Source organism: Bifidobacterium santillanense (genome assembly GCF_018555385.1).
Lineage (GTDB): Bacteria > Actinomycetota > Actinomycetes > Actinomycetales > Bifidobacteriaceae > Bifidobacterium > Bifidobacterium santillanense.
The window spans coordinates 1-115,343 of record NZ_JAFEJS010000003.1; the positions used below are offsets into that span (position 1 = coordinate 1).

Genomic DNA, 115,343 nt, shown 5'->3' on the forward strand with positions numbered 1-115,343 from the left:
ACAAAACCCCGACCCAAATTCAACCCGCAAGGGAACCCACCACACACAGCAGAAGGCTTGGGCCGGACTGGCAATCATTGACTATAAAGAAGTAGTACAAACACACTCTTGAGTTCTCAAACCACCACACACATCAACAAGCTGAATCAGAACCAAAAATCTGGAATCCAACCGCCATGCTGAGTGGCAACAGATGAATAATCTACACACTCCGGCGTTATCACGCAACCGGCACGACGAAAGAAGGGCGCAAACCGTTGAAAACACAACGATCCATCGGCGTGTCGAAATAGGCTCCGACACGTCACGTCCTGCCATCAAGGATACCGCCGTCGACGTCACCGACGAAGGAACGACATGGCGGACATATGAACAAACGGGGACGAAGCGGCCATACGCCGTCACGGACCGGCATGCGATCCATCATCGAATGCGCATCGGCCTGCCTGTACCTCATGCCCGGACCGGCCGTCGACACCAACCACGCCCCTCACGGACCGGCAGTATGGAGCGAAACACAGGCGCTCTTCCCCGACCCCCCGTTCCGGAACATCATGGACGGCCATCGTCACGCCGATGCCACGGAAGGCGCGTATACCTATAGCTATGACGAAGAAAATCGCAGTACTGACCGGCGCGGGCATCTCGACCTCCGCCGGCATCCCCGACTTCCGCGGACCCGACGGCGTGTGGACCAAGCACCCCGATCAGATGAGCGTGTACGACATCGACGCGTTCATGACCGACAAGGAGGCGCGCGAATACTCGTGGCGCTGGCAGAAGGAATCCCCCGTCTGGAACGCGCAGCCCGGCGTCGCGCACAAGGCGCTGGTCAAGCTCGAGAAGGCCGGCATGCTCACGCTGCTCGCCACCCAGAACTTCGACGCCCTGCATGAGAAGGCCGGCAACAGCCCGGACCTCATCGTGAACCTGCACGGCACGATCGGCACGTCGCACTGCATGAAGTGCCACGCGAAGTACAACACCGCCGACATCATGGCGAAGCTGGACGAGGAGCCGGACCCGCGTTGCCATCGCCTGCTCAAGTACCAGGGGAACATGCCCTGCAACGGCATGATCAAGACCGACGTCGTCTACTTCGGCGAGGCGCTGCCCGACGGCGCGATGGAGAAGTCGTACGAACGCGCCACCAAGGCCGACGAACTGTGGGTCATCGGCTCGACGCTGGAGGTGTTCCCGGCCGCAAGCATCGTGCCGGTCGCCGCACAGGCGGGCGTGCCGATCACCATCATGAACATGGGCCGCACGCAGTACGACCGCCTCGCCACGCGCCTCATCCACGACGACATCGCCGTCGCGCTCCCCAAACTCGTCGACGAAACCATCGCCGAAAACAGCTGACGGTCCGCTTCCGTTCCGATGCTTTGATGAGCGGCGGACGGAGGGGATTCCGTATCCCGTTCCCCGACACGCTCAAGGCCGCTCGGCCAAGCCTACGGTCGGGGAACGGGATACGGAATCCCCTCCTCACTTCCAGCGAATGTAACGGCCTTGCCACGCGACTACAACGGAAGTGGACTACGCAACAGAGCGAAGGACCGCCATGTCCTGTTCCCGACCGTAGGCTTGGCCGAGCGGCCTGGAGCGTGTCGGGAACAGGACATGGCGGTCCTTCGCGGCCACCGGATTACTTCGCCTCTCCGCGGTCACCGCACTATCCGGCAATGACGCATCAATCAATATTCAGTAGATGCGCTTGGGCTGGAAACCTTCGGCCTTGAGGGCGGCGAGGATGCGGTCGATGTGGTCGGGGCCGTTGGTCTCGACCGTCACGCCGAGCGACACCGCATTCGTGTAGTGGCCGGACGCCTTGAACTGGTCGTGGTCGAGCGCGATGACGTTGGCGCGTTCGCGCGCGAGCAGCGTGGCAACCTTGACGAGCTGGCCCGGGGTATCGGGCAGTTCGACCTCGAAGTTCATGATGCGCCCGCGGGCGATCATGCCCTTCTGGATGACCGCGCCCATCGTCACGGTGTCGATGTTGCCGCCGGACATGATCGGCACGACCACGTGCGGGCCGGGAGCGGATGCGAACTTGCGCGAGCGCAGATTCAGGTGCTCGAGCGCGGCGAGCGAGACCGCGCCGGCGGCCTCGACGACGAGCTTGTGCTTCTCGAGCATGAGCAGGATCATCTCGTTGATGTCGCGCTCGGTGACGGTGACGAGGTCGTCGAGGAACTCGTTGAGCAACGCGAAGGTGAGATCGCCCGGATGCTTGACGGCGACGCCCTCGGCGGAGGTGAGCACCTGGTCGGCGGGCACGACGCGGCCGGCCGACAGCGAGTTCTTCCATGCCGGCGAGCCCTCCGGGATCGCACCGATCACGCGCACCTCGGGCTTGAAGGTCTTGATGGCGAGCGCGACGCCCGCGCCGAGGCCGCCGCCGCCGAGCGGGACGACGACGTCGGTGACGTTGGGGACGTCCTCGAGGATCTCGAGGGCGATGGTGCCCTGGCCGCAGATGACCTCGTAGTCGTCGAACGGCGGCACGTAGATCATGCCCTCCTGTTCGCTCAGTTCGGCGGCATGGGCGGCGGATTCGTCGAAGACGTCACCGTAGAGGACCACGTCGGCGCCGTACGCCTTGGTGGCGTCGACCTTGAGCGGCGGGGTGATGGTCGGCATGCAGATCGTGGCCTTGGCGCCGCGTTCGCGGGCCGCGTAGGCGACGCCCTGCGCGTGGTTGCCGGCGGAGGCGGTGACGATGCCGCGGGCGAGCTCCTCCTCGGACAGGGAGGCGATCTTGTTGTACGCGCCGCGGATCTTGAACGAGCCGGTGACCTGGAGGTTCTCGGGCTTGAGGAGGATCTCGTGGCCGGTCATCTCGGACAGGGTCGGCGAGGGGATGATCTCCGTGTGGCGGGCGGTCCCCTTCAACCGCTCGGCGGCCTTCTTCAGTTCGGCCGCATGGTCACGCTGCAATGCTTTGAGGACGTCTTTTTGTTCCATAAGAGGTCATTTTAGGTGGCGGGACGCCGATGACGCCCCGCCTGTCTCGCATCACAGCCTGACGACGACGGCCTCCCACGGGTCGAGCTCGCGGTTGGCGAGGGAGACGACAGCGTGGGACGCGCCGTAGGTGGCGATCGCGATCTGCGGTTCGGTGACGCCGGCGGCGACGAGCGCGGAGGCGTCGGACGGCAGGTCGACGGTGCGGCCGGACAGGTTCGCGACGACGAGCAGTCTGCCGCCCGTGACTCCGGGGGCGGCGGCGAGGGTGCGCGTGAAGGCGTAGACGTGCGGGTCGGCGGCGTCGATCAGCTCCCAGTCGCCGGCGGAGACCACCGGGTCGCTGTGGCGCAGGGCGATGAGCTGCTTGTAGAACGAGTACACGGAGTCCGGGTCGTCGAACTCACCGGCGGCGTTGATCTCGGCGTGGTTCGGGTTGACGGCGATCCACGGCTCGACGGGCGCGTCGGGCGCGGTGAAGCCGGCGTAGGCGGAGCCGTCCCACTGCATCGGGGTGCGGGAGTTATCGCGGCCGCGCGCGGCGATGCCGGCCATCATCGACTCGGGGCTCTGCACCTTGGCCTCCTCGACGCGCTGGCGGTAGGCGTTGAGGGACTCGAGGTCGCGGTACTGATCGAGCGAGGTGAAGTGCGCGTTGGTCATGCCAAGCTCCTCGCCCTGGTAGACGTAGGGGGTGCCGCGGTGCATGTGCAGCACGAGGCCCCACGCCTTGGCGGACAGGACGCGATCGGTCTCGTTGGAGTCGTCGCCCCAGCGGGAGACGACGCGCGGCTGGTCGTGGTTGCCGGTGAACAGGCTGGCCCATCCGACGTTCGCGACGGCGGTCTGATAGCCGGCCATGATGGACTTCAGGCGCGGCAGATCGAGCGGCAGCGGCTTCCACTTGACACCCTCGCAGTCGAAGTCGACGTGCTCGAACAGGAAGAGCATGTCGAGCTCACCGTTGGCCGGATCAGTGATGTGCTCGTTGCGCGCTGCGGTGATGCCGGGGGCCTCGCCGACGGTGAGGAAGCCGTCGCGGCCGTCGAAGACCTCGCGGCGCATCTCGGCGAGGAACTCGTCCTGACGCGGGCCGTCGGCGCAGAACGGGTTCGGGTTGGAGTAGCCCTCCTCGCCCACCGGCAGGTCCTCGATCTCGGAGCCGGCCTCGCCGGGCAGGCGTCCGGCCGCGTCGGTGCGCTTGGAGATCAGGGTGATGACGTCCATGCGGAAGCCGTCGACGCCGCGGTCGAGCCACCAGTTCATCATGTCGTACACGGCGCGGCGCACGGCCGGGTTCTCCCAGTTGAGGTCGGGCTGCTTCTTCGAGAACTGGTGCAGGTAGTACTCGCCGCGCTCCGGGCTGTACTCCCACGCGGAGCCGCCGAAGTAGGAGCCCCACTGGTTCGGCTCGGCGCCGGGGGTGCCGGGCTCGCGGCCCGGGCGGGCGGGACGCCACCAGTACCAGTCGGCGTGCGGGTCGTTCTTGTCCTTCGACGCCTCGAACCACGCGTGCTCGTCGGAGGTGTGGTTGACGACGAGGTCCATCACGATCTTCAGGCCGCGCTTGTGCGCCTCGGCGAGCAGCTCGTCCATGTCGTCGAGCGTGCCGAACAGCGGGTCGATGTCCTGATAGTCGGAGATGTCGTAGCCGTTGTCGTCCTGCGGGGACTTGTAGACCGGGGAGAGCCACAGCACGTCGACGCCGAGGTCGGCGAGGTAGTCGAGGCGGGACGTGATGCCCTTGAGGTCGCCGAAGCCGTCGCCGTTGGTGTCCTGGAACGAGCGCGGGTAGATCTGGTAGACGACGGCGTTCGACCACCACGGGTTCGGGGTGGCGCCGTTCGTGCGGACGGCGTCGGGCAGGGTCTCACGGTTGAAAGAGGTCATCGTTGGCTCCTTTGCGGTTGTGTGGTTGGTGCGCGTTGGCGCGTTTCGGGTATGCGGTTGATCGCGGCCGCACGGGTGTCACGGCTTGGCGTGCGGTCCTATCGGACAGGATAGGGGTCGGCGGTTTTCATTCCCATCGGGACCGGTTACGGGCGCGGCGGAAAGTAATACCACGGGCGAACGGTGCCCGAGCGGAGCCGCGGCTGTTCCAGCGGGAGAGAATTGCCATCTCGTGGCGGTTTTCTCTCGCTGCGGGCTCCCTTAGCGAGAGATGCGTGCCGCCATATGGCGAAAACCTCTCGCCGGAGGAGGCCAGCGAGAGGTTTTCGTGATGAAGTGGCGGGAATGGCTCGCCAGGATGGAGGTGAGCGAGAGATATCAGCCACATGGTGGCGGGGATCTCTCGCTGAGGAGGAGAGGAACGGTAGGGTCTTACTTCACCGCGTCCTGCAATTACGGACTCGCCCTACGGGCGAGACTCATCGTTGCCTCGCGGGTGCACGGCCTGTCGGCCGCCCGAGCCGGCGAACAGTCCACCGGACTGTTCGCATCACCGGCTCGTCCCGCTCGGCGCAGTGCAGTTTCACTTCACAGCGCCCCTCATCACGCCGCCGATCACCCACTTCTGGGCGAAGATGTAGACGACGATGATCGGGGCCATGGCCATCAGGTAGCTGGAGAAGGCCATCGGGTAGTTGGTGGCGAACTGCGAGCTGAAGACGTACTGGGCCAGCGGGATCGTCTGGTTGGACTGGTCGGTCAGGACGATGAGCGGCAGGAGGAAGTCGTTCCAGGCCCACAGCGCGGTGGTGATCGCGATCGTGGCGTTGATCGGGCTCATCAGCGGGAAGATGATCTTCCAGAAGATGCGCCACGTGCCGGCGCCGTCGATGCGGGCGGCCTCCTCGAGCGAGACGGGGATCGAACGGATGAAGCCGGTCGCGATGAACAGGTTCGTGCCCAGGCCCAGCACCACGTACAGCAGGATCAGGCCGGCCTGGTTGTCGAGGTGCCAGGAGCCCATCTGCTTGGCGATCGGCAGCATGACGACCGGGAACGGCACGAACATGGCCGCGATGAAGAAGTAGTACAGGAAGCGGAAGAAGCGCTTGTCCATGTTGCGGGCCACCGCGTACGCGACGAACGTGTTGGTCAGCAGCGTGATGACCACGGCGGCCACCGTGATGATCGCGGAGTTGAGCGCGGCCTTCGGGTAGTTGACCTTGGCGGACGCGTCGGCGAAGTTGTGCCACTCCCACGAGGTCGGCAGGGCGAACGTGCCGGCCTCGGCCGGGGTCTTCAGGGCGGTGACGATCGTGAAGTACAGCGGGATCAGGATCGTCAGGGACAGGACCGCGACGGCGGCGGTGAGCCACCAGTTGATGTTGTGGTCCTTGCGGAACTTCTCGGGCTTGGAGCCGGACTTGGACGTTGCAGACATTGCGGCACTCATGGCACTCACACCTTTTCCTTGCTGCCGAAGAACTTGAGCTGGATGAACGCGATGATCGCGAGGACGATGAAGAAGAGCACGGCGTTGGCGGTCTGGTACGCGTACTCGCCGCCGGTCAGGCCGCCCTTCCAGATGAGGTAGGTCACGGTCTCGGTGGCGGAGTTCGGACCGCCGTCGGTCAGGGCGACCACCTGGTCGAACGTGCCGAGCGCGTTCTTCATGGACAGGACGAGGTTGATGGTGAAGAACGGGCCGATCAGCGGGAAGGTGATCTTCCAGAACTTCTGCCACGGGTTGACGCCGTCGAGCGCGGCCGCCTCGTAGATCTCGTCGTCGATGGTCTGCAGGCCGGCGAGGTAGAGCAGCACGGAGTAGGCGACGCCCTGCCACACGGCGAGGAAGACGATCGGCACCCACGAGTACTGCTCGCTGGTGATCAGCGACTCGGAGAGCCATCCGATGCCGAGCGCCTTGCCGAGCTCGGGCAGCGGGTTCATGAAGATGTACTTGAACACGTAGCCGATGACCAGCACGGACAGGGTGTAGGGCACGAAGAAGATCGCGCGGAAGCCGTTCTTGAACGCGATCTTGCCGTTCAAGGCGACCGCGATGAACATCGCGATCACGTTGATGAGGATGGTGATCGCCACGGCGATGAGGAACGTGAACAGGTAGGCGTGGCCCACGCGGTTGTCCTGGAACAGGGCGATGTAGTTCTTGATGCCGATGAAGTCGTAGTCGCCGTAGCCCTGCGAGTTGGTGAACGAGTACATCACGCCCTGCAGGAACGGCACGTACAGGAAGATCGCGAAGATGATCGCGGCGGGCACGGCCATCCAGTAGAAGGCGTGGTCGACCTTGCGGTCGGAGAACGCGGAGCGCTTCTTGGCCGGCTTCGACGCGGCGGATTTCGTTGCGGTTGTCATGATCCTTCTCCTCCCTTTCAGTTCGTGAAGGTCCTGGCCTGGACCTTGTCCCATTCGGTCTGCATCTGGTTCAGGAAGCGGTTCGTATTGCCGCTGGTCACCATCGTCTGCAGGTAGCCGCCGATGTTGATCGAGGACGGGATGTAGTGGTCGCAGAAGTCGGCCACCTTGTTCTTCTCGAAGAACGGGCGGACCGTCTCGAGGGCCTTGTTGCCGAAGTGCGTCTTCTTGAGCGGGGTGATCGCGGAGTTCGCGTCGGCGTAGTCGTTGAGGGTCTTCTCGCTCATCAGGAACTCGATGAACTTCATCGCCTCGGCCTTGTGCTTGGTGTTGGCGCCCATCGTGATCATGACGTCGTCGCCGGCGGTGAGGATCTGCTCGTCGGCGTTCTCGGTGGCGGGCATCTGCGCGAATCCGAGGTCGGCCTTCGCGTTGATCATGAGGATCTGCGGGATGGCGTAGGTGCCGAGCGGGATGATCGCGGCGGAGCCCTTGGCGAAGTTCTGCGTGCCCTGCTGGTAGGTGATGCCCTTGTCGCCGTCGGCGTACTTGAACAGCTCGACCTCCTTGGTCACCGTCTCCTTCCAGATCTTCTGGAAGGTCGTGGTGCCCTTCTTGAGGTTCGTGTACTCGCTTTCGGGCACGAGCGTGCCGGCGAGGGAGGCGAGCGGCGCCTGCGTGGTCCACGCGTCGGCGACGGTGGCCTCGACCGGGTTGATGCCCTGATCGCGGAACTTCTGGAGCATCGCGGTGAACTCGCTCCACGTGCTCGGCGGGTTCTCCGGATCGACGCCGGCCTTGCGCCAGATCGCCTTGTTGTAGATGTAGCCGGAGGCGTTGCCGGCGAACGGCAGGCCGTACAGGCGCTTCTTGGACTGGTCGGTGGTCTGCACGAGGTTCTTCGCGATCTGGACCATGCCGGGGTTGAGCTTGTCGACGATCGGCTCGTCGGTGAAGTCGTAGAAGACGCCGGATGCGGCGAAGTTGCCGAAGCTGATGTCGCCGTTGAAGGTGATGACGTCGGGGACGCGGTTCTTCACGAACCTGGTGCGCAGATCGGTCTGCGCGTTGGCGGAGTTGTTGATGTTGATCTTGATGGTCGGGTTTTCCTTTTCGAACTCCGCCGCGGCCTGCTTGAACCAGTCGGCCGCCTCGGACTTGAACTGGAAGAAATCAAGCGTGACGGTGCCGGCGGTGTTCGCGCCGCAGCCGGCCAGTCCGACGCCGACCGCGAGCGCGCAGACGCCCGCGACGACGCGCGTGGCGATCGCGCGCAGCGGGCGCGACAGTCGCGACGGACGGACCGACGAGGCCGTCCTCGCATCCGAATTGGGGGAATCGCACTTCATTCGTAGACTCCTTAAGCTGTTCTCCTGGTGCCCGCCGCCTCAGTGCCGCGGAGCATGCCCCCAACGATACGGTTCGATATTTTTCATTCCAAGCGCGAGCGTGCCCCCTCGCGTTGGAAACTAAACACGCGCGAATTATGTATTCTTGGAATGGAATTCGGGGTTCGATCGGGTTCGGAGAGGATGTTGTCATGGTCGACGAATCGGGGAAAACGTTGGAATCGCAGGGATCGATGGAGTTTCCGCAGTGGTTCGAGGGATCGGAGTACATGCATCGCGTGGCGTGTGCGATCGCGAAGTACGGACCGATCGCCCGCACGACGCTGGCGCAGCTGCTGGGACTGTCGCAGGGGGCGCTGTCGCGCATCACGAGCGATCTGATCTACGCGGGCGTGATCGAGGAGCTGCCGGGCGATTCGGTCTCGCGCGGCCCGCTGCCGCAGGGGTTCACACCCAAGGAGAGCTCGGATCGGCGCGGCCGCCCGCAGACCGCGCTGGCGCTGTGCTCGAACGCGCGCACGTTCATCGGCATCAAGGCGCACGGCACGTCGGCGATCGCCGCGGTGGTCAACGCGCACGGCGAGGTCGTCTCCGGGCGGCACGAGTCGGCGTTCCCGGACCGTTCCCCCGAGTCGGTGACGCAGGTGCTCGCCGGTCTCGTGCGCGAGTGCGTCGACGATGTGACGGCGGCCGGGCTGCCCTCCCCCACCGCGGTCGGCATGGCGATCGGCGGGCATGTGGCGGACGACCGGGTCGTCACGTTCGCGCCGTTCCTGCGCTGGGATCACGACGTGCCGCTCGCCTCGATGGTGGAGCGGGCGACGGGCCTGCCGTGCGGCGTGTACAACGACATCGACTCGCTGCTGGTGGACGCCAGCTGGTTCGGGCCGGGCGTCGGGCTGGAAGCGTTCGCGGTGCTCACGATCGGCGTGGGCATCGGCTATTCGCTGGCGATGCACGGCCGTCCCGTCTCCTGCCCGGACAAGAGCTACGGGCTGCTCGGGCACGTGCTCGTCGACCCGGAGGGTCCGCGCTGCACGGCCGGGCACATCGGCTGCGCGCAGTGCCTGACCGACGATTCACTCGCCGACCAGTACTCGCAGATGATGGGCCGGGCGTGCACGTTCGACGATTTCGCGCGCGACGCCCGCGCGGGGGTCCCGCAGGCGTCACGGCTGCTCGACAGGACGTGCTTCCGTCTGGGATCGCTCATCGCGACGATCGCGAACATCGCGATGCCGTCGAAGGTGATGATCGCCGGCGAATCGGCGTTCCTCGCGAGGATGGCGATCGACCCGATCCGCGACGGCATCAACCGCTACCGGCACAGCCAGGCGTCGCCGGTCGAGTTCACGGTCGTCGACCACGACTGGCAGCTGTGGGCCAAGGCCGCAGCTTCGCGCGTGATCGTGCGCTACCTGGACTAGCGTTCGCGAATCGCGGTGAACAGGACCGCTTGGGCCGGATGGAGGCTCGGCGGGCGCAGACCGTAGGTCTCGAGCGCTCGGCCGGTGGCGAGGACGCCGTCCGCGGTCCACCAGCCGAGCGGCGACTGGCCGTTGCCGAGGCCCGGGGTTTCCAGATCGAGGTCGAGGTACAGCGGCTGGATGCGGTAGACGCCGTCCGGGTCGAGACCGGGCACGCGGATCGGCGCGGCCGGGTAGGTCTGGCCGGTGGTCAGCTGCGTGAAGCGGTAGAACGCGGCGGAGCGGTCGGGCTTGACCATGCCGTCGACGCGCACGGCCGGATCGGCCGCGTCGGCGTGGACGCACGTGTCGACCGCGAACCAGGCGCGGTGGCGCTTGAACTCGGCGAACCAGGCGCCGAGCTTGTCCAGCGCCTCCTGCGGCTCCTTGAGCAGGTTCCATTCGACGCCCATATGGCCGAAGAAGGCCATCGCCATCCGCAGCTCCTGGCTGGTGGCGCGGTGCGTGGAGTGCGCGGGGGACGCACCCACGTGCTCGCCCATCATGGCCGGCGGCACGAGCAGCGACGTGTAGCGCTGGATGTCGGCGCGCTCGACCGGATCGACGCAGTCGGACACCCAGATGCGGCTCGCGAACTCGAGGATGCCGAGGTCCACACGGCCGCCGCCGGACGAGCAGCTCTCGATCTCGAGGCCCGGATGCGCCGCGCGCAGGTCGCGGAAGATGCGGTAGACGGCGAGGGTCTGCTCGTGCACGGCCGGACGGCCGGTGCGCGGGGAGACGGCCTCGGTGACGAGCTTGTTGTGATCCCACTTGATGTAGTCGATGCCGAGCTCGCCGACGAGCGCGTCCATCGCACCGTACAGGTACGCGTAGGCGTCCAGGTTGGTCAGGTCGAGGACCTGCTGGCTGCGGCCCTGCATCGGCAGACGGCCCGCCGTCGGCTTGAGGACCCAGTCGGGGTGGGCGCGGTACAGATCGGAGTCGGGGTTGACCATCTCGGGCTCGAACCACAGGCCGAACTCCATGCCCTTGGCGTGCACGTAGTCGGCGAGCGCCTTGAGGCTCCTGTCGCCGTCGGGCCAGACCTCCTTGGCGATGTGCCAGTCGCCGAGGCCGGAGGTGTCGTCGCGGCGGGAGCCGAACCAGCCGTCGTCGACGACGAAGCGTTCGACACCGGATTCGACGGCCTTGTCGGCGAGCGCCTTCAGGGTGTCGAAGTCGTGCTGGAAGTAGACGGCCTCCCATGTGTTGAGGATGATCGGGCGCGGCTTGGCGACGAGTTCGGGGTGGAGGTCGCGCAGGCGGGTATGGAAGCGCGCGGCGATCTCGTTGAGGCCATCGCCGTAGGAGCCGTAGACCCACGGGGTGGTGTAGGAGTCGGTGGCGGTGCCGGCGGACAGCGTGATCTCGCCGCCCATGAGCACCTCGCCGCCGCCGATCAGGCCGGTGGTGTACGGCTGGCGTTCGGCGGACAGCACGCTGTTGCCGCTCCAGCCGACGTGCACGGAGTAGGCCTCGCCGTGCTCGAAGCCGAAGCCGGGCGTGCCGGCGGTCAGGAGCAGGGAGGCGTCGAAGTCGGGGCGTCCGGCCATCGCGACCTTCTCGAAGCGGCCGACGGTGAGCGGCTGGCGCTGCGGGCTGCGCTCGCGCAGGTGGTGGCCGGTGGTGGTGAGGATCTCGCTTGCGAGCGCGGGCAGCGGGAAGCCGAGCTCGACCTTGCCGATCTCGAGCGGCGCGACGCCGGCGGCGAGGTCGCGCACGACGGCGCGCTGGCGGATCAGGCCGCCGTGCAGCAGTTCGGCGGTCCATTCGAGGCCCACGCCCTGCTCGGTGTCCTCGGCGACGACGGTGACGACCGGCGTCTCGACGCTCGCGCCCGGCACGGCCACGCGGGCTTCGGCGGGCGTGGATTCGGGGGCGTCGGCGGCCTGCGCGACGTCGATCGCGTCACGCTCGGCGAGGGCGATGCGGATGTCGGTGACGGCGAAGCGGCAGAACAGCTCGACGCCGCCGCGACGCACCGTGAGGCGTTCGTCGCCAATCCACGCCTCGCTCTGCGTGGGCAGAATGGACGGCCAGGCGGTCTCGTCGAGCGCGCCGGAGACACGCTGCGGCTTCAGGGCGTCGTAGGCGTCGAGGAGGGTCTCGGGGGCCGCGAGCGGACGTCCCCAGTGGACGAGGCGGGGCAGGGCGTCGCCGGCGAGGACGAGGGCGAACGCGACGCGTGCGTCGGCCTGCTCGGCGTAGACGACGGTCAGTGCGGTGCCGTCGGCGGCGGTGCCGTGGAATCGTTCGATGCGCGACATTGCATATCTCCTTGGGTGCTCGAGGACCGGATCGGATGATCCGTGAGGGTTCACAACGGTTTTGCTGACTCCGATGGTATGACGGACGGTTTTCCTTTCCATCCCCCAGAGTGTTCCCCCACCGAGGAAACTAATTCGCATGATGCAGGTCAGATGCCGGAGTCGGCATCGACCTGCATGACATAGATGTTGCGGCGCAACGCCTTGGCCTGGGCTCGGGAGATGTCGCCGGCCTCGAACATGTCCTGCACGATGCCGAGCTCGATGCCGTAGCTCTCCTTCTTGACCTCCTCGGCCTTGCCGGCGGCCGCGGCCGTGCCCTCCATGTTCGGGCGGGCCTTGAGCGACGCCTCCGCGCGGCGGTAATCGAGGATCAGGGCCGAGCAGAACTCGGTGTTGAACCGGTCGTAGCTCATCTCCTCCTCGAGCATCGAGATCACGTGCTCGATGGCCGCGACCTGCAGCGTGCGCATGTGCGCGAAGATCTGGTCCTCGCTCACCAGCGGCGTGGTGCGGCGGATGCGGTTGATGCTGCGCTTGACCACGTTCATCGTGCGGTGGCGCCAGCCGCGCATACGGCCGCTGATCTGCCAGCCGAGGCGGCCGGAGTCCGGGCCGGCGGTCGTGTGGCGCAGCGTGTTCATGATCTGGTCGAGCATGCGCTCGCACGCCTCGACGTTGAGCTCCTGCACGGCCTTGTCCGGGTCGGGGTGCGCCTTCGCATCGACCAGACGGTCACGCACGAACTCCTTTTCCCAGTTGAGCGCGCGGATCTGCAGCTGACCGTATCCGGCCGGGTCGAGCGCGCCGATGCGGTGCTTGAGGCGGCTGATGCGCTTCGTGTACGAATCGATGACCATGAGCACCGCGCGGCGGTTCTCCGGGGTGATGCGGCCGGTCAGCTCCTCGACCGTGCGCCGCAGCACCTCGATGGTGATCTCGGCGAGCTCGTCGCCGTTGTCCTTCGCGTGATACGGCGCGAGCAGCGGCAGCAGGAAGTTCGCGAGCAGCAGCGTGCACACGATCACGCCGGAGGCGATGAAGATCAGCTCGTCGCGCATCGGGAACGGCGTGCCCGCGGACACGTAGTACGGGATGGTGAACATCAGGGACAGGGTGATGGTGCCCTTCGCGCCGCCGAACGTCATCACCGCGGCCGAACGCCAGCGCTCGCGCGTCATCGGACGACGCTTGCCGGTGTTGACGTCGCGTGCGATGCGCAGCATGGCCGCCACCCAGAGGAAGCGCATCACGATCACCACGCCGGTGACCAGCGCGATCACACCGAGCAGCATGTTGTTGCTCACCCACGGGTCGGCCCAGCTGGCGTGCATCGCATCGGGCAGCAGCATGCCCAGCAGGATGAACACGGCGCCGTTCAACGTGAACGACAGCACGCCCCACACGCTGGAGGCGACGATGTTGGTGCGCGCCACGTTCGGGCCGATGCCGGTGCGGTCGAAGCGCACGAGCAGACCCGCGGCGACGACCGACAGGATGCCGGAGACGTGCACCTCCTCGGCGCCCAGATACAGCAGGAACGGCAGGAACAGCTCCATCAGGATGCGCGTGGTGGTCGTCTCCCAGCCGAGCGAACGCACGGTCTCGAACAGCCAGTTCGCGGCCAGTCCCACCGCCACGCCGAACAGCGCGCCGCCGATGAACGAGACGACAAACTCTGCCGCGGCCTCACCCACCGCGAACTCGCCGGTCACCGCCGCCGCGATCGCGAACTGGAAGCCGACGATGCCGGACGCGTCGTTGAACAGCGATTCGCCCTTGAGCACGCCGCGTTGACGCAGACTGAGCGACGCCTCCTTGCCGAGCGAGGAGACCGCGACCGCGTCGGTGGGCCCGAGCGCCGCGCCGAGCGCGAGCGCCGCCGCCAGAGGGATGATCGGCCATATCGCGTTGAGAACGAATCCGACCGCCGCCATCGTCGCGATGGCCAGTCCGATGGCGAGCGACAGGCTCAGCTTGAGCGTCTTGAGCAGCGCGGATTTGTCGATCTCATGCGCCTCCAAGTACAGCAGCGGCGCGATGAACAGCACCATGAACAGCTCAGGGTTGAGCTCGACGTCGGGGAAGAACGGCAGGTACGAGGCGGCGGCGCCGAGCGCGATCTGCACCAGCGGCGTCGAGACCTTGGGGATGAATCGGCTGAGGAACGATGACAGCACGACGGCCGCGATAATGCACAGTATCAGCTCGACGACATCCATGGTGGTCTTCTCGGTCTCTTTCTTCCTGGGGTCCCTCTCACGCCCCGCTGCTGTCGTGAGGCGTTGTCCAGATTATAGAAATCGGGTTAGGAAATCGTTAAGCACATGGCGATACGGACGGCCGACGACGCCGATGACGGACGGATTCGCCGCCGTTGTCGGGTTGGTTCCGGGCGTCTTCGCGCGAGGCGGTCCGCCCCGTACACTTGGCCCCATGATGTTCGACAGGATGACGCTCGGCAGGGCGATGGACGAGGCGCTCGCACTGGCCGCGCGCGCGGCCGAGGCCGGCGACGTGCCGGTGGGCGCGCTGGTGATCGACGACGCGACCGGCGAGGTCATCGGCCACGGCTTCAACACCCGCGAGGTCGACGGCGACCCGCTCGCCCACGCGGAGGTCGTCGCGATGCGCGGGGCCGCGGCGACGCGCGGCGGCGACTGGAACCTCGCCGACTGCACGCTCGTCGTCACGCTCGAGCCGTGCCCGATGTGCGCGGGCGCGTGCCTGCAGACGCGCATCGGACGCATCGTGTTCGGCGCGTGGGACGCCAAGCTCGGCGCCTGCGGGTCGATCTGGGACATCCCGCGCGACCCGCACGTCGGCCACACGCCGGAAGTGATCGGCGGCGTGCGCGAGGCCGACTGCGCCCGCGTCCTGGGCGAGTTCTTCGCCGGGCGACGCTGAGACGCCCGACGCCGGACGGGTCACGCCGGGTCACGCCGCCCGGCGCATCGCCTTCAGCGCGACGAACAGGGAGCGCACGAGCAGCACGGACAGGTAGACGGTGAACATGATCGCGCCGGTGCGCGGCGAGACCGCGGCGGCGATCCACGTGCCGAGCGGCGCGGTGACGGCGGCGACGATGCCGATGATCGCCGCGGCCTTGACGTGCACCATGTGCCGGCGCACGTTCGCGACGGACGTGGTGATCGAGTTGGGGAACATGGCCAGCAGCGATGTGCCGCGCGCGATGAGGTCGCTCGCTCCGAAGATGATCGACAGGGCGGGCACGCAGATCGCGCCGCCGCCGATGCCGAGCAGGCCGGCCAGCACGCCCGCGACCACGCCGAACGCGATGAGCCCGACCACCATGATCGGATGCATGACGATGTGCGAGTCGCGCGACGGGTTCGACATGGCCTGATTGATGATCACGAACACGAGGAACGCCACGAACGCCCATCGCAGGGCGATTTCGGGCAGCTTGGAGAGCAGCCACGAGCCGATCTGCCCGCCGACGAACATGCCGGCGAACACGAGCGCCGCGGCCACCCAGTCGACGTCGCCCTCGAGAGCGTACGAGACGACGCCGGAGACGGCGGTGGGCACGATCGCCATCATCGAGGTGGCGGCCGCGTGACGCTGGGTCAGTCCCAGCCACACCAGCGCCGGCACGATCACGGTGCCGCCGCCGATGCCGAACATGCCGGACAGGATGCCGACGAACACGCCCACGACGGCCATGATGGTCAGGCCGCGCGGGGATTCGTCCAGATGGTTCTCGTCGATCGATGCGGCGGGCGCCTCGGCGGGGACGCCGGCGGCCGTCACGGCATCGTCTGCTGTGGTTGTTGTGGTTTCCGTTGCGTTCACGCCGCCCAGTCTAGGACCGTGCGGCATGCGCGGGCGGGCCGGCTTCCATCTATCGTCCGGATCGCCGACTACGCCGACTGCGCCGATCGGGGCGAACGCACCGGAGCCGCCGACGGATCGCACGATCGCCGTCCGGGCCGCGACGGATCACAGGATGCCTGACGTGATGTCGTGGTCGAGCAGCCACTGGCGCAGGTCGGTGAGCTCCTCGAGGCTCACGTTGTGGTCGAGCGCGCGGTAGCTCTTCGTCGTGAGCCATGTGTGCTCGCCCAGCCACGCCTGCGCGGCGAACAGCTCGTACTTGGGCACGACGTCGTCGTTCTTGCCGTACGTGTAGAAGACCGGCACGTTGTAGTTGTCGAGGATGCCGTCGGCCGGCGCGGTGCCGGGCACGACGCCCGGCGCGAGGTATCCGGACAGCGACACGGCCGCGCGGTACCGTTTCGGATTGACGCGCAGCAGATGCACGGCGAGCAGGCCGCCCTGCGAGAAACCGAGCGGCACGACCTGACGTTCGTCGGGCAGGTTGTTCGTCACCCACCGGTCGATCGAGAGCGCGAGCTCGTAGGCCGCGCGGTCGAGGTCCTCGCCGGTCGGCACCCGTTCGCCGAACCACGCGTACGCGCCGGGCGAGAAGGCGTCGCCGCCGGCGAGCCTGACCGGTCCGCGCAGCGACGCGTAGTCGTTGTACGGCGCGATCTGACGCATGAGATCGGCCATCTCCATCTCGTTCGACCCCCAGCCGTGCAGGCAGAGGAACATCGGATGCGTGGGGTGCGTCGCTCCCCCGCCGCGTGAGTACTGCGCCTCGGTCAGGTCAATGGTCATGTCTCGCCTCTTCGCTCGCCGCGTATGCCGCGTGTGTCGCCGATCGTCCGGCATCCGCCCTCGGCGGCGGATGTTGTCCTCGCTCCATTGTGCCTCATCCGCATCGGTTCATCGCGACGCCATTCGCACAAGTCGGTGTGACTCGGCACACGTTCGTCACGAGTTGCCGCCGGACGTCGCGGGGATCTCGCTCAGCGCGCCGCCCCACTCCTGTTCGAGGAGCGTCATCTTGTCCGACTGGCCGAAGGCGAGCCACTGGTTGCCGGAGAGCAGCCGCCAGTCGCCCTGAGCGGCCGGATCGTCGGCGTTCTGCGTGAGCAGTTCCGCGATCTTCGTCTGCACCGGCTTGTCATAGAGTCGCGCGGTGGTGTTCGAGTCGAACGTGACGTACGCGACGCGCGTCTCGGCGCACACGGACGCGTTCTCGACGCCGGGGTACATGCTCACGTCGAGGTCGTTCCAGCCGGCCTTGCATTCGCCGGTGACGCGTTCGATGCCGAAGCGCATCGACTCCGCGCTGTCGACCGGCGCCTCGTCGTCGGCGTGCGGCTGGACGAGTCCGTCGGGGAAGAGCACGCCGCACACGACGCCGAACGCGAGCAGGAGTCCGGCGAGCAGGAACGCGACGATGCCGCCCGACGCGACGCGATGACGCCGGCTGTTGCGCGGCAGGTTCGCCTTCGCGACGATGACGGAGACGAACGTGACGGCGATGGCGATCGCGCACGCGAGGGCGATGTAGCGGCCCGGCACCCTGCCGTCCGGGTCGACGAAGGCGGGCGCGGCCTCGTGCGCGGCGGAGGCGGCGCCGAGCGCGACGGCGACGAGGCCGGCGAGCAGGGCGACGATCGCGGCGGTCCGGCTGCGCTTGGCGGGTTCGGAGCCGAATCCGGCGCGGTAGACGGTGGTACGGCCGGTACCGTTCCCGTTGTTGGGCCTGGCCGTGCGGCGGCGCCGTCGAGGACCGTCGTCGCCGTCGTATTCGTCGTATGCACCGCCCTGTCCGTCACCATTCGCGAAGAAGTCGTATTCGTCGTTCGCCATGATCTTCCCCCTCGTCAGCTTCGGGCCCCGTTGCTGGGCACCAGTCTACCGCCGGGATGCGCGCCTCGGGGTCGATCTCAGGGATGAATCAGGGACCACGTCATCTTTTGGATGACAAAAGAAAACCCCGGTGGGATGAACCACCGGGGCCAGAGAAAGGAGAGAAGAAGAAAGGTTCAGTTTTGACGGGGGCTAACGCTCCGGGTCGGCTTGTGCTGACAACTCATAGATAACCACCTTTTTCTGAGCCACACGCGGTATTTCGCTGTGAGTTTCCTGAGAATTGTCGATTTTTGGTGAATTGTCCACAGCCTGAATGCCTCGGGACAGCCATAACGACGCAGTTATCCACATGAATACGACACATCGTCGCATTCGATTGACGAAAAAGCGGTTTCCCGTAGCAGATCATTGCATGCGAACAGTGTGTGTGTATCGCGACGGCGTCCCATGGCCGATGGCAGGGATGATGTAATGGTTACCAACGACTCGCCTTCAGAGAGGAGCGCGATATGAACGAATCTCATGCCAATCGAGGGATGAGGCTGCTTGCGCTGATTGCGAGCGTCGGACTCCTGTGCGCTCCTGCCGCATGCGGAACCGGCACATCCGCATCAGATTCACCGGGGCAGGCGCAGGGTTCAGGCGGATCGGTTTCCCGGGTCACCCTGTACGCTTCCGTCGACCAGCTGGCCGAGGACAGCGATCTGATCATCGCCGGTCAGGTGACCGACACGACCACCGCGAGGGACATCGACGACTCCGCGGATCTCACCCTTGCGACCGTCACCGTCCTTGAGACGCTCAAGGGCGAGACGCCCGACGCGAACGAAGCGATCGTCCATCAGACGGGATCACGGGAACAGCACACCCCGAACACCTTATACACCCCGAACACCCTGTTGTCGCGCGGGGATGTCGTGCTGCTGTTCCTCGTGCATTCCGGCCTCGGCGGGAATCTGGCCGAGCAATACTACATCACGGGCGCCGGTGCGGGAATGTACCGTATGACCGACGCCGAGTCCCCTCTCTCGATCGACGACATGGACAACGTCTCGTTCCATCGCGTCAATACGGATTCCGGAGACGACCTTCCCGACGTCCTGTCCGTCGAGGAATTACGAAACGGCATCGGCTAACATATCCATCGACAGTCGCGGGGATGCGTCAATGAATGCCGATGAGTCTCAGCGACAATAGGCAATACGGGCGGAGTCCTACGAACGATTCCGTAGGACTCCGCCATCCGCCGCCAACGGTGTCCTTCGACACGTCATGACCCGGGTCCGCAACTGCACCGATCACCTCCGATTCGGAAGCCGCCTCCGGCAGCCGACGACCGCCCCATAGCGCCAATCGCCGCCGGGCACTAGACTTGTGGGCAGTATTGTGACGATTCCGCCCGTGAGGAGCTTTCATGCTGTTGTCCGACCGCGACATCCTGGCCGCGCAGGCCGAAGGCCATATCTCGCTCGACCCGTGGACCCCTCAGATGGTTCAGCCCGCGTCGATCGACGTCAGGCTCGACCGCTACTTCCGCCTGTTCAACAACCACGCATACACCTATGTGGACCCGGCCGAGAACCAAGGCGCGCTGACCGAGCAGTTCGAGGTCGGTCCGGACGAGCCGTGGATCCTGCATCCGGGCGAGTTCGCGCTCGGCTCGACGTGGGAGTACGTCAAGCTCGACCCGACGATCGCCGCCCGACTCGAGGGCAAGAGCTCCCTCGGCCGTCTCGGCATCCTCACGCACTCCACCGCCGGATTCATCGACCCGGGCTTCGAGGGCCACATCACGCTGGAGCTGTCGAACGTGTCGACGCTGCCGGTCAAGCTCTGGCCGGGCATGAAGATCGGCCAGATGTGCTTCTTCCAGCTGAGCTCGCCGGCCGAACACCCGTACGGCTCGCAGGGCACGGGCTCGCACTATCAGGGACAGCGCGGCCCGACGCCGAGCCGTTCCTACGAGAACTTCTATCGCGCGCACATCGACGACTGACCGATCGCGCGCACGCGAACGAGCGGCCGGAGACGGCCGCTCTTGGTATTTGGAGACACAGAGACAAGGGGAAACGATGACCGATCCAAGCGGCGAGTTCCATTTCGACTTCCAGAACAAACCCAAGCGCCCCGAACAGGCCGCACAGCCGCAGGGCATGGGGGTGCCCCAGCCGCCGGCGCCGGCCGCGTACGGGCAGACCGCGTCGGTCACGCCGCCCCAGCCGCAGCAGCCGACCCAGCCGATGTACGGCCAGCCGCAGCAGTTCGCTCAGACTTCGGCATACGGGGCACAACAGCCGACGCAACCGGCTCAGCCCGCCTACGGCCAGCCCAACTCGACTCCGGCATACGGCGCACAAACCACGGGCAACATCCCCCCTGCCCTCTCTCCGGCCGTCGAGGAACCGACCGAACTGGAGACGACGCAGGCGTTCGACCCGTTCGCCGACGAGGATCTCCCTCCCCTGCCGTCGCAGACGGCCCAGCCTGTGCAGACGCCGGCTCAAACTGCACAGGCCACTGCCCAGCAGGCATTCCAGAATCAGCCCACGCAGGCATTCACGGCATCGCCAACCCCTGCCGTACAGCCCACACAGGCGATTCCGACGCCTCCCGCGCCGACCGCCGCCCAATCGCAGCCGACCCAGGCGTTCACCACCCCGGTCTTCCCGCAGGGCGCGCAGGGCTACGCGCCGACGCAGGCGTTCCAGCAAGCACAATCCACGCCTCTGCCGGCCTCGCCCGACGCGCAGGCGACCCAGGCGTTCGTCCAACCGTACGGTCAGCCTGCGTCACCGACCGTTCAGGCGACCCAGGCGTTCAGCCCCCAGCAGCCGGCTTCGTCCTACGGCCAGTCGGCGCAGCCGTCCGCCGCGCCGACCCAAGCGTTCCAGCCGGTCGCGCAGCCCACGCCGGCGTTCCCCACCGGCGCCACGCAGGTGCTCGGCCAGACCACCCAGCCGGCCCAGTTCCCGCCGGCGCAGCCGATGGCGGCCGCGAACCCGAGCGAGGCTCGCACGCAGGTCTTCGATCCGAACATGCTCAATCAGGCCGCGGCCCAGTCGACCGGCCAGTTCCCGCCGGCGCAGCCGTTCGCCCAGTCCCCGGCCGCCCAGCCGCCGGTGATGCCGCCGTCTATCACCCCGGACGACGAGGACGACGGCGATGACGACGGGTCGGACGACGACAAGCCCTCCCGCCGCAAGGACCGCAAGAGGAAGGGCGGCATGTCCGGTGGCAAGATCGCCGGCATCGTCGTGGCCGTCATCGCCGCGATCGCACTGATCGCCGGCGGCGTGTGGCTCTTCACCGCGAGCAACGGCAAGCTCACGTACGCGGCGTGCACGGCGGCCAAGATCGAGTACACCGACGCGCAGAAGGACCTGCAGGAGGAGATCACGAAGGGACAACAGACCGTCTCGTCGACGACCGCCGACCAGCTGTCCGATGCGACCACGCTGGACACGCTCAATCAGGCGATCGCCGACGCCGGCAAGGTCACCACGGACGCGAGTTGCTCTGCGGACATGGAGAAGGCCGATCTCAAGTCGAACACGCAGCAATTCAAGACGGCCGAGAATCAGGCCGACCAGCTTGAGGAGAAGATCGACGACGCGATCGACGCGGTGAATGCGAGCAAGAAGTCGAAGTCCTCCGATTCGCTGAAGTCGTCGCTGACCTCGTCGATCTCGTCCGCGCAGTCGCTGCTGAGCAGCGCCTCCGGCAAGGTCGCCGACGAGAGTACGCTCACCGCATTGCAGAGCGCGATCAGCAACGCGAACAGCGTGTCCGCGAAGTCGAATCCATCACAGTCCGAGGTGAACAGCGCGAACTCCGCACTGCAGCAGGCGATGTCGAACGTGAACGCGTCGATCGCCGCCAAGACGAAGGCCGACCAGCAGGCGGCCGCCCAGGCCGAGGCGCAGCAGCGGGCGCAGGAGGAGCAGCAGAAAGCCCAACAGCAGCAACAGCAGGAGGACATGCAGGACCAGCAGGCCGAGGAGCCCGATCAGGAGAGCTCCTCCGGCACCGGCTCGGGAGCCACCACCGACGGTTCGTCCGGCACCGGCTCCTTGAACTGATGCCCCGATACCGTCGGATATGACGAGTCCCCCGTTTCCGTCACGGAATCGGGGGACTTTCCTGTTGTCGACAAACCACACGGAACGTACGGCAGGACCGGACAGGCGTACGTTTCGTGTGGTCAGGGTTCGATTGGCCACACGGAACGTACGGGAACGGCCCCGTCTGGACTTACTTGGCCATCGCCCTGAGGACGCACTTGCGCAGCTCGGAGGCGACGAGCACGAACGCGGCCAGACCGATGCACTCGACCCACGCCATCGGCGAGAGCGGCGTCGTGCCGAACGCGGAGTTGAGGAACGGCACGTAGATCACGACGAGCTGCAGCACGATGGACAGGCCGATCGCGCCCCACAGCCACTTGTTCGAGAACAGGCCGACGAACGCGGACTGCGCGTGCGAGCGCGAGGCGATCGCGTTGAACAGCTGGGCGAACACGAGGATCGTGAAGCCCATCGTGCGCGCCTCGACCATCTGCGCCTCGTGGCCGAGCGCGTCGACCGAACGGTCGGTGAACAGGCCGCCGGCCAGGTGCATGTCCATGCCGATCAGCGTGACGGCGGCCATGATGATGCCGATGTAGATGATGTCGCCCCACATCGAGGCGTCGATCACACGGTCGGTCACCTTGCGCGGACGACGGTTCATCACGTCCTCGGTCTGCGGGTCGACGCCCATCGCCAGGGCCGGCGCGGCGTCGGTCAGCAGGTTGATCCACAGCAGCTGGGTGGCGAGCAACGGCACGGTCACGCCCTGCGTGCCGGGCTGGGTGATGCCGAGGAACCCGGCGAGCACGACGCCGAAGAACACGGTGAACACCTCGCCCACGTTGCTGGAGAGCAGGTAGCGCAGGAACTTGCGGATGTTGTCGAAGATCACGCGGCCCTCGCGCACGGCGGCCACGATCGTCGAGAAGTTGTCGTCGGCGAGGATCATCTTCGCGCTCTGCTTGGTGACCTCGGTGCCGGTGATGCCCATCGCGACGCCGATGTCGGCGGTCTTGACGGCCGGGGCGTCGTTGACGCCGTCGCCGGTCATCGCGACGATGTTGCCCTGACGCTGCAGCGATTCGACGATCCGCAGCTTGTGCTCCGGCGCCACGCGCGCGTACACGGACACCTCGGCGGTGGCCTTGTCGAACGCCTTGCCGCCGTCGTCGCAGGCGGCGAGCTCGTCGAGCTGGTCGCCGGTGAGGGCCTTGCCGCCCTTCTCGATGATGCCGAGGTCGGAGGCGATGCGGGCCGCGGTCAGCGGGTGGTCGCCGGTGATCATGACGGCGCGGATGCCGGCGCGGTGCGCCTCGGCCACGGAGTCGCGGACCTCGGTGCGCGGCGGGTCGATGATGCCGACCATGCCGTTCCAGATGAGGTCGGTCTCGATCGCGCCGGACTGGTCGGCGATGTCGGTCACCTGGCCGGCGGCGTTGGCGCGCACGCCGGGCACCTCGGACAGGTTGGCCGTGCCGAGCGGACGGTACGCCTGGCCGAGCGTGCGATACGCCTCGGAGGAGAGGCGCTCGACGGTCGCGAGGATCGTCTGGCGGTCGCCCTCGGTGAGCGGTCGGACCTGGCCGCCGACGGCGATGCGCGAGCAGAAGCCGAGCAGCACGTCCGGCGCGCCCTTGGCGAAGACGGTGAGCTTGCCGCCTTCGGTCGCGTCCTTCGCGATGATCGACATGCGCTTGCGCTCGGACGTGAACGGCACCTCGGCGACGCGCGTGAACTGCTCGTAGCCCTTCATCGCGCCGGTCTTGCGCGCGGCGACGATGAGCGAGACCTCGGTCGGGTCGCCCACGATCTCCCACTTGCCGCCTTCCTGACGCAGGTCGCCGTCGTTCGCGAGCGTGCCGACGGCGAGCGTGGCGAGCGCCTCAGCCTTCAGGGCCGGCGCATCGGCGAGCGCGGAGCCGTCGGCGGCGACCATCTTGCCCTCCGGCGCGTAGCCGGTGCCGGTGATCTGCACCTCGCCGGACGGGGTGACGACGCGTTCGACGGTCATCTCGTTGCGCGTGAGCGTACCGGTCTTGTCGGAGCAGATGACGGACGCGGAGCCCAGGGTCTCCACGGAGTGGAGCTTCTTGACGATCGCGTTGTGCATGGCCATGCGCTGCACGCCGAGCGCGAGCACGACGGTGAGGATCGCCGCGAGGCCCTCGGGCACGGCGGCCACGGCGAGCGAGACGGCGAGCAGCAGGGAGTCGATGACGTCCTGCGTGGAGTGGAAGCCCTCGAGGATCGCGAGCGCGGCGAGCACGACGGCCGCGATGATGCACACGGCGATGCCGAGAATCTTGGAGACGTAGTCCATCTCCTTCTGCAGCGGGGTCTGCTCGTCGTCGGTGGCGGACAGGAGGTCGGCGATCTTGCCGACCTGCGTGTTCATGCCGGTGCCGGTGACGATCGCACGGCCGGTGCCCTGCGTGACGGACGTGCCGTTGAAGATCATGTTGGCGCGGTCTCCCAGGGCCTTGGCCTCGGGCAGCGTGTCCGGTTTCTTGCCGACCGGCACGGATTCGCCGGTCAGGCTCGCCTCGGCGATGCGCAGGCTGGCGGCGGAGACGAGTCGGCCGTCGGCGGAGACGGAATCGCCCTCCGCGAGCACGATGATGTCGCCGGGGACGACCTCGGCGGTGTTGATGCGCACGACCTTGCCGTCGCGCAGGACGGACGTCTGCGGCGCGGTCATCTGGGCGAGCGCCTCGACGGCGGCCTCGGCCTTCGCCTCCTGGATGTAGCCGAGCACGGCGTTGACGATCAGGATGAGGACGATGACGAGCGCATCGAACGGGAGCGGCTCGCCTCCCTCGGCGCCCGCGTGGCCGCGCTCGATGAACCACGCGATCACGGAGATGACGGTGGCGGCGAGCAGCAGGTAGACGAGCGGGTCCTGGAACTGGGCCAGGAACTTCTTCCACTTGGGCACGGGCGGCGCGCTGGCCAGCTCGTTGGGTCCGAACTTCTCGAGTCGGCGCTTGGCCTCGGCCGAGCTCAGGCCCCGGGCCGGGTCGACGTCCAGCGCCTCGGCGACCGCGGCCGCGTCGGTCAGGCTCGGGTCGATGTCGTTGAGCAGCGCCTGCTGGGCGCGGGTTTCCTCTGATATGGCGCTCTCGTTCGTTGCGAGCGCTGCGGATTGATCCTTCTGATCAACCATGGTGTTCTCCTTGGTATAGCCGCGGAGTAGTCAGCCCGCCCTGCCTGCCGGTTGTCTCTCCGGTGCGCGACGGACTGCGCGGTTATGGGCATCGACGCGACTGCCGCCGATGCATACGATTGCCATTATTCCATACGCGCCGCTCGCCCTCGTCGCACAGCGAAACGCGTTTCGCCCAATGGACCGGTGCGCACGGCCGCATGCAGAGAATCGTTCTCGATAACGAACGTGTGAGGGTCGACGGTGCGTCAATCGCACAGGCGCATCGCCGGAACGGCGTCGTTGCAACGGTTTCGGCGATGTGCGGTTTGTGCGTGATTGTGCGGTTGGCTCACACGTTCGTCATCGGGCGTCGTTTTGTGCGATCGACTCGCGCATGACGCGGGCCACGGCGCGCTCGCGCGACGCCTTGGTCGCGCGCATGCCGGCCGTGACGACGATCAGCGCGACCGTGCAGGCGATCCAGAGCGTCCGGCCGCCGAACCGGCTGATCACGGCGCCGCCGATCAGCGGGGCGAGCGCGATCGACAGCGACCACAGCACGTTGTACACGCCCTGATACGTGCCGCGTGCGGCCGCCGGCGCCATCGAGGCGACGATGGTCGTGGCGATCGGGAACGTGCCGAGTTCGCCGAGCGTCCACAGCACGACGGCGAGTGCGAATCCGGCCCACGAGCCGGCCACGGTCTGCACCGCATACCCGATGACGGTCACGGCGAGGCCGGCGACGATGACGCGCGAGTTGCCCATGCGCGAGAACAGCCTCATCGCGGGGATCTGCAGGGCGCACAGCATGAAGCCGTTGATGGTCAGGAGGATCGAGTAGTCGCCCAGTCCCATGCCGAGGTCGGTCATCGCGATCGGCAGGCCGGAGGTCGACTGGAAGTAGACGAGGTAGTAGCCGAACATGAGCACGGAGAAGGCGAGGAACGGCCAGTCGGTCAGGACGCGGCGCCAGTTGTCGCGCAGGGAGCCGGGGGCGGGCGCGGCCGAGGTCGAGTCGGAGGCCCGGTCGACGGTCGGACCGTCGGTTTGGTCTGACGTCGACGCCGAAGTCGACGCGACCGGAGACGACGCCGACGCGACGCCGCCGGCCGTCGGGCCGGGCACCGCGATCCCCAGATGCCGCACCTCGCGGAAGAAGGCGACGAGCAGCGCGGTCACGGCGATCATCACGGCGGCCTCGACGTAGAACATCAGCGAGTACGACACCTTGACCAGCTGGTTGGCGACGATCGGGCCGATCGCGTAGCCGAAGTTGATCGCCCACGACTGCAGGACGTACGCGCGCTGCTGGCGTTCGACGGGCACGACGTCGGCGATGTACGCGGCGATCGCGGGGCTCGGCAGCGAGGCGAACGCGCCGTAGACGAACAGGGCCGCGCCGAGCGCCACCGGGTCGACGAGCAGGGAGACGACCAGCAGCGCCGCGGCGGCGCCGATCTCGCCGATGACGATCATCGACTGCCGGCCGAACCGGTCGGAGAGCGTCCCGCCGAACAGGCATCCGATGATCGAGCCGAAGCCGTACATCGCGACGACCGCGCCGACGACGCCCTCGTCGATGTGCAGCGCGGAGACCAGGTAGATCGACAGGAACGACGTGACGAACCGGCCCATCCACAGGATCAGGATGGCCAGCCATAGGCCCCAGTACAGCAGGGGCAGTCCGAAGAGCATGCGTCGTTTCACCCTCAACACCCTACTCGGGTTCGGGTCGCGGCGATACGGCCGTGGGCCCGCGTACGTTTCGCCGGGTCTTTTCCGGCTCCGTCCGGCGGAACGTACGCTCAGCGGCCGTCAGCGTACGTTCGACCGGACGTGGGACGGAAAGGTCCGGTGGAACGTACGCCTGGAGGTCGGCGGGTGCGGTCGGGACACGGCGGGACACGGCGGGAGGGACGGAACGCCCCGACCGCACGTCCCCTCCCGTTCGGTTGGGCCTTGTGAGACAATGACCCTTATGGTTACGAAGAAAGGACCGACCAAGGGGTCGGGTGGCAAGCATCGCAACGCGCTTCGCGGCAAGGGACCGACGCCCAAGGCCGAGGATCGCGTCTACCACAAGGCATACGCGGCCAAGAAGGCGGCCGACCGCCGCAAGATGGCCGATCCGCGACTGGCAGCGCGCCGTCGCGTCGACAAGTTCGCCTCGGCGGACACCACGGATCTGGTGTTCGGCCGCAACTCCGTGCTCGAGGCGCTGCGCGTGGGCGTGCCGAGCTCCACGCTGTACATCATGTCGCGCATCGAGCACGACGACCGCACGCGCGAGATCGTCAAGCTGGCGGGCACGCACGGCCTGCACATGCTCGAGGCGGATCGTCTGGAGATGGATCGCATCGCGCGTTCCGGCAACCATCAGGGCGTGATCCTGAAGGTCGATCCGTACCAGTACTCGTCGCTCGCCGAGCTCGCGGACCGCGCCGACAAGAAGTCGCGTGCGATGGAGGCCGCGAACTCCGAGGCGGCCAAGCTGAACGCGCGTCCGCTGTTCATCGCGCTCGACGGCGTGACCGACCCGCAGAACCTCGGCGCGGTCATCCGTTCCGCCGCCGCGTTCGGCGCGAACGGCGTGATCCTGCCGGAGCGTCGCTCGGCGTCCGTGAACGCCGCCGCGTGGAAGGTGTCGGCCGGCGCGGCCGCGCACCTGCCGGTATGCCGCGTGGTCAACCTGACCAAGGCGATCGAGAGCCTCAAGGAGCGCGGCTACTACGTCGTGGCGCTCGACGGCGGCGGCGACAAGATCGTGGGCGAAACCGGTTTCGAGACCGACCCGCTGGTCGTCGTGCTCGGCTCCGAGGGCAAGGGCGTGAGCCGTCTCGTGCGCGAGGCGTGCGACGCGGTCGCCGGCATCCCGATCTCCAGCCAGGTCGAATCGCTCAACGCGTCCGTCGCGGCGGGCATCAGCCTGTACGCCGTAGCCAACGCGCGCCGCAAGGCGGCCGAGGCGGCACAGGCCTAAGCGGGCAGGCGACGTCGCGACGATACACCGACGGACGGGGTCGGCACCGATGCGGGAAGATCGGGCCGGCTCCGTCGCGTCGTCGTCATCGCTCCGATGCGCGGTGGCCGTGGCCCCGACACGGGCAACACGGACGAAACGGCGCGATCAGGCGCATCGTCAGACGCCAATCAGATGTCAATCAGGCGTAATCAGGTATCACTAGTCAAGGAACGAGGCAAAGATGCAAGCATCCATGAACCTGTCGGGTCTTTCGCAGCTGGATCCGCGCGCGGCGAAGGCCACCAGCGTCCAGGCGGAGGACGAATCCGCCGCGACCGCCGAACCGCAGGCGCTCAAGATCACCGCGGCGAGCTCCAATCCGAAGATGTTCACGCTGCCGTGGGAAAAGCCGCTGGCCACGTGGCCCGCCGAACTGCTCGCCAACCTGCCGCGAGGCATCTCCCGCCACGTCGTGCGCTTCGTGCACGTGGGCGACGAGGTGTACGCGATGAAGGAGATCACGCGCCAGATGGCCGAGCGTGAGTACGAGATCCTGCGCCGCCTGCAGAAGCTTGATCTGCCGGCCGTCCGCCCGATCGCCGTGGTCACCGGACGCCACGACCGCGAGGGCAACCCGCTCGAGGCGATCCTCGTGACGAAGCACCTCAAGTTCTCGCTGCCGTACCGCGCGCTGTTCGCCCGCAACCTGCAGCACGACACCGCCGAGCGTCTGATCGACGCGCTGGCCGTGCTGCTGGTCCGACTGCATCTGGCCGGCTTCTACTGGGGCGACGTCTCCCTGTCGAACGTCCTGTTCCTGCGCGACGCCGACGCGTTCTCCGCGTTCCTCGTCGACGCCGAGACCGGCGACCTGCAGGTCAACCTGACCAACGGCCAGCGCGAATACGACATCGATCTGGCGCGCACGAACATCATCGGCGAACTCATGGATCTGAGCTCCGGCAAGCTGCTGCCGGACGACGTCGACGAGATCGAGGTGGGCAACCGCCTGGCCGACCGCTACCACTCGCTGTGGAGCGCGCTGACCGACACCGACAAGTTCGGCCCGGACGAGATGTGGAAGATCGAAAAGCGCGTCAACAAGCTCAACGAGCTGGGCTTCGACGTGGACGAGCTCGAGATGAAGACCGAGGAGGGCGGCAAGCGCATCCTCGTGCGTCCGCGCGTGGTCGACGCCGGCTACGCGAACCGCAAGCTGCTGCGTCTGACCGGTCTCGACGTGCAGGAGAACCAGGCCCGTCGACTGCTCAACGATCTCGACGCCTACCGCGCCTCGACCTGGCGCGACGGCGAGGATCTCGAGATCGTGGCGACCGACTGGATGCGCGAGGTGTTCGAGCCGACCGTGCGTTCGATCCCGCGCGAATACCGCTCGCAGATCGAGCCGGCGCAGTTCTTCCACGAGGTGCTCACCCACCGCTGGTTCCTCGCGGAGAAGGCCGGCCACGACGTGCCGATGAGCGAGGCCGTGACCAGCTACATCGAGAACGTGCTGCCACAGCAGATGCTCAACAAGAAGGACATCGACACGCTGCTCGAGGAGGCCGATTCCGGCGTCATCGACGACGAGTCCACCTACTACGACAACGACGATGACGACGGCTACAACCCGGACTTCGACCCGGACGCCGCCGTCTGGTCCCACTGATCCGAGCCACACGATAACCCCGGGGTTCGCACGCTTCCCCTCACCACCCCGGGAGTCCGCCACGTCCCGGTCCAGGGTCATCACGCCCCGGTCCAGGGTTGTCACATCCCGGTCCGGGATCACCACGCGTCGGTCCGGGATCACCACGCCCCGGTCCGGGTCTGTCACGCGTCGGTCCAGGGTTGTCACGTCCCGGTCCGGGTTCAGCATGCATCGGTCCGGGGTTGTCACGCATAACTCCAAGGTTGCCACACTAAGTCCGGGATTGTCACTCGTTGCCCCGGGATCATCACCCCGAACTCCGGGGTTTGTTACGCAAAAACGATACAAACCCCGGAGTCATACGTGACAACCCCGGACCGACGCATGATGCCCCCGGAGTCATCCGTGATTACTCCGGACTTCGTGAGTACTCCGGACTTATACACTGCCAGAGCCGGCATCTTGGATCCAGCGATAAGCCTATCGTCGTCGCACTCCACGCAAGGCGACAGTGACGACCCGGCAGTGCTCCCATGGATCGCACAATGGCATCCTGGCTAACGACTGACGGCAAATGGCAAGCACCCGGCCGACGCATCCGTATCACGACATCGTCGCAGGGTTTTCCACCGGGTTATGCACCGGCGTCCCGGTTTTCTCCGCACGACAACACCTGCCTTCACGAAACGGGTACGGTCGCTGCATGAACGAATCGCAGCAACACGGCATCGAACTCGACAACCGTCTCACGCATTGCGAGCGTGACCGCACATGTCTGATACCAACGGATCGGCGCAACTACATGATGCTCCAGCGCCGGGTATCGCGTGGCCAACTCGTCAAACCGTATCCCGGAATGTTCGCGCGGACGGCATACTGGACCGGCACCGACACTGATGAACAGCATCGGATCATCGCACGCACGCTGCAACGGCTCCATCCCGAATGGACGTTCGCCGGCATTACCGCGGCATGCGTCTGGCGGCTTGATCACGGACGCTATCTGGATCGCAACGCCGCCATATTCGTCGCCGCAATCAACCATGACGTCGGCATGAATCAGACGAAACAGCTGCGGCGACAGTATCTGCCGCGCTGGGAATTCGGCAGGACCGTCGTGAGGGACGGGGTGCGGGTCACCGGCATCGTGCGCACGTTGTTCGATTGCGGAAGGCAATATGCGTTCCGTGATGCGATGCCGTTCTTCGACTCCGCCATCCGCGCCGGATACGTCACCCGCGAGGAGCTCGTCGCCGCGTACGACGTACCGCGTCTGGGACGGAACCAGCACAAACCGCGACTGCTGGCGCGGTATGCAAACGGGCTCAGCGAGAACGGCGGCGAATCGTTCTGCTACGCCACCATGATGGAGGAGGGCGCGGCGACGCCGCAGCAACAGGTGGAGTTCACACATCCCGATGATCCGCGTCGTACGTTGCGTGTCGATTTCTGCTGGACGCTCGACGACGGTTCCATCGTCGTCGCGGAATTCGACGGCGCGCGCAAATACGTTGACCCGAAGATGGTCGGCAGCCGGACGGTGGGCGATGTGGTGGCTGCCGAGCGCGATCGACAGGAGCTGCTGCAGCGATGCCGTGTTGCCCGGACCGTCCGCATGACGTTCGACGACGTCTGGCGTCGCACGCCGATGATGAGCAAGCTGTCCGCCGCCGGCATCCCAATGGGATATTCACGGAATCTGACGTCATGAAAATGAACTGCAAGGCCGGTCCGGAATCATCACGCCAAACCCCGGGATGGTCACGCGCGGGTCCGGGATGGTCACATGCGAGTCCGGGATCGTCACGCGCAAGTCCGGGATCGTCACATGCGGGTCCGGGGATGTCACGTCACACCCCGGATTTTGCACGCCTGACTCCGGGGTTTGTTACGGAAAAACGATACAAACCTCGGAGTCCAGCGTGACATCCCCGGACCCTCACGTGATGATCCCGGAGTCGGACGTGACACCTCGTAGTCAGGTGCGACAACCTCGGAGTCAGGTGCGATGAAACCCGGAGCTCCGTGTGACGAACCCGGAGTCCCGTGACGTACCCGGAGTCCCGTGACGAACCCGGAGTCCCATGTGACGCACCCGGAGTCCCGTGACTTACCCGGAGTCTTATGGGACGCACCCGGACTGTTCATGGGATGGAGGCGTCGGGGACTGGCGGGGTCTCGAGGAGCGTCGTCTTCGGCGCAGACGGCATCGATTGGAACGAGTTCCACGCCCACACCCCATGGGAATCGGGTGACTAGGAAGCGGAGCCTAAAGCACCACAAAAGTTCCATAGCCCATGATTCACACCCACACAAACACCCGAAGAGCCCCAAAAAAGAAGCCCCGCAACGTAGCGGGGCTTCTTCAACGAGACGGAATAGAGAGGAAGAGAGACGTCTCGTTTAATGGTTGACCGAGCCAACAGCTTGCTCAGCCAAGTCTTCAAAGGCCAATCGCCCGGAAGAGGCGGGGACCGGGCGCCGCGCCATGCGAATCATGGCAACGACACCGGTCGACGACCGCGCCGGTCACGCCGGCAGGTCGCGGAAGACCATGCCGGCGGATACGACCGGAGCGATTGGCGTCATTCAGTTATGCGATATTCAATTATCGATATTCAGTTATTCGCGTTCGACTGTCAGTCACTGTCAGTCGATCCCGATCTCAGTTGATGCGCAGCTCGGTCGACGGAGCGAACAGGTGCATCTTGGCCGGGTCGATCTTGATCTTGACGGTCTCGCCGACCTTCGGCAGCGCACGCGGGTTCACGCGAACCGTGGTGAGCTTGTTCTGGTCGGACATGACCTGGGCCTCCTCCGCGGCGGAGCCATCGGTGATGATGTTGCCGTAGATGTAGCCGTCGGAGCCGAGATCCTCGACGTTGACGACCTTCAGCGAGAAGGCGTTCGGATCGTCGGCCGGGGCCAGGGAGGCGTCCTCAGGACGGAAGCCGACGACGATCTTGCCGCCGTCCTCCGGGGTGAGCTTGTTGACGGCGTCGGCCGGCAGGTCGACGGTGTCCTCACCGATCTGGGCCTTGCCGTTCACGACCGGGTGCACGTTGATGTTCATCGACGGGGAGCCGATGAAGCCGGCGACGAAGACGTTGGCCGGGCGATCGTACAGCTCGGTCGGGGCGCCGACCTGCTGCAGGATGCCGAGCTTGATGACGGCGATGCGATCGCCCATCGTCAGGGCCTCGGTCTGGTCGTGGGTGACGTACAGGGTGGTGACGCCCAGCTGACGCTGCAGAGCGGCGATCTGGGTACGGGTCTGGACACGGAGCTTCGCGTCGAGGTTGGACAGCGGCTCATCCATGAGGAAGACCTTCGGCTTACGCACGATGGCGCGGCCCATGGCGACACGCTGACGCTGACCACCGGACAGGGCCTTCGGCTTGCGGTCGAGGTACTCGGTCAGGTCGAGGATCTTGGCGGCCTCCTCGACGCGCTTGCGGATCTCCTCCTTCGGAGTGCCGGCGATCTTCAGAGCGAAGCCCATGTTGTCGGCGACGGTCATGTGCGGGTACAGCGCGTAGTTCTGGAACACCATAGCGATGTCGCGGTCCTTCGGCTGCATGGTGGTGACGTCCTTATCACCGATCAGGATGCGGCCCTTGTTGACCTCCTCGAGGCCGGCCAGCATGCGCAGCGTGGTGGACTTACCACAGCCGGACGGGCCGACGAGCACGAGGAACTCGCCGTCCTTGATGTCAAGATTGAGATCATCCACCGAGGGCTTGTCGTTGCCCGGGTAGATACGAGTGACGTGGTCGAAAACGACTTCTGCCATTGTTCATCCTTTCAGAGGCAGGTACGTGCCTCACGATCCGTTGTAAAGGGATTACTACTTTGCTTTACTGCTGTGCTTTGATCCGTTCGTTGCCGTTGACCGCATCGCTGCAATCGCTGGTAAACCGCAAACCTCGGCGTTTACTTATGCGGACCCTCCGGACTCCTCCGTCGAGCCTGCGCTTCACTATACACGCTCTCGCCGCCAAATCAAGGAAAGCGCTTTCGCAAGTGTTTCGCATGAGCCCCGGCGTGTCGTGGAGTCTGTCTAACCGACCAGACGCCCCGACGATCAGACGATCGATGGCTGCGTGCGCACGACGAACGACACCTCGCCGTCGTCGGGCGAATGCAACGTGGTGCTAAACGCGATCGTCGCGCCGAACTCGTCGCGCACGGTCGAATCCATCTCCAGCACGGCGGTACCGTCGGAGACGCCGAAGTACCAGGCCATGCGTCCGTCCAACGCGCGCACGCGCACGGTCGCGTCGTTCTCGACGAGCTTGACGGCGTACTCGCGCTCGAGGAACTCATAGAGCGAATCGTCGCTGAAGTCCCATGCGAGTACCTTCGGGAACCTCGAGGCGACCAGGAACGAGACGACATGCTGCTTCGCCGCACCGCCCACGTAGCGCAGGCGCTCGAGCCGGATCAGATCCTCGCCCTCGTCCACTCCCAGATGCGCCGCGGCCTTCGCGTTACGCACGATGGAGTCGTCGAGCACCTTGGTGCTCACGGCGTTGCCGAGATCGGCCTGCTGGCGGAAGAACCCGCGGATGTAGCTGCCGATGGTGCGTCGCCCGGCGGCACCGGCGGCGACGCCCGACCCCACAGTCATCGCGGGACCGGACGCTCCGGCACCGAACCCGACGGCCGTGCGGAAGGTGCCGCGACCCTGCTCTCGCGCCAGCAGCCCCTCCTGGATCAGATCGCCGACGGCATGGCGCAGCGTGATGCGGCTGACCCCGTACCGTTCGCACAGCTCCGGCTCGGCCGGCAGCTTCTCGCCCGGCTGCATGGCCTGCGCACGTTGCCGCAGGTTGTCCCTGACCGCAACGTATTTGGGAACGCCCTCTGCCATGTGTCATCAGCTCCTTGTCTGTTCTCGATACGACTTTACCGTGCCCCGGCTCGACGACCCCGTCGCGGATGCGTGCGCCGCCCGGAACCGGATGGGAATACGACGAAAGCCGGGATGACGCTTTCGGCGCCAATCCCGGCGATTCCGCCGTTCATGTTCGATGTTCGGTTATCTTCGGACGATGCCGTCTCCGGCCATCACCTGCGCAGTCACTCGGAGGCGACCTCGGCGGCGGCCTTCCGCTTGTCACGCGCGGTCAGCGCGAACGACGCGGCGTAGAAGACGACGACTGCGGCGACGATGCCGACGATCAGCGCGACCTGACCGCCGTGGCCACCGAGCTGACCGAGCAGGATGCCGGCCACGCCGAAGTCGGCGTCGGAGTAGGTGGCGTTCGCCATGCCCATGTCGCCGAGCACCGGCAGCAGGAACAGCGGCAGGAAGGTGATCACCAGACCGTTGACGAACGATCCGATGACCGCGCCGCGGATACCGCCCTGTCCGTTGCCGATGACGCCGGTCGCGCCGCCGGTCATGAAGTGGGCCACGATACCGGGAATGATGATGGTCGTGCCGGCCAACGCCATGATGCCCATGCCGACGATGCCGCCGACGAAGCTGGAGATGAAGCCGATGAGCACGGCGTTCGGAGCGAAGGTGAAAATCATCGGCACGTCGAGGGCCGGCTTGGAATTCTTCACGAGCTTCTCGGAGATGCCCTTGAAGGCGGGGACGATCTCGCCGAGCACCACGCGCACGCCAGCGAGGATGATGAACACGCCCGCGGAGAAGGTGGCGGCCTGCAGGACGGAGAAGACGACGAAGTTCTGGCCGTCGGACAGCTTATCCTCGATGTACGAGCCACCGGCGAACAAGGCGACGACGATGTAGATCAACGCCATCGACAGAGCGATGATGACGGTGGTGTCACGCAGGAAGCCCAGACCGGACGGGAACTTGATGTCCTCGGTGGACTTGGACGGGTGCTTCCTGGAGCGGGTCAGACGGGCGACGAGACCGCCGAGGGCGATGCCCGCGCCGCCGGTGTGGCCGAGCGCCACATCACCGGTGCCCGCAGCGGCCTTCATGAACGGCTGCACGAGGGACGGGGAGATCGTCACGATCAGGCCCTGCGCGATGGCGCCCCACAGGATCACGCCCCATGCCGGCAGGCCGGCGACCTCGAGGATCACGGCGACCATCGTGGCCATATAGAAGGCGACGTGGCCGGACAGGTAGATGTACTTGAAGCGGGAGGTCATCGACAGCAGGATGTTGACGATCATGCCGAAGAAGAAGATCAGGGCCGCCTCGGAACCGTACTTCACCAGCACGGTGCCGACGATCGCCTCGTTGTTCGGCACGACGCCCTGCACGTGGAACGCGTGCTGGAACATGTCGCCGAACGGGTCGAGCGCCCCGGAGACGACGGACGCGCCGGCGGAGAGTACCAGGAAGCCCACCATCGTGCGGATGGTGCCCTTCATGATGTCCGTGCCCTTCTTGTGCTGCACGGCCAGGCCGATCAGCGAGATCAGCGCGACGATGATCGACGGCTGGCGGAAGATGTCCAACAGGACAGACAATGCGCCATTCATGGGTTCTCCTTCTTCTTGTGCTTTCCCTATTTCCTTGCTGCCGCTTGCCTACCGCGCGGTCACTTGCCCGGCACCGCGACGCCGTGGCGCTCAAGGGCGGCGGCGACCTGCTTGGTGATGTTGTCCATGTCGATGAGGCTGTCGAGTACGACGACGTCCTTCATCAGACCGGTCGCGGCCTCGGCGATGTCGCGGCCGACGAACAGCACGTCGGCGGAGGTGGGGGTGACGGACGCGATGTCCATGTGGTCGGTTTCGACGCCGTCGACGCCGAGGTTCCTCAGCGCCTTCTCGATGTTGAGCTGGGTCATGAAGCTGGAGCCGAGGCCGGTGCTGCAGGCGGTGATGATCTTCATGGTGAATGCCTTTCTGGTTATGGATTCTCGTGAATCCGGGGTTTGGGGGTTTGGTTTGTCGGTATGCGGATGGAGAGGATGGATGGATTGGATACGGGTGCGCCGGTCGCCGCCCGTCAGGCGAGGGCCTTGGCCAGTTCGTCGGCGTCGGAGGCCGTGTTGACCGCGGCGAGCCTGTCGGTATCGGTCAGAAGACCGGCCAGCGCCTGCATCAGGTCGATGTGGGCGTTGGAGTCCTCGGCCGCGAGGCAGAACATCGTGGAGATCGGGTGAGCCGCGTCATCGGCCAGATCGAATGGCTCGTCGACATGCAGGACGGACAGGGACGTCCTGTTCACTCCGGTCTCGGGGCGTGCGTGAGCGAGCGCGACCCCTCCGCCGAGGTCGATGTAGGTGCCGCCCGGCGACGAGATCGATGTTTTGATCGCGTCGATGTAGCCGCCGGTGATGGCGTCAGCGTCGAGCAGCGGACGGGTCACCTCGTCGACCGCCTCACGCCAGTCGGATACGCGATCGGCGTACAGGACGCCGCCCTGCTGGAAATATGACGAAAGCACAATGCCTCCTTGCGAGTTCGCTCCCACCGGTTGCGCGCACCACCACGCGTTGCGGTGATGCGGCGGCGGCCGAGCAATCGGTCTTCATGGTTATGTCCGCTGCCTCGGCCTGCGGCGGCCTTGGCGGAATCCGGTCCGCGGTTCATCCCGCCTCGTCGAATTCGTAATATCATCATATCGTCATAACGACATGATGTCATAACGGCGTGTCGGAGCACGGACGACACCGGACCGAGGCACCAAGGACCGGTCGATCATCCGCTACTCGCGACGCTGCTCGACCTGCTCGAGCTCGGCCTCCTGCATGGCGTTGCGGACCACGTCCGGCACCGCATCATGCACCGCGCCGACCGCATCGGACCACTGACCGGCCCATTGGATGCGCATCTGGCGCCAGTCCTCGCGCATGTCGCGGAACAGATCGGACAGCGACACGTGCTCCCCGTCGCCGGCACGCGCACCTTCGCCGGCCCCAGTCCCGGTCCCGGCCGCCGCGGCATCTTCGGCCCCGGCACTTCCAGCCCCGTTCCCGGCAGTCTCGCCTACGACCGGTACAGCCGCCGACGCGGGCGCATCCGGCACCAGACCGTCCATCCCCTTGGCGACGGCGAGCTTCAGGATGCCGAGCAGTTCGTGCAGCGCGGCGGGGATCGTGATCTCGTCGTCGCGCTCGATTTCGTCGCGCAGCGACTCGATGCGCCGGCGCAGCGCGTCCGCGTCCTCCGGGTCGATCTTCAGACCCGCGATCAGGGACTGGCGCATCGTCTCGTAGTCGAGGTTCGCGAAGAAGTTGAGCTGCTGGAGCTTCATGAACCGCCTGAGCTCGGGGAACCGTTCGTCGATGTACGTCTCGCGGTCGTCGGCCGCCTTCATCCAGTCGCGGATCAGCCGCGGGTCGAGTCCGGCGGTGATCGACCCCTCGCGCAGACGATAGTGGTACAGCGCCTCGGGGATGCGCACGACGCGCGTGGCCGCGCCGATCACCTCGCAGATGCGCGCGAGGTCCTCGATCTTGCGCCCCACGGGGAACGAGAACCCGGAACCCTGATACGTGGACGCGGGAGCCAGGAACGCCCAGAAGTAGCCGTCGATCTCGGCCCTGACCTGCATCTTGACGGCCTCGACGGGCTCCAGCACCTGCACCTGGTCGAAGTCGTTGTGGCGGTAGTCGGACAGCAGCGGCTTGCCGCTTTCGGAGATCGTGTCGAACTTGAACATCACGAGGTCGGCGTCGTACTTGCGCATCGCCGTAAGGCAGTCCTCGACGAGGTTCGGCGCGACGGTGTCGTCGGAGTCGGCGAAGTAGATGTAGTCGCCGGTCGCACGCGCGATGCCGGCGTTGCGCGCGTCGGACAGGCCGCCGTTGGGCTTGTGGATGACGCGCACGCGCGGGTCGCGTTCGGCCCACGCGTCGCACATCGCGGGGCACTCGTCGGGAGACCCGTCGTCGACGAGCAGGATCTCCAGGTTCCGGTACGTCTGCGCCGTGACGGACGCGACGCACGCGTCGAGGTACGACGCGACCTTGTAGACGGGGATGATGACGCTGACCAGAGGCTGCTGCGGCTCACGTTGCGACGACTCACGTTCCATGCGCACCAGCGTAACGCCGCCGCACGAAGGCGGTGTGAAGACCCGACGACCCACGGGTTCACAACGACGAGGAGCGGTTCCGCGCATCCGTCCATCGATGTCCGGCGACCCACGGACCACGGTCCGCCGGAACGGGGACGAGGCGCGTCATACAGGGACGCGGGACGGCAAACGACTGCCGGCGCGGCGCGAAACCCGCGGATACAATCGGAATGAGTGGCGCATGCGGCGCACGGCGCCTCGGGAGTACAGACGAGGGACGAGGAGGTTGGTCATGCGCGAGATCCGCATCGGGGTGGTCGAGGACGACGCCTCGGCGTGCCAGCAGGTGCTGGACTACCTCAACCGGTATCAGGCCGAGAGCGAGGGGGACTCGGCACCGGACGCCGTGCGGTTCACGGTCTCGGTGTTCGACGACGGCGCGAAGATCGTCGAACGGTACGCGCCGGTGTACGACATCCTGCTGCTCGACATCGAGATGAAGGACATGGACGGCATGGAGGCGGCGCGGCGCATCCGCGAGCGCGACGACTCGGTCGTGATCGTGTTCATCACCGCGGCGCCGCAGTACGCGATCAACGGCTATCAGGTGGGCGCGCTGTCGTATCTGTTGAAGCCGGTGCCGTGGTTCGCGTTCAAGCAGGAGATGAAGCGGTCGATCGACATGGTGCGTCGGCGTTCGGACGAGTCGCTGCTCATCGAGGCGGGCGGCGCGCAGCAGCGTCTGGAGCTCGCGGACGTCGTGTACGTGGAGTCGATCCGGCACACGATCATCGTCCACACGCTCGCCGGCAAACTGTCGGTGACGGGCACGCTCAAGGCGTTCGAGGAGCGGCTCGACGGGCACGGGTTCTTCCGGTCGAACTCGTGCTATCTGGTGAACCTGCGTCACGTGCGAGGCATGGAGGATCAGGACTGCGTGATGTCGAACGGCGAGCGTCTGCGCGTGAGCCGGCCGCGCAAGAAGGCGTTCATGGCCGCGATGGCCGATTACGTGGGTGGCGTGCGGTGAACGGCACGATCACGAACGCCCTGCCGGATATCCCGCGACTGTACACGGCGGTGTGCGAGTGGGCGGCGTGCGTCATGTATCTGACGGTCGTCTTCCGGCGCGTGCCGCTGCGGCGCACGGTCGCGGTGTGCGCGGCTGGGCTCGCGGCGATGGTCGCGATCCAGTATCTGGCCGGCGCGATGCCGCTGTGGTTCTGGCTGATCGGCATGCTGCTCGCGTTCGGCGGGATGTGGCTGATCGTGTGGCTCGGCTCCGGCTCGGGCCGGCGCGAGGGACTGTATGTGACGGCGCGCGCGTTCGTGCTGGCCGAGCTGGTCGCGTCGCTGCACTGGCAGCTGGCGACGTTCGTCCGGTCGGCGACGGGCGGGATCCCGCCGCGAGGTTCGACGGACGATGCGATCGGAGTTTCGGGGCTTGCGGGGACGTTGAGCACATCGGACGACGGCTCATGGTGGCCGACGCTCGTCGAGATCACGCTGCTGATCGTCACGTACGTGGTCTGCTTCGGCGCGGCGTGGCTGGTGGAGCGCGGGAACTTCAGCAGCGACGAGCCGACGGACGTGACCGCGCGGCTCGCGGCCGGCACGGTGCTCATCACGCTGATGACGTTCGCGATGAGCAATCTGAGCTTCGTGTCGACGAACACGCCGTTCTCCGGCCGGATCGGCCAGGAGGTGTTCTACATCCGCACGCTGGTCGACTTCTGCGGGTTCGCGATCCTGTACGCGCAGCAGGAGCAGGCGCGACGCACGGCGGCGAGCATGGAGCTCGCCTCGATCAACGCGCAGCTGGAGAGCCAGCATCAGGAGTATCTCGCGTCGAAGGAGAACCTTGAGTCGATCGGACGGCTTGCGCATGATCTCAAGCATCAGATCGCGGCCTTGCGCGCGGAGGTCGATCCGGGGCACGCGGCGGCCGGATTCGAGCAGCTGGAGCGCTCGGTCGCCGAGTACAGCGCGCAGCAGCATTCCGGCAATCCGGTGCTCGACGTGATCCTCACGACGAAGACGCGCGCCTGCGACGAACGCGGCATCACGTTCACGGCGGTCGCGGACGGCGCGCTGCTGGGGGCAGCGGGGATGTCGTCGATGGACATCGCGACGCTGTTCGGCAACGCGCTGGACAACGCGATCGAGGCGACGTCGCGCCTGGACGATCCCGAGCGACGGCTCATCCGGCTCGCGCTGTACGCGCAGGGCGGGTTCACGGTGATCCGCGTGGAGAACACGTTCGACGAGGCGACGCCGCTGCGCCGTGATGCGGCCGGCAACCTGCGCACGACGAAGCACGACGAGTCACGGCACGGGTTCGGCGTGAAGTCGATCCGGCACATCGCCGCGCAGTACGGCGGCGAAGTGTCGATCAAGGCCGAGGACGGCTGGTTCATGCTCACCGTGCTCCTGCCGCGGTAAGGGCGCGGGTCACTGCTTGGGCATGATCCAGAACTTGAGGATCGGGTAGCTGACGACGACCGCGAGCACCGTGTTGACCAGCGAGGCGATCGTGCCGGCGAGGCCCGCGTTCATGCCCCAGCCCTGGCACAGGGCGGTCACGTAGCCGGGCAGGACCAGGTTGACGACGACGATCACGACGGCGAGGATCGCGTACTTCCATGCGGCGTCGGCGAAGCCGGCGTCGGACTTGAACACCCACTTCATCTGCACGAAAAAGTTGACGACCTGCGCGACCGCCTCGGCCGTGAGGAAGGTGAGGAAGCCGCCCAGTCCGTTGCCGGACTCCGGGTAGTTGAAGATCAGGAAGTGGAACGGCGCGGTCAGGCCCAGCGCGCCGACGAAGACCGCGGTGCCGATCCACGCGCCCACGAATCGCACGATCGTGGAGATGTTCGACAGCACGTTGAACAGGATGAACTCCCAGATGGTCGGATGGGCGGCGATCCAGCGGCGGATCGGGCCGCGGGGCGCGGACGCGGCGGCGGCCGGCTCGGCGGACGGCTCGGTCAGGGTGATGGTCGGTTCGGACTGGGACATGGTCGTGGATGCTCCTTCGACGAGAGAAACGGATGAGGTGGGAACGGTCCGCGTGGGCGCGGTGGCGGGGATGATGCCGGCGTCGTCCGCCGGATTGGATTCGGCCGGAACGGCACGTTCGGGGACGGCATCGGCCGGTACGGAACCGATAGGGGCGGCACGTTCGGAGTCTCCCGGCGTTCGCAGCCATCGCTCGTCACTCATGGTCGAGCTCCTTGGCGATGCGCTTGTTGGCGGATCGGTTGCGGAAGTGGGCGGCGGCGAGCGTGCAAGCCCCGCGGAACGTGCGGCCGTTGCCGATGGCGACGATCGCGTCGACCATCGCGGAGTCGACCATGCCGGCGGTCATCTTGGCCATCGCGCGCGGCGGCATGTTGAGGATGAACAGGGTGTTGAGGTCGGGGGCGCCGGTCTTCTCGCGCACCTTCGCCTCGCGACGTTCGAGCGTGCGGGCGATGGTACGGGCGACGAATCCGCGCGACCCGGACCAGCTCGAGATCGGGTCGTTGACGCCGAACACGGTCGGCTTGCCGGGGGCAATCACCTCGCGGCCGAACAGCGCGCGCATCTCCGCGTCGGTGACGTGCGTGACGTCGCCGGTGAGGTAGTGGCCGAGCGCCGGATCAGGGGCGGCATCACCGGCAGGGGCGGGGTCGACGACCGGCATGCCGAACGGGGCCGCGACGGTGACCGTGTACGTCATGGTCAGTGGCAGGGTCTCGGCGTCGAAGCCGACGGCGAGGGTCCACTCCCCCGCCTCGACGCGCCACGAGTCGGCCGCGACGTCGAAGTGACGGAACGTGTAGCGGTCGAAGGCGATGCGCACCCGCCTCGATTCGCCCGCCCCGAGCGCGACCTTCGCGAAGCCCTTGAGCTCGCGGGCAGGGCGCAGCACGCCGGAGCGCGACGGGCCGCTCACGTACAGCTGCACGACGGTCGCGCCGGGCACGTCGGAGTCGTTCGTCACGGTGACCTCGACGCCGGAACCGTCGGCTGCGGGCGCGAAATCGGCGAGCGTGAAGCGCGAATAGGACAGGCCGTAGCCGAACGGGAATCGGACCGGCACGCCGGACGTCTCGTAGTAGCGGTAGCCGACGAACGGCCCCTCGCGGTAGATCGCGTCGCGTCCGGCGGCCGGATACCAGCCGGCGGACGGGCAGTCGTCGTAGCGCACGGGCCAGGTCTCGGCGAGATGCCCGGACGGATTGACCTTGCCGGTCAGCGCGCGCACGGTGGCGGACGCGCCGGCCTGACCGGACAGTCCGACGTAGAGGATCGCGGCGACGTCGTCGCACCACGGCAGTTCGACCGGGGAGCCGGCGACGAGTACGACGACGACCGGCTTGCCGGTGGCAGCGAGGGCCGCGACCAGGTCGTTCTGCGCCTGCGGGATGGCCATCGTGGAGCGGTCGAGTCCCTCGGATTCGCTGCGTTCGTCGAGGCCGACGACGGCGAGCGCGACGTCGACGTCGTCACGGGAGACGAGCGCGACGGCCTCGTCGATCAAAGCCGGATTCGCGGCGCCCTGACGGTCGTAACCGGCCGCGTAGCCGGTCACGGTGACCGGCGGGACGGCACCGGCGGAGCCGAAGCCCGCGGACAGCGTCGAAGCCGACGCCAGCTTGCGCATCTCGTCGAGGATGTTCTCCTCGCGCGTGGCGTTGACCTTGGACGAGCCGGAGCCCTGGAATCGCGGGGTCTTCGCCATGTCACCGATCACGGCGACGCGCGTGCCGACCCCGAGCGGCAGAATCGGCGCGGACACGCCGTGCGGGGCGCCGAAGACGGACGGACGGGCATCGCCGCCGGCGAGCGCCGCGGCGACGGATGCGAGGGTTGCCGATTCCGTCGCCTCGTTCTTCAGCAGGACCATCGAGCCTTCGGCGACGCGGCGGGCGATCTCGTGATGCTCGGCGGCGACGGCGTCGTCGAGCAGATCGTCGCGCCCGACGCCGTCGAGGCGGGTCGCGCGCGCGACCGCTGCGACCTCGCGGGCGCGGGCGTCGAGGTCGGCCTCGGCGAGCGTGCCGGCCTTGACCGCGGCGACGAGCTCGCGCACGGACGTGTATCCGGGGCTCGGCATCTCGAGCGAGCCGCCGGCCTTGACCGCGGCGACGGCGGAGTCAGAGCCTCCCCAGTCGGAGACGACCATACCGCGGAAGCCCCATTCGTCGCGCAGGATGTCGCCCAGCAGGTGCTTGTTCTCGTGCGCGTAGACGCCGTTGATCTGGTTGTACGAGGTCATGATGGTCATCGGACGGGCCTCGCGCACGGCGATCTCGAAGCCGGTCAGGTAGATCTCGCGCATCGTGCGCTCGTCGATGACGGAGTTGGACGCCTGACGCCGCAGCTCCTGGCTGTTGACCGCGAAGTGCTTGGGGCAGGCGGCCACACCGTTCGACTGGATGCCGCGGATGAGTCCGGCGGCCATGCGCCCGGCCACGACGGGGTCCTCGGAGTAGTACTCGAAGTTGCGGCCGCACAACGGATTGCGTTTGATGTTGAGGCCCGGTCCGAGCAGCACGTTGACGTCGAGGTCGTGCGCCTCGTGGCCGAGCGCCTCGCCCATCTCCTCGGCGAGGGACGGGTCCCACGAGCCCGCGACCGTGCCGGCGGTCGGGAAGCAGGTGGCGGGCTTGGAGGCGCCAAGGCCGAGATGGTCGCCGGCGCCGAGCTGGCGGCGCACGCCGTGGGGTCCGTCGCTCATCACGAAGCTCGGGATGCCGGCGCGGTCGTTGCCGCGCGAGTCCCATTCGCTTCCGCCGGAAAGCATCGCCGCCTTCTCGGCCACCGAAAGCTCTTCGAGTTCCATGTCACTCTCCTTCGCAGTGATCACTTCGATTTCGTCGTTGATTCGATTGTGGCCGAATCGGCCGAGTCATGCGCCCGGTTTCGCCCATCCTGTCGTTCGGGGCGCATATTCTGCATCGACCGGCGCCGGACAGCGGGGCGGCGCATCGATCGGCGACCCGAATCGGCGGATCAGGGCGGATCAGCGGCGGCGTACGGCGTCGACCGCCTCGACGAACGACGACACGGCGGGGGTCGGATCGAGCGGGTAGAAGAGACCGTAGGCGAGGGTCAGATCCCAATCGACCGGCATCAGGCGGATCATCGGATGGATGTCGGTGCCGAAGGATCGGGCGAGGACGAGGTCGCCGCTGGCGGCGCAGGCGTTGAACTCGTCGAACGTGTAGCGCGGCATGTCGATCAGCGTGACGCCGGGCACCGTGCGCAGCAGGGCGCGCGCACGGTCCATCGCGTCGTTGTCGCCTTCGACGGGCAGGTGGACGCGCTGCCCGGCAAGGTCGGTCAGATGCAGCGGGCGCGACGACGGCCGCGATGACAACGGGTTCGACAGGGGCACGCCCATGCGCAGGGGGTACTCGCCCAGTTCGAGGACGTTGCAGGGATGGCGTTGGCTGGAGGGCGAGAAGCCGCTGGCGGCGACGTCGACGTCCTCGCCGAGCCGGTCGAGCGCGGCCATGAAGCCGTCCGTCGCCGTGCGGTCGGCGCGATCGACGGGGACGCCGCCCGCCGGCACTCCGGGCGCGGACGTGCCGTCCGGCATACCGGCCGCGGAGGATTCGTCGGCCATCGGCACCAGTTCGAGCCGCACCGGTTCCCCTCGCGCTTCCAGCCATGCGGCGGCCCGGGGCCACAGCTGAAGCACCGGAGTGGCCGGGCGCAGCAGGGAGACGGCGAGGCGGACCGTGCCGTTGGCGTCCTGCACCAGTCGGCGCGCGTGGCGCAGCGCGCGATCGCTGAGCCGGATGATGCCCCGGGCGTCGTCGATCAGGGAGCGGCCCGCAGGTGTGGGGCTGACGCCGGCCCGGGTGCGGTCGAACAGGATCAGCCCGTGCTCGCGTTCGAAGCCGTTGATCTGCTTGGCGAGCGCGGTCGACGAGAGATGCAGGCGGCGCGCGGCCGCGTTGAAGCTGCCACATTCGGACGCCGCGATGATCGCGTCCAAACGTCGGTCGTACATGGCCGTTTCCTCCTTTCGGTCCGCGTTCGCGGGCAGCTCTCCTCGGGGAGGGGGCCAGGGCCCGTACCGGCATCAACCATGTGGTAACCACAAGAGTGCACCTTCACCCGTAAAGCTGCCACAGAACGGCCATATTCCAACGAGAGCGAGCCTACAATCCGTTTTCGGAACCATCGAGAAGAGGGAAGTGAATCGAATATGAAACGTACGGGGAAACGTACGGAACACGGATCCGACGGGTTCATGACGCGCGACATCGCGGTCATCATGGCCGCCGCGTTCTTCTACATGTCCGGCACGATGCTGGCGACCCCGCTGATCGTCGGCTATGCGCACTCGTTGGGCGCGGGCGGCGAGTTCGCCGGGATGATCGCCGGCACGATGAACATCGTCTCGCTGTTCTGCCGACCGTGGGCCGGCCGCCTGTGCGACCGGGTCTCGCTGCGCCGGTTCGCGATGCTCGCGCTCGCGCTCCTCATCGCGGCGAACGGCTGGTACGCGTGCGCGCCCGGCCCGGCGTCGGTCATGGCCGCGCGCATCGTCAACGGCGTCGGGTTCTCCTGCCTGTCCGTGTGCCTGGCGGCGTGGCTGACCGCGCTGATCCCGCTGGAGCACATCGGCAAGGGCATGGGCTACTACGGCATGGTCAACGCGCTGGCGATGGCGTTGGGCCCGGCCGCCGGCATCGCGGTGCGGCGCATGCTCGGCTATCGCGCGGCGTTCGCGCTGTCCGCGATCGGGATGGTCGTGGCGCTGGCGCTGGTCGCGCTCGTGCGGAGCGACGCGACCCGCCATGGACCGGCACGACCGGCACGCACAACCGAGACGACGACCCTGCGCGAGCGCGTCGAGCGCACGATCTCGATTCCCGTGATCCCGGTCGCGCTCGTCTTCATGCTGTTCGCGATCCCCTACTGCGCGACGCAGTCCTACATCGTCACGTACGTGGAGGCTCGCCGCCTGCCGGTGGAGGTGGGCCTGTTCTTCCCGTTGTACGCGGCCGCGCTGCTGGTGCTGCGCGTCGCGATGCGCAACGAGTTCGACCGGCGTCCGTTCCGCTGGTTCCTCTCGCTGTGCGCGGGCTCGATGCTCGTCTCGCTCGGCGCGATGACCGTGATGCGCGGCGACCTGATGATGCTCGTCGCCGCCGTGTTCATGGCCGCCTCCTACGGCCTGATGAGTTCGGTGAGCCAGTCCGACGCGGTGCGCCTCGCCGGCGAGGGCCACGGAGGCCGAGGCAACGCCACGTACTACATCGGCCTCGATCTCGGCATGGCGCTGGGACCGATCATCGGCGGCTGGCTGTACGCCAACGTCGCCATCGCCTGGTTCTACCCGGCGCTGATGCTCACGATGCCGATCGCCGTGATCGGCTACCTCATCATGTCGCGGAAGCGGTAGCGAAAGCAGCGAAAACGGCTCCCTCCCGGGCGGTACCGGGTAGGGAGCCGGAATCCGGTCATCGAGAGGCCATCGCGGGACCGCAACGGGGTCCGCCCGCCTCACCGATGACCGGTCGGATCAATCATCGGACGGCCGATTCGACCGTCACCATGGCCGCGGCGGCCCTGCGGCGCCTGACGAACCGACGCACGGCGAGGATCTCGAGGCCGGCCAGCGCCGCGCCGAGCACCACGTCGGCCGCGATCATCGCGATCAGCCAGACCGGCGTCGGGTCGTCCGGCTCGCCGTCGGCGTACAGCCAGCTGTTCACATCGGTGTAGAGGATGTTGTGGGCGGCGGTGCGCATCGCCTTGAGCGAGGTCGCGGAATGGTCGGTGATGGTGTTGAGGCCGTCGATGGTGGCGAGCATCGCGTCGGTGCCGGAGCGGATCAGCTGGTCGCCCACCTGATAGCCGAAGGTGCCGAAGTAGTCGGTCTCCACCATGCCACGGAAGCCCCATTCGCCGCGCAGCACGTCGCGGGTCAGGTGCGTGTCGGCCGCGGAGTACCCGTTGCCGAGGTAGTTGAACGAGGTCATCACCGCGGTCGCACCGCCGTCCTTGACGGCCATCTCGAACGGCTTGAAGTAGATCTCGCGCATCGTCTGCTCGTCGGCCCACGTACACAGCATCGACACGCGGTTGGCCTCCTGGTCGTTCAGCGCGAAGTGCTTGATGAACGGGTAGACGCCCTTGGCGCGGGCTCCGGCGACCTCCTGCGCGGCCATGACGCCGGACAGCACGCCGTCCTCGGAGAAGTACTCGAAGTTGCGTCCCGCGTACGGGGTGCGGTGGATGTTCATGGCGGGCGCGTACCAGCCGGTCACGTTCATCTCGCGGGCCATGTCGCCGATGGTCTCGCCGAACTCGCGCGCCAGCTCCTTGCTGAACGTGTTCGCGACGGACACACCCGAGGGCAGGCCGATCGAGCCGACGCCGGTGAAGTTGTTGTTGAGCGTCGAGGGGCCGTCGACGTCGGTCTGGCGGACCTTGCCGATCGAGTCAATGGCGGCGGTGCCGTAGCCGGCGAAGGCGATGAGCTGGTTCATGTCGTCGAAGCTCAGCTGGTCGAGCAGCTTGTCCCACTGCGGGTCGTCGTAGTCCTTGCCGTACAGCTGGTACAGGCTCACGCCGTTTTTCGCCTTGGTGACGGGCATCTCGTCCGAGTCGGAGTTCTCGTTCTCGTAGTTGGAGGCGTTGACGAAGCCGTCCTTGTACTTGTCCGGCATCGAGAAGTCGGTCGGCGCGGCCGTGGCCTCGTCGAGGTTCGCGAAGTGATTGGCGCGCGAGAGGGTCGTGAACGTCGGCTTGATGTCGTCGAACCGGTTGGTGGCGGCCTCGGCGTCGGAGGAGCGGCGGCTGTCGCCGGAGTAGGTGATGGTCTCGGGCACGTTCACCGTGCGGGAGTCGATGACGGTATGCGAGTCGGCGTTGATGGAGATCGTGTAGTCACCCTTGTCGAGTACGTACGCCTTGGCGCCGTCGGCGTCATAGGAGGCCATGTCCTCGTCCTTGACGGAGAAGGAGACGGTGGTCGATTCGCCGGGTTCGAGCGTCTTGGTCTTCGCGATGTCGATGAGGTTGGCGGAGGCCTTCTCGATGCCGCCGTTGACGTACGGCGGGTTGTAGTACACCTCGACGGTGTCCTTGCCGGCGGTCCCGCCGGTGTTGGTGACGGTCACGTCGAAGGTGATCCTGCCGCCGGAGTACGTCACGTCGCCCATCTTCTGATTGAACGTGGTGTAGCTCAGTCCGTAGCCGAACGGGTACTGCACGACGGCGTCGTAGTCGATGGCGCCCTCGTCGTCGGCGGTCTCGTAGTACTTGTAGCCCACGTAGATGCCTTCGACGTAGTCGACGAAGCTCGGCGTCATTGTGATGCTCTGTCCGTGATGGTTCGACTTGACGGCGAACCCGTCCATGTTGTCGTACTGGAACTGGCCGAAGTTGTTGCCCCACGGCGCCTTGGAGAAGTCGCGCAGGAAGGTGTCTGCGGTGCGGCCGGAGGGATTGGTCGCGCCGGTCAGCACCTCGCCGAGCGCGGTGAAGCCGGCCTGGCCCGCGGGCGGCGCCCACAGCACCGACGTGATCTGCGGATAGTCGTCGACGAAGCCCAGGTTCATCGTGTTGGCGCCGTTGTAGACGAGGACCACGTGGTCGAAGTTCCTCGTGACCAGATCGATCATGTCGCGTTCGGTGCGCGAGAGGTCGAGGTAGCCCTGTCCGTCCTCGAAGTCGTCGTAGTCGGCGGAGTTGTTGCGGTAGACGGTCGCGGCGCCGTCGGCGGCGTCATCGGGGTCGTCCGGCTCGAGGATCGCGGCCTTGCCGGCGCCGGACTGGCGGATCGTGCCGATGTCGCCCATGTCGTCGGGCAGGTCGAAGCCCTCGCCGCCGGAACGGCCGAGCACGACGACGGCCGTGTCGGAGAACGCCTTGGCGTCGGCGATGAGCTTGTCGCCGTAGGTGGCGGCGGGCGGTTCGGGCAGGGTGAGGTCCTGCGTGGTCGAATTGGAGACGGGGCGGTCCGCACGGTACTTCGTGTAGAACCGCGACAGCTCCTTGTTGGTCGTGATGCCGGCGTCGGCAAGGCCCTGCAGGATCGAGACGGTGTCGTACTGGTCGTTCATCGAGCCGGATCCGGTGCCGCCGTAGATCGGGTTGGTGGAGGCCCAGCCGAACACGTTGACCTTGTGCGAGTCGGCGGCGAGCGGCAGGGTGCCGTCGTCGTTCCTGAGCAGCGTGATGCCCTCGCGTTCGATGTCCACCGCGAGCTTGTTGGTCTTCGTGATGGTCGCCTCGGTCAGTTCGTGCTTGGCGGCGGTGGCCATCGTCACCATCGTGTTGAGCGGGCCCGTGAGCATCATCGACACGGACACCAGCGCGGCGACGCCGACCGCCACCCAAGCGGTCGAATGCGTCAGCTTGCGCGCGGCCTCATCACGCACGGTCCTGCGGTTGACCGCGACGGTCACGATCAGCGCGAGCGCCAGGAACACGGCGATGGCGATCAGCTCGCCTCGGATGGATTGGATGGTCGCGATGACGTCGGCCCACTCTATCTGCAGCATGGTTCTTCCTCCTTGACTCCGGCTGCGATGTTTCCGCTTTCGGTTCGACACGTCCTTGTCGTCGATGTCGTTGGTTCGATTGTGGCCGAAGCGCGGCCGCCGTGACCCCGTGTATGCCCATCCTGTCGTTTCGCGTGCATATTCTGCACGACTCGCCATACCCGTCATCAGCGTACGTTCCGTGTGGCCAACGACGGCCACGTCACAGGGAACGTACGCTCAGACGGCGTCAGCATACGGTTTGCGTGGCCAACCGGCCGATGACCACAGGGAACGTACGCTCAGACAGTGTCAGCATACGGTTTGCGTGGCTAGCCAGTCGATGACCCCGGAAAACGTACGGATGGATGGACTCGGCGTACGTTCCGTGTGGTCGGGTGCCGGATGACCACAAAGGACGTACGCTCCGGCCACCCCATGCATACGGCTCCCGTGGTCAACCGTCACGGAGCCACACGGAACGTACGGATACGGGACGGCGACAACGCCCCGCACGATGGCGGTTCGGGGGGCGATGGATAGGATGGGTCGTATGAGTGATTTGAACGCGTTGACCCTTGAGCTGGGCGAGGTGGTGGGCGGCTACACCCTCATCTCCCGCCTCGGTTCAGGCGCCATGGGCTCGGTGTGGCGTGTGAGCGACGATGGCGGACAGGTGTACGCGATGAAGATCCTGCGCGATTCGCTGTCCGACGAGGGGGACGCCGGCACCAAACCCCAGCAGGACCCGAACCTCAAGGAGAACGTCACCGCCCGCGAGCGCCTGCGTCGCGAGGCGATGGCCCTGAAGCGCGTGAACCATCCGGGCGTGTGCGGCATCGTCGACATGGAGCTCGACGATGCGCTCGCGTTCATCGTCACCGAGCTGATCGAGGGCAGGAACCTCAAGGACGACGTGGCCGCGAACGGCCGTTACGTGGGCGACGATCTGGAGCGGCTCGCCCGCAAACTCATCGAGGCAGTGAAGGCCGTGCACGCGGCCGGCATCGTGCATCGCGATATCAAGCCGACGAACGTGATGATCTCGGCGACCGGCCCGATCCTGGTCGATTTCGGCATCGCGATGGGCGAGGGCGAGAGCCATGTGACGCGCACGGGCCTGGTGATGGGCACGCCGGGGTTCATCGCCCCGGAGATCATCGAGGGCGCGGAGTCGAACGAGGCGACGGACTGGTGGTCGGTGGCCTCGGTCCTCGCGTTCGCGGCGATGGGCGAGCCGGTGTTCGGCACGAAGCCGATGATGGCGGTGCTCGAGCGCGAGGCGTCGGGTAACGCGAATCTCGCCGGCCTGCCCACGCACACGCTCACCGCGTTCAGGAGCGCCCTCAACCCCGATCCGTCGAAGCGCTGCACGCCGGATCAGCTGCTGCACGCGATCGCGCTGGACGCGTTGAATCCGCTGGCCGGCGACGCGACGGGCGCGGATGGAAACGGGGTGGTGCACCCTTTTGGCCGTGATGGCAGTGAAGCCGGCGACGCCGGGACCGGCGCCGTCAGCACGCGCACGCTCTGGCCGGGCGCGTCCGGCGATGACGACGCGACGGCCGTGCTGGGCGATTCCGGCTCGAACGCACTGGCGGCCACCCGCGCGCTGACGCCGGACCAGTGCACGGTCGCCCTGCCGAGCGACCGTCTGGGTCCGGGCGATGTGCCGGGACTGCTCTGCCCTCCCCCGCCGCCCGGCGCGACCAAGGTGATGCCCGTCGACGGCGTCGCCTCGGGCGAGTCCCGCCCGTCGGTTCCGACGGCCGCGACGGCATCGCCGACCCCGGCGGAACCGTACGATCCCCACGACGGCATGGCCGACAATCCCGCGGCCCGTCCCGTGCTGCGGCGCATCGCGAACAACGCGAACCAGCCGATTGCAGGTACGTCTGCGCCCTCGCCGCGCATCGCGCAGTCGGGTCAGTTCGCCCAGGTGCGTCCGGCCCGCCCCCGCGCGGCCGCCGCCCAAGGCTCGTCCGCCGAGATACCGCCGGCGTACGTGCCGGCATCGGGCGCCAAGACGAATCCGTCCGGCCAATCGGACGACGCCGAGGCGAGCCGTCCGGCCGCGACCACGGTGATGCCGACGGCGCAACCGCGGTCGATCACCCGGCAGCCGCGCACGCAGCAGAATACGGCTGTCATGTCGCCGATCCCACTGCATCCGGGCCAGCGTCCGGCGCCTCAGCCGGAGCCGCTGTTCCCGCCGCGAAACCCGCGTGACGGCCAGTCGACGCAGGTCCTTCCGCCGACGCAGACCGCACAGGCCACGCAGCCCCAGCAGGGCACGGTGCCGGAGTTCCTGCGCACACCGCCGCAGGGCGTGCCGCAGGATATGCCTCCGGTGATGCCGCTGCCGATGGACCAGCGCGGCCCGAGTCACGCGAACGCGGCCGATCTCACGCGCGACCGCTATCTCGCGCGCGGCCCGCTGCCGTTGGCCGTGATGGCCGTGATCCCGGCGATCGGCGCCGTGTTCTGGCCGGCGGCCGGGCTCATCGTCGCGGCCGTGCTGTTCTGGCTGCTGTTCACGGTCGGCTACAGCGACACCGCCCAGCTCGACCGCGAGTCGCGCCGCGGCGGCGAGCGCAAGGGGTCGGACGGCGCCCTGCGCCTGATCCAGCTGCCGTGGCATCTGGTCAAGGCGCTGGTCGCGGCGCTCGCGCGCACGGCGCAGTTCGCACTGGTCTACGTGTTGTGCCTGGTGTTCGCGGTGGTCGCGCTCAAGCTGCCGTGGTATCCGATGCCGACGCCGAACGGCTATTGGCCGTATCAGATCCCGTGGCTGGCCGACGACGGCCCGTTCACCTCGACGTCGCTGGTCGCGGCCGGCATGGCGGCGATCGCGTGGATCCTCACGTCGCTGTGGCCGTATTCGGACACGCTGCGTCTGGCGGCGGGGGCGCTGCGCGGGCGCCCGGCGAATCAGCCCAGCGTGTAATTCACGTGGAATTCAACCGTCGGCCGGCGCGCACGGAAGGCCGACGGCTAGACTTGCGACAAGATCGTCCGATATGTCTCGTATCGACATATCCCATTGCCTGATTTTCGATCGTCCGGGGAAAGGAACGCATCCATGGCGAACGCCGACAAGACAGACAAGCGCAAGACCCGCGCCGCACGCCGCGCCGCGGAGGAGGCAGCCGCCAAGGCCCGTGCCGAGCAGGCGGCGAAGGAGCGCAAGCAGCAGACCATCATCGGCGCGATCGTGGTCGTCGTGGTCATCGCGCTGGTCGCGGTCGCCGGATTCGCGATCTGGCGTTCGCACAACTCCAGCACCGCCTCGGACAGTCTGACGGTCGACGAGGCGTACTCGCAGCTGCAGGCGGTCAAGACCAAGCCGAGCACCGCCGACGAGAAGGGCGGCATCCTGCTGTCCAAGGACGGCGTGAACGAGAAGATCGACGACGTGCCGACCGTCGCGGTCTACATGGACTTCATGTGCTCCGGCTGCGGCAACTTCGAGCGCACCGCCGGCGAGACGATCACCAAGCTGGTCGAGGCCGGCCAGATCAACCTCGAACTGCATCCGATGTCGTTCGGCGACCGCTGGAGCAGCGACGAGTACTCGACGCGCGCCGCGAACATGCTGCTCTCGATCACCGAGCAGGACAAGGACGCGAGCCACATCCTCGGCTTCATCACGAACATGTACGCCAAGAGCTTCCAGCCCGAGGAGAACTCCGGCAAGAAGACCTCCGACGAGCAGATGAAGCAGCAGGCCGTCAAGGCCGGCGTCTCGCAGCAGGTCGCCGACGCGGCCGTGACCGACAAGTACACCGACTGGCTCGACGCGATCAACACGTACACCCCCAAGCGCACCGAGCTGCTCAACGTCTCCGGCCAGCTCAAGGGCTCGATGACCACGCCGACCGTCACGATCAACGGCAACTTCTGGGACATGAACCAGCTGTCCACCGCCGATCTGACCGCCGACGAGGGGCTGGTCGAGGCGCTGGGCCTCAAGGACGACCAGGTCGGAGTCGAGGGCCAGCTGCCCTCGATCGGCGCGGACGGCAAGCCGGTCTCCCTGACCACCGGCGAGTAGACCGGGCGGAACGGGTCGCTCACAGGGGCTCCCCGCGGCATGGTGTCGCGGGGAGCCCCTGTAGTATGCTGGTAGCCCGTGCATGCGCCGCCCGGCGCGGATGAACGCGTGCCCAAGCCTCTTTAGCTCAGATGGCCAGAGCGGCCGCCTTGTAAGCGGCAGGTCGTCGGTTCGATCCCGACAAGAGGCTCGTCGTGCCCCCGAAAGGTGTACACTGTATGTGCGCCGGGGGTGCCGAACAATACTTAACACGGGTAAGTCGCCTGGGAGCCTTCCCCCCGATTACGGTTTCCTGGGCAGGGCAGGAGCGTCCCCCAACCAGCTCCAGCCCAATTTCAAGGGGGCGGGAACTTCCCCTTCTCTCCCGCCCCCTTTTTTCTTTTTCTTCGCACCTGATGCGCTACGATGGGCTCCGAGTGCGCCCTGTCGCCGACGAACGGCGGTTTCGGGGGCGGGAAACGAGGTTGGTGATATGGCACGGCGATGGACCCCGCAACGATTTGTGATGTTGCGCCGTATCCGTGTGGCCGTGTGCGCGGTGGCCGTCGTGGCCTCCATGGCGGTCACGTTCGGTGTATCCACGCGCAAGGCCGTCGCGTTGAACGTGAACGGCAAGACGACGACGGTCGAGACCTACGCGATGAGCGTCGATCGGCTGCTCGAGGAGCAGGGCATCGACGTCAGGAGCCATGATCTGGTCGAATCGACGTCGGGCGAGAGGCTCACCGACCATGCGGTCGTCACCGTGCGCAGCGCCTTCCAGACGACGGTGAACGTGGACGGCGAGGAGATTCCGTTCTGGACCGTCGCGGACAGCGCCGACCAGCTCATCGGCTTCTTCAGGGCGAACGAGAAGCAGGCGTCGCAGATCACCGTCGACATCGGCAACATCTACAATCAGCTGACCGGCGGTCTCGTCATCAACAAGGAGGGACCGGTCACGGTCATCGCCGACGGCAAGACGTCCGTCGCACCCAACGGCAAGCTGCCGGCCGCCTCGATCCTCGATTCGAAGGGCATCAACGTCGGCAAGGAGGATCGCGTGACCGTCACGCAGGACGGCGACACGACGATCCTGCGCGTCCAGCGCGTCACGCACGGTCAGGAGACGCGTGTGACGACTGTGCCGTTCTCCACGCGCACGATCGTCGACGATTCGCTCCAGCCCGGCCAGACCGTCGTGCGCCAGCAGGGTGTGAACGGCGAGATCACGCAGGTGTACGACGTCACGTACGTCGACGGCGTCAAGGAGAGCGAGACGCTCAACAGCGAGACGACCACGAAGGTCGCGCTCGATCAGATCATCGCCGTCGGCCCGGCCAAGACCGAGGATGATTCGTCCGATGCGGGTGATTCGGGCAATTCGGCTTCCGGCAACTCGAACTCCGGAACCTCCGGGAATTCCGGCTCCACGTCGGCCGGCACGTCGGGCTCGGGTTCGGCCGGCTCGTCCGGCTCCGGCTCGAACGGTTCGTCGAACAAGGGCGATTCCGGTTCGAACAAGAACGATTCGGCCTCGTCCGACAAGAACGACTCCGGCAACTCCAACTCCGGATCCGATTCCAACAGCAATTCGAACTCCAACTCGAGCAAGCCGAACGACTCCGGCTCCACCGACAAGCCGAGCGCGGACGATTCGTCGAACTCGGGCAACTCGGGCAACAGCAACTCGAACCAGAACCAGAACAACAACTCCCAGAACAACTCTGGAAGCAATTCCGGGTCCAACAGCAACGGCAACAACAATTCGAACGGCAATTCCAACAACTCCGGTTCCAACTCCAACAACTCCGGCAACTCCTCCTCCGGCGGCTCGTCGTCGGGCGGCAGCTCGGCCAGCGGCCGACTGTGGCACCCGAGCATCGCGCAGGCCAAGACCTACGCCGCGGCCGCGGCCGCCCAGCGCGGCTGGACCGGCGCCGAATGGGACGCGCTCGTGTGGATCTGGGAGCACGAGTCGGGATGGCGCTGGAACGCCGACAACCCGACCTCGGACGCGTACGGCATCCCGCAGGCCCTGCCCGGGTCCAAGATGGGCACCGGCTGGAAGGACGACGGTGCGGTGCAGATCGACTGGGGCCTGAGCTACATCTCGGGCCGCTACGGCTCCCCCACCGAGGCCAAGAAGTTCTGGCTCAAGAACAACTGGTACTGATGCGGATCCCGCCCACGCGGCCGCACGACGCAACGAACGAACGACAACGGAACAACACACGGACGGTGACATGGACGACAACACAGCACAGGTGAACGCCACGGACACGACCACGCAGACGCAGGCGGACCCCGCGGAGACCGGCCATCTGCTCGGCGCGGCCGACATCAGGCGCATCGCCGCGGACGCCGGCGTGAGCCCGACCAAGAAGTTCGGCCAGAACTTCGTCATCGATCCTGGCACCGTGCGCCGCATCGTGCGCGAGGCGCACGTCGGCCCCGAATCCCACGTGCTCGAGGTCGGCCCGGGTCTGGGTTCGCTCACCCTCGCGATCCTCGAGACCGGCGCGACGATGACCGCGGTCGAGATCGACCCGCCGCTGGCCGAGCGCCTGCCCTCCACGATCGCCGAGTTCATGCCCGAGGCGTCGGACCGTCTCAAGGTCGTCAACCGCGACGCCCTGACCGTCTCCCCCGTGAACCTGCCCGATTTCGCGGACGCGGACAAGCCGTTCACACTGGTCGCGAACCTGCCGTACAACGTGGCCACGCCGATCATCCTGACGCTGCTCGAGCGCTTCGACAACCTCGACTCCTTCCTCGTGATGGTGCAGAAGGAGGTCGCGGACCGCCTGTCCGCCGCGCCCGGCAACAAGATCTACGGCACCCCGAGCGTCAAGCTCGCCTGGTACGGCGAGGCCGGCCGCGCGGGCGTCATCGGCCGCAACGTGTTCTGGCCGGCGCCGAACGTCGACTCCGCGCTGGTCTCGTTCCACCGCGGCGAGACGCGCGGCTCCGAGCAACTGCGCGAGGCCACGTTCCGACTCATCGACGCGGCGTTCGGCCAGCGCCGCAAGACGCTGCACGCCGCGCTCAAGAAGACCGTTCCGGCGGGCGCGTTCGAGGCCGCCGGCATCGACCCGACCCGCCGCGGCGAGACGCTGACGATCGACGAGTTCGTCGCGCTCGCCCAGGCCGTGCTCGACGCCGAGGTGACGGCATGACCGTCCCGGCCGCGGTGAGCGTCGACTGCCCGGCCAAGACGAACCTCACGCTCGAGGTTGGCCGGCCCCGCGCCGAATGGGGCGGCCGCCACGAACTCGACACGATCTACTGCGCGATCAGCCTGACCGACACCGTCACCGCCGCCGCCAAACCGGCCGGCGCCGGCTTCTCGCTCGATCTCGCGGGCGAGCATCTGGGCGATCTGGCCGCGTCGTCGTCGGACATGCGCCGCAACCACGCGGTGCTGGCCCTGTTCGCGATGGCCGAGGCCTGTGGACGCGAGCCGGACGTCGCCCTGTCGATCGACAAGCGCATCCCGGTCGGCGCCGGACTGGCCGGCGGCTCGGCCGACGCGGCCGCGACGATCCTCGCGCTGAACGAGCTGTGGGCGCTCGACTGGCCGATCGAACGGCTGCGCGAGGTCGCGGCGACGCTCGGCGCGGACATGCCGTTCTGCGTGGCCGGCGGCTACGCGCGCGGCACCGGCTACGGCGAGATCATCGAGCCGATCGACGAGGAGAGCGAGCTCGGGCGGGCGCTTCAGGCCGACGGCTACGCCGGCGAGGTGTTGGTCGGCGCGTACGGCGACCAACTGAGCACGCCCGAGGTGTATCGCGCGTTCGACGCGGTGGGCGCCGGCGAGGGCGAGCGCAACCACCTGCAGAAGGCGGCCGTCAGCCTGCACCCGCGCTCCGGAAGGGCCATCGACGAGGCGCTGGCGGCGGGCGCGAGGCACGCGTTCGTCTCCGGTTCCGGACCGTCCGTGGTGGCGTTCACGCCCACGCCGGACGTGCGCCGGAGGGTGATCGCGGCCTGGGAGCGTTCGGGCGCGGTGGACCGCATCATCGCCGCCGAGGCGCCCGCGAGACCGCGGGTCACGGCCGTCGGCCTGCCCGCCGGCAGCGTCACGGTTGCACGATAAGGTATGTTCAGCACAGCGAAGGAAAGGGAAGCAATGGCCGAACAGTATGACGAGCGCGAGGCACGCAAGGCGTATGTGCGCCGACGTCAGAAGACGGTGTTCACCGTCATCGGCGCCGTGCTGGTGGTGGCGATGATCACCTCCCTCCTGTTCGCGTTCGGCGTGATCAAGGTCGACAAGCAGGCGCAGGCGGCCGTCGAGCCGAACTACGGCGTGGCCGTGCCGTGCGCCGCGAAGAACGAGGACGGATCGGCGATGAAGTGGGCGGAGAACTCCACCGTGCCGGTCGAGGTGCTCAACGGCACGACGTTCAGGGGTCTGGCCGCCGCGGTCGGCGAGGCGCTCAAGGACCGCCAGTTCAACGTGGTCACGATCGACAACTTCAGCTCCAAGAAGGTGGAGCGCACCACGATCTACTTCGGCGTCAACGCCATCAACCCCGCCTACACGATCAACCAGTACTTCACCGACGCCGTCATGAAGATGGACGACCGTCAGGACCGTACGGTCGACGTGGTGGTCGGCGCCTCCTTCAACGACCTCCGCTCCGAGAAGGAGGTCAAGAAGCAGGGCGACACCATCGTCGACTTCGAGGGCTGCAAGTCCACCGAGGAGATGCAGAAGGCCGGTCTGCCCAAGACCTTCACCCACACCGTGGTCAACTGATCCCGGCCCCGGTCGGGAAAAAGACCCGGTCGAACGTATGCTGACGAGTCGCCAGCGTACGCTCGACCGGGTTTTTTCGTCGTGAATCCGGCTTCAGGCCTCCTCGGCCGCCCACCGCTTGAGCTCGGCGACGGCGACGTCGTGGTCGACCGGACCGTTGTCCAGTCGGTACTCGAGCATGTGCCGGTAGGCGCGGCCGACCATCGGTCCGGGCTCGAGGCCGAGGATCGTCATGATCTCGTTGCCGTCCAGATCCGGACGGATCGCGTCGAAGTCCTCCTTCTCCTTGAGCTCGCGCACGCGCGCCTCCATCTCGTCCATCGCGGTGGCGAAGATGCGCGCCTTGCGGCGGTTCTGCGTGGTCGCGTCGGCCCTCGTGAGCCTGTTCAGACGCTCGTAGAGATGGCCGGCGTCCTTGACGTAGCGGCGCACCGCGGAGTCGGTCCACGGCTCGTCGACATAGCCGTGGAAACGCAGGTGGAGGTTCACCAGCTCGCTGACGTCCTCGACGATGTGGTGGTCGAAGCGCAGGGCCTTGAGGCGCTTGCGCGTGAGCTTGGCGCCGACCGCGTCGTGGTGGTGGAAGCTCACCTTGCCGCCGGATTCGAACTTGCGGGTCTTCGGCTTGCCGATGTCGTGCATCAGCGCGGCCAGACGCAGCGTCAGGTCGGGGCGCGGCACCGGACCGTCGTCGTCGGTCTCCAGCGCCACCGCGCGGTCGAGCACGATCATCGTGTGCTCGAACACGTCCTTGTGGCGGTGGTGCTCGTCGATCTGCAGCTCCAGCGCGGGGATCTCCGGGAACACGACGTCCGCCAGTCCCGAGGCGACCAGCGCCTCGATGCCGGCGCGCGGACGGTCGGAGAGCAGCAGCTTGGTCAGTTCGTCGCGCACGCGTTCGGCGGAGACGATCGAGATGCGGTCGGTCATCGCGCTGATCGCCTCGGCGGTCTCCGGCTCGATCGAGAAGCCGAGCTGGGCGACGAAGCGCACCGCGCGCATCATGCGCAGCGGGTCGTCGTCGAACGACTGGCGCGGGTCGACCGGGGTGCGCAGGACGCCCTTGGCGAGGTCGTTCGCGCCGCCGAACGGGTCGACGAACTCCAGTTCGGGCACGCGCAGCGCCATCGCGTTGACGGTGAAGTCGCGGCGGGACAGGTCGCCCTCGAGCGTGTCGCCGTACGCGACCTCGGGCTTGCGCGAATCGGGATCGTACGTGTCGGAACGGTAGGTGGTGACCTCCACCTGGACCTCGGTGCCGTCGGGGCGACGGCGCATCGCGCCGAGCGTGCCGAACTTGCGACCCATGTCCCAGAAGCCATCATGGCCGAACCGGCGCAGGATCGGCTCGAACTGCTCGGGACGCGCGGACGTGCAGAAGTCGAGGTCGTGGCTGCGGCGGTGCAGCAGCAGATCGCGCACCGGTCCGCCGACCAACGCCAACTCGTATCCTTCGGCGGCGAACATGCGGCCCAGTTCAATGGCCTCCGGCCATACTTCGAAGTTCACGACATCCCTTTCGCACTGGTTCCTGTGTCTTTCTTATCGCCTACCAGCATACCGTTACCCCAATTGCACAGAGAATTGAGTAAGGTGGAAGGCATGATTACGCCCGCGGACCTTGCGCGCATGCTGAGCCATGCCGCCCCTGCCGCGGTCGACCATGCCCAAAACGGGTATGAGGAGGACGTGCTGCTGTACACGTCCGAATCCGTTCCCAAGCCCCGGAAATCCAAGAATTCCAAGGGTTCATCGGACCGTTCCGACGCCGCCGACGACGACGCGGACGACGCGGTCCGCGCTGCCGGAGTCGAGGAGACGATAGCCCTCGCCGGAACCGTCGCCCCGCAGGAGGTGGAGGCGGCCGCCCCGTCGTCGATGCCGACCCCGGCGACCGTGTTCGCACGCGTGCGCGTCGCGGCGGCGGTCGGACGGATCGAGGCGCCCGCGCCCTCGGCGCCGTCGTCGATGCCGACCCCGGCGACCGTGTTCGCACGTCGCGTCGGCAAGCCGGCGAAGGTCAAGCCGAAGGGACCGTCGCCCGCGAACATGCCGCGCAAGCGAGGCCTCGACGGCCCCACGAAGTTCGCGTCGCTCGACGCGCAGGAACTGCCGGTCGTGCGCGAGTACTCCGCCGGCGGACTGGTCTTCGACGAGCTCGGCCGCGTGGCCATCATCGCCCGTCATTCGCGCAGCGGCCACCTCGAATGGTGCCTGCCGAAGGGACACATCGAGAAGGGCGAATCGCCCCAGCAGACCGCCGTGCGCGAGGTGCACGAGGAGACCGGGATCCTGGGCGAGGTGGTCGATTCGATCGCGACGATCGACTACTGGTTCACCGGCACCACGCAGCGCGTGCACAAGCTGGTGCACCACTTCGCCCTGCGTCAGGTCGGCGGCGAGCTGACCGTCGACGGCGACCCGGACCACGAGGCGGAGGACGCCATCTGGGTGGACTTCAAGGATCTGGACGACGTGCTCAGTTATCCTAATGAGCGCAAGATCGCATGGCTGTATGCGAGGAAACTGAACAGGCAGGCAGACGAGTGAACCGACTTCCCCTCCACGCGCGATGGCGCCGGATCGTCACCGGTCTGCTGCTCACCGTCGCATTCCTGACCGGCATGATCGCCCCGACGGCCCACGCCGATGACGCGGCCGCGACCGGCGCCGCAGAAACGACGACGAGCAGTACGATCACGCTGACCTCCGCGACCGCGGTGGTCACGTCGACGTCCGGCTACCATCTGACCGCCATGATCACCAACACGGGCAAGACCGCGTGGTCGGCCGGCACGGTGTCGCTGTACGTCAATCCGATGTACACGTTCGTCTCGCGCACCGACATGCAGGAGTGGTCGCAGAACGAGAACCGCATCCCCACGCCCTCGTCGCTCGGCTCGGCGTCCGTGCCCGAGATCGCGCCCGGCGCGACGGCCACGGTGTCCATCGACGTGAAGGCCGACGACGGCGCGCTCGGACGCATCGCCAACTGGGGACCGAAGCCGCTGCTGCTCTCCTACGCGCACGACGACGACTCCGCGCAGCTGCGCACGTTCCTGACGCGCTCGTCCGACGGGCTGGGCAACGCGACCCCGGCGATGAAGATCACCGTCGCGATGCCGCTGACCAGCTCGCACTGGACCGCGAACTCCGAAGGACTCGAGGGACTGGTCACCGGCGATACGACCACGAACACGAGCGCGAACGCGAACACCGGCGACGGCGACACCTCGTCGTCGAGCGTCGCCGCGGCCGCGCTTGACCAGGACCACGCCCGATTCGACCGCACGCTCGCCCAGACGATGACCAAGCACGCGGGCCTGCAGACGATCGCCGACCCCACGTACCTCGACGCGCTGGCGATGCCGCCGCAGGTCACGGCGGTCATGCAGCCGGCCGGATTCGACATCACCACGTACGCGGCCAAGGGCGACGCCCAGGCGTACGCGAACGCGGGCGTCGGCACGGACCAGTGGAACGCGCAGTCCGCGCTCGGGCACTATCGCGACGCGATCGGCGACCAGCAGGCCTCGACGCGCACCGTCGCCTGGCAGGGCAACGCCAAGTGGACGCTCAAGGCGCTGACCGAGGCCAGGCGGCAGGGCTACGATACAGTCATCGCCACGCACGACTTCGACTCGTCCTCCTCCGGCACCGTGCACACCGGCACCGCCGTCGTGCCGACCGAGGCGGGCGACGTGACCGTCCTCGTCGAGCAGCGCGAGCTGAGCAACCTCGTCAAGGGCAAGGCCACCAGCCGCAGGGCGAAGGCCGAGGCGACCGAGGCCGGACGCCTCGCCCGCTTCGTCGCGCAGAGCGCGTTCTACCAGATGGAGCAGCCGTACACCGACCGCAATCTGCTGGTCTGCTTCGACCAGAGCGCCGCGGCGGCCACCGTCGACGCGTTCATGACCGCGATCGAGCAGTCGAGCTGGCTGCAGCTGACCGATCTGGACACGCTCGCCAAGGCGACCCCGCACGTGACCGGCGAGGATGCTGCGGCCGAGGTGCCCGACGAGGCCAAGCTCACGGACGCGAAGGCCACCGACCTCGACAACACGCTCTCGGCGCTCACCGCGAGCCACGGCGACATCATCCGCTTCCGCGACGCGATCCTCGACGCGACGTCGAACGGATCGTCGGCGTGGATCGACACGCTGCTCGCCGCGCACAACGAGCTCGCGCTGCACGCGCTGTCCTCCGACGGCGGCAGCGCCGGGGTGCAGGACGCCTCGCGCACGGTGTCCGCGGGCACGCGCCAGCTGGCCGACGACCTGCTCGGCGGCGTGCATCTGACGCCGTCCGAGGCGGTGACGATGGTCTCGGAGACCGCGTCGATGCCGGTCACGATCAGCAACACCACCGCGTATCCGGTCACGATCCGCGTCTCGTCGATCACCGATTCGCCGGAGATCGTCACCTCGCGCACGAACACGGTGACGATCGCGCCGCGTTCCGAATCGCAGGTCACGTTCACCCTGCGCGCCGCCACATCCGGTTCGACGGCCGCGCACGTCACGCTGCTGGACCGCACCGATCAGGCGTTCGGCCTCGCGCAGGACACCCCGATCACCTGCGTGCTCAAGATCAGCGACAAGACCGGATTCGTCATCATCGGCCTGGCCGTATTGCTCGGCATCCTCGGCCTGTGGCGTCAGTTCAACCGTAAGAAGGACCCCGACGAATGAGTTCCAACGTCGGCCGCAACTCCCTGATCATGGCATCGGGGACGATGGCCTCCCGCATCACCGGACAGATCCGCACGATCCTGCTCGCCGCGTGCCTGGGCACCACGGGCATCGCCGCGAACGCGTATCAAACCGGTTCGATGATTCCCCAGGTGCTGTTCACCGTCATCTCCGGCGGCATCTTCAACGCCGTGCTCGTGCCGCAGATCGTGCGCACGTTCAAGCAGCATGACGCGCAGGAGCGACTCAACAAGCTCATCACGCTGGCCATCGTCATCCTGCTGTCGATGACGCTGCTGATGATGGCCGCGACCCCGCTGCTGACGCTCCTGTACCTCAACTCGAGCTGGAACGAGGCACAGCGCGCGCTCGTCAACGCGTTCACGCTGTGGTGCATGCCGCAGATCCTCTTCTACGGCCTGTACACGGTGATCGGCCAGATCCTGGCCGCGAAGGACAACTTCGTCATGTACGCGTGGAGCTCGGTCGGCGCGAACGTCATCAGCTGCGCCGGCTTCGCGATGTTCCTCGTCATGTTCGGCCCGGCCAGCCGCCAGCCGCTGGAGTTCTGGACCGAGGACAAGATCTTCCTGACCGCCGGCACGTGGACGCTGGGCGTCGCGTTCCAGGCGCTCATCCTGTTCGTACCGCTGGTGCGCACGGGCATCCGCTACCGCCCGCAATGGGGCGTCTCCGGCATCGGCCTCAAGTCGATGGGCCCGGTGGCCGCGTGGAGCATGGGCGTGATGGGTCTGCAGGAGATCACGAACATCATCAACGCGCGCATCTCCAACGGCGCCCCGTTCGCCGGCAACGACCTGTACGGCATCGCCGGCAACGGCTCCTACCAGAACGCGTTCACGCTCTACATCCTGCCGTACTCGCTCATCGCCACGTCGGTCGCCACCGCGATCTTCCCGAAGATCTCGCGCGCCGTGGCCGACCGCAACATCGACGAGGCGCGCGCCGATCTGAGCGGCGCCCTGCGCAACGTCGGGGTCATGATGATGTACTTCACGATGGCGATCATCGTCATGCCCGTGCCGATCACCATCGCGCTGCTGCCCAGCGTGAGCGTGCCCGAGGCGCAGCTGATCGCCGGGCCGATGGTCGCGCTGGCGTTCGGCCTGCCGCTCACCAGCGCCTACCTGCTCATCCAGCGCACGTTCTACGCGTTCGAGGACGGCAAGCATCCGTTCCTGTTCCAGCTGCTCGCCAACGTCATCCAGATCGTCATCGAGGTGGGCATCGCGATGTTCGCGCCGCCGCAGTACTGGACTGCCGGCATCGGCGTCGCGATCACCCTGAGCTACGTGCTGAGCTTCCCGTCGCTGGCCCTGATGCTGCGCCGCCGGTTCGACGGCTATCTGGACGGCCGCCGCATCGCGACGACGTTCCTCAAGGCGCTGGTCGCCGCCGTGGTGGCGGGCGTCGCCGCGTGGCTGCTCACCGATCCGCTGATGGGCGCGCTCGGCGCCGACGTCGCGCGCGGCGAGCTCGGCTGGCTGCAGGCGCTCGGCTTCTGCGCGATCGTCACGGTCCTGACCGCCGTGCTCTACGCCGTCATGCTCACGCTGCTGCGCTGCGAGGAGTTCACCGCCCTGCTCGCCGGCGTCAGGCGCCGCATCAGGCGCTGACGACGCCTCCGGAATCCTCACGAAATCCGCCCTGAGGACGACTCCGATATGCCTATCCCCATGGCTAGAATGACAACAGCGTGGCCCGCCCATCCGGGCCTTCACCAACCTTCTTGTCGTACGGAGTCGAAGAAACTATGAAGCCTCAGCTGGGTGACACTCTTTTCAACCGATACACGTTGGTCGCCCTGCTGCGCGACGAGCCCGGCGTGCAGGCGTGGAAGGCGAACGACCGCGTCCTCGCGCAGGACTGCCAGCTCTTCATCCTGACCGCACCGGAGACCCTCGACGACGTCTCCGCCCTCACCTCGCAGGCGGGCCGCAAGGACGGTCTGACCCCGGTCCTGCAGTTCCGCAAGGCCGGCGAGGCCGCCGTGCTCGTCACCAAGCTCGAGACCGGCCTGTCCCTGACCGAGTACCTGCGCGGCAAGGCGCGCGGCACGCTCAGCTACGAGGCGATGCGCTCCGTCATCGGCGACGCCGCGACGATCGTCTCCGGCCTGGAGGCCCCGCGCCTGTCCACCGACACGATCCGCGTCTCCGTCACCGGCGTCGAGATCGCCGACGTGCCGCTGACGCACCTGCTGGTCGAGCCGACCGGCGCCCCCGAGACCATGCCCACCGAGCAGCTGGCCATCCGCCAGCTCGCCGCGGTGCTGTACGGCATGCTCAAGCGCCGTCCGGTCACACCCGACACCACGTTCGACCTGTCCTCGCTCGACGCGGACATGCCCACCGAATTCCACGTGATCCTCTCCCGCGGCCTGGAGCTGACCGGCCGCACCGGCAAGAAGGGCGAGCCGATGCTCACGCTCGGCGAGCTGACCGCCCTGCTGGGCGACTGGACGCCGCTGGACCAGCTGTCCGACCGCGACATCGCCCTGCCGACCGATGCCGGCGAGGGGTCGATCTCGACGGTCGCCGTGCGCGACCTGTCCAAGAGCGCGCTGGTCGAGCTGCCGGCGGGAGACGTCACCACCGAGCGTCTGCCCGATCTGGAGATTCATCGCGCGCCCAGCGAGCAGGAGGCGGCCCGTCACGCGGATGCGGTCGTCGCCGCGCAGAACGCGCAGAGCTTCGCCGACATGGAGGAGTCGTTCAAGGAGTACTCCCCGCACGACTTCTTCGCGATGGGACGCAACGTGCCGCCGGACGAGCGCGCCAGAATCGCCGCGCAGTCGTACGTCGCGCCGGCCGCGGGCGAGCAGACCGGTCAGCTGAACGCGCCCGGCCACGATACGCAGCATCGGACCGACGAGCTGGTCAACGACTTCTCCTTCCAGGTCTACCCGGCGCCCGTCGCCCTGCCGGACGACATGAACACCGGCGAGCAGACCTCGCGCATCCCGATCATCAACGAGTCGAACATGCCGACCGTGTCGCTCGATGTGCGCGATCCCGAGAACATGGCCATCGAGGGCTTCGAGGACTTCGCCAACCCGCATGAGGCGGGCGGCGCGTACGGCGGCCACGGCGACGGCCGCGTGGCGCCCAAGCCCGGCAAGAACCGGAACCGCAAGTCCGGCAAGAACGCCAAGGGCGGGAACGCTGCCGAGGCCACGAAGGCTCCCGCAGACGCGCAGGGCAAGCCGGAGAGCGCCCCGCAGACGCCCGCGGACGGCAACGAACACATCGCCCCCGGCTCGATGCCGCCGGCGATCCCCGTCAGCCCGGCGCTGCCCCCGCGCCCGGTCTCGTCCGATTTCGACATGCAGCATCCGCCGAGCTTCAAGCCCAAGTCGATGCTGGATCACGATCCGGCCGACGACGAGCACGAGGACCTGTCCGACCACCGTCTGCTCGGCAACATGACCACCGCGACCGTCGCGCTGATCGCGGCCGCGCTGGTGCTGGTCGCCCTGCTGGCCGGCGCGCTGTTCCTGTTCCTGCACAGCGGCAACCCGCAGGATCAGAAGGTCCAGCAGAACAACGAATGGCCCGACGACACGAACGTCCCCTTCGGCGACGACCAGAGCGACGGCTCCGGCAGCCAGCAGCAGTCCGGCGGCAGCAGCTCCTCCTCGTCCGCCTCCGACGAGTCCGGCGTCGTCCTCATCGACGTCACCGACGTCTACCGGCGCTGATCCACGCCGATCAGATCGGCATATCCGCATACGAGTGAAGCCTCCGATCCATGGGATGCATGGTCGGAGGCTTCACTCGTATGTACGGCGCGCACGCGTCGTCCGACGTCACCGGAACGACGCGGACATCATCACGCCGTCAGATACTCCTGGGCGTCGAGCGCGGCGCGGCAGCCCATGCCGGCGGCGCTGATGGCCTGACGGTAGACGCGGTCGACGCAGTCGCCGGCCGCGAAGACGCCCGGATGCGACGTGCGCGTGCTCGCGCCGTCGACGAGCACGTAGCCGTCCTCGTCCCTGTCGACCAGATCGCCGAGGAACCCGGTGGCGGGCGTGTGTCCGATCGCCACGAACACGGCCTTGGTCTCGAGCGTGCCGGTCTCGCCGGTCACGGTGTTGCGGATGTCGATGCTCGACACGTTGCCGACCGCCGGCGCCGCGGCCGGAACGGCCAGTCCGCCGCCGATGGCGTTGCCGCCGAGCGACAGGCCTCCGGCGGGCTTGTTCAGCGCGAGCTTCAGCCCGCCGGCCGGCGCGGCCGGAGCCTCACCGTGGATGGCGGTGACGACCGTGTCGGTGAGCAGCGTGAGCTTCTCGTTGGCGCGCGCGCGTTCGACCATGATGGCCGAGGCGCGGAACTCGTTGCGGCGATGGATCAGCGTGACGGACGAGCCGAAGCGCGTCAGATACAGCGCCTCCTCGAACGCGGAGTCGCCGCCGCCGACCACGACGATCGGCTTGTTGCGGAAGAAGAAGCCGTCGCACGTCGCGCAGTACGAGACGCCGTGACCGGAGTACTCGGCCTCGCCGGGCACGCCGAGCTTGCGGTACGACGAACCGGTCGCGATGATCACCGCGCGCGCATCCAGCTCCTCGCCGGTGTCCAGCGTCAGATGATACGTCGGCTTGCCGTCGTTCCCGTCCGCCGACACCTCGGCGACGGATTCGACGTCGGCGGACACGAACTCGGTGCCGAACTTCGCCGCCTGCGCCTTCATCGCGTCCATCAGGTCGGGTCCGAGGATGCCGTCCGGGAAGCCCGGATAGTTCTCCACCTCGGTCGTGTTGACGAGCTGTCCGCCGGGGGTCAGTGCACCGGTCACGACCAGCGGCTTGAGCCCCGCACGGGAAAGATAGATCGCCGACGTATATCCGGCCGGCCCCGAACCAACAATCACCACATTACGCAAAGTCATGCCCCCACCCTATCAAAGCCGCATCCCGCCTCACCCCAAAGCGCAATACCCAAAACCTATAGCGCGTCGCTCTTCCCCCGCCGCAGCTGAGTTCCAGCAATGATCGGTGCTTTCGACTTCCAGCGGTGACCGGGTGGGGTGATGCGACGCGAACTGCGACACGCTCCGGGCCGCTCTGGCCAAGTCTTTACGGTCTCAATTCGCGTCGCATCACCCCACCCTCAGTTACGCACGAATGTTGCGTTTAGTGAAACGCAAGAGAACGGCAAAACGAGGGTGGGGCGGCGATATACGAGTCGCGACCGTAGGCTTGGCCGAGCGGCCTGGAGCGTGTCGCGACTCGTATATCGCCGCCCCACCCGGCAGCGTACGAAACTATTCAGTTATCGAACGAAAAGAAATCAGACCCACTGACCTTCCGAAGAGGACGCCTGAGCAGCATCGTCACCTTCGGGTTTGTCCATGAGGAGGCCAAGGATGCGGTCCATGTCCTCGGGGGACGAGAACACGATCTCGATGCGCCCGTGCTTCGGGGTGCCCTTGATGGAGACCTTGGTGTCGAAGCGGCTTTCGAGATGCGTCTGGATCGGCGAGCCGGCCCACGGGTTGTTCTTGTTGGTCTTCGGCTTCTTCGGTTCCTTGTTCTCGAGGTTCGCCATTGCGACGATCTCCTCGGTGGAGCGCACCGACAGTCCTTCGGCGATGATGCGGTTCGCGAGCTTGTCCATCGCCTCGGGGTCGCGCAGACCGAGCAGCGCGCGGGCGTGACCCGCGGTGATGATGCCGGCGGCGACCTTCTTCTGCACGGAGCCCGGCAGGTTCAGCAGTCGCAGCGTGTTGGCGATCTGCGGACGCGACTTCGACACCGACTTGGACAGCTGCGCCTGCGTCAGACCGAATTCGTCGATCATCTGCTGGTAGGCGGCCGCCTCCTCGAGCGGGTTCAGGGCGACGCGGTGCAGGTTCTCCAGCAGGGCGTCGCGCAGCATCTCGTCGTCGGCGGTCGTCTTGACGATCGCCGGAATGCTCTCGAGGCCGGCCAGCTGGGAGGCGCGCCAGCGGCGCTCGCCCATGATGAGCTCGTACTCGCTGTCGAGTCGGCCGTCGAACTGGTTCTGCGGCTTGTGGTCGGCCTGCTGCCTGCGGGCCGCTTCGATCTGCGCGGCCGGACGGACCCGTACGACGATCGGCTGCAGGATGCCGACCTCCTTGATGGAGGCGGCCAGTTCGTTGAGGTCGTCCTCGTCGAACACGGTGCGCGGCTGATGCGCGTTCGGACCGATGTCGCTCAGCTTGAGCTCGGCGAGGTAGCCGCCCTCGACCGGCTTGAGCTCCGGCTCCTCCGACTGTTCGTCCGCAGACTTAGTTTCACGTGAAACATCGGACTTCGCATCGGAGGCGGCGGTGTCGCTGAAGAACATGTCGCTCGGGTGGGCGATGTCGCCCAGACCCGGCATCGCGGCGCGCTTCGCCTTGCCGGACTTCTTCTCCGACGCAGCGGAGGCGTCGTGTGCCTTCGCGCCGGCGACGGATGCCGCGATCGGCGGCACGGAGACGCGCGGCGCCTCGGGCGCGGCGACCTCGGCCTTCGGCTTCGGCTCGACGGCCTTGCGTTGCTTCACGGCCTCGTTGAGCACACGCTTGGTTTCACGTGAAACAATCGATTGTTCATCACCCGGCAGATCGGGGAACAGCGCGCCAAGCCCCTTACCGAGACGCGACTTCGATGCCATGATCAGGCCTCCTTCATCCGGGCGTCGATGGCGTCCAGCACGGACGGGGAACGACGGGCGATCTCGAGCGCCGCCTCGGCGTAGGAGATCGCGCCCATGCCGTGCGGATCGTACGCGATCACGCTCTTGCCGAAGCTCGGCGCCTCGGAGATCTTGACGGTACGCGGGATCGTCGTGTCGAGCACGATGGACGGGTAATGCTTCTTGACCTCGTTGAAGACCTCGCGGCTGAGCAGCGTACGACGGTCGAACATCGTCACCAGCATCGTCGAGACGGTCAGGCTCGGGTTGAAGTGGCTCTGCACCAGACCGATGGTGTTGATGAGCTGGCCCAGACCCTCGAGAGCGTAGTACTCGGCCTGAATCGGGATGAGCATCTCATGCACGGCGCACATCGCGTTGATCACGAGCAGACCAAGGCTCGGCGGGCAGTCGACGAAGACGTAGTCGTAGTGCACCTCGGACGCGGCGAGGTACTCCTCCACCGCCTCCTTGAGCAGGGTGTTGCGATTCGGCAGGTCGGCGACCTCGAGCTCGGCGCCGGACAGATCGATCGAGGCGGGCACGACGTCCAGCGTCTCGAAGTCGGGGCACTGGTGCTTGACCTCGGCGAGCTTGAGACGGCCTTCGATCACGTCGTAGACGGAGGGTTCGCCGGAGGTGTGGCGCACGCCCAGCGCGGTGGACGCATTGCCCTGCGGATCCATATCGATGACCAGCACCTGGGCGCCGCTCTTGGCGAGGGCCGCGGCGACGTTCACCGTGGACGTGGTCTTGCCGACGCCGCCCTTCTGATTCGCGACGGCGATCAGTCGCGTCTTGGACGGCTTGGGATACTTGATCTTCTGCAGACGCGCGTAGCGGCTGGATTCCTGGGCGATTTCCGCTCCGACCGAGGAACTTCCCTCCCCGAAGATGCGCTGCAATGTCTGTTCGGCGGACTCCATCGGATTCCGTTCCTCAGCCATGACTCCTCCTTGGCAACAAAAACTCGCTCCAGTTTCCCCATTCGCATGGACATGGAAACCGATGTCAACGAGTTATCCACAAAAATGTGGATAAGTGTGGATAACTTGCCCGACTCGCTCCGAACGGCCGGTCGGCCGCCCGGTCGAGTCCAACATTTGCAATGCTTTTCGTGAGATGGATCCCGCAATTACGATTGTGGATAACTTTTCGGCCATCTTCCGAATGTGGATAAGTAACCGGCGAATCCTACCGCTTATCCACCAGCACGACGTGCGTCGGCTCCAGACCGGGACCGACCTGCGCCTCGACCACGCGGGGGTTCGCGCCGTGCCGCTTGGCGATCTCCTTGGCCGCCTTGTCGATCTCGGCCTGCGCGGAACGCCCCTTCAGCGCCACGAGCCTCCCCTGCGGCTTGAGCAGCGGCAGCGTCCATCCGGACAGCTTGGTCATCGGCGCGACCGCACGGCAGGTGACCACGGCGAAGGGGTGCATGTCGCGACGCTTGCGCATCGCGGCGATGACCTCCTCGGAGCGGGCGCGCTCGATGCGCACGTTCTTCAGCCCCATCTCGTCGACGCACTCGGCGAGCCAGGCGACGCGACGCTCCATCGGCTCGATCAGCGTGAACTCGTGATCGGGCAGGCACGCCGCCGCGACCAGACCGGGGAATCCGCCGCCGCTGCCGACGTCGGCCACGGTCTTGAAGCGCATGCCGTCCGTCGCCTCGCGCACGTACGGCACGATCGCGGCGGAGTTGAGGATGTGACGCTCCCAGATGATGTCGACGTCGCGCGGTCCGATCAGGCCGCGCGGCTCCCCCTCCTCGGCGAGTTTCACGTGGAACACCCGGAGCGGTGCGAGGGCGTCGCCAAGCACTTCCTCCAGAATCGGCGAACCGTCAAGCTGGTCGGTCATCGTTCTCCCCATATCGACTCTTCACTCCCCCGCCGGCGCCCGGCGGGGATCACATCCCTGCATACACGACGAAACCCCTCGTCACCGAGGGGTCCGCCGCACGATCACTCCTCGTCGTCCGCATCCTCGGCGTCGGCGTTCGCGCGCAGATAGACGGTGACGTAGCGGCGGGGCTCCTCGCCGTGCGAGCGGGAGCGCAGTCCCTCCTCGCGCACGACGTCGTGGATGACCTTGCGCTCGAACGAGTTCATCGGCTTGAGATCGACCGGCTCGCCGGTCTCCCGCACCTCGTCGATCGCGTCCAGCGCGATGTCGTGCAGGCGCTGGCGCTTGCGCTTGAGGAAGCCGTCGACGTCCACGATCAGACGCGAACGCTCGCCGGTCTTCTGCTGGACGGCCAGACGCGTGAGCTGCTGCAGCGCGTCGACCACCTCGCCGTTGCGTCCGATCAGATGCTTGATGTCGGTGTCGTCATCGGCGACGATCTGCACCATCGGGCGGCCGTTGCGCACGCCCATCTCGATGTCGCCTTCGTAATCGGCGATGTCAAGCAAACCTTCAAGGTAGTCGGCGGCGATGTCGGCCTCATCGTTGAGCTGGTCCACCGTCTTGTCATCATCCTGGGCCATAGTGTTCTCCTTGTTATGAGGGTCTTGGTTCAAGTCTAAACCCGCGATCCCGCTCCCCGACGTTGTGAAGCAGGATGGCGTGGCCCGGTGTTCCACGCGATTGTTCCACGTGAAACGCCGGGCCTCACTTACTCACTTCTTCTTGCGCTTGCGCTGGGGCTGCTGGCGCTGGTACCCTTCGGACACCTTGCGCTCGGCCTCCTCCTTGGCCTTCTGCAGAGCCTCATCCTCGAGGGACATCTGACCGGCCTTGGCGCGGCGCTCGTTTTCCTTCTTGCGGTCGCGGATCTCCTTGGCGTCGCCGGCGGGCGAGCCCGGAGTCGGGAACGCGTACATCTGCCACATGGTGCGCAGCAGGTTGACGACGTTGTTCGTCAGCCAGTAGACCAGCACGGCGAACGGCATGGTCGCGCCGGAGAAGACGTACATCAGCGGGAAGATCCACAGCATCGTCTTCTGCATCGTGGCGGCCTGGCCGGTCATCGCCTCGGGGTTCATGTTCTTGTTCATGTTGAGCCACTGCATGTAGAACATGCAGGCGCACATCAACGCCACGAACACGCCGATGATGACCTTGCCGACCGTGTCGGCGGTGCCGAACACGTCGGTCACGCTCACCAGGCCGAGCACCTTGGACTGCGCGAACTCCTTGGCGGTGGCCACATCGAACGCGCCCAGCGCGGCGCGCTTGCCGCGGGCGATGTACGGGATGGCGGACAGCGTGTAGAACATGCACATGAACACGGGGCCCTGAATCAGCATCGGCAGGCACGAACCGGCGGGGTTGGCGTCGTTGTCCTGGTAGAGCTTCATCATCTCACGGCTCATGGCCTCCTTGCTGGCCTGATCCGTCTTGCCCTTGTACTTGTTCTGGATGTGCTGCATCTTCGGCTGGAGCGCCTGCATCTTGCGCATCGACTTCATCTGCTTGTAGTAGATGGGGAAGATGCACGCATGCACGACGAGCACCAGGAAGATGATCGACAGCACCCACGAGACGCCGATACGCGGCATGAACAGCGAGAGGAACTCGTGGAAGAGGTTCATGATCTGCGTCATGAGCCACTCGACCGGGGTCAGCAGCTTGTACAGCCAGCCCCAGAAGCCCGAGTCCAGAAGGAATTGGTTTTGATTAATCATCGTACGGAATCCTTAACTTCGTCATCCGGCAGCGGCGTCAACCGTGGCTCCTCATGGGCCTTCGACCATCGGAACCGATAGAACACGGAAAACCGTTGCGGCACGTCGTCGATGCCTCCCCTACTCCACGGCCGGCAACGCAGCAGACGCAGCACGGCGAGAAGTCCCCCACGACACGCACCGAACCGCTCGACGGCCTGAATGGCATAGTTCGAGCAACTCGGGTAATACCGGCAACACGGCACGGCACGGTGTGCGGAGAAATGACGCTGGTACCAGCGCACCCCGCGCACCATGAGTTCGCCGCAAGTGGTCATCGTCCCTGTTCGATCCTGCTCGCGACCTTGGCGAAGCTCGACGCGATCTGCTCATCCAGCGACTGGAACGAGGCGGTCGCGGCGGACGGCTTCGCGCGAAGCACGATATCGCACCCCTCGGGGAGACGCTCCTCGTAGCGGGAGGCCAGCACGCGGAAACGCCGCTTGACCGTGTTGCGGGTGACGGCGTGCCCGACCGATTTGGATACGGCAAGCCCCAGCCGCCGGTCCTCCGGCGCCACGTTCCCCTTCGTATACGAATCGTCGCGCACCAGATAGTGCACGACGATGTCGTTGCGGGATACCTTGTGTCGGCGTTTGAGCACGGCGACGAATTCGCTGTGGCTTTTCAGCCGTTCCACTTGCGCTTCTGCCGTTGACTCGGAAATCAGGCGGACAGGCTCTTGCGGCCCTTGGCGCGGCGGCGGTTGATCAGGGCGCGGCCGGAACGGGTGCGCATGCGCACGCGGAAGCCGTGCTTCATGTGACGACGACGGTTGTTGGGCTGGAAGGTCCTCTTCATAATTGCTCCTAGGTCTTTCGGCCACGCTTACGCGCGGCTCTCACGTGAGTCAAGCTATACCAAACTACCCTCACCCCTCCCCCAACGTCAACACGGAGGCATTTCATTCACAATTCGGACAGGGGCCATGTCGCGTTCACCGGTATGGAAACGTTGCAATGGAGCCGTTTGGACGGGAAAAGTTATCCACAAATTACACGGATGTTATTCACATTCCAATGATTGCAACACGCAAGCCTGTGGATAACTCCCGCCATATGAGTAACAATAGGGTCCGCACTTTATTCGTTTTCGAGCGGGACAGGAGGAACAGAGATGGCCGCACAGTCGAACGACCCCGTCGCACACGCCAATCGCATCTGGTCCGACACGCTGTCGCTGCTCAAGCGGGACAAATCGCTGTCCGCCCGCGACCGCGGATGGCTCGAGGGCGTGTACCCCGAGGCGATCTTCGGCACGACGATCGTGCTGTGCGTCGAGAACACCGGCACGCGCCAGGCGCTGGAGAACGAACTCAACCAGCCGCTGCTCGAGGCGCTGAACATGGTGACCGGCGAGGAGATGACGCCGGCGTTCAAGATCGTGCGCAAGCGCCGAGCCGCCGCCAAGCCCGCCACGGTCAAGATCGCGAAGACGGCCCGATCGGGCCGTTCGGCCACGGCGACCGCGCCGGCCCGTCCCCGCGCCATGTCCGAGCTCGCCCAGGAACCGTTCGGCGCGACCGGCCCGGTGCCCAGCGTGCCGTCCAACATGCCGCAGAACATCCCCGGCCCGATCGCCACGCAGGCCGCGCCGCCGGCGAGGAACGACTACCCGATCAGCCGCAACAAGGTCGCGCGCGATCCGGAGACGCACCTCAACAAGAACGCGACGTTCGACACGTTCGTGCCGGGAGATTCCAACCGTTTCGCCAGAACCGTGGCGCTCGCGGTGGCCGAGGGATCGGGCCGCGACTTCAATCCGCTGTGTATCTACGGCGGCTCCGGTCTGGGCAAGACCCACCTGCTCAACGCGATCGGCAACTACGCGCTCGTCAAGGATCCGACCCTGAAGGTCCGCTACGTCAACTCGGAGGAGTTCACCAACGAGTTCATCGAGGCGCTGCAGAACCCGAACCAATCGCAGGGCCAGATCGCGGAGTTCAACCGTCGCTACCGCGAGGTCGACGTGCTGCTCATCGACGATATCCAGTTCCTGGGCGGCAAGGAGGCCACCCTGGAGCAGTTCTTCCATACGTTCAACGCGCTGCATCAGGCGAACAAGCGCATCGTCATCGCCTCCGACGTCGCGCCGAAGAACCTCAAGGGCTTCGAGGCGCGACTGATCTCGCGCTTCGATTCGGGTCTGACCGTCGACGTCAAGCCGCCGGACCTCGAGACCCGCATCGCGATCCTGCGCATGATGGCCTCGATGAACCACAGCAACATCCCCAACGACGTGCTCGATCTGATCGCCGAGCGGTTCACCGAGAACATCCGCGAGCTCGAGGGCGCGCTGACCCGCGTCACGGCGGTCGCGTCCCTGAGCAACCAGCCGGTCACCCGCACGATGGCCGAGCAGACGCTGCAGGACTTCTTCACCACGGACGTGGAGGTCAAGCCCACCGACATCATCAGCCAGGTGGCGCGCTACTTCCATCTCACGTTCGAGGACATCGTCGGCAAGTCGCGCATGAAGAACATCGCGATCGCCAGGCAGGTCGCCATGTACCTGACGCGCGAGATGACCAGCCTGAGCCTCGTCGACATCGGCAAGGTGTTCGGCGGCAAGGACCACACCACGGTGATGCACGCCTGCGACCGCATCAGCAACGAGATGCAGGAGCGCCAGGAGGTCTACAACTACGTGATGGAGCTCACCGTGCGCCTCAAGCAGGGCAATTCCGACCTCAAGTAGGCCGGGATTCCCCGTTCCGCACTCCCCTCGCCGTCCGGGAGAATCGTTTGTGGCGATCGTTTTTCATGATTTTCGCGGGATCGCGTGCGAAAGTCCGATATTCGTTCGACAGGCGCGATCGTGCCGGCCGGCGGGCTCGTCCGTCGGTTCCGCGGAGTCGAACGGTCCGCGGGGGTCAACTTGACCTGCAACGGGATCAAGGTTCCATGATGACCATTATGCGCGCGAAGCGCGCCGCGATTTTTTTGAAAATCGCCCTTCCCGTCCGGGAGGATCGCGCACAGAAACCGATTTCACAGGTTTTGCGGACCACCCGCGAAAATCGACGAAAATCGTCGCCAGAAACGATTCTCCCGGCCGCGAACGCCCCGCAACACTCCGATGCGGCGACGAATTCGGAGAAAAGTTATCCACATGGTTATTCACAAATGTGGGTAACCTCGGTGGAGAACTGGTGGATTACCCCGGCTTTCATTGTGGATAAGCAGTGGGTAAACTGGCCTCGAATGTGGATGCCCCACTTCGAACGCGAAGCCTGTGGATAAGTCGGGTGGTTTTCCACATCACTCGGCACCAGTTATCCACAAAGTGGGGCATGTCGGAATATCAGGCGCCAGAACGGGACGCCCCACTTTTCCACACTATCCACAGCCCTTATTACGACTACTACTTACGTTCTCTTCTTCTCACCATCATCCGTTACCCCACTTTTCGCGCGAGCGAAGCGAGCGGCAAAAGTGGGGCGCCGAACCGCCGCTAGAATGAGTCCCAGCTGGAAAACCCGACCGTACGCGACGTTGCGCGTGCGCCGAAACGACGAAAGAGAGCATCAATGAAGGTAGAAATCAACTCCGCCGCGCTCGCTGACGCGGTGGCCTGGACCACTCGAGTCATCGACGCGCGCCCCTCGAACCCCATTCTGGCCGGCATCAAGCTCGAGGCGATCGACGGCACGCTGCAGCTTTCGGCCTTCAACTACGAGATCTCGGCCCGACACCACATCGAGGCCGGCGTCGACGAGTCCGGTTCGGTGCTCGTGCTGGGCAAGTTGCTCGCCGACATCACCAAGTCGTTGCCCGCCGAGAAGACCTACCTCGCCACGAATGAGTCGACAATGACGATCACCTCGGGCAAGTCGACCTTCACCCTGCAGCTGATGCCGGCCGCCGAATACCCGGATCTGCCCGGAATTCCGCCGAAGTTGGGTCAGGTCGATGCTCCGACGTTCGTGCAGGCCGTCGCCCAGGCGTGCGTCGCGGTCTCCCGCGAAGAGAACCGCCCGGTCCTCACCGGCGTGCGCATGCAGTTCGACGGCGACAAGGTGATCATGACCTCGACCGACCGTTTCCGTCTGTCGCGCGCCAGCTTCACCTGGACCCCGCAGGACCCGGACGTGAACACCACCACCCTGGTGCGCGGCTCGCTGCTGCGCGATGTGTCCCGTTCGCTCGACGAGCACCAGAACGTGGTTCTCGATTTCGACACGGAAAGCCCGTCGTTGCTTGGTTTCGAGAACGCCGGCCGCACCTCGACCTCGCAGCTGATCGACGGCGAGTTCCCGGCGGTCGACCGACTCTTCGCCGACGAGTACCCGATCCAGGCGGTCATCGACAAGACCGCGCTGATCGGCGCGATCAAGCGAGTCGCGCTGGTCGCCGAGCGCAACGCCCCGATCCGCATGGTCTTCTCCGGCCAGGAGCTGACGCTGTCCGCCGGCGCGATCGACGAGGCGCAGGCCACCGAGACGCTCGACATCGACATGGACGGCGAGGACATCACCGTCGCGTTCAACCCGAGCTACCTGATCGAGGGTCTGTCCGCGATCACCGAGCCGTTCGTGCGCATGAAGATGACGACCGCCGTCAAGCCCGTCGAGTTCAACGGCCAGCAGGAGGCCGACTCCGACGAGTCGATGGACTACCGCTACCTGCTCGTCCCGATGCGCTTCAACAGCTGACGCATCGGACTTTCCCGCCGACTTTCGCATTCGTTTCGCAAGTTTTCACAGAATGCGAAAGTCGGCGAAAACAACAGAGAAAACCCTGGAAACCGCCGCAAACGGCACCCGTCCGAAGGAGCCAGTCGTGTACATCTCGCGCCTCGCGCTCGACCACTACCGCTCGTGGAGCGCCCTCGTGGTCGATCTCGCGCCGCACGTGAACGTGCTGGTCGGCGCGAACGGCCTCGGCAAGACCAACATCGTCGAGGCGATCGAGGTGCTCTCCACCGGTTCCAGCCATCGCACCTCCTCCTCGCTGCCGCTGGTCGAGCGGGGCGAGTCCAAGGCCGTGATCCGCGCCAACGTCGTCGAACCCGCCTCCGGCGCCGGGGACGAGCGCGTCACCACCTACGAGGCCACGATCGCCGCCCGCGGCGCGAACCGCGCACGCATCGACTCCGGCGCCTCCCGCTACCTGCGCGACATCGTCGGCCTCGTCCCGTCGGTCTCGTTCACCCCCGACGACCAGCGGCTCGTCTCGGGCGAGCCCGCCGCCCGGCGCGCCCTGATCGATCAGGCCGGCGCGCTGCTGGCGCCCCGGTACGCCGCGACGCTCCAGCAGTTCACGCGCATCGCCCGCCAGCGGGCCGCGCTGCTCAAGCAGCTGGGCCAGCGCGAGGGATCGTTCGATGCGGCGCTGAGCGGCCTGGAGATCTGGACCGGCCAGTTCATCGAGGCCGGCGTCGACCTGACGCGCATGCGCGAGCGGATCGTCGGGCGCCTCGCGGGCACGTTCGCCTCGATCTACGCGCGGCTCGCGTCCGGCAAAGGCGAGGCCGGGCTGGCCTACGCGCCCTCGTTCGAGGAGGTCGCGGCGGCCGGCGACGGCGACCCCCGATCCGCGATCGCCGCGCACTTCCAGCGCCTGTACGCCGGGGAGGTGGCCCGCGGCGTCAACCTGATCGGCCCGCAGCGCGACGATCTCGCCGTCACGCTCGACGGCGTTCCCGCGCGCGAGTTCGCCTCGAACGGCGAGCTGTGGACGATGGCCCTCGCCCTGAGGATGGCGCTGTTCGAGGCCGTGTCCGCCGACCGCGGCGTGAAGCCGATCGTCATCCTCGACGACGTGTTCGCCCAGCTCGACGATTCCCGCCGCGCGCAGATCCTCGCCTTCGCCGCCGGACAGGACCAGGTGCTCGTCACCGCCGCGGCCCCCGGCGACATCCCCGACCTTGCGTCCGACGGATCGCGCACCAACGTCATCGACGTCGCCTCGCTGCTCCCCTGCGACGGCGACGTGCGGGCGGACGGACCGGAGCCCGTGCGATGAGGCCGCCGATCGCCGTCACGCTCAGGCTCGACCAACGCGAGCTGCCGGCGCAGGTGTTCGAGCGCTACGCGGCGCGCGAGGACACCCGCAGACTGCGCGCCGAACGCGCCGAGAAGGCGTGGGAGAGCTTCGGCAAGCCCGGGCGCGAGCCGTCCCGGCTCGGCGGCGTCGCGAACCTCATCGCCCGCGACGGCGACTGGATCCCGCACCTGAAGATCTCCGAACTCAACAACCACTGGGACCGGGTCGTCGGACCCGCCGTCGCCCAGCACTCACACGTCATCGCGTTCAAGGACGGAGTGCTCACCATCGGCACCGAATCGCCGGTCTGGGCCACACAGCTGACCTATCTGCTGCCGCAGCTGAACGAGACCATCCGCCGCAACCTCGAGGGACTCGACATCGCCGACATCAGGGTGGTCGGTCCGACCGCCGGATACACCCGCAGGTGGGCCAGAAGAAAATAAGGCCCGTATATGGCCATAGTCGTGCAAGACGAGTAGAATCACATGCAGTATGGTCAAATCGCTCCAAGACCCCGTAGAACGCGATTTTGAGGCAAAGACCCGCGAGACAACCCCTCGCGTGAAGTGAAAATGCAGGAGGAAGCCCTGTGGCGGATTCGTTGGACAAGGCCGAGAGCAAGGAAGAACAGCTCAAGGCCGCGGACGAACACATCAACAACACCGAATTGCAGGAAGGCGAGCTCGACGAGTCGATGACACCCGAGCACTACGACGCCTCCGATCTGAAGGTGCTCGAAGGCCTCGAGGCGGTGCGCATCCGCCCGGGCATGTACATCGGTTCCACAGGCCCGCGCGGCCTGCACCACCTCGTCTACGAGATCGTCGACAACTCCGTCGACGAGGCGCTCGCCGGCTACGCGAGCCACATCGAGGTGTCGATCCTGCCGGACAACGGCATCCGCGTCGTCGACGACGGCCGCGGCATCCCGGTCGACATCGTGCCCGGCGAGGGCATCTCCGGCGTCGAGACGGTCATGACCAAGCTGCACGCCGGCGGCAAGTTCGGCGGCGGCGGATACGCGGTCTCCGGCGGTCTGCACGGCGTCGGCATCTCCGTGGTCAACGCGCTGTCCACGCGCGTGGACGTCGAGGTGCGCCGCCAGGGATTCCACTGGACGCAGACCTACATCGACCAGCGCCCGACCGCGCGTCTGGCGCAGGGCGAGCCGATGGCCGAGGGCGAGTCGACCGGCACGTCCGTCACCTTCTGGGCGGACCCGGCGATCTTCGAGACCACGGTCTACGACTTCGAGACCCTGCGCGCCCGCTTCCAGCAGATGGCGTTCCTCAACAAGGGCCTCAAGATCACCCTCACCGACCTGCGCCAGCTCGACGAGGCCGGCGACGAGGTCACCGGCGACGGCGACAACGCGCTCGAGGAGACGCACCAGACCGTCACCTACCAGTACATGAACGGCATCCAGGACTACGTCGCGTACCTCGTCAAGTCGCGCAAGTCCACGCCGGTCGAGGACGAGGTCATCAACTTCGACGCCGAGGACTTGAAGCTCGGCATCTCCGCCGAGATCGCGATGCAGTGGACCACCGCCTACTCCGAGTCGGTGCACACCTTCGCCAACACGATCTCCACCACCGAGGGCGGCACCCACGAGGAGGGCTTCCGCGCCGCACTGACCGGTCTGATCAACCGCTACGCGCGCGAGAAGAACATCCTCAAGGACAAGGACGAGAACCTCTCCGGAGACGACGTGCGCGAGGGCCTGACGGCCGTGGTGTCCGTCAAGCTCACCACCCCGCAGTTCGAGGGCCAGACCAAGACCAAGCTCGGCAACTCCGAGGCGAAGACCTTCGTCCAGCGCGTCATGACCGACAAGCTCGGCGACTGGCTCGACGCGCACCCGGGCGAGGCCAAGAACATCATCCAGAAGGCGATCGAGGCGTCCCGCGCCCGCATCGCCGCCAAGAAGGCGCGCGAGAACACCCGCCGCAAGTCGATCTTCGAGTCGGCCGGCATGCCGGACAAGCTCAAGGACTGCCAGTCGAGCAACCCGGAGGAGTGCGAGCTGTTCATCGTCGAGGGTGATTCGGCAGGCGGCTCCGCCATCCAGGGCCGCAACCCGATCACGCAGGCGATCCTGCCGCTGCGAGGCAAGATCCTCAACACCGAGCGCGCCAGCCTCGACCGCATGATGAAGTCCGACACCATCGAGTCGCTCATCACGGCCGTCGGCGGCGGCTACGGCGAGGACTTCGACCTGTCCAAGGTGCGTTACCACAAGGTCATCATCATGGCCGATGCCGATGTGGACGGCGCGCACATCGCCACGCTGAACCTCACGCTCTTCTTCCGCTACATGCGTCCGATGATCACCGCCGGCTACGTGTACGTGGCCATGCCGCCGCTGTACCGCCTCAAGTGGACCAAGGGCCCGCACGACTTCGTGTACACCGACTCCGAGCGCGACCGCGTGCTCGCCGAGGGGCGCGCCAAGGGCCGTCAGCTGCCCAAGGGCGAGGGTATCCAGCGCTACAAGGGTCTGGGCGAGATGAGCTATCAGGAGCTGTGGGAGACGACCATGGATCCGGAGCACCGCGTGCTCAAGCAGGTGCAGATCGAGGACGCGGCCGCGGCCGACGAGACGTTCTCGATGCTCATGGGCGACGAGGTCGAGCCGCGTCGTCTCTTCATCCAGCGCAACGCCCGCAACGCCGCCTGGATCGACGCGTGATATGACATCGGTCCCCCTCGGCGAGGGGGACCGGAACGGATAAAGGAAGTACATTGGCAGACGAGAACAACAACGGCGGTTTCGACGACCAGCCGAACAGCGACGGCTCGATGGAGCCGTTGAGCCCCCAGGAGGCTGACAACACCGACTACGGCCTGATGACCGGTGAGCGCATCCAGAAGAAGGACCTCCAGCAGGAGATGCGCGACTCCTACCTCGCGTACGCGATGAGCGTCATCGTGGACCGCGCCCTGCCGGACGTGCGCGACGGCATGAAGCCGGTGCACCGCCGCGTCATCTACGCGATGTACGACGGTGGCTACCGTCCCGACCGCGGCTACAACAAGTGCTCCCGCGTCGTCGGCGACGTCATGGGCAAGTACCACCCGCACGGCGACTCCGCGATCTACGACACCCTCGTGCGCATGGCCCAGTCGTGGTCGATGCGCTACATGCTCGTCGACGGCCAGGGCAACTTCGGCTCCCCCGGCGACGACCCGGCCGCTGCCATGCGTTACACCGAGTGCCGCATGGCCCCGCTGTCGATGGAGATGGTGCGCGACATCGACAAGGAGACCGTCGACTTCGTGCCCAACTACGACGGCAAGACGCAGGAGCCCACCGTGCTCCCCTCGCGCTTCCCGAACCTGCTGTGCAACGGCTCGTCCGGCATCGCCGTCGGCATGGCGACCAACATCCCGCCGCACAACATGCGCGAGGTCGCCGACGGCGTCCACTGGGCGCTCGAGCACCCGGACGCGAGCCGCGAGGAGCTGCTCGAGGCGCTCATCGCCCGCATCAAGGGACCGGACTTCCCCACCGGCGCGACCATCCTCGGCCACAAGGGCATCGAGCAGGCGTACCGCACCGGCCGCGGTCTGATCACCATGCGCGCCGTGGTCAACACCGAGGAGATCAAGGGCCGCATGTGCCTGGTGGTCACCGAGCTGCCGTACCAGGTCAACCCGGACCGCCTCGTCGTCTCCATCCGCGAGGCCGTGCGCGACGGCAAGATCCAGGGCATCGCCGACATGCGCGACGAGACCTCCGGCCGCACCGGCCAGCGCCTCGTGCTCGTGCTCAAGCGCGACGCCGTGCCGAAGGTCGTGCTCAACAACCTGTACAAGCACTCCCAGCTGCAGCAGACGTTCGGCGCGAACATGCTCGCGCTCGTCGACGGCGTGCCGCGCACTCTCTCGCTCGACGCGTTCGTGCGCCACTGGGTCGCCCACCAGCTCGACGTGATCGCCCGCCGCACCGCGTACCTCAAGCGCGAGGCCGAGGAGCGCGACCACATCCTGCAGGGCCTCCTGAAGGCGCTCGACGCCATCGAGGAGGTCATCCGCCTCATCCGCTCCAGCCAGGGCCGTGACGACGCCCGTCCGAAGCTGATGGAGTTCCTCGACATCGATCAGGTGCAGGCCGACGCGATCCTGTCCATGCAGCTGGTGCGACTGGCGAACATGGAGGCGCAGAAGATCATCGACGAGCACAACGAGCTCCAGCGCCGCATCGCCGACTACAACGACATCCTCGCCAAGCCCGAGCGCCAGCGGAAGATCGTCGGCGACGAGCTCGACGAGATCGTCGCGAAGTACGGCGACGAGCGCCGTACGCGCATCCTGCCGTTCTCCGGCGAGATGACCGACGAGGACCTGATCCCCGAGGAGAACGTGGTCGTCACGGTCACGCACTCCGGCTTCATCAAGCGCACCAAGGCCGACGAGTACCGCGCCCAGCACCGCGGAGGCAAGGGCATCAAGGGCGCCAAGCTGCGCGAGGACGATGTGGTCGACCACTTCTTCCTCACGTCCACGCACAACTGGCTGCTGTTCTTCACCAACAAGGGCCGCGTGTACCGCATCAAGGCATACGAGCTGCCCGAGGGCTCGCGCGACTCCAAGGGCCAGCACGTGGCGAACCTGCTGCAGTTCGGCCCGGACGAGACCATCCAGGCCGTGCTGTCCATCCCGAACTATGAGGTGACCAAGTACCTGGTGCTCGCCACCCGCTCCGGCAAGGTCAAGAAGACGGCCCTGTCCGAGTACGATTCGCCGCGTCAGGGAGGCCTGATCGCCGTGCGCCTGATGGCCGACGAGAACGGCGAGAACGCCGACGAGCTCATCGGCGCCGCGCTGTGCAACGCCGAGGACGACATCATCCTCGTCTCCAAGCTCGGCATGAGCCTCAAGTTCCAGGCCGACGACGACCAGCTGCGTCCGATGGGCCGCCAGACCGCCGGCGTGCAGGGCATGAAGTTCCGCGACGGCGACGAGCTGCTCGCGATGGACGTCGTCTGGGGCGACACCGACAAGGACCTGCTCGTCGTCACCGACGAGGGCTTCGCCAAGCGCACGGCCATCGAGGAGTACCGACTGCAGGGCCGCAACGGCTACGGCGTCAAGGCCGTGCAGCTGGCCGAGGGCCGCGGCTCGCTGGTCGGCGCGCTCGTCGTGTCCGAGGACGACCAGGTCATGGCCATCATGAAGTCCGGCAAGGTGATCCGCTCCGACGTGGCCGAGGTCAAGCGCACCGGCCGCAACACCCAGGGCGTCACCCTCGCTAAGCCCGACAAGGGCGACGAGATCATCTCCATCGCCCTGAACGCCGAAAAGGACGAGGACGAGGCGGAGGAGACCCAGGCCGAGGGCGCGCAGCCCGCGGCGGAGACCGTCGTCGCCCCGGCCGAGGCCGCCGAGCCGTCGGAGAACGCCTGACGGACGGGCCCTGCACGGAGAATCCGTGCAGGGCCTGAGCGCCGCCGCATAATCGTCTGTGAAGATTGCTAGTCTCGGCTACAGATTTTCATCACGCCTGAAGACCAGCGGAATCGTGAAGGAGCAATATGAGCGACAACCGTGAAGAGCAGCGAGAGGGCGCCGTGCCCGAGGTGGCGCTGCCGGAGCGTCCCGAGCAGTCCGGAGCGACGACCGCCATCCCGACGGGCGAGCAGCCGGCCGCACCGGCCGTCGCGCCGGCGGAGCAGCCCTCCGAGGGCCATGCGCCCCGCGTGGCGCGTTCCGTCGCGTCCAACAAGCCGGCCGAGTCCGCCCGCGGCGGCGAAGCCTCCTCCGTGCGTCCGTCCGTGCGCCGCGGCACCCCGCGTGCCCGCCGCATGAACCTGTCGCTCACGCGTCTGAACGTGTGGAGCGTCGCCAAGGTGTCGTTCATGATGGGCGTCGCCGGCGCGGTCATCCAGATCGTGGCCGCCACGCTCCTGTGGCTGCTGCTGAGCGCCATCGGCATCTTCAGCAACATCACGAGCATCGTCTCCTCGACGGGTCTGGCCACCGACGACCTCAACCTGGCCAGCATCTTCTCGCTGCCCACCGTGCTGAGCGTCGTGACGATCCTGGCGATCGTCGGCATCATCCTGTGGACGCTGCTGTGCACGATCCTCGCCGCGATCTACAACGTGGTCAGCTCGCTGGTCGGCGGCATCCACGTCACCCTCGGCGACGACTGATCGCCCGGCGAACACCGACTTCAAGATGAAGACCCCACCTCGCGGTGGGGTCTTCGCGTATCCGCGCCTCGACCGGTCGATCGGGGTGTCTGCCGGTCGGACGAATCAGGCCGATTCGCGCCGTTCGATGTGGTAGCCGACGGTGATGCGCTGGCGGCCGAGGTTCGGTTCGTCGTCGATGCGCCGGATGAGCAGGTCCACGGCCTGTGTGGCGATCAGCTCGATGTCGACCGCCACCGTGGTCAGCGCCGGCACGGTCAGCGCGCCCATCGCGATGCCGTCGAAGCTCATCACCCTCATGTCCTCCGGCACACGCACGCCTATGTCGTGCAGGCCGCGCAGCACGCCGAACGCGATCGTGTCGGTCATGCAGTACAGCGCGTCGCAGTCGCGCACCTTCGCCTCCTGCTCGTGGATCGCGCGGCGCGCGTCCACATCGCCCCACGCGGTGGTGATGATGCGGTCCTCGCTCCACGTCAGACCGAGCCGGTGGAACGCGCGGCGGCAGCCCAGCAGACGCCGGTGACGCGCGTCGTGGTACGTCTCCAGCAGCGGCACGTCGGTCCGTTCGTCCGGATTGCCGCCGACGATGCCGATGCGCCGGGCGCCCTGCGAGTACAGGTATTCGATCGCGGCCTGCGATCCCGATTCGCTGGGCGTGAGGATCGTGTCGATGTCCTGCTGCGGGCGGTCGTCGTCGAGCAGGACCGTCGGACGGTGGTTCGACAGCTGCTCGATCTCGTCGGCCGACAGCCGGCTGGAACTGAAGATCAGACCGTCGCAGAACTGGTTCGACATGCGTTCGATGATCGAACGCTCGTTGTGCTCGTCGATGCGCGTCTGCTGGACGACGGTCTGGTAGCCGCGCTCCTCGGCCGTCTGCGAGATCAGCGAGGCGAGCTGTGCCGGGTACGGCCGGTCCAGCTCGAAGATCGCCAGACCGATCGTGCGCGAGCCCGAGGCCTTGCGGCTCGTGTTCACGCGCAGACTGCGCGCGGACAGACTGGTGGTGTTGAGACGGTAATGGAGCCTGTCGGCGGCCTCGCGCACGCGTCGCGCGGTGTCCGGCGCGACGTTGTCGTTGCCCCGCAGGACGTTCGACACCGTCATCGCGGACACTCCCGCCGCCTTTCCGACATCCTTCATCGTGACCATGGGTGATTACTCCTTAACGAACTGGTTCCAAGCATACGAAACGGGGCGTCATCGGGCGTCGTCCGGCAGGGTGACGACGGACAGCGAGTACGCCGTCACGTCGATCCGTGCGAGCGCGGCGGCCGGCACGCGGCGCACGGTCGGTTCGGCCGGTGCCGCCTCGAACGGCCGGCCCGCGTCCCATGGCGCCGCGAGCATCGTGATCTCGGCCTCGGCGCGGCCGTCGACCGGCTCGTCGACGTCCAGCGCGACGGCGTGCGGCTCGTCGGTCGCGTTGACGACGCGCACGACCCGGAGTACTGCGTCAAATACGCGACCGGCCCGTCGATCCGGGGCCCTGGACCGAGCGCGGCGTGCTGGTCGAGCAGAACCCGGCCGTCGGCATCGTCGGCACCGGCCATCACGGCGTGATCCACATCCCCGGAACCGACTAGTGGATCCTCGCCTACCACCTGTTCGACGCCGAGTGCGGCAGCGGATACCGCCGCGAGGTCGCGTTCGCGCCGCTCGAGTTCAACGCCGACGGGACGATCAGGCCGGTCGTGCCGGACGACACGTGGTACCGTCGTCCGCTCGACGACGACAGCCCCGCTGCAGCCAAGTAAACAATCGTTACTAAAAATTTATCGAGTTCCTTGTGTGACCGGTCACATCGGTGCTACACTGAATACTGTGACCGGTTACATGCCGGTTGGTCTACGGAGGAGCTCTTTCAAAGGAGAGGAGTCGAGCAATGGCCTCGATCGATTCGGCCGCAACGATGCCCGGGCAGGCGTCGGTGGGCCGGCAGAACAGGCACAGGGCGGATTGGCGTGGTTGGAAGTTCATGGGCCCGTTCGCGGTGGTGTTCGTGTTCGTGTTCATCATTCCGATCGTGTACGCGATCTACATCTCGTTCTTCAAGAAGCAGATGATCGGCGGCACGAAGTTCGTCGGTTTCGAGAACTACACGCGTCTGTTCGTGGATGCCCAGTTCTGGAGCTCGGTCGGCCGCGTGGCGCTGTTCACGTGCGTGCAGGTGCCGATCATGCTGTTCCTGTCCGCGGCGATGGCGTTGGCGCTGGATTCGATGAAGCTGCACGGCGCGAAGTTCTTCCGCATCTCGACGTTCCTGCCCTACGCGGTGCCGGCCGTGGTCTCGACGTTGATCTGGGGCTTCGTGTACGGCGCCAAGTACGGCCTCGTGGGTTCGCTCAACGACGTGCTGGGCACCAACTTCGATCTGTTCGCCCCGAGCGTCCTGCTGGCGTCGATCGGCAACATCGTGACGTGGGAGTTCACGGGCTACAACATGCTGATCTTCTACAGCTCCCTGTCCACGATCCCGCACTCGCTGTACGAGGCCGCGTCCATCGACGGCGCGTCCGAGTGGCAGATCGTCAAGTCGATCAAGCTGCCCGAGCTCAAGGGGTCGCTGGCGATCACGGTGATCTTCTCGATCATCGGCTCGTTCCAGCTGTTCAACGAGCCCTCGATTCTGCAGAACATGGTGCCGGGCAATGCGATCACGACGTACTACACGCCGAACATGTACGCGTATAACCTGTCGTTCTCCGGCAACCAGTCGAACTACGCCGCCGCGCTGGCGATCACGATGGCGGTCATCACGATGGCGATCGCGTACGCGGTCCAGCTCAACAGCATGAAGGAGCAGATGAAGTGAGTGCAGCAACAACTTCCGCGCAGTCGCTGCGCGAGCAGGAGAGGGCCGCCCGCAGGGCCGAGAAGGAACGCCAGAGGAGGGTCGCCAGGGACGAGGCCGCCGAGCGCCGCCGCGCCGAGAAGGCGGGTTTCGCGAACGTGAACAACCCGCGCCGTTCGACGTGGATGACGGTGGTGTGCGCGATCTTCGCGGTGTACTGCCTGTTCCCGTTCGTCTACCTGATGATCAACGCCACCAAGACCCAGGCCGACTTCACCTCGACCTTCGGCCTGGGCTTCGGCAGGACGTTCGCCCTGTTCGACAACATCGCGACGGTGTTCACGTACCAGGACGGCATCTTCGGCCGCTGGCTGGTCAACACGCTCCTGTACGTGGTGGTCGGCGCCGGCGGCGCGACCCTGCTGGCGATCATGGGCGGCTACGCGCTGGCGAAGTTCCGCTTCCCGGGCCGCAAGGCCGTGTTCGCGGTGATCATCGGCTCGATCTCCGTGCCGGGCATCGCGCTGGCGGTCCCGCAGTTCCTGCTGTTCGCCAAGCTGGGTCTGACGAACACCCCGTGGGCCATGATCATCCCGTCGCTGATCAGCCCGTTCGGCCTGTACCTCATGTGGATCTTCTCCGAGCAGGCGGTCCCGACCGAGCTGCTCGAGGCCGCGCGCGTCGACGGCGCCAGCGAGTTCCGCACCTTCTGGACCATCAGCCTGCCGCTGCTGGCGCCCGGCATCGTCACGACCGCCCTGTTCACGATCGTGGCGACGTGGAACAACTACTTCCTGCCGTTGATCATGCTCAAGGACGCCGACTGGTACCCGCTGACGATCGGCCTGAACCAGTGGAAGGACCAGGCGTCCACCGCGGGCGGCCAGGCGATCCAGAACCTCGTGATCACGGGCTCGCTGATCACGATCATCCCGCTCGTGATCGCGTTCCTGTGCCTGCAGAAGTACTGGCAGTCCGGCCTCGCCGCAGGCGCCGTCAAGGAGTGATGACTGCTATGTCATGACCGTGGGACGTGAACGTGGTTTCGTGCGGTGTCCGGGGCGTGAACGGATATGTCATGTCCGACACGCTCCGGGCCGCTCGGCCAAGTCCTACGGTCGGACACGACATATCCGTTCACGCCCCTCCGTTTTCGCCGTGATGTTGTGTATGGAGCGGGATCCTCTAACTTAAGGGTCCCCTCCGTCGTGCTGTCATGTCGCGTATGGAGGGGCTTTATTCATATCCAGAGAAAGGAAACATCAATGACGACGGTGACTCGGTTCGGGGCGTTTCTGCCGAAGGACACTGATGGGAACGTCGCGCAGCTGCACGGCATCGGTGTGTGGCGGTTCGGCGACACGTGGTACGCGTACGGCGAGAACAAGGTCAACGGCAACCTGTTCCAGGGCGTTGCCTGCTATACCACCAAGGACTTCGACGCATGGGAGAACCACGGCATCGTGCTCGACGTGCAGGAGGACGGCTCCGCGCTCGGCGCCGACCGCATCGGCGAACGCCCGAAGGTGCTGCACTGCCCGAAGACCGGCAAGTACGTGATGCTCATCCACGCCGAGACGCCCGGCTACGGCTACGCGCACATCGGCGTCGCCGTCGCCGACGATCCGCTCGGACCCTTCGCGTTCCGGACCACGATCACGTGGCGCGGGTACCTCAGCCGCGACATCGGCGTCTTCCAGGACTCCGACGGTGCGGCCTACGTGATGAGCGAGGACCGCGACCACGGCACGCACATCTACCGCCTGTCCGACGACTACCTGACCATCGTCGAGGACGTCGCCTGCGAACGCGCCACCGACTACGAGTACGGCCTCGAATCGCCGACCATCGTCAAGAAGGACGGCCTCTACTACTGGTTCGGCTCCAAGCTCACCGGCTGGTCCACGAATGACAACATGTTCTCCACCGCCACGGATCTGCACGGCCCGTGGAGCGAGTGGCGGCTGTTCGCGCCGGCCGGGTCGCAGACCTTCGACTCGCAGGTCGACATCGTCGTTCCGCTCGGCGACGACCCGTACGACAGCGACGAGTTCCTGTTCATCGGCGACCGCTGGATGAAGGACGACCTCGGCGACTCCCCCATCGTCCAGCTGCCTATCGTCATCGGCGACGGCAAAGCGAGCATTGCGTGGGACGAGTCCTATGAGGGTTCGACGCACCGCTGATCGGGCGGGCGTTTGCCGATTCCGCCGTTCCCCGACCGCTGCGACAATCGGGTGAGGAACGGCCGGATGGCGGAATAAGTGGCTCGTGATGCCGAACCTGCTGTCGTGGGCATCAACTCGGGAGCCTGAGGGCTGTGCCTCAGTCATGAGTCGGGCTCGGCTCGGCATCTTGGAACCTCATGTGAGGGTTTCTTGAGTATGAGGGGTACTTTCGGTCTGTTGCAGACGTCCATCTGCGTTATCAGGGGTACCTGCCACGGGTATCTGGCCCGTGAAACGGCTTGACCGCAACGGGGTAAAGCCGTTTCCGGGGCATGATACTTCGTTCAGGTACCCCTGATAAGCGAGATGGGTGTTCGCAATGGACCGAAAGTACCCCTTGTAACGCAAATGGCCCGTTAGGCCGACTCGCGCTCGACGATCGAGGTGGGCAGCAGGCGCACGTAGTGGTCCTCGACCTGTTCGCCGCGCATCATCGCGAGCAGCAGCTCGGCCATCACCCGGCCGTGGCTGATCGAATCCTGCCTGACCGTGGTGAGTTTCGGGTTGGCCATGATCGCGAGCGGCGAATCGTCGAAGCCGGTGACCGCGATGTCCTCGGGTACGCGGTAGCCGAAACGCGTGAGCTGGTTGATGACGCCCACCGCGATGTTGTCGTTGGCGCACACGAAACCGTTGATGTGGTCGAGCATCGGCTGGAACTCGACCGCGGCCATCTCGCCGCTGGTGATCTCCCAGTCGTCGGCGTAGTACACCTGTCGTTCGTCGAAGCGCTCCCCCATCGCCTGTTTGAAGCCCTCGAGGCGGTTCACCGAGGACGGCGAATACCCCGGGCCGCACACGTACACGAGGGCGTCGCGCCCCTTGTTGAGCAGGTATCGCGTGACGTTGCGCTGGCCGTCGGCGTTGGCGAAATCGACCGCCGGATACGGCAGGTCGCCGCGGTCGCTGATCTCGGAGCGCACGACCGGACGGTCGACACCGAGGAACGTGTTGGCGAGCGAGTCGTCGTTGCTCAGGGAGAACAGCAGGTAGCCGTCGGCGAAGTCGCTGCGCACGAGCTGCGCGATGCGCCTGGTGGAGTCCTCGGTGTTCGCGATCAGGGTGACCATCTGGTAGCCGGCGTCGCCGAGCGTCTGGTTCGCGCCGGCCATCGCCTCGCTGACGCTGGACTGCACGATTGTCTCGTTCGACTCGACCTGGATGATGAGCGCCACGGTCGACGTGCGCTGCTGCGCGAGCGAGCGTGCCGCCCTGTTCGGTGTGTACTTGAGCTCGTCGATGGCCGCGGCGATGCGGTCCGAGGCGTCCTGGGAGACGTGGTCGTTGCCGTTCAAGTAGCGGGAAACGGTGCCGTAGGATACGCCGGCCCGTTGCGCGACGTCGCGTATCGTGACCTTCTTCTGTGCCGTCTTCATGTACGTCATCGTATTCAACTCCTTGGCCGGATTCGCGCGTCGGTCGCGTCGTCGTCTGCGACACGCGGATTGTGACCGGTTACAACCAGTGTATACTCAAGAAATGTAACCGGTCACACGGAGTGTTGCGGGGCCGGCACGACAAAGCCTCAAGGAAGAGAAAGGCAGCAACAATGAGCTTTTCGATGAAGAAGTCGGTGGCGCTGATCGGCGCCGCGGCCATGCTCGTCTCCGTCGCGGCATGCGGTTCGGACACCGCGTCGTCCAACGGCGGTTCCGGATCCGATGGCGGCAAGACCACCATCACCGTGTGGGGTTGGGACTCCACCCTGAAGGACGTGGCCAAGAAGTTCATGCAGGAGAACCCGAACATCACCGTCAAGGTGAACAACGTCGGCACCTCCGCGCAGACCCAGGTCGCGCTGAACAACGCCATCGCCGCCGGCAAGGGCGCCCCGGACGTCGCCCAGATGGAATACCACTCCGTCACCCAGTTCGCGCTCTCCGACGCGATCGAGGACCTCTCCAGCCGTACGAGCGGCTACGAGTCCTTCTACCAGGAGGGTACGTGGAAGGGCGTGCAGGTCAACGGCAAGACCTACGGCCTGCCGATCGATTCCGGCCCGAACGCCCTGTTCTACAACAAGGAGGTCTTCGAGAAGGCCGGCATCACCGAGGCCCCGAAGACGTGGGACGAGTTCTACCAGGACGCCAAGAAGATCCACGCGCTGGGCGATGACTACTACATCACCTCCGACGCCGGCGACAACAGCCAGTCCACCACCTTCATGTCCCTGATCGCGCAGGCCGGCGGCTCGCCGTTCAAGGTCAGCGGCGAGAAGGTCTCCATCAACCTGACCAAGGACGAGGGCACCAAGAAGGTCGTCGACTACTGGCAGAAGATGCTGGATGAGGGCCTGATCAACACCAAGGTCACCTCGTGGTCCGACGAATGGAACAAGGGCCTCAACGACGGCACCATCGCCTCGCTGGTCATCGGCGCCTGGATGCCGAACAACCTGCTCTCCGTCGCGCCCGATGCGGCCGGCAAGTTCCAGGTCGCCACGGTCCCGCAGTGGAACGAGGGCGACAACGTCAACTCCGAGAACGGCGGTTCCTCGCTCGTGATGCCGAAGGGCGGCGCCAACCAGGAGGCCGCGTGGAAGTTCATGGAGTACTGCTGCCACAACGAGGAGGGCATCAAGACCCGCGTCGACGCCGGCGCCTTCCCGGCCGACAACGACACCCTGAAGTCCGACGACTTCCTCAAGGGCAACGACAAGCTCACCGCCTACTTCGGCGGTCAGGAGTACAACAAGGTGCTCGCCGAGGCCGCCGGCCAGAAGATCGGCGACTTCCAGTTCCTGCCTTTCTGGAGCCAGGTCCAGAACACCTTCGGCGATTACGCCGGCAAGGCCTACCGTGGTGAGGAGAAGCTCTCCAAGTCCATCGCCGACTTCCAGGACTCCCTCATCAAGTACGGCAAGGACCAGGGCTTCACCGTCGAGGAGTGATCTCGCTCCCGATCGCTCGACCGGCCCGTATATCCGTATGGATGATGCCGCATGACGCGGGCCGGTCGGACCCGACCTCATCATGCGGCATCCGAACGACCGGGTTCGTCCGATCGCCCCGAACGGTTGTCTCGATCGTCTCGGCGATCGGTCCCGGTGACCGGTCGGCATCCGCATAACTGAACGGTCGTGCGGTCCTCGTGGCCACACGGCATCCGCAGACTTCCCTTGTATCTCCTCTCCATCAGGCCGGAGTCCCGCCTTCCGCGGGGCCCCGGCCCTCCTGTATGCGGGGGCAGTACCGGTCCGTGGACCTGAGGAAACGTCCGGGAGACATGGACGTTGGTCGCGTGGAGTCGGTGTGACGGCGAATGGAATCCTGTGTCCGGAGGTGCATGGGGTCGACTCAGGACACGGTTGGTTGCACCCCTGCGTCGAGGATCCCCGGTAATCAGCCTTCCGAGGCAGGCATGAAGCTGTCGCGCACGACGAGCGAGGTCGACAGCAGCGTGTGCTGCTTGACCTCGGTGTCGTAGCTGATCGCGTCGGACAGTGTGTGCAGGGCCGTGCGCGCCAGCGCGCGCTGGTCGATCGCGTACGTCGTCAGCGACGGCGACGTGTAGCGCGAGATCGACTGGTTGTTGATGGAGATCAGCTCCACGTCTCGCGGCACCATGACGCCCTCCTTGGCGAACGCCTGCAGCACGCCCACCGCGAGCGAGTCGGTGGTGACGATGAAGCACTCCGGCATGTCGTCGCGCAGCCGCTCCACGACCTGCTCGCCGAGCGCGCGGCCGTTGTCCACGCTGATCGGGCCACCGACGAACATGAGGCCGTCGGTGTCGAGGCCGAGACGTTCAGTCCAGTTGCGGTACGCCATCGTGCGTATGTCCTCCGGGTACTCGTGGTTGCCCATCATGCGTCCGTCACCGCCGATGAAGCCGATGCGGTGCATGCCGCGGGCCATCGCCTGGTCGAGCGCGTCGAGGATGGTCTGCGGGAGATCCGGCTGGACCGAATCGAACATGTTCGGCGCCGGGTTCACGTCGATGAAGACGCCGTGCGGCAGGGCCTCGTGCAGACGCTTCAGATCGTCGTACGGGAACAGTTTCGGTCCGATCGAGATGAAGCCGTCGAACTGGTTGGCGTTGCCGATGAGCGTGTCGATGTCGGTGTGGAACGACAACGTCACGTGCAGCTGCTGGGCGGTGTCGAGCAGGACGCCGCGCAGCTCGCGGTAGTACGCGTTGTTGAGCTCCTCGTCGTCGGTGATCGCGTCGAGCACGGCCACGTCGCGCATCGCGACGAACTGGCGTTCGGCGCTCTCGTAGCCGAGGCGCTCGCTGACCTCGAGGATCTTGCGCCGCGTCTCCTCCCTGACCGAGAACGTCGGGTCGCCGTTGAGCAGGCGTGAGACGGTCGCCGGGGAGAATCCCGACTGCTTGGCGATTTCCTTGATCGTGACCATGGTGGTGTTCCCTGTGCTCCTTCGCCGGAACCGCGCCCTTGCCCGGCGCGTTGGTAAATGCGTTTACTAACGCTTATCCTACCGCATGCGGGCATATCCCGGGGCCCCGCCGTTCCCTCACTCCCCCGCACGTCCGTTCCCGGCTGAGGGAGCGTGGACGCGAGTCTCGAGAACCCCTCCCCCGCACGCGCATCCGTTCCTACGGCATCGGACGTTTGCGGGGTGCGGATTCCATGAAAACACGGTCCAATACTGCAGGAACGGACGTTTGGAGGGGCGAATCAAACGGGAATACGTCCGATACTGCAGTATCGGACGTGTAGGAGGACGTGCTGGCCTGTTTGGCGTCCGATCCTATAGGAACAGACGTTTGAGGGTGCGAATTCGACGAGTTCGCGTCCGATACTGCGGTATCGGACGTTTGGAGGGGTGAATTCGACGGGAAAACGTCCGATACCGTAGTATCGGACGACACGAGAACAGGCGGAGGGGCGTTTGCGCCCGGATACTGGGGAATCGGACGCAAATACGAGGAATCGGACGCGAAAGGATCCGGGAAGGGGTTCTTTCACGTCCGATTCCTCAGTATCGGATGGGCCGGTCGGTCGGAGGACCCGGCGGGCCTGGGGTTCCGGCGGGTTGGCGGGCCGGAGAGCCGGTCGGTTGGGTATCCGTCGGGCCGGAGGGCGAATCAGGCGGCCAGGCCGTTGACGTCCTTGCCGAGGAGCGCGGCCTTGGCGATTGCCTTGCCGTACTTGGCGGAGCCGTCGGCGGAGTGCAGGTTGGCTTCGATGCCGGCGACGATCGGGATGACGCCGGTGATGGAGAACGGGGCGGTGTTGTTCGGGACGTACTTGCACAGGTGCACCATCACGCCGCAGGTCGCGACGTTGTCGAACGCGTAGGTGCGGGCGGTGTAGATGCCGCGCTCGTGGGAGTCGGTGGTGATGGCCGGGACCATGTCCCAGTAGGAGATGTCACGCAGGGAGTAGAAGACGTCGGGCACGAGGAACGTCATGATGAAGACGACCATGAACGCGGTGGTGTTGGCGTTGACCAGGCCGAAGATGCCGCTGGGGACGACCATGAGCAGCACGGCGGAGACGGTGCCGCCGGTGAGCCGCCATGAACGGAAGCGGTTGAGCCGCATGATCATCCTTTGTCAATAAAGAGTAAAATCGTAACTAAAGTATTTACCAATTTGTGCCTATCGACAGACGGCGGCTCTGTGATGTTTGCGTGAACTTGCGCAACGGCCCGCGTTGCACTACCGTTAGTAAATGATTTACTTCAGTCCGTGCCGACGAAGCGGTGGCATGGAAGGAACATGACAAGAAAGGCAGCAGCAATGACCAGCTCCCAGAAGGCCGGACGCGTCGAGCGCTTCGACCCGGCATGGCTCGACGATCCCCGTACATTCGAGATCAACCGCATCCCCGCGCACTCCAGCCACAGGTTCTACGACCACGTTCCCTCCGGCGCGGACGAGACGAGCGACCTGAGGCAGAGCCTCGACGGCGAGTGGTTGGTCAGGGTCGTCGACCTCGCCGTCCTCGGCAAGGAGGCGCTCGCCGCTGACCCGGTCGCCGCGTTCGCCGCTGCCGCCGACGGCTTCGAGACCATCGACGTGCCCTCCACCCTCGAGACCCGCGGATTCCTGCCGCACAAGTACGTCAACCAGCAGTATCCGTGGTCCGGCCACGAGGCGCCGGTCGCCCCCGCCATCCCCGAACACAACCACGTGGCCCTGTACCGCCGCGAGTTCACGGCCGACCCGAAGACCGCCGCCGCGCTCGCCGCCGGTCACACCGTCACCCTGACCTTCCACGGCGCGTCCACCGCGATCGCCGTGTGGCTCAACGGTGCGTTCGTCGGCTACTCCGAGGACTCCTTCACCCCCAGCGAGTTCGACGTCACCGCCGCCCTCAAGGGCGAAGGCACGAACACGCTCGACGTCGCCGTCTTCGAGTTCTCCTCCGCCAGCTGGCTCGAGGATCAGGACTTCTGGCGCATGCACGGCATCTTCCGCTCGGTCGAGCTCGCCGCGCATCCGGCCGCCCACATCGAGGACCTCAAGGTCGAATCCGACTACGACCACGTCACCGGCACCGGCCAGCTCGACGTCGTCGCATCCGTCGAGGGCGCCGAGCACGCCGCCGAGATCGAGGCGACCCTGACCGACGCCGCCGGAACCGCCGTGTGGAGCGAGACCCGGCCCGCTGCCGGCGCGACCGACTGGAGCGCCCCGATCGAGCACGTCCGCCCGTGGAGCGCCGAGGAGCCGAACCTGTACACGCTCGCGTTCGTCGTGCGCGACGCCGCCGGCGCGGTCCTCGAGGTCGCGACCCAGCGCATCGGCTTCCGCCGCTTCACCATCGAGGACGGCATCATGCGCATCAACGGCAAGCGCGTGGTCTTCAAGGGCGTCAACCGCCACGAGTTCGACGCGCGCGAGGGCCGTGCGGTGTCCGAAGCGGTCATGCTGCAGGATATCCGCGAGTTCAAGCGTCTCAACATCAACGCCGTGCGCACCTGCCACTACCCCAACCAGATCCGCTGGTACGAGCTGTGCGACGAGTACGGCATCTACGTGCTCGACGAGACCAACCTCGAGACCCACGGCAGCTGGACCGACCCGGGCGACGTGTTCCAGCCCGCCCGTGCCATCCCCGGCAGCAAGGACGAGTGGCGCGCCGCGTGCCTCGACCGCACCGAGAGCATGCTGCGCCGCGACTACAACCACGCGTCCGTCGTGATCTGGTCGCTCGGCAACGAGTCCTTCGGCGGCGACGTGTTCTACACGATGCGCGACTTCATCCATGCCAACGACCCGCACCGCCCGGTGCACTACGAGGGAGTGTCCAACGACCCCGAGTTCGCCGTCGCCTCGGACATCGAGAGCCGCATGTACGCCAAGCCGGCCGAGATCGAGGAGCGCTACCTCGGCGACGACGCCGTCAAGCCGTACATCTCCTGCGAATACTCGCACTCGATGGGCAACTCCACCGGCGGCCTGCACCTGTACACCGCGCTCGAGAAGTACCCGAAGTACCAGGGCGGCTTCATCTGGGACTACGTCGACCAGGCCCTGTTCCAGAGGCTCGGCGACGGCACCGAGCGCCTCGCGTACGGCGGCGACTTCGATGACCGCCCGAACGACTACGAGTTCGCCGGCGACGGCATCGTCTTCGCCGACCGCACCCCCTCCCCCAAGGCGCAGGAGGTCAAGCAGCTGTACGCGAACGTGAAGCTGGTCCCGGACGAGTCCGGCGTGACGATCACGAACGACAACCTGTTCGTCTCCACGGCCAGCTACGTGTTCACCGCGCGCGTCCTCGTCGACGGCGTCGAGCGCTGGCACGCCGACTACCGCTTCGACGTCGCCGCCGGCGAGAAGTCGCGCGAGCCGATCGCCTTCCCGCGCGTCACCGATCTGGTGCCGCTGACCGGCCGCGCCGAGGTCACGTACGAGGTCGATCAGCGTCTCGCCGAGGCGACCGACTGGGCGCCGGCCGGCTACGAGCTCACATTCGGCCAGCACACGACGACCGTCTCGTTCGACGACGGCGCCCCTGCCGCCCCGGCTGCCGCCCCGGCTGTCGCCTCCGTCGCGACCATCGCCGAGGACGGCTTCAACGCGGGGCTCCATACCGGCACCGACGAGGTGCTGCTGTCCAAGACGCAGGGCGGCATCGTCTCGTTCCGCCGCGGCGATCGCGAGATGGTCATCCGCCGCCCGGCCCTGACGACGTTCCGCGCCCTCGTCGACAACGACCGCGGCAACGGCTCCGGCTTCGACCGCGCCCAGTGGTTCGCCGCCGGCCGCTACGCCCGCGTCGTCGGCACGTCGGTCGAGAGGACCGCCGACGGCACCGGACTCGTCGCCCGCTACGACTACGAGCTGGCCGACGCGAAGCGCACGCCGGTCACGGTCTCGTACACGGTCGATACCGCGCTGCGCGTCCACCTGACCGTCGAGTACGCCGGCGAGGAGGACGCCCCGACCCTGCCCGCCTTCGGCCTCGAATGGATGCTGCACAAGGACTACGACCATCTGAGGTTCTACGGCCTCGGTCCCGAGGAGACCTACGCCGACCGTCTGCACGGCGCGAAGCTGGGTGTCTACTCGCGTACCGCGTCCGAGGACTTCGCGCCGTATCTGGTGCCGCAGGAGACCGGCAACCACGAGGGCGTGCGCTGGGCCGAGGTTACCGATATCGACGGCCACGGCATGCGCGTCACGGCCGCGCCGGGCGCCGCGCCGTTCGCCGCGCCGTTCGCCGCGAGCCTGCTGCCGTACAGCTCGTTGATGCTCGAGGAGGCCTGGCATCAGAATGAGCTGCCGCCGGTCCGCCACACGTTCCTGCGCCTGCTTGCCGCCCAGATGGGCGTCGGCGGCGACGACACGTGGGGCGCCCCGGTCCACGACGAGTTCCAGCTGCCCGCCGACAGGACGCTGAAGCTCGACGTCACCCTCGAGCTCATCTGAGTCCCGAGCATCCCGAGCATCCCGAGCATCCCGGGACGTCTCGGGATGCTCGGGTATCTCGGGACATCTCGGGACATCTCGAGATATCCCGGGGAAAAGTGCCGCTGGGCGCCGCCAAGCGGTACATATTCTCGAGGTTCTCCCATCCAGCGAGAGAAAGTACCGCTCACCACAACTCAGCGGTACATATTCTCGGGATGCGCCCAGCCCTCGAGAGAAGGTGCCGCATATCACATCTCAGCGGTACATATTCTCGGGCATCGGGCCGATTCCGAGAATAGGTACCGCTGAAGGCCGTGAGTCGACGAGGGCGGCGACCGAAAGGGTAATCCCGAAGGCGGCGTCGCCCCGAAACGACTCGGCGCGGGACGGACGTCCCGGGACCTCAACGGCCGCGCACCCCTCCCCGGCGTGAAGTGGTGCCGATTCCCGGTGCCAAAGACGTGAGCTTCCCGGAGTGAATCCCTCCCCGGCGTAGAGTGGTGCCGATGCTTGGGTATTTGAGTTACTTTTCCACGTCGTTCATCATCGCGATGGTGCTGTGGCCGGTCGTGTCGGCCGTGCTGACCCTGCCGATCCTCGCCGGGCTGTACCACCGTCATCACCGTCTGCGCGCGCTGTCGGTGCTCGCCTCGTATCTGAGCACGCTGTACTTCACCGGACTCATCGCCCTGACGCTCTACCCGATGCCCGACGATCCGGACCGATTCTGCACCGCCCACGCCGGCGCCTACTCGCCGCAGCTCGACCCGCTGCGCTTCCTCGAGGACATCCGATACGGTGGCCTGTACGGCACGCTCCAGCTGGCGATGAACGTCGTGTTCTTCATCCCGCTCGGCTTCGTGCTCGCGCGCTGGCTGCGCTGGCGGTGGTGGGCGGTGGTGCCCGCCGGCTTCGCCGCGTCGCTGTTCATCGAGACCTCGCAGCTCACCGGATTCTGGGGCCTGTACCCGTGCGCCTACCGACAGTTCGACGTCAACGACCTGATGACGAACACGCTCGGCGCCGTCGTCGGTCTCGGCATCGCGGCGCTGTTCAACAGATGGGTGCCGCAGTCGGACCTGCCCGGCCGCGACGACGTGAACGTGCGGCCCGGCGCGCTGCACCGCACGGTCGCGTACGTCATCGACATGATCCTCGTCGTACTCGTCTACTTCCCCGTGACGCTCGCCGTCGTCTTCGCGTTCCACTGGCTGGCGACCCCGCTGTCGAACGGCGACTACACGCTGTTCGGCGGGCTCGTCACCGTCGGCATCGACTGGATGAACGCCGTCGCGCCGATCTCCGCGGCGCTCGCGTTCCTCGTCTTCGAACTGGCGATTCCGGCGACGCATCGCGGACAGACGCTCGGCGGCATGTTCACGCACATGACCGTCGAGACCCGCGAACGGCACGGGGCGCGACGCGCGGTCTTCTACGCCGTGCGCACGCTCGTGCTGGGGCTGCTCACGATCATGGCGCTGGTCGGCTTCATCGGTGCGGCCACGGGCGCGTTCGACTCCCTGATGGAATACGCGGGACTCGGTTTCGCGGTCCTGTTCGTCTTCGAACTCGTCGCCCGCCGTGCGCCGTGGGACCTCATCCCCGACTGACCGGCGGAGGCCGTCTGTAATCCACGAGTCCTCCGCGGAGACGCACCAGCTAACTTCGCTACGAGGGGTATATCCGGTGGTTTTCGGATGTCCATCTCGCTTGCGAAGGGTAGCCAACCAAAGTACAAACGTTTGAAAACGGCTTGTCCCCGTCGTGATCAGGCCGTTTTCAAGCATTGATACTCTGACTAGGTACCCCTCGCAAGTGAGATGGACATCCGCAAGTGGTCGGAAGTACCCCTCGCAATGCAGAAGGCATAAAAATCCGGCGCATGGAACAGAGAGGATTCGTTCCACGCGCCGGACGACTAGATGATACCCTCAGCGGCTCACAGCACGCCCTGGGCGACCATCGCGTTGGCGACCTTGACGAAGCCGGCGGCGTTCGCGCCGAGCATCAGGTCACCCTCGTGGCCGTACTCCTTGGCGGCGGCCAGCGACTCGGCGACGATCGACTCCATGATGGACTTGAGCTTGGCGTCGGTCTCCTCGAAGGTCCAGGACAGACGGTAGCTGTTCTGGCTCATCTCGAGGCCGGAGACGGCCACGCCGCCCGCGTTCGCGGCCTTGGCCGGGCCGTACAGCAGACCGTTCTTCTGATAGACGGCGATGGCCTCCGGCGTGGACGGCATGTTCGCGCCCTCGCACACGACCTTGCAGCCGTTCTTGACGAGCGTCTCGGCCGAGGCGCCGTCGATCTCGTTCTGGGTGGCGCACGGCAGGGCGATGTCGCACGGCACGGTCCACACGCCGGAGCAGCCCTCGTGGTACTCGGCGCCCGGCACGCGCTCCGCGTACTCCTTGATGCGGCCGCGGTGGCCCAGCTTGATGTCCTTGACGATGTCGAGCTTGATGCCATCCGGATCGTAGACGTAGCCGTTGGAATCGGAGGCGGTGACGACCTTGGCGCCCAGCTGCTGGGCCTTCTCGGTGGCGAAGATCGCCACGTTGCCGGAGCCGGAGATCACGACGGTCTTGCCCTCGAAGGAGTCGTCGCGCAGGACGCGCAGCGCCTCGGCGGTGTAGTAGCACAGGCCGTAACCGGTGGCCTCGGTGCGGGCCAGCGAGCCGCCGAACTCCAGGCCCTTGCCGGTCAGGACGCCGGAGTACTCGTCACGGATGCGCTTGTACTGGCCGAACAGGTAGCCGATCTCACGCGCGCCGACGTTGATGTCGCCGGCCGGGACGTCGGTGAACTGGCCGATGTGACGGCACAGCTCGGTCATGAAGGCCTGGCAGAAGCGCATGACTTCGGCGTCGGACTTGCCCTTCGGGTCGAAGTCGGAGCCGCCCTTGCCGCCGCCCATCGGCAGCGTGGTCAGGCTGTTCTTGAGAATCTGCTCGAAGCCGAGGAACTTGATGACGCCCTCGTTGACGGACGGGTGGAAGCGCAGGCCGCCCTTGTACGGGCCGATCGCGGAGTTGAACTGGACGCGGTAGCCGCGGTTGACCTGGACCTTGCCCTCGTCGTCGGTCCACGCGACGCGGAACTTGATCACGCGCTCGGGCTCGACGAGACGCTCGAGCACGCCCGCCTTCTCGTACTCCGGGTGCTTTTCGACGACCGGCTGCAGGCTTTCGAAGACCTCCTGCACGGCCTGCAGGAACTCCGGCTGATCGCCGTCGCGCTTCTCGACCTGCGCGTAGACGCGCTTGACGTACTCGTCCGTGAGCATAGTGAAACTCCCCCTTGGGTTGGGCTATCAATAGACGGTTCGATTGTAGGCACGACCGTCTGGATACGGCAAGAGGTTTGTCCACGGGCGATTGCGGGGTAGGGCGTCGTCGCGTTCGGATCCCGTCCCGTTCGCGGACACACTCAAGGCCGTTCGGCCAAGCCTACGGTCCGCGAACGGGACGGGAGCCGAACGCGACGACGATGTGGAGGGTGAGCGGCTTGTCTATCTGCGGCCAAGCCCATGGTCTTCGACGGGGGGCCGTGCCGCACTACGACGGGTGCTGGGGAGTAAGGGCTGTTACGGTTTGTGGACGAGATGGGAACCGTGTGCCGCGACGATGCCGGCGTGTATGGGATCTATCTGCGGACGAGACGAGGGCCTCGGAATCGGATGATTCCAAGGCCCTCGTCCCTGTCCCTGAAGTGTTGCCACTAGTGGAGCATGCCGGGTTCGAACCGGCGACCCTCTGCTTGCAAAGCAGATGCGCTACCAGCTGCGCCAATGCCCCAGTGTCCCTAGTTCGAAAGGCGCCTCTTCAGTTGCAGATAGAAAAAAATAGCGGCTCAAACATGGCCGCCGTTCTTTTCTGTGGGCCCGGGAGGACTTGAACCTCCGACCTCATCCTTATCAGGGATGCGCTCTAACCACCTGAGCTACGGGCCCGATCCATCGCGCTTCATCAGCGCAACGAGTAGATATAATACATGGATTCGGGGCGGTGTCAAAACTTGAGGTACATTCGGCGTGTCGCCTTACGGGAGAATGGTTTTGGTGATTTTTGCGGCGGGGCCCGGTGCAACATCGTCACTCGGATTCTGGTGGATATGTGCCGGTCGGCCGGGACGCGACCGTACGTCGCCGGGCCGACCGGCACATAGCCGTACCTGAGAGGGCCTTCTGCTTCCGCGATAGTGCGTGATATGTGTAATGTCCGGACGGGAAGGGCGTTTGCTGCCCGAGCTGGTGATGGTCCAATGTGGTGGTTCGACCGCGGACGGGAACCCGAGCCGAGTGCGGCACCGTCGGATCGACGGTTCGGGTCCGGAGAGTCGAGTCACCGGTGTTTCGTCCGTCGACGACGGGACGGTGCGTTCTCTTGTCCGTATGGTCGGCACAATGACGGGTATGCCTTATCGTCGCCGTCCGGCCTCCCGTTCCTCCTCCACGGGGTTCGATTCCCCCGTCATCTCCACGCGCGTGATCGATGTCGACGGGTTGCCGGTGAAGGTGACGCGCAAACGCATCAGGAACATGTACCTGCGCGTCAAGCCGCCGTCGGGCGACGTCGAGGTCTCCGCTCCGGTGCGCATGGCCGAGACCCGCATCGTCGATTTCGTGCGCGAGCGCCGTGCATGGATCGACCGTCAACGCGAACGCATGGTTGCGGCGCGACGCGAGGTGATGACGACGATGATGGCGGGTGCCTCCGTCTCTCCCGGTTCCTCCGACGCCGCGATGACGGCGACATCGGCCGCGTCGCGTGTGGGCGGCGGGGCGACTCCCCCGAAGTACGCGAACGACGACCTGTTCTCCGCCAGCGGTCTGGAACCGTTCGACGACGTCGGTTCGACCAGAGGCGGCGGTGTCGCCGGCTTCCCCGATAACGTTGGTGATCGCGGCGATTCCGGAGTGCTTCATGATTCCGGTGATCCCAACGGAGATGGTGCGCTCCTTGGGATCGATGCGTCCCGTGATTCCTCTGACTCCACTACCAAGACGGGCGATCTCTCCCCCATCCTCGACCGGGCGCAGGTGTGGACCGACGAACGTCGTAGTCGGGCGGCCGATGTGATCAATGCGGCGTTGCCGGGGCTGCTGGCCAAATGGACGCCGATCGTCGGCAAGGCGCCGACGCATGTCACGCTGCGGCTGATGACCTCGCGATGGGGGTCGTGCACTCCGAAGACCGGACGCATCCGGCTCAACCTGCAGTTGGGACTGATGGAACCGGAGTTCCTCGAATACGTGCTCGTCCATGAGCTGACGCACCTGTGGGAGCACGGCCACGGTGAGCGGTTCCGCGCGCGCATGGACGCCTATCTGCCGCGATGGCGCGAACTGCGCCGCGAGCTCAACCGCCGCGTCGTGCTGTAGCCGGCGGAGGCTTCCGGTGCCTCCTCGAAGTCCCGGAGCTCTCAGGGAGCGGGTCCTCCCGTGGGTCGGGCTGCATCAAAAGGGATCGGACTATGTCAAAAGCGGTTCGCAACCCGAAGGCCGTCATCGGCGGGCTCTCCGACGGATCGAGCGGTACTGTCCGCGTGGGCTGAGCGCATCCTGGCGGATGGCGTCCCCCCCCCCGACGGATTGAGCGGTACCTTTTCTCGAGATCCAGCCGTATCCCGAGAAAAAGTACCGCTCAACACGACTCAGCGGTCCATATTCTCGGGATTCGCCCATAGCCCGAGAAAAAGTACCGTTCAGTACGACTCAGCGGTCCTTATTCTCGGGCACTGGGTTGATCTCGAGAATAAGGACCGCTGGGATGAGATCGCCGCCGGGGCGCACTGACTCAGTCCGGGCGGACTGAGTCGGGTTCAGCCGGACTGGGTGGTTGGACCGGGTCCGACTGGGTCGGGCCGACCGGACTGACCCAGTACGGATCTGGGACGGGCCGCCTCACGCGAGGTGGGAGCGCATGAACCACTGGAACTTCTCAAGCTCCTGGACGTGGTCCTGGATGATGTTGGAGCTGACGAAGTCGAGTTCGTCAAGCTCGGCGACGGCCTTGCGGTCGTCGGCGATGAACGCGTCGTAGTACTCGATGAGCGCCTTGAGGTATTCCTCGGTGCCCGCGCGGCCTTCGACGTCGAACGCCTTCCACGTGCGGTTGCGCACGATCGCGTCGGCGCGGCCGTCCGGGGTGCCGCCCAGGGTGGCGATGCGTTCGGCGGTCTCGTCGGCCTGTGCGAGGACGACCTCGACCTGCGGGTCGAGCATCTCGTGTACGGCGATGAAGTTCGGGCCGGTCACGTTCCAATGCGCGTGCTTGAGAACCAGCGCCGCCTCCTGCTCCTGGCTGAGGCGGTTCTGCAGGATCGCGATGGCCTTCTCGGAGGCCGCCTCGTCGAGACCCGGAACGATGAATGCGAGTGTCATGGTGGTGTTCCTTTCCGTCCTTGTGGGAATCTCCCGTAAGGAACCTGTGGTCCTACCAGTCTACGTTTCCGCCGGGGTCCCCGGGCCGATGCGATCCCGCGGAAAACGTGGGAAACCTCACCGTGGGTCGTCGGAATAATCCCCGCCGTTCAGGCGTGCGCTCGTCCGGGCATTTCCGTTCCGTATCCGGTCGAGCGCGCGCTCAGCGGCCGTCGGCGTACGTTCGACCGGACGGTACCTGCAAAGACCCGGTCTACCGTATACCGACGGTGCTCGAACATCCAGATTGACCGGACGATCCTCGTGGTTCCGGATGGCGGGATGGCTGAGATGGCTATGTCGGCTGGGGCGGCCAAGCGGCCGGAGTGACCGTGGTGCCGGGGTGGCCGGGCCGGATGGTGGCCGGAGTGGCCGGGGTGCCGGGACGGTCGGGATGGTAGGGGTGACCGTGTGGCCGGGGCGGCTGAGGTACCGAGGCGGCCGGGGCCAGGGAAGGATGCCGAGAGGCGTGGCTCGTCACGCCTCGGACTTGGACTCCGGCTCGTAATGGTCCGGTGCGCCCGCCTTCTTCACGTCGATGGTCTCGATGCGGCGGCCGTCGACCTTCTTGACGATCATGTCGTAGCCGTCGTCGGAGTGCAGGACGTCGCCGACCTCGCCCATCTTGCCGGTGTGCGCGAGGAAGTAGCCGGCTACCGTCTCGTACGGGCCGTCCTCCAGCTCGATGCCGGTCAGATCCTCGAAGTCCTCGAGCGTGGTGCCGCCCTCGATCGTGGCGACGCCGTTGACGAAGACGCTGCGGCGGTTGCGCGGTCCGCCCTTCTCCTCGGGCAGGTCGTACTCATCGTGGATGTCGCCGACGAGCTCCTCGGTCATGTCCTCCAGCGTGACGATGCCGTCGGTGCCGCCGTACTCGTCGATGACGACGGCCAGGTGGATGCCGCGCTTGCGCAGCAGCTCGAGGCTCGGCAGCAGCTTCGAGGTACCCGGCAGCGAGATGCCCTCGCGCGTGATGTCGGCGACGGTCTTCGCGTTCGGATCGCGCACGTCGAGCAGATCGCGCACATGCACGAAGCCGAGCACGTCGTCGAAGTCCTTGCCGGTGACCGGGTAGCGGGAGTACGGCATCTCGCGCACGTACTTGGCGGCGTCTGGAATCGCCATCGAGCCGTCGAGGAAGACGACGTCGGCGCGCGGGCGCATGACCTCGGCGACGATCGTCTCGGACGCGTCGAACACGTCATCGAGGATCGTGCGCTCGTCCTTGCTGAGGTTGGTGTTGGTGTTGACGAGCACGCGCAGCTCGTCGTCGGACACCTCGGATTCGGTCTCGTTCGGGTCGAAGCCGAGCAGGCGGACCAGTCCGTTCGTGTTCTTGCCGATGAGCCAGATGATCGGGCGGCAGACCTTCGCGAACACGTCGATCGCGGGCACGACCGCGCGCGCGACCTGCTCGGTCTTCTGCATCGCGATGCGCTTGGGCACCATCTCGGAGATGACGATCGAGCAGTAGGAGATGATGAGCGTCAGGACGATCGTCGTCAGGGGCGCGGCGATGTGTGCCGGCACGCCCCAGCCGACGACCACCGGCACGATGAACGGCGAGATCGACGATTCGCCGAACGATGCGGACAGGAAGCCGCACAGGGTCACGCCGATCTGCACGGTGGACAGGAAGGTGTTCGGGTCGCGGGCGATCTTCGCCACGCGCGCGCCGCGGGCATCCTCCTGTTCCATCTGGTCGATCTGCGAGCCGCGCAGCGAGACCAGCGCGAGCTCGGTGCCGGAGAACACGGAGCCGAGCAGCAGGAAGACGAAAATCAGCAGGATGTTCATACCAAGTGACATGCCCCCCACTCTAGGGGTCCGGCACGTCAACGGCCGGTGCGGACCATCGGGACTCCCCCGTGTGCACGGACCGACCGTGAAGTCGTAGAAGACGCCGGACGCGGCGAAGGGAACTCCCCCCGTGTGCGCGGGCCGACTCTTCACATCCGGCACCGAGGACATCGCCCCGCGGGGGGCTCCCACGTGTGCGCGGACCGACCGTTCGACGGGAAACTGGTGGATTGCTGCCATAGCGGGACTTCGCGTGTGTTCGGTCCGACCGTCAGACCGACGATTCGGTCAACGACTTCTCTCGGAGCTTCGCGTGTGCTCGGACCGACGCATCCTATAGGAACGGACGTTTCCGGGGGCTCGAGAGCCCTTCCAATGTCCGATTCTGCGGAATCGGATGTCAGGAGGGTGCTCCCACCTTCGGATTCGTCCGATTCTGCGGAATCGGACATTTACGACGCGCAATGGAGCGCAATAGCATCCGACCCTATAGGAACGGACGTTTACGGCGCGGTCCGGCTCATGAAAACGACCGATCCTATAGGATCGGACGTTTCCGGAGGACTCTGGTGGCCTCTAACGTCCGATACTGCAGTATCGGGCGTTAACAGTGCCCTATTTGCCTGGGATTCGTCCGATTCTGCGGGATCGGACGTCGGGCGGGGTGCGTGAGGGGACAGAGAGGTGTCCCTATTGGACGAACCGCTGTCGCGTCGGGCGGGGCGGGGTGCATGTGCGAGGCGGCGTGTCGTCGGACTTGATGTGAGGGCTCACATGCGGTATGCTTACTTCAACGATGAAGTAAAAAACGAAGTCACTACACCGTAAAAACGGAACCAAGGTTCCGAAAATGCTTGTGATTTAGGTGGTTTACTTCACTGCAAATTACCTACAACGCTGTATGTGCATTGGTGCATACGGTGCGGCCGATCCCGGCGTGCGCCGGGCAAAACCGAACAGGGTTCGGGTGACATACACTCGAATGGCATAAGGAGAGCACGATGAAGTCCTTCAAGAAGATCCTGGCCGCCGGCATCGCCGCCGCGACCATGCTGTCGATGGCCGCATGCGGAGGCGGAAGCGCCGCCGACGAGGGCGAAGGCACCGCGGGCAACCCGATCACCCTCGAGGTGTGGGGCTGGGAGCCGCTCCTCAAGAACGTCAAGGAGGCGTTCGAGAAGGAGAACCCGAACATCAAGATCAACATCACCAACGCCGGCACCGCCGACGACCAGTACACGGCCCTCAACAACGCGATCTCCGCCGGCAAGGGCGCGCCCGACATCGCCCAGGTCGAGTACTACGCCACCGCCCAGTACGCGCTCGGCGGCGCGCTGCAGGACCTCTCCGAATTCGGCGCCAAGGACTACAAGGACTTCTACACCCCCGGCCCGTGGAGCTCGGTGAACATCAACGGCGGCATCTACGGCCTGCCGATGGACTCCGGCCCGATGGCCATGTTCTACAACAAGGCCCTGTTCGACAAGGCCGGCGTGACCGAGGCCCCGAAGACGATGGACGAGTACTACGAGGCCGCCAAGAAGATCCACGCGCTCGGCGACGACGTCTACATCACCTCCGACGCGGGCGAGCCGTACGTCTCCGAGCTGCTCATCTGGGCCGCCGGCGGCACCCCGTTCAAGGTCGACGGCGAGAACCTGACCATTAATCTGACCGGCGACAAGGGCACGCAGGAGTTCGCCAAGTACTGGCAGAAGATGATCGACGAGGGCCTCATCGACACCAAGACCAAGCGCTGGAGCGACGAGTGGACGAAGAGCCTCAACACCGGCAAGATCGCGTCCCTGACCATCGGCGCGTGGATGGTCTCCATGCTCGACGACCAGGCGCCCGACCAGGCCGGCAACTGGCGCGTCGCCAACACCCCGACCTTCGGCTCGACCAAGTCCAACGGCGAGGACGGCGGCTCCACGCTCGCCATCATGGCCTCCAGCAAGAAGCAGAAGGCCGCATGGAAGTTCCTCGACTTCGCCGCCCACGGCGACGGCGTGAAGATCCGCGTCGACAACGGCCAGTTCCCGGCCGACAAGGCCTCCCTCGCCGACTCCTCCTTCCAGAGCAAGACCGACCCGTACTTCGGCGACCAGAAGTTCAACGAGGTCCTCTCCCAGGCTGCCGACGACGTGAACACCAAGTGGCAGTTCCTGCCCTACGACGTCCACGCCCGCAGCATCTTCCCGGACACCGCCGGCCAGGCCGTGCTCGGCAAGTACAGCGTGATGGACGGCCTCAAGGCCTGGCAGGACAAGCTCATCGAATACGGCAAGGACCAGGGCTACACCGTCAAGTAGCCTCCGGCGCCGGCCCCCGTCGACGGGACGGACGGGAGGGAGCCGGCCCGACGGATCCACCTTCCCACTTCCCATCCCGGCTCGGCGGCCGTTTTCCTCCTTCCTGTTTCCTCCGGCCGCCGGGCCTCTTCCCTTGCCCGTACGCACCCACCATTTCCCAATCTCCCCACCAACTTTGGAGCACTGACCGACCATGACGCAGCTGGATTCCATCCTGTTCGGAGCCGCCTACTACGACGAGTACATGCCGTACGACCGGCTTGACAAGGACGTGGCGATGCTCAAGGCCGCGCATATGAACACCGTCCGCATCGCCGAATCGACCTGGGCCACCCTCGAGCCGCATCCCGGCGAGTTCGACTTCCATCACATCGACCGCGTGATCGACGCGATGGAGGCCGCCGGCATCAACGTGATCATCGGCACGCCCACCTACGCCGTGCCCGCCTGGCTCGTGCGCGAGCACCCCGAGATCCTCGTGCGCCAGCACGCTGGGGTCCGTCGCTACGGTCCGCGCCAGATCATGGACATCGCCAACCCCGACTTCCGCGAGGCCGCCGAACGCGTCATCCGCGCGCTCATCGCGCACGTCGCCGGCCGGAAGGCCGTCATCGGCTACCAGATCGACAACGAGACCAAGTACTACGACGCGCTCAACGACGACGTCCAGCGCGCGTTCGTCGCCGACCTGCGCGAGCGCTTCGACGACGACCTCGACCGACTCAACGCGGCGTTCGGTCTCAACTACTGGTCGAACCGCATCACCGACTGGGACGACTTCCCCGAACTGACCGAGACGATCAACGGCTCGCTCGCCGGCGCGTTCGACCGCTTCCGCCGCCGCATCGTCTCCGACTACCTCGCCTGGCAGGCGTCCATCGTGCGCGAGTACGCGCGCGACGACCAGTTCGTCACCCAGAACCACGACATGGAGTGGCGCGGCTACAGCTACGGCGTCCAGCCGTGGGCCGACCACTTCGACAACGCCCGCTGCCTCGACCTGACCGGCGTCGACATCTACCATCCGACCGAATCGAAGCTCACCGGCAAGGAGATCGCGTTCGGCGGCGACGTCACCCGCGCCACGAGGAACGGCGACAACTACCTCGTGCTCGAGACCGAAGCGCAGGGGCAGAACGGCTGGATGCCCTACCCCGGCCAGCTGCGCCAGCAGGCGTACTCGCACCTCGCCTCAGGCGCCGACTCCGTGATGTACTGGCACTGGCACTCCATCCACAACTCGTTCGAGACCTACTGGAAGGGCGTGCTCAGCCACGACTTCGAACCGAACCCCGTCTACCGCGAGGCCGCGCGCTTCGGCGGCGAGCTCGAGCGCATCGGCTCGCACCTCATCGACCTCAAGAAGCGCAACCGCGTCGCGATCGTCGTGAGCAACGACTCCCTGTCCGCTCTCAACCGCTTCACCATCGAGACCGGCTTCCCCAAGCCCCACCCGTACGAGGAGGGCGACAGCTCCGGCCTCATCGCCTACAACGATGTGGTGCGCTGGATCTACGACGCGCTCTACGAGCTCAACGTCGAAGTCGACATCCTCCCCGGCGACCACGTGGCGGCCCCCGACGCGCTGCCCGAGCCGGACGGCTCGACCAGCCCCGACCTCACCGCCGCGAAGCTCGACCGCTACGATCTCGTCGTCACGCCCGCCCTCTACTGCGCCGACCAGCCGCTCATCGACCTGCTGCGCGGATACGTCGAGCGTGGCGGCCACCTCGTCTCCACGTTCAAATCGTTCGTCGCCGACCGCGACGTCACCGTCTGGCACGACCGCCAGCCGCACGGCCTGTCCGACGTGTTCGGCGTGCGCGTCGGCGAATTCACGCGCCCCGAGACCGGCGCCGCGATCCGCTTCACGGCCGGCGGTCCGCTCGACGACGTGATGAACGGCGCCGACGACGACATGGCCGTCCGGGGCATCCTGGAGCTGGTCGAACCGGACGACGGCACGCGCGTCATCGCCGAATACACGCAGCGCGAATGGTCCGACTACGCGGCCGTCACCCGCAACGCGTTCGGCGCCGGCTGGGCGGAATGGATCGGCACGATGACCTCGCCCGACGCGATCCGCGAGCTCATGTGCGACGCCGTGCGCACGGCGGTGGCGGAAGCCCCCGCCGACCATGCGGCCATCGACCTGAACAACGCGATGGCGCTCGCCGGCGCACTCACCGTCCGCCGCGGCGTGAACCGTCTGGGCCGGACCGTCACCTACCTGTTCAACTATTCGCCGCGCACGGTGGCGGTCGCCTCGCCGTTCGCCGGCACGGACCTGCTCGCCGAACGCAGGATCGCGGCCGCCGATCTGCTGACGGTCAAGCCATGGGGCGTGGTCATCATCGAGTCCTGACCGGTTCCGGCCGATGCCGGCCCGCGCGGCTACACTGGGATGGTCGCGCGCGGGCGCAGGGCGCCGCGACGACCTCTGGCATCCGACGGAACGAAAGGCATGGCGATGGGCGCGCGCAGGATCACGATGAAGGATGTGGCGCTCGAGGCCGGCGTGTCCATGAAGACCGTCTCGAACGTGGTCAACGGCAACGACTCCCAGATGAGCGCGGCCACCAAGGCCCACGTGACCAAGGCCATCGCCAAGCTCGGATACAGCGTCAACCACGCCGCCCAGGCGCTCAAGAAGGGCCGTTCCGGCGTGATCGGCCTCGCCGTGCCGAACTTCGATCAGGCGTTCTTCGGCTACTTCGTCGATACGCTGTCGAAGGCCGCGCGCGAACGCGGATACGCGATCATCATCAGCACGTTCGGCGAGTTCGAGGGGCGCATCGACGGCTTCGCGCCCGCCGCACGCAAGCTCAACGCCGACGGCTGGATCATGTTCGCCGACATGCCCGTGCGCGCCGATTCGCCGGTGTTCACGCAGGACTATCCGTTGGTGCTCACCGGCGACTACTCGTCGCACGGCCTGTGCGACATGGTCACGATGCCGAACGCCGAAGCCGCGCGGCACGTCACCGGATGGCTGCTCGACCGCGGCGCGACGGACGTCGGCTTCATCGGAGCGCCGATGCCGGAGGCCGAAATCCCGCAGGACCCCGATCGTCTGGAACAGGCCGCGATGAGCGCCACCGAAGGCAACGCCGCGCTGCGACTGCAGGGCTACATCCAGGCGTTCCGGTCGCGGGGGCTGGCGCCCGACTGGCGTCACATCATCCCGGTCGAACGCCTGACCGGCGCCGAGGGCGTGCGCGCCGCGTTCGAACTGGTCCATCGCGCGTCCGACGACGTGGCCGGAACCGCCCTACCCGACGCGCTGGTGTGCGCGAACGACGCGTTGGCGATCGGTGTGCTGTCCGCGCTGACGAAATCGCACATCGACGTGCCCGGCGACATCCAGGTCACCGGCATCGACGCCCTGCCCGACGGCGAATACGCGATCCCGCCGCTGACCACCATCGACCCGCGGGTCGATCAGTACGTGGACATGGCCGTGGACGCGCTCATCCGCCGCATCGACGGCGACGAGAGCGCACCCAGCGTATACACGTCCGGGTTCCGGCTCATCGAGCGCGACTCGACGCGCTGAGCCGCGCAGACCTCAGAAGCTCAGCACCTCGACCAGACCGTCGTGCATCACGTAGCGGGCTCCGGCGATCATCAGACGGCCTTCGGCCAGCGCGAGGCGGATCACCTCGCTGCCGTCGACGAGCAGCTCGATGGTGCGGGCCACGTGCGCGCGCTCGAAATCGGCGGCGTCCTCGAGATCGGCGTCCATCGCCTGCGCGACCGAGGCGCCCACCTCTCGCACGATCGGGGAGTCCTGCGCGGCGAGCATCGCCTCCAGATGATCGGCGTGCGCGTCGGCGCGTCCGGCGCCCTCCGGCACGTCGAAGCAACCGCAGTCGTCGAAGCGATTCGCGAGCTCCGCGACGCCGTCCACGGCGGCCTTCACCGCGCCGCAGCCCTCGTGGCCGAGCACGACGATGAGGCTCACGCCCAGATGCTCCACCGCGTATTCGAGCGAGGCGATGACCGCGTCGTCGAGCACCTCGCCGGCCGTGCGGATGTCGAACAGATCGCCGAGGCCCTGATCGAAGATGATCTCCGGAGGCACGCGAGAGTCGGAGCAGGACAGCACGGCCGCATCCGGGTGCTGTCCGTCGAGCAGCCGTTCGCGCGTCTCGCGGTCCTGCCACGGGTGCTCGGCCGTGCCTTCGGCGAAGCGGCGGTTGCCCTGCAGCAGGCGGCTCCACGCGGCGTTCGCCTTCGCCTCGTACGTGTCATGGGATTCGGTCGGTTCGGATGCGTCGAACATGGTGGCTCCTCAGGTCGGTCGGGTCGGTCGCAATTGCGCGTTCAGTTGCACGTTCCAGTGTAGGAGGCGCCGGCGCGTGGCCGTCCGTGTCCGCGGCAGTCCGGGGCGGTGTGATGTTGTTCATAGTCCGCCCAGAGCGTACCGGCGGGCCCGTCGCACGGCGGACGGATAGGATTGGACGCAGGGTTCGAATCGTCGAATCGCATATCAGGACCCTGCCCGGTCAGGCCGGGAAACGGGCCCACGGAAAGGAACAACGATGACTCTTCTGCAGCACGAACTCACCGACTTCAAGGTGCAGGCCTTCCAGAACAACGACTTCCACGAGGTGACCAAGGCCGACGTGCTCGGCCACTGGTCCGTGTTCTTCTTCTACCCGGCCGACT

General features: G+C 66.4%; 80 protein-coding genes, 3 tRNA genes and 2 pseudogenes (1 of these 85 running past the window's edge). 42 read left to right on the top strand and 43 right to left on the bottom strand.

Annotated elements, in window-relative coordinates:
- The first annotated feature begins 606 nt into the window (after positions 1–606).
- Positions 607–1,362: a Sir2 family NAD-dependent protein deacetylase gene (locus tag JS528_RS04145; protein ID WP_214357844.1), complete on the top strand. Its 756-nt coding sequence runs from the start codon at positions 607–609 to the stop codon at positions 1,360–1,362.
- Between the two features lie 342 nt (positions 1,363–1,704).
- On the opposite strand, the gene ilvA is transcribed toward JS528_RS04145, so the two are convergent.
- The 5 genes from ilvA to JS528_RS04170 form a co-directional block, all read right to left on the bottom strand.
- Complete coding sequence (gene ilvA / locus JS528_RS04150) at positions 1,705–2,970, bottom strand: threonine ammonia-lyase (protein ID WP_214357845.1); 1,266 nt, start codon at positions 2,968–2,970, stop codon at positions 1,705–1,707.
- 51 nt (positions 2,971–3,021) lie between these two features.
- Positions 3,022–4,860 carry an alpha-glucosidase gene (locus JS528_RS04155; RefSeq protein ID WP_214357846.1) on the bottom strand — a complete coding sequence of 613 codons (1,839 nt, stop codon included), beginning with the start codon at positions 4,858–4,860 and terminating at the stop codon, positions 3,022–3,024.
- A 583-nt stretch (positions 4,861–5,443) separates the two neighbouring features.
- Positions 5,444–6,313, bottom strand: a complete 870-nt coding sequence (locus JS528_RS04160; RefSeq protein WP_214357847.1) for a carbohydrate ABC transporter permease — start codon at positions 6,311–6,313, stop codon at positions 5,444–5,446.
- A 5-nt stretch (positions 6,314–6,318) separates the two neighbouring features.
- Positions 6,319–7,239, bottom strand: coding sequence for a carbohydrate ABC transporter permease (locus JS528_RS04165; RefSeq protein ID WP_214357848.1), 921 nt, complete (start codon positions 7,237–7,239; stop codon positions 6,319–6,321).
- Between the two features lie 17 nt (positions 7,240–7,256).
- Positions 7,257–8,588, bottom strand: a complete 1,332-nt coding sequence (locus JS528_RS04170) for an ABC transporter substrate-binding protein (RefSeq protein WP_214357849.1) — start codon at positions 8,586–8,588, stop codon at positions 7,257–7,259.
- 191 nt (positions 8,589–8,779) lie between these two features.
- Between JS528_RS04170 and JS528_RS04175 the strand changes: the two genes are divergently transcribed.
- A complete protein-coding gene (locus tag JS528_RS04175) occupies positions 8,780–10,015 on the top strand; it encodes an ROK family protein (RefSeq protein ID WP_240541316.1) in 1,236 nt (411 codons plus the stop codon).
- Here the strand turns inward: JS528_RS04175 and JS528_RS04180 are convergent.
- Both JS528_RS04180 and JS528_RS04185 read right to left on the bottom strand, forming a co-directional pair.
- On the bottom strand, positions 10,012–12,465 hold the full coding sequence (locus tag JS528_RS04180) for an alpha-galactosidase (RefSeq protein ID WP_420838180.1): 2,454 nt from the start codon (positions 12,463–12,465) through the stop codon (positions 10,012–10,014). The two genes, JS528_RS04175 and JS528_RS04180, sit on opposite strands and share 4 nt — an antisense overlap.
- Positions 12,466–12,473: 8 nt before the next feature.
- Positions 12,474–14,546, bottom strand: a complete 2,073-nt coding sequence (locus tag JS528_RS04185; protein WP_214357851.1) for a cation:proton antiporter — start codon at positions 14,544–14,546, stop codon at positions 12,474–12,476.
- A gap of 214 nt (positions 14,547–14,760) precedes the next feature.
- Between JS528_RS04185 and JS528_RS04190 the strand changes: the two genes are divergently transcribed.
- Positions 14,761–15,231 (top strand): nucleoside deaminase, encoded by a 471-nt coding sequence (locus JS528_RS04190; protein WP_240541317.1) that lies wholly within the window; start codon positions 14,761–14,763, stop codon positions 15,229–15,231.
- Between the two features lie 30 nt (positions 15,232–15,261).
- On the opposite strand, the gene JS528_RS04195 is transcribed toward JS528_RS04190, so the two are convergent.
- The 3 genes from JS528_RS04195 to JS528_RS04205 all read right to left on the bottom strand — a co-directional run bounded on the left by JS528_RS04195 (position 15,262) and on the right by JS528_RS04205 (position 18,012).
- Complete coding sequence (locus tag JS528_RS04195; RefSeq protein WP_420838185.1) at positions 15,262–16,098, bottom strand: sulfite exporter TauE/SafE family protein; 837 nt, start codon at positions 16,096–16,098, stop codon at positions 15,262–15,264.
- Positions 16,099–16,287: 189 nt separating this feature from the next.
- Positions 16,288–16,968, bottom strand: coding sequence for an alpha/beta hydrolase (locus JS528_RS04200; RefSeq protein ID WP_240541318.1), 681 nt, complete (start codon positions 16,966–16,968; stop codon positions 16,288–16,290).
- 156 nt (positions 16,969–17,124) lie between these two features.
- Positions 17,125–18,012 carry a hypothetical protein gene (locus tag JS528_RS04205; RefSeq protein ID WP_214357853.1) on the bottom strand — a complete coding sequence of 296 codons (888 nt, stop codon included), beginning with the start codon at positions 18,010–18,012 and terminating at the stop codon, positions 17,125–17,127.
- 512 nt (positions 18,013–18,524) lie between these two features.
- Here JS528_RS04205 and JS528_RS04210 point away from each other — a divergent pair.
- From JS528_RS04210 to JS528_RS04220, 3 genes are all read left to right on the top strand, one after another.
- A complete protein-coding gene (locus JS528_RS04210) occupies positions 18,525–19,151 on the top strand; it encodes a hypothetical protein (protein WP_214357854.1) in 627 nt (208 codons plus the stop codon).
- 278 nt (positions 19,152–19,429) lie between these two features.
- On the top strand, positions 19,430–20,011 hold the full coding sequence (dcd, locus tag JS528_RS04215) for a dCTP deaminase (protein ID WP_214357855.1): 582 nt from the start codon (positions 19,430–19,432) through the stop codon (positions 20,009–20,011).
- A 76-nt stretch (positions 20,012–20,087) separates the two neighbouring features.
- Positions 20,088–22,094, top strand: a complete 2,007-nt coding sequence (locus tag JS528_RS04220; RefSeq protein ID WP_214357856.1) for an FIVAR domain-containing protein — start codon at positions 20,088–20,090, stop codon at positions 22,092–22,094.
- 172 nt (positions 22,095–22,266) lie between these two features.
- Here the strand turns inward: JS528_RS04220 and JS528_RS04225 are convergent, their stop codons facing one another.
- Positions 22,267–25,245 (bottom strand): cation-translocating P-type ATPase, encoded by a 2,979-nt coding sequence (locus JS528_RS04225; RefSeq protein WP_214357857.1) that lies wholly within the window; start codon positions 25,243–25,245, stop codon positions 22,267–22,269.
- 342 nt (positions 25,246–25,587) lie between these two features.
- A complete protein-coding gene (locus JS528_RS04230; RefSeq protein WP_214357858.1) occupies positions 25,588–26,925 on the bottom strand; it encodes an MDR family MFS transporter in 1,338 nt (445 codons plus the stop codon).
- Between the two features lie 283 nt (positions 26,926–27,208).
- Here JS528_RS04230 and rlmB point away from each other — a divergent pair, with 283 nt between their 5' ends.
- The 3 genes from rlmB (at position 27,209) to JS528_RS04245 (ending at position 31,554) form a co-directional block, all read left to right on the top strand.
- Entirely contained in the window at positions 27,209–28,210 is a 1,002-nt protein-coding gene (gene rlmB / locus JS528_RS04235) for a 23S rRNA (guanosine(2251)-2'-O)-methyltransferase RlmB (RefSeq protein WP_214357859.1), read from the top strand.
- Between the two features lie 235 nt (positions 28,211–28,445).
- A complete protein-coding gene (locus JS528_RS04240) occupies positions 28,446–29,861 on the top strand; it encodes a DUF4032 domain-containing protein (RefSeq protein WP_214357969.1) in 1,416 nt (471 codons plus the stop codon).
- Positions 29,862–30,546: 685 nt separating this feature from the next.
- Positions 30,547–31,554, top strand: coding sequence for a hypothetical protein (locus JS528_RS04245; protein WP_214357860.1), 1,008 nt, complete (start codon positions 30,547–30,549; stop codon positions 31,552–31,554).
- Positions 31,555–32,508: 954 nt separating this feature from the next.
- Here the strand turns inward: JS528_RS04245 and JS528_RS04250 are convergent.
- From JS528_RS04250 to JS528_RS04275, 6 genes are all read right to left on the bottom strand, one after another.
- Complete coding sequence (locus JS528_RS04250; protein WP_214357861.1) at positions 32,509–33,636, bottom strand: ABC transporter ATP-binding protein; 1,128 nt, start codon at positions 33,634–33,636, stop codon at positions 32,509–32,511.
- A gap of 291 nt (positions 33,637–33,927) precedes the next feature.
- Positions 33,928–34,716 carry a GntR family transcriptional regulator gene (locus JS528_RS04255; protein WP_214357862.1) on the bottom strand — a complete coding sequence of 263 codons (789 nt, stop codon included), beginning with the start codon at positions 34,714–34,716 and terminating at the stop codon, positions 33,928–33,930.
- Between the two features lie 209 nt (positions 34,717–34,925).
- Positions 34,926–36,314, bottom strand: a complete 1,389-nt coding sequence (locus JS528_RS04260) for a PTS ascorbate transporter subunit IIC (protein WP_214357863.1) — start codon at positions 36,312–36,314, stop codon at positions 34,926–34,928.
- A gap of 59 nt (positions 36,315–36,373) precedes the next feature.
- The gene (locus tag JS528_RS04265; protein WP_214357864.1) at positions 36,374–36,670 is read right to left on the bottom strand and encodes a PTS sugar transporter subunit IIB; all 297 of its coding nucleotides are present in this window, start codon (positions 36,668–36,670) and stop codon (positions 36,374–36,376) included.
- A gap of 116 nt (positions 36,671–36,786) precedes the next feature.
- Entirely contained in the window at positions 36,787–37,227 is a 441-nt protein-coding gene (locus tag JS528_RS04270; RefSeq protein WP_214357865.1) for a PTS sugar transporter subunit IIA, read from the bottom strand.
- 261 nt (positions 37,228–37,488) lie between these two features.
- Positions 37,489–38,820 (bottom strand): glycosyltransferase, encoded by a 1,332-nt coding sequence (locus JS528_RS04275; protein WP_214357866.1) that lies wholly within the window; start codon positions 38,818–38,820, stop codon positions 37,489–37,491.
- A gap of 274 nt (positions 38,821–39,094) precedes the next feature.
- On the opposite strand from JS528_RS04275, the gene JS528_RS04280 reads away from it, so the two are divergent.
- Positions 39,095–39,832 (top strand): LytR/AlgR family response regulator transcription factor, encoded by a 738-nt coding sequence (locus tag JS528_RS04280; RefSeq protein WP_214357867.1) that lies wholly within the window; start codon positions 39,095–39,097, stop codon positions 39,830–39,832.
- Entirely contained in the window at positions 39,829–41,244 is a 1,416-nt protein-coding gene (locus JS528_RS04285) for a GHKL domain-containing protein (protein WP_214357868.1), read from the top strand. Before JS528_RS04280 ends, JS528_RS04285 begins: the two co-directional genes overlap by 4 nt.
- A 9-nt stretch (positions 41,245–41,253) precedes the next feature.
- On the opposite strand, the gene JS528_RS04290 is transcribed toward JS528_RS04285, so the two are convergent.
- The 3 genes from JS528_RS04290 to JS528_RS04300 all read right to left on the bottom strand — a co-directional run bounded on the left by JS528_RS04290 (position 41,254) and on the right by JS528_RS04300 (position 45,811).
- On the bottom strand, positions 41,254–41,823 hold the full coding sequence (locus JS528_RS04290) for a GtrA family protein (RefSeq protein ID WP_214357869.1): 570 nt from the start codon (positions 41,821–41,823) through the stop codon (positions 41,254–41,256).
- Positions 41,824–42,019: 196 nt separating this feature from the next.
- Complete coding sequence (locus tag JS528_RS04295) at positions 42,020–44,635, bottom strand: glycoside hydrolase family 3 C-terminal domain-containing protein (RefSeq protein WP_214357870.1); 2,616 nt, start codon at positions 44,633–44,635, stop codon at positions 42,020–42,022.
- 180 nt (positions 44,636–44,815) lie between these two features.
- Entirely contained in the window at positions 44,816–45,811 is a 996-nt protein-coding gene (locus JS528_RS04300) for a LysR family transcriptional regulator (protein ID WP_214357871.1), read from the bottom strand.
- Between the two features lie 243 nt (positions 45,812–46,054).
- Between JS528_RS04300 and JS528_RS04305 the strand changes: the two genes are divergently transcribed.
- The gene (locus tag JS528_RS04305) at positions 46,055–47,212 is read left to right on the top strand and encodes an MFS transporter (protein ID WP_221339847.1); all 1,158 of its coding nucleotides are present in this window, start codon (positions 46,055–46,057) and stop codon (positions 47,210–47,212) included.
- Positions 47,213–47,336: 124 nt separating this feature from the next.
- Here JS528_RS04305 and JS528_RS04310 read toward each other — a convergent pair whose 3' ends face one another.
- Positions 47,337–50,321, bottom strand: a complete 2,985-nt coding sequence (locus JS528_RS04310) for a glycoside hydrolase family 3 protein (protein WP_214357872.1) — start codon at positions 50,319–50,321, stop codon at positions 47,337–47,339.
- Positions 50,322–50,844: 523 nt separating this feature from the next.
- Between JS528_RS04310 and JS528_RS04315 the strand changes: the two are divergent.
- The 7 genes and pseudogenes from JS528_RS04315 to JS528_RS04345 form a co-directional block, all read left to right on the top strand.
- A pseudogene (locus tag JS528_RS04315) lies at positions 50,845–51,717 on the top strand (serine/threonine-protein kinase); the annotation flags it as partial.
- A 1,665-nt stretch (positions 51,718–53,382) separates the two neighbouring features.
- Positions 53,383–54,354: a DsbA family protein gene (locus tag JS528_RS04320; protein ID WP_214357873.1), complete on the top strand. Its 972-nt coding sequence runs from the start codon at positions 53,383–53,385 to the stop codon at positions 54,352–54,354.
- Positions 54,355–54,470: 116 nt separating this feature from the next.
- Positions 54,471–54,544, top strand: a tRNA-Thr gene (locus tag JS528_RS04325).
- A gap of 282 nt (positions 54,545–54,826) precedes the next feature.
- Entirely contained in the window at positions 54,827–56,509 is a 1,683-nt protein-coding gene (locus tag JS528_RS04330) for an aggregation-promoting factor C-terminal-like domain-containing protein (RefSeq protein ID WP_214357874.1), read from the top strand.
- Positions 56,510–56,579: 70 nt separating this feature from the next.
- Positions 56,580–57,512, top strand: coding sequence for a 16S rRNA (adenine(1518)-N(6)/adenine(1519)-N(6))-dimethyltransferase RsmA (rsmA, locus tag JS528_RS04335; protein WP_214357875.1), 933 nt, complete (start codon positions 56,580–56,582; stop codon positions 57,510–57,512).
- A complete protein-coding gene (locus JS528_RS04340; protein ID WP_214357876.1) occupies positions 57,509–58,435 on the top strand; it encodes a 4-(cytidine 5'-diphospho)-2-C-methyl-D-erythritol kinase in 927 nt (308 codons plus the stop codon). The genes rsmA and JS528_RS04340 overlap by 4 nt, the downstream gene beginning before the upstream one ends.
- A 33-nt stretch (positions 58,436–58,468) precedes the next feature.
- Positions 58,469–59,101, top strand: coding sequence for a LytR C-terminal domain-containing protein (locus tag JS528_RS04345; protein WP_214357877.1), 633 nt, complete (start codon positions 58,469–58,471; stop codon positions 59,099–59,101).
- Positions 59,102–59,194: 93 nt separating this feature from the next.
- Here the strand turns inward: JS528_RS04345 and JS528_RS04350 are convergent, their stop codons facing one another.
- Positions 59,195–60,610 (bottom strand): CCA tRNA nucleotidyltransferase, encoded by a 1,416-nt coding sequence (locus JS528_RS04350; RefSeq protein WP_214357878.1) that lies wholly within the window; start codon positions 60,608–60,610, stop codon positions 59,195–59,197.
- A 93-nt stretch (positions 60,611–60,703) separates the two neighbouring features.
- Between JS528_RS04350 and JS528_RS04355 the strand changes: the two genes are divergently transcribed.
- The 4 genes from JS528_RS04355 (at position 60,704) to JS528_RS04370 (ending at position 67,513) form a co-directional block, all read left to right on the top strand.
- Positions 60,704–61,651 carry an NUDIX hydrolase gene (locus JS528_RS04355; RefSeq protein ID WP_214357879.1) on the top strand — a complete coding sequence of 316 codons (948 nt, stop codon included), beginning with the start codon at positions 60,704–60,706 and terminating at the stop codon, positions 61,649–61,651.
- A gap of 74 nt (positions 61,652–61,725) precedes the next feature.
- The gene (locus tag JS528_RS04360) at positions 61,726–63,792 is read left to right on the top strand and encodes a DUF6049 family protein (RefSeq protein ID WP_240541333.1); all 2,067 of its coding nucleotides are present in this window, start codon (positions 61,726–61,728) and stop codon (positions 63,790–63,792) included.
- Positions 63,789–65,429 carry a murein biosynthesis integral membrane protein MurJ gene (gene murJ, locus JS528_RS04365; protein WP_214357881.1) on the top strand — a complete coding sequence of 547 codons (1,641 nt, stop codon included), beginning with the start codon at positions 63,789–63,791 and terminating at the stop codon, positions 65,427–65,429. The genes JS528_RS04360 and murJ overlap by 4 nt, the downstream gene beginning before the upstream one ends.
- 137 nt (positions 65,430–65,566) lie before the next feature.
- The gene (locus JS528_RS04370) at positions 65,567–67,513 is read left to right on the top strand and encodes a protein kinase family protein (protein WP_214357882.1); all 1,947 of its coding nucleotides are present in this window, start codon (positions 65,567–65,569) and stop codon (positions 67,511–67,513) included.
- 131 nt (positions 67,514–67,644) lie between these two features.
- On the opposite strand, the gene JS528_RS04375 is transcribed toward JS528_RS04370, so the two are convergent.
- From JS528_RS04375 to rpmH, 9 genes are all read right to left on the bottom strand, one after another.
- Positions 67,645–68,709, bottom strand: a complete 1,065-nt coding sequence (locus JS528_RS04375) for an NAD(P)/FAD-dependent oxidoreductase (protein WP_214357883.1) — start codon at positions 68,707–68,709, stop codon at positions 67,645–67,647.
- A gap of 401 nt (positions 68,710–69,110) precedes the next feature.
- Entirely contained in the window at positions 69,111–70,442 is a 1,332-nt protein-coding gene (locus tag JS528_RS04380) for a ParB/RepB/Spo0J family partition protein (protein WP_214357884.1), read from the bottom strand.
- Positions 70,443–70,444: 2 nt separating this feature from the next.
- Positions 70,445–71,389 carry a ParA family protein gene (locus tag JS528_RS04385; protein WP_214357971.1) on the bottom strand — a complete coding sequence of 315 codons (945 nt, stop codon included), beginning with the start codon at positions 71,387–71,389 and terminating at the stop codon, positions 70,445–70,447.
- Between the two features lie 268 nt (positions 71,390–71,657).
- Positions 71,658–72,326 carry a 16S rRNA (guanine(527)-N(7))-methyltransferase RsmG gene (gene rsmG, locus JS528_RS04390; protein ID WP_214357885.1) on the bottom strand — a complete coding sequence of 223 codons (669 nt, stop codon included), beginning with the start codon at positions 72,324–72,326 and terminating at the stop codon, positions 71,658–71,660.
- Between the two features lie 104 nt (positions 72,327–72,430).
- Complete coding sequence (locus JS528_RS04395; RefSeq protein ID WP_214357886.1) at positions 72,431–72,955, bottom strand: Jag family protein; 525 nt, start codon at positions 72,953–72,955, stop codon at positions 72,431–72,433.
- Positions 72,956–73,087: 132 nt separating this feature from the next.
- On the bottom strand, positions 73,088–74,092 hold the full coding sequence (gene yidC / locus JS528_RS04400) for a membrane protein insertase YidC (RefSeq protein ID WP_214357972.1): 1,005 nt from the start codon (positions 74,090–74,092) through the stop codon (positions 73,088–73,090).
- Positions 74,092–74,391, bottom strand: coding sequence for a membrane protein insertion efficiency factor YidD (yidD, locus tag JS528_RS04405; RefSeq protein WP_420838186.1), 300 nt, complete (start codon positions 74,389–74,391; stop codon positions 74,092–74,094). Before yidD ends, yidC begins: the two co-directional genes overlap by 1 nt.
- 17 nt (positions 74,392–74,408) lie before the next feature.
- Positions 74,409–74,774: a ribonuclease P protein component gene (rnpA, locus tag JS528_RS04410; protein ID WP_214357888.1), complete on the bottom strand. Its 366-nt coding sequence runs from the start codon at positions 74,772–74,774 to the stop codon at positions 74,409–74,411.
- A 26-nt stretch (positions 74,775–74,800) separates the two neighbouring features.
- Positions 74,801–74,935 (bottom strand): 50S ribosomal protein L34, encoded by a 135-nt coding sequence (rpmH, locus tag JS528_RS04415; RefSeq protein ID WP_003827866.1) that lies wholly within the window; start codon positions 74,933–74,935, stop codon positions 74,801–74,803.
- 315 nt (positions 74,936–75,250) lie between these two features.
- On the opposite strand from rpmH, the gene dnaA reads away from it, so the two are divergent.
- The 8 genes from dnaA (at position 75,251) to JS528_RS04455 (ending at position 86,282) form a co-directional block, all read left to right on the top strand.
- A complete protein-coding gene (gene dnaA, locus JS528_RS04420; protein ID WP_214357889.1) occupies positions 75,251–76,831 on the top strand; it encodes a chromosomal replication initiator protein DnaA in 1,581 nt (526 codons plus the stop codon).
- Between the two features lie 206 nt (positions 76,832–77,037).
- Entirely contained in the window at positions 77,038–77,376 is a 339-nt protein-coding gene (locus JS528_RS04425; RefSeq protein WP_214357890.1) for a hypothetical protein, read from the top strand.
- Positions 77,377–77,663: 287 nt separating this feature from the next.
- Positions 77,664–78,788, top strand: a complete 1,125-nt coding sequence (gene dnaN / locus JS528_RS04430) for a DNA polymerase III subunit beta (protein WP_214357891.1) — start codon at positions 77,664–77,666, stop codon at positions 78,786–78,788.
- Between the two features lie 127 nt (positions 78,789–78,915).
- The gene (recF, locus tag JS528_RS04435; protein WP_214357892.1) at positions 78,916–80,100 is read left to right on the top strand and encodes a DNA replication/repair protein RecF; all 1,185 of its coding nucleotides are present in this window, start codon (positions 78,916–78,918) and stop codon (positions 80,098–80,100) included.
- On the top strand, positions 80,097–80,567 hold the full coding sequence (locus JS528_RS04440; protein ID WP_214357893.1) for a DciA family protein: 471 nt from the start codon (positions 80,097–80,099) through the stop codon (positions 80,565–80,567). Before recF ends, JS528_RS04440 begins: the two co-directional genes overlap by 4 nt.
- Before the next feature lie 146 nt (positions 80,568–80,713).
- Positions 80,714–82,816, top strand: coding sequence for a DNA topoisomerase (ATP-hydrolyzing) subunit B (gyrB, locus tag JS528_RS04445; protein ID WP_420838181.1), 2,103 nt, complete (start codon positions 80,714–80,716; stop codon positions 82,814–82,816).
- A 53-nt stretch (positions 82,817–82,869) separates the two neighbouring features.
- A complete protein-coding gene (gyrA, locus tag JS528_RS04450; protein ID WP_240541319.1) occupies positions 82,870–85,533 on the top strand; it encodes a DNA gyrase subunit A in 2,664 nt (887 codons plus the stop codon).
- A gap of 128 nt (positions 85,534–85,661) precedes the next feature.
- Positions 85,662–86,282 (top strand): DUF3566 domain-containing protein, encoded by a 621-nt coding sequence (locus JS528_RS04455; protein WP_214357894.1) that lies wholly within the window; start codon positions 85,662–85,664, stop codon positions 86,280–86,282.
- Positions 86,283–86,387: 105 nt separating this feature from the next.
- On the opposite strand, the gene JS528_RS04460 is transcribed toward JS528_RS04455, so the two are convergent.
- Complete coding sequence (locus JS528_RS04460) at positions 86,388–87,437, bottom strand: LacI family DNA-binding transcriptional regulator (RefSeq protein WP_214357895.1); 1,050 nt, start codon at positions 87,435–87,437, stop codon at positions 86,388–86,390.
- Between the two features lie 48 nt (positions 87,438–87,485).
- Positions 87,486–87,725, bottom strand: coding sequence for a hypothetical protein (locus JS528_RS04465; protein ID WP_214357896.1), 240 nt, complete (start codon positions 87,723–87,725; stop codon positions 87,486–87,488).
- A 445-nt stretch (positions 87,726–88,170) separates the two neighbouring features.
- Between JS528_RS04465 and JS528_RS04470 the strand changes: the two genes are divergently transcribed.
- From JS528_RS04470 to JS528_RS04480, 3 genes are all read left to right on the top strand, one after another.
- Positions 88,171–89,100, top strand: a complete 930-nt coding sequence (locus JS528_RS04470) for a carbohydrate ABC transporter permease (RefSeq protein WP_214357897.1) — start codon at positions 88,171–88,173, stop codon at positions 89,098–89,100.
- Positions 89,097–90,086, top strand: coding sequence for a carbohydrate ABC transporter permease (locus tag JS528_RS04475; protein WP_214357673.1), 990 nt, complete (start codon positions 89,097–89,099; stop codon positions 90,084–90,086). Before JS528_RS04470 ends, JS528_RS04475 begins: the two co-directional genes overlap by 4 nt.
- Positions 90,087–90,344: 258 nt before the next feature.
- A complete protein-coding gene (locus tag JS528_RS04480) occupies positions 90,345–91,265 on the top strand; it encodes a family 43 glycosylhydrolase (protein WP_214357898.1) in 921 nt (306 codons plus the stop codon).
- A gap of 398 nt (positions 91,266–91,663) precedes the next feature.
- On the opposite strand, the gene JS528_RS04485 is transcribed toward JS528_RS04480, so the two are convergent.
- Positions 91,664–92,683 carry a LacI family DNA-binding transcriptional regulator gene (locus JS528_RS04485; RefSeq protein ID WP_214357899.1) on the bottom strand — a complete coding sequence of 340 codons (1,020 nt, stop codon included), beginning with the start codon at positions 92,681–92,683 and terminating at the stop codon, positions 91,664–91,666.
- A 173-nt stretch (positions 92,684–92,856) separates the two neighbouring features.
- Between JS528_RS04485 and JS528_RS04490 the strand changes: the two genes are divergently transcribed.
- A complete protein-coding gene (locus JS528_RS04490) occupies positions 92,857–94,197 on the top strand; it encodes an ABC transporter substrate-binding protein (RefSeq protein ID WP_214357900.1) in 1,341 nt (446 codons plus the stop codon).
- Between the two features lie 451 nt (positions 94,198–94,648).
- On the opposite strand, the gene JS528_RS04495 is transcribed toward JS528_RS04490, so the two are convergent.
- On the bottom strand, positions 94,649–95,665 hold the full coding sequence (locus JS528_RS04495; protein WP_214357901.1) for a LacI family DNA-binding transcriptional regulator: 1,017 nt from the start codon (positions 95,663–95,665) through the stop codon (positions 94,649–94,651).
- A gap of 910 nt (positions 95,666–96,575) precedes the next feature.
- A pseudogene (locus JS528_RS11545) lies at positions 96,576–96,803 on the bottom strand (glycoside-pentoside-hexuronide (GPH):cation symporter); the annotation flags it as partial.
- Between the two features lie 210 nt (positions 96,804–97,013).
- On the opposite strand from JS528_RS11545, the gene lacZ reads away from it, so the two are divergent.
- Together lacZ and JS528_RS04510 are read left to right on the top strand one after the other, a co-directional pair.
- The gene (gene lacZ / locus JS528_RS04505) at positions 97,014–100,154 is read left to right on the top strand and encodes a beta-galactosidase, LacZ type (protein WP_240541336.1); all 3,141 of its coding nucleotides are present in this window, start codon (positions 97,014–97,016) and stop codon (positions 100,152–100,154) included.
- Between the two features lie 500 nt (positions 100,155–100,654).
- A complete protein-coding gene (locus JS528_RS04510) occupies positions 100,655–101,746 on the top strand; it encodes a VanZ family protein (protein ID WP_240541320.1) in 1,092 nt (363 codons plus the stop codon).
- 329 nt (positions 101,747–102,075) lie between these two features.
- On the opposite strand, the gene gdhA is transcribed toward JS528_RS04510, so the two are convergent.
- The 3 genes from gdhA to JS528_RS04525 form a co-directional block, all read right to left on the bottom strand.
- Complete coding sequence (gdhA, locus tag JS528_RS04515) at positions 102,076–103,422, bottom strand: NADP-specific glutamate dehydrogenase (RefSeq protein WP_214357905.1); 1,347 nt, start codon at positions 103,420–103,422, stop codon at positions 102,076–102,078.
- A 438-nt stretch (positions 103,423–103,860) separates the two neighbouring features.
- Positions 103,861–103,933, bottom strand: a tRNA-Ala gene (locus JS528_RS04520).
- An 81-nt stretch (positions 103,934–104,014) separates the two neighbouring features.
- Positions 104,015–104,088, bottom strand: a tRNA-Ile gene (locus tag JS528_RS04525).
- 594 nt (positions 104,089–104,682) lie between these two features.
- Here JS528_RS04525 and JS528_RS11550 point away from each other — a divergent pair.
- Entirely contained in the window at positions 104,683–105,519 is an 837-nt protein-coding gene (locus JS528_RS11550; RefSeq protein ID WP_420838187.1) for a YgjP-like metallopeptidase domain-containing protein, read from the top strand.
- A gap of 522 nt (positions 105,520–106,041) precedes the next feature.
- Here JS528_RS11550 and JS528_RS04540 read toward each other — a convergent pair.
- Together JS528_RS04540 and JS528_RS04545 are read right to left on the bottom strand one after the other, a co-directional pair.
- Positions 106,042–106,521, bottom strand: a complete 480-nt coding sequence (locus tag JS528_RS04540) for a Dps family protein (RefSeq protein ID WP_214357906.1) — start codon at positions 106,519–106,521, stop codon at positions 106,042–106,044.
- A gap of 516 nt (positions 106,522–107,037) precedes the next feature.
- Positions 107,038–108,369 carry a hemolysin family protein gene (locus tag JS528_RS04545; protein ID WP_214357907.1) on the bottom strand — a complete coding sequence of 444 codons (1,332 nt, stop codon included), beginning with the start codon at positions 108,367–108,369 and terminating at the stop codon, positions 107,038–107,040.
- Positions 108,370–109,361: 992 nt separating this feature from the next.
- Here JS528_RS04545 and JS528_RS04550 point away from each other — a divergent pair.
- From JS528_RS04550 to JS528_RS04560, 3 genes are all read left to right on the top strand, one after another.
- Positions 109,362–110,672, top strand: a complete 1,311-nt coding sequence (locus tag JS528_RS04550; protein WP_214357908.1) for an ABC transporter substrate-binding protein — start codon at positions 109,362–109,364, stop codon at positions 110,670–110,672.
- 193 nt (positions 110,673–110,865) lie between these two features.
- Entirely contained in the window at positions 110,866–113,037 is a 2,172-nt protein-coding gene (locus JS528_RS04555; protein WP_214357909.1) for a beta-galactosidase, read from the top strand.
- A 99-nt stretch (positions 113,038–113,136) separates the two neighbouring features.
- Positions 113,137–114,228, top strand: coding sequence for a LacI family DNA-binding transcriptional regulator (locus tag JS528_RS04560; protein ID WP_214357910.1), 1,092 nt, complete (start codon positions 113,137–113,139; stop codon positions 114,226–114,228).
- Positions 114,229–114,240: 12 nt separating this feature from the next.
- On the opposite strand, the gene JS528_RS04565 is transcribed toward JS528_RS04560, so the two are convergent.
- Positions 114,241–114,957, bottom strand: a complete 717-nt coding sequence (locus JS528_RS04565) for a carbonic anhydrase (RefSeq protein ID WP_214357911.1) — start codon at positions 114,955–114,957, stop codon at positions 114,241–114,243.
- A gap of 259 nt (positions 114,958–115,216) precedes the next feature.
- Here JS528_RS04565 and ahpC point away from each other — a divergent pair, with 259 nt between their 5' ends.
- Positions 115,217–115,343: the beginning of an alkyl hydroperoxide reductase subunit C gene (gene ahpC / locus JS528_RS04570; protein WP_214357912.1), read on the top strand. 437 nt of this gene lie beyond the right edge of the window; the window shows 127 of its 564 coding nt (coding positions 1–127); the start codon lies at positions 115,217–115,219; its stop codon lies off the right edge, out of view.

Coding starts and splice junctions, on each gene's coding strand:
- JS528_RS04180 (WP_420838180.1), bottom strand. CDS start 12,465: ATGCGAATTAGTTTCCTCGGTGGGGGAACACTCTGGGGGATGGAAAGG.
- JS528_RS04440 (WP_214357893.1), top strand. CDS start 80,097: ATGAGGCCGCCGATCGCCGTCACGCTCAGGCTCGACCAACGCGAGCTG.
- JS528_RS04220 (WP_214357856.1), top strand. CDS start 20,088: ATGACCGATCCAAGCGGCGAGTTCCATTTCGACTTCCAGAACAAACCC.
- JS528_RS04260 (WP_214357863.1), bottom strand. CDS start 36,314: ATGAATGGCGCATTGTCTGTCCTGTTGGACATCTTCCGCCAGCCGTCG.
- JS528_RS04265 (WP_214357864.1), bottom strand. CDS start 36,670: ATGAAGATCATCACCGCCTGCAGCACCGGCCTCGGCTCCAGCTTCATG.
- JS528_RS04295 (WP_214357870.1), bottom strand. CDS start 44,635: ATGGAACTCGAAGAGCTTTCGGTGGCCGAGAAGGCGGCGATGCTTTCC.
- JS528_RS04550 (WP_214357908.1), top strand. CDS start 109,362: ATGAAGTCCTTCAAGAAGATCCTGGCCGCCGGCATCGCCGCCGCGACC.
- JS528_RS04205 (WP_214357853.1), bottom strand. CDS start 18,012: ATGGCGAACGACGAATACGACTTCTTCGCGAATGGTGACGGACAGGGC.
- JS528_RS04385 (WP_214357971.1), bottom strand. CDS start 71,389: ATGGAGTCCGCCGAACAGACATTGCAGCGCATCTTCGGGGAGGGAAGT.
- JS528_RS04175 (WP_240541316.1), top strand. CDS start 8,780: ATGGTCGACGAATCGGGGAAAACGTTGGAATCGCAGGGATCGATGGAG.
- JS528_RS04380 (WP_214357884.1), bottom strand. CDS start 70,442: ATGGCATCGAAGTCGCGTCTCGGTAAGGGGCTTGGCGCGCTGTTCCCC.
- JS528_RS04305 (WP_221339847.1), top strand. CDS start 46,055: ATGACGCGCGACATCGCGGTCATCATGGCCGCCGCGTTCTTCTACATG.
- ilvA (WP_214357845.1), bottom strand. CDS start 2,970: ATGGAACAAAAAGACGTCCTCAAAGCATTGCAGCGTGACCATGCGGCC.
- JS528_RS04560 (WP_214357910.1), top strand. CDS start 113,137: ATGGCGATGGGCGCGCGCAGGATCACGATGAAGGATGTGGCGCTCGAG.
- JS528_RS04485 (WP_214357899.1), bottom strand. CDS start 92,683: ATGAAGACGGCACAGAAGAAGGTCACGATACGCGACGTCGCGCAACGG.
- JS528_RS04540 (WP_214357906.1), bottom strand. CDS start 106,521: ATGACACTCGCATTCATCGTTCCGGGTCTCGACGAGGCGGCCTCCGAG.
- JS528_RS04425 (WP_214357890.1), top strand. CDS start 77,038: ATGATGACCATTATGCGCGCGAAGCGCGCCGCGATTTTTTTGAAAATC.
- JS528_RS04490 (WP_214357900.1), top strand. CDS start 92,857: ATGAGCTTTTCGATGAAGAAGTCGGTGGCGCTGATCGGCGCCGCGGCC.
- JS528_RS04375 (WP_214357883.1), bottom strand. CDS start 68,709: ATGACTTTGCGTAATGTGGTGATTGTTGGTTCGGGGCCGGCCGGATAT.
- JS528_RS04225 (WP_214357857.1), bottom strand. CDS start 25,245: ATGGTTGATCAGAAGGATCAATCCGCAGCGCTCGCAACGAACGAGAGC.
- JS528_RS04290 (WP_214357869.1), bottom strand. CDS start 41,823: ATGTCCCAGTCCGAACCGACCATCACCCTGACCGAGCCGTCCGCCGAG.
- JS528_RS04280 (WP_214357867.1), top strand. CDS start 39,095: ATGCGCGAGATCCGCATCGGGGTGGTCGAGGACGACGCCTCGGCGTGC.
- JS528_RS04275 (WP_214357866.1), bottom strand. CDS start 38,820: ATGGAACGTGAGTCGTCGCAACGTGAGCCGCAGCAGCCTCTGGTCAGC.
- murJ (WP_214357881.1), top strand. CDS start 63,789: ATGAGTTCCAACGTCGGCCGCAACTCCCTGATCATGGCATCGGGGACG.
- dnaN (WP_214357891.1), top strand. CDS start 77,664: ATGAAGGTAGAAATCAACTCCGCCGCGCTCGCTGACGCGGTGGCCTGG.
- rsmG (WP_214357885.1), bottom strand. CDS start 72,326: ATGACCGACCAGCTTGACGGTTCGCCGATTCTGGAGGAAGTGCTTGGC.
- yidD (WP_420838186.1), bottom strand. CDS start 74,391: ATGGTGCGCGGGGTGCGCTGGTACCAGCGTCATTTCTCCGCACACCGT.
- JS528_RS04340 (WP_214357876.1), top strand. CDS start 57,509: ATGACCGTCCCGGCCGCGGTGAGCGTCGACTGCCCGGCCAAGACGAAC.
- JS528_RS04185 (WP_214357851.1), bottom strand. CDS start 14,546: ATGGATGTCGTCGAGCTGATACTGTGCATTATCGCGGCCGTCGTGCTG.
- JS528_RS04460 (WP_214357895.1), bottom strand. CDS start 87,437: ATGGTCACGATGAAGGATGTCGGAAAGGCGGCGGGAGTGTCCGCGATG.
- JS528_RS04300 (WP_214357871.1), bottom strand. CDS start 45,811: ATGTACGACCGACGTTTGGACGCGATCATCGCGGCGTCCGAATGTGGC.
- JS528_RS04190 (WP_240541317.1), top strand. CDS start 14,761: ATGATGTTCGACAGGATGACGCTCGGCAGGGCGATGGACGAGGCGCTC.
- JS528_RS04330 (WP_214357874.1), top strand. CDS start 54,827: ATGGCACGGCGATGGACCCCGCAACGATTTGTGATGTTGCGCCGTATC.
- lacZ (WP_240541336.1), top strand. CDS start 97,014: ATGACCAGCTCCCAGAAGGCCGGACGCGTCGAGCGCTTCGACCCGGCA.
- JS528_RS04480 (WP_214357898.1), top strand. CDS start 90,345: ATGACGACGGTGACTCGGTTCGGGGCGTTTCTGCCGAAGGACACTGAT.
- JS528_RS04545 (WP_214357907.1), bottom strand. CDS start 108,369: ATGTCACTTGGTATGAACATCCTGCTGATTTTCGTCTTCCTGCTGCTC.
- JS528_RS04210 (WP_214357854.1), top strand. CDS start 18,525: ATGAACGAATCTCATGCCAATCGAGGGATGAGGCTGCTTGCGCTGATT.
- JS528_RS04495 (WP_214357901.1), bottom strand. CDS start 95,665: ATGGTCACGATCAAGGAAATCGCCAAGCAGTCGGGATTCTCCCCGGCG.
- JS528_RS04250 (WP_214357861.1), bottom strand. CDS start 33,636: ATGGCAGAAGTCGTTTTCGACCACGTCACTCGTATCTACCCGGGCAAC.
- JS528_RS04145 (WP_214357844.1), top strand. CDS start 607: ATGACGAAGAAAATCGCAGTACTGACCGGCGCGGGCATCTCGACCTCC.
- rpmH (WP_003827866.1), bottom strand. CDS start 74,935: ATGAAGAGGACCTTCCAGCCCAACAACCGTCGTCGTCACATGAAGCAC.
- JS528_RS04395 (WP_214357886.1), bottom strand. CDS start 72,955: ATGGCCCAGGATGATGACAAGACGGTGGACCAGCTCAACGATGAGGCC.
- JS528_RS04230 (WP_214357858.1), bottom strand. CDS start 26,925: ATGCTCTTCGGACTGCCCCTGCTGTACTGGGGCCTATGGCTGGCCATC.
- JS528_RS04170 (WP_214357849.1), bottom strand. CDS start 8,588: ATGAAGTGCGATTCCCCCAATTCGGATGCGAGGACGGCCTCGTCGGTC.
- rsmA (WP_214357875.1), top strand. CDS start 56,580: ATGGACGACAACACAGCACAGGTGAACGCCACGGACACGACCACGCAG.
- JS528_RS04455 (WP_214357894.1), top strand. CDS start 85,662: ATGAGCGACAACCGTGAAGAGCAGCGAGAGGGCGCCGTGCCCGAGGTG.
- JS528_RS04565 (WP_214357911.1), bottom strand. CDS start 114,957: ATGTTCGACGCATCCGAACCGACCGAATCCCATGACACGTACGAGGCG.
- dcd (WP_214357855.1), top strand. CDS start 19,430: ATGCTGTTGTCCGACCGCGACATCCTGGCCGCGCAGGCCGAAGGCCAT.
- JS528_RS04255 (WP_214357862.1), bottom strand. CDS start 34,716: ATGGCAGAGGGCGTTCCCAAATACGTTGCGGTCAGGGACAACCTGCGG.
- JS528_RS04320 (WP_214357873.1), top strand. CDS start 53,383: ATGGCGAACGCCGACAAGACAGACAAGCGCAAGACCCGCGCCGCACGC.
- JS528_RS04360 (WP_240541333.1), top strand. CDS start 61,726: ATGATCGCCCCGACGGCCCACGCCGATGACGCGGCCGCGACCGGCGCC.
- gdhA (WP_214357905.1), bottom strand. CDS start 103,422: ATGCTCACGGACGAGTACGTCAAGCGCGTCTACGCGCAGGTCGAGAAG.
- JS528_RS04470 (WP_214357897.1), top strand. CDS start 88,171: ATGGCCTCGATCGATTCGGCCGCAACGATGCCCGGGCAGGCGTCGGTG.
- JS528_RS04240 (WP_214357969.1), top strand. CDS start 28,446: ATGAACCTGTCGGGTCTTTCGCAGCTGGATCCGCGCGCGGCGAAGGCC.
- JS528_RS04160 (WP_214357847.1), bottom strand. CDS start 6,313: ATGAGTGCCGCAATGTCTGCAACGTCCAAGTCCGGCTCCAAGCCCGAG.
- JS528_RS04555 (WP_214357909.1), top strand. CDS start 110,866: ATGACGCAGCTGGATTCCATCCTGTTCGGAGCCGCCTACTACGACGAG.
- JS528_RS04345 (WP_214357877.1), top strand. CDS start 58,469: ATGGCCGAACAGTATGACGAGCGCGAGGCACGCAAGGCGTATGTGCGC.
- dnaA (WP_214357889.1), top strand. CDS start 75,251: ATGGCCGCACAGTCGAACGACCCCGTCGCACACGCCAATCGCATCTGG.
- JS528_RS04370 (WP_214357882.1), top strand. CDS start 65,567: ATGAAGCCTCAGCTGGGTGACACTCTTTTCAACCGATACACGTTGGTC.
- JS528_RS04245 (WP_214357860.1), top strand. CDS start 30,547: ATGAACGAATCGCAGCAACACGGCATCGAACTCGACAACCGTCTCACG.
- JS528_RS04200 (WP_240541318.1), bottom strand. CDS start 16,968: ATGACCATTGACCTGACCGAGGCGCAGTACTCACGCGGCGGGGGAGCG.
- JS528_RS04310 (WP_214357872.1), bottom strand. CDS start 50,321: ATGCTGCAGATAGAGTGGGCCGACGTCATCGCGACCATCCAATCCATC.
- JS528_RS04165 (WP_214357848.1), bottom strand. CDS start 7,239: ATGACAACCGCAACGAAATCCGCCGCGTCGAAGCCGGCCAAGAAGCGC.
- JS528_RS04355 (WP_214357879.1), top strand. CDS start 60,704: ATGATTACGCCCGCGGACCTTGCGCGCATGCTGAGCCATGCCGCCCCT.
- rlmB (WP_214357859.1), top strand. CDS start 27,209: ATGGTTACGAAGAAAGGACCGACCAAGGGGTCGGGTGGCAAGCATCGC.
- JS528_RS04155 (WP_214357846.1), bottom strand. CDS start 4,860: ATGACCTCTTTCAACCGTGAGACCCTGCCCGACGCCGTCCGCACGAAC.